The organism is Paenibacillus hunanensis (genome assembly GCF_014645615.1).
Lineage (GTDB): Bacteria > Bacillota > Bacilli > Paenibacillales > Paenibacillaceae > Saccharibacillus > Saccharibacillus hunanensis.
Window position 1 is genome coordinate 634,385 of record NZ_BMMB01000001.1, and the last position, 115,343, is coordinate 749,727.

Consider the following 115,343-nt stretch of genomic DNA (forward strand, 5'->3'; position numbering starts at 1 on the left):
CGAAAAAAGCCAAGCCGATCGGACCTGGCGATGAGGTTATGGTGCACAGCTTCAAGCAGCGTGGTCATGTGGTCGAGCTGTCTGGCTCCAAGGAAGCACTCGTGCAGATGGGCATTATGAAGATGAAGGTGTCTCTAAGCGATCTGGAGCTAATCGAATCCGCTAAGCCTAAGGCACAGCCACAGCGTAAGCAGGTTACGACCGTTACACGTTCACGCGAGGAAAATACGCATTCCGAGCTGGATCTGCGTGGTGCGAACGTGGAAGAAGCATTGCTGGATGTGGATCGTTTTCTGGATGAAGCGTTTCTGGCGAATCTGGGACAGGTGTATATTATTCATGGTAAAGGAACCGGTGTGCTGCGTACGGGAATTCAGGATTTCTTGCGCCGTCACAAGCATGTGAAAAGCTTCCGAACCGGTAATTATAATGAAGGCGGAACAGGAGTGACGGTAGCCGAGCTGAAATAAGCGCGGCTACCGACCATTCCAAATCCGTTTGAAACCATTACGGCGCTCATGCGTAGAGACTAGGATGATCTGTAATGATTTCACTACCGGAAGGAGTTAGAAAGTGGCGTGAAGGACTACGTAGATCCGTTGCTGGCGCATCCGGTCGGAATGATGGTCGGTTATTTTTCCGTGGCTGTGCTGCAATTAATCGTATTTTTATGGCTTTTTGAGCTGGTAACGAAGTATAAATGCTGGGACGAAATCAAGCGTGGGAATGTCGCTGTTGCGATGGCGACAGGCGGTAAGATTTTCGGAATCTGTAATGTGATGCGATTCTCGATTGAAGCACACAGCTCAGTATACGGAAGTCTGGGCTGGTCGATGATCGGCTTTTTACTGCTGATGGTTGCCTATCTTCTATTTGAATTTCTGACCCCGGTCTTTAATATTGATAAAGAGATTGCCTCGGATAATCGGGCGATCGGCTTGATTTCGATGATTATATCTGTGTCGTTATCCTATGTGATCGGTGCTTCGATTTTGTAGCCCATACAGGATAACTACACATTATCCCGCAACAAATTTGCAACACGAAAGGAACGGAACAATGGATACAACAGTATGTCCGTGGTGTCATAGTGAAATTGTATGGGACCCTGAGCTAGGTCCTGAGGAGTTTTGCCCTCATTGCGGTAATGAGCTGAGCGGCTATCGCACACTCAATATCGAGCTGGAGGACGAAGAGGAGCAAGAGAACGCCTATGCTGCTGCAAGTCATATTGCGGCAGACCCAACAGAGCGTGTACAACAACCAGCGGCTAGCGAAAAAAGTAGTGGTCTGGCAAGCCGTGCAGCCACATTGCTGGACGAAGCGGAGCTATTCCAACAGCCTAATCTCAGCTCACTGAAAACCGTCGAAAGCTACGGCGATGAGAGCTTCAACATGGTCGAATACGAAGAACAGGTTGAAGAGCTACTGGACGGTCAGGAAGAAATTCCGCAATGCCCACATTGCCAGGAATACATGCTGCTATCGGGTACTCAGCAAATGGGAGAGAGCGGCTTCACCTCAGCTCAAACATCAGCAGGCACAGCCTTCCTGCCAGCACCGTATACGGTCAACGTCTACGTATGCCCAAGCTGCTTCCACGTCCACCAGAGTCTGGATGAAGCATCACGCTTGCATATGATCGATGCGTTGTCCGCTTCAAAGGAACAATAAGAAGCATTCGTATAAGGCTACAAGACAAACCTAAAAATATCGTGCAGCAGAGAGAGCAGCTTTAGTAAAAGATGTACTCTGTCTGAATGACTACAATTGCTGTACAACAAATAAAAGCCCGACTGCTCCACATGGGTGTAAAAGCTACATCGCCGTCAATCAATGATCGGAAATGTAGTTTTAACATCCATCCTATGTGGAGTGTCTGGCTTTTTTGTGCGTTGCCTAATTGTCAGGCTCAGGTTAACCGTTGGTAGTAGAGGGTTGATAAGCGATGCAACCTAATATTATTTGAAAATAAATAGAGTAGCCTGATCATAATTTGAGCTTGAATTGCGATCGAATGAATATCAATTTCTTATGAAAACATACATTTTAGAAAGGGTGAGAATCTTCATCCTCACCCTTATCCAAAAAATTCCCGCGTCTCCACCTGAACCCATTTCCTTATTCTTTGCCAAAGTCAGGAACCATTATATCGACTAAATGTATGTTGACTAAATGAACTTCAATATTCCTAAATCCTCATCACATCAAGCCGTAATGTCCGGAATCACAATCTGCGGCGAATGCGCTGGAGAAGGCTTAGCCGTCCGTGTCAAACTGAACAGCTCCAATTCAGGCCGTTTTACTCCAGTTAATTCGTCTGCCAGCAGCATCGCAGCAATCGCACTGTAAACTGTACCATTGCCACCATATCCTTCAACAAAATAGCAATCTGGATACTCTGGATGACTACCCATATACGGCAAACCGTCCCGACTGGAGCCGAATGGTGCTGCCCATGCGGATTCGATCGTCAACGAGCCCAGGCGTGGGAATAATTCCTCTACCGCCTCAAGCAGACGCTGGGCTTGATTGATTTTGCGTACTTCCATATTTTCGATATTGGTCAGTGGCTCATCCAGACCACCCGCGATAATACGATTATCAGCCGTTGTACGGATATACAGGTACGGACGCGCCGTCTCCCATAGCATACTGCGGTTATACCAGCCGTCCCAGTTGCTTACAGGTGTCGTCGCAATCGCATACGTATTCATCAGGAAGGCGCCACGATCCTTTTTAATCTCCTGTGTCTCATAGCCAGTAGAGAAGACGACCTTTTTCGCTTTGATTTTATGCTCGCCCACATAATGAATAATGCCATCATCTGTAAAGGTTTGTCCTGTTACAGCCGCATTCTCGAATACACGAGCACCATAGCGTCGTGCATTCATCATCAAGCCATGCACCAGGCGATATGGATTCACCTCTGCATCTCCATGCGTATAAATGCCACCTGCTCGGCTAAAGGAAAAATGCTTCGCAATGCGTGCTTCATCCCAGTAGTCCGCTGCAAAGCCGTGTTTTTTCAGGTTCTCATATTCCTCTTGCAGGGCAGGCACATCATCCGCTTCACTGGCAAAATACAGACTGCTACGTGGAATCATCTGCACTGGAATCGGCAGCTGTGGAGCGGTATGGAGCAGATATTCCATCGCATCCCGGCACAGGCGATAGAACAGCACACCGTTTTCCTCGCCAAATGTATTGATGCATGCCGTCAATGTCTTGTCATTCGTATATTGGAGCAGCCCCGTGTTCGCAATCGAGCTACCCTGTCCGATCTTACGCTTTTCGGCAACGACTGTGCGTAATCCACGCTTAGCAAATTCTCTTGCACATAATGCGCCGCCCATGCCCCCTCCGATCACGAGCACATCACACTCCAGATTTTCCGTCAACTGCTCGTACGCTGGTGTTCGAGGCATCGTATGGCCCCACATTGTATCTCTGGTGTGTAAGTTCATGTGTATTCGCTCCTTTGGAAGTTGGGTACAAAAACATATTGTTAGCAATAAGTAACCGAATCAGGTGTATAATGAAGCAGTACATAAGTCACAACGGATAAAATGACGTCGATTCCGGGTTCTCTACTCGCTTGCAAACATGGAAAAGCAAGCGTCAGGACTTGGCAGGAATGTACGATTCGTGTAATATTTATTATTAATCTTTTGCACTTGGAGGCTATATCGTTATGAAGGAACTTAGCGAGCTAAAGCTGCAGATTCTCGATCTGCTCAAGGAAGACGCCAGACGCACCCCACAGCTCATATCCACTTTGCTGGGTATTGAGGAAGCCGAGGTCAAACAGGCGATTCAGGAACTGGAAGACGACAATGTGATCGTCAAATATGCAACCGTAGTCAACTGGAGCAAGGTTGATGATGAGACCGTAACAGCACTGATTGAGGTACAGATTACACCGGAGCGCGGACGTGGCTTTGAAGGTATTGCAGAGCGCATCTATTTGTATCCACAGGTGAAATCGGTCTACTTGATGTCCGGCGCCTATGATCTGCTGGTGGAGGTAGAAGGGCACAACCTGAAGGAAGTGGCGAGCTTCGTTTCCGAACGGCTGTCTCCGATTGAATCGGTATTATCAACCAAAACGCACTTTATTCTTAAAAAGTACAAACAGGACGGAATTATTTTTGAAGACCATGAAGATGACCGCCGCCTGATTATTTCCCCGTAAAGGAAGATGAATGCTATGATTGTCAACCAAGATCAGACGACCGGAGAGCCAAAATCGATGGAGTCGTATCTATCACCACTCGTTCGTGGCATCCAGCCTTCCGGTATCCGCAAATTTTTCGATCTGGTGAGCGCCAGCAAGGATATTATTACACTGGGCGTGGGCGAGCCAGACTTTATTACGCCGTGGCATGTACGCGAAGCGTGTGTATACTCACTCGAACGTGGCTACACCCGCTACACTTCTAATTCAGGTATGCCGGAGCTGCGCGAAGCGATTGCCGCTTATCTGGAAAATGAATTCAAAACATCGTATGATCCGAAGGACGAGGTTCTCGTTACCGTAGGTGGTAGTGAAGCGATCGACCTGGCACTGCGTGCATTGATTGCGCCAGGCGATGAGATTCTAATCCCTGAGCCATGCTATATCTCGTATTCGCCAATTACGGCGATTGGCGGTGGTGTGCCGGTCGGAATCGAGACCTTTGCTGAAAATAACTTCAAGCTAACTGCTGAAGCACTGGAAAAGAGCATTACACCACGCTCGAAAATTCTCATTCTCTGTTATCCAAGCAATCCGACAGGCGCGATCATGACCTATGAGGATTGGTTGCCGATTGCTAAAGTGGTAGAAAAGCACGATCTGATTGTCATTTCCGATGAAATTTATGCCGAGCTGACGTATGGCACCAAGCACGTTAGCTTTGCCTCGATTCCGGGTATGAAGGATCGTACTATTCTCGTGAGCGGCTTTTCCAAAGCCTTTGCCATGACAGGCTGGCGGATGGGTTATGCATGCGGACACCCTGATCTGATCTCTGCTATGCTCAAAATTCACCAGTACACGGTCATGTGTGCACCGGTGATGGGTCAGGTTGCTGCACTGGAAGCACTGACGAATGGTCTGGAGGAGAAGGACAAGATGGTGGAGTCGTATAACCGCCGTCGCCGTCTGATCGTAGATGGATTCCGCAGCATTGGTCTGGAATGTCATGAGCCGCAGGGAGCATTTTACGCCTTCCCAAGTATTAGCTCTACCGGCTTAACATCGGAAGAATTTGCTCAGCAGCTGCTGGTGGAAGGACGCGTCGCGGCAGTGCCGGGTAGCGTGTTCGGGCTTGGTGGCGAAGGCTTTATTCGCTGCTCGTATGCAACATCGGTCGCCCAGCTAAGTGAAGCATTAGAGCGTATAGGATCATTTTTGCATAAAATAAAATAATTTCCATTAATGCCACTGTAAATAAAAAAATGTTAATTTAACCTCTGCATCAAATTTCTGCTTCCATTTCGTTAGACCTGTGCTATAATAGGTCTTCGGAAGCAGGAATTTTTTGTTTATAAGGAGGGAATTACTTGTATTGTGCTGAATATTCGGTGCCGATCTACCGAGGACTTATGCTGTCAGAGAATAAAGTACCCTGGCCACAGCAACCAGATCACGCGACGCAATTAATTTCTCTGGAAAATGAGATTCATATGCTTCGTACACGTATGGAGCAAATGTTTATCGAAAAACAATCGTTTACTGTGGAAGATGTGCTTGAGATTAGTATGCTGCTTGATATTCGAATTAATGAGTACATGCATATGCGCTACAATAGCAAACAGGAGAACTAGCTTCGAATTTCAATCCAGATACAGACATGGAATCGATATCAGATCAGCAATACGAGGAGTAATCCGATACATAGCCTTGACAAAGAGGCACGAGCACGCTAACCGTTTCAACGGGTGACTGTTGCCCGCCATCCGGTGCAGAACACGTTTTAGTCGATGAAGATCCTATACATAGGGTCTTCTTTTTTTGCCTGCAATGGATATGGTATGATGAGACATAGTTAAGTCGAAGGGGGAACACCGGTGAAGGCATGGGTAAAAGGAATCGTATGCGCGCTTGCAATCAGTATGATTGCGATACTGGCAGGCTGTGGAGGGAGCACGGAGAGTGCTGCCGATCCGAATCATGTTCAGATTTTCATTATGGGCAAGGATGGATTCCCACAGGAATTTGCAGATCAGATCGGGAAAAATTTGCAGCAAAAGCTGGGTAATAATATGACTGTAACCGTTAGCACAACGCCGGTGTATTCCCCGGAAAAGCTTGTGCTTGAATATGTGGATCGTACCGATGATATTGTGATTTTGCCGGAAGCAGATATGAAGGGTTATGCTGTCAATGGTGGTCATATGGTACTGGATAAGGACTTTGATGCGACCAAGTATAAAGATGGCGTTACTAAAGGAGCAGCGAATGTGGATGATACCGATCCTGCCAAGCAGACGGAGCATCTGTTTGCGATTCCAGTAAGTCAGATGTCGTCGTTCAAAGCGATCGGGTACAAGGCAGATGATTTGTATGCGACGATTCCCATTTTCGCGAACCATGATAAGGCGGTCAAAGTATTAAAGGCGCTGACGGATTAAGCTTCGTGATATATAGCGATGCAGGCGATGAGGAAGTATAGCTTAGCTGTACCGCAATGTAGCGATAAGTGAATAAGAACGAGACGAGCCACAGCGCGAATAGTAGATACTCACGTTGCGGCTTGTCTTTTATTGTTCGGGCAGGGCATCGGTAGCTGGCTGGGAAGTTAGAACAATAGGATGGAGTACGGCTATACAGATTAGAAATAACATGCTATGGATGATCGAGCGAAAATGAATCAAATATAGGGATCAAATAATAATGGTATGAGTGGAAAATATAATGTGAGGAGGAAAGCAGGAATGAATATTTATACACGTACAGGAGATGAAGGACAGACCTCGGTGATCGGGGGACGTGTACGTAAAGATGATATACAGGTTGAAGCGTATGGTACCATCGATGAGCTGAATAGCTTTGTCGGTCAGGCAGCTGCAATGGCGCTGGAGGATCAGCTGTCGGATCTGCGTGAGGATCTGATTCAGATTCAGCAGGAGCTGTTCGATTGCGGATCGGATCTTGCTTTTGTTCAATTGTCGGTGGATCGCTACAAAGTAGATGCCTCCCTGTCGGAGCGATTAGAGCAGTGGATCGACCGCTATGAGAGTGAGAATCCTGCGCTGGAACGGTTTATTTTACCAGGAGGCAGTGCGCTTGCCGCCACGCTGCATGTATGTCGTACCGTGTGCCGTCGTGCTGAACGACGTGTGGTTACACTGGCAGCGGAGCAGGAGATGAATCCAGCTGTACGACAATATTTGAACCGCTTATCGGATTATTTCTTTGTGGTGGCACGTACAGCGAATGTACGGGCAGGTGTAGCGGATGTGGAATATGTGCGGAGTGCGCGTGTATTTCGACGTAATGAAGAGTGAGGTAGACGCTGACCGATGGGGTACAGACTCTATCCGAAGCAGCGTTGAAGGAGAGGAATATACAGTAATATGAATGACCGCAATATCAATGACAATGAAGCAAGATTCAGTCATCCAGATGAGCAGGATTATTATCCACCGATTAAGTATACGATTGAGCCACAGGATGAAGGTATGCTGCTCAAAACGATACTGAATCGTCGCATGGGCATCTCACGTAAGCTGCTATCCCGTCTGAAAATGACGCAGCGTGGGGTAGAGCTGAATGGACAGCGTGTATATGTGGATCACAAGGTAAAGGGAAATGATGTAATTGAGGTACGGATGCTGCGCGAAAGCTCGGACGATATTTTGCCACAGCCGATGGAGCTGCATATTTTGTTCGAGGATGAGCACTTACTCATTTTAAATAAGCCAGCTGGCGTGATCGTGCATCCTACGCACGGGCATTATACAGATACGCTGGCAAACGGTGTGGTGCATTATTGGAAGGAGCAGGGCGTACAGTTCCGCTTCCGTCCGGTGCATCGACTCGATCAGGAGACATCCGGCGTACTGGCGATTGCGAAAAATCCGTATGCCCACCAGCATATTTCCGAGCAGATGATTCGTGGCGAGGTGTTCAAATCGTACAAGGCTTACGTGCATCATCTACCACAGCCACCCTCCGGGCGCATTGAAGGGGCGATCGATCGTCATCCCGAGCATACGCATATCCGTATCGTCACGCCAGATGGCTATGATGCGGCTACCCGGTATGCTACGCTGAATACATTTGCCGAGCATGATGCAGCGCTCGTATCGCTGGAGCTAGAAACCGGGCGCACGCATCAGATTCGAGTGCATATGAAGCATATCGGTTGCCCGTTGATTGGTGATCCAATGTATGGCTATGCGGCAGAGAATCCGCTGGCACCGATCGCTGCTACTGCGGACGCAGAGCGGATTGCTGAGCTGGATCGTATTGTGAATCGTCAGGCGCTACATGCGTATGAGCTGGGCTTCGTACATCCGGCAACCGGACAGAAGCTATTGTTTCAGGCGCCGTTGCCAGCTGATCTGGAGCGGCTGGATCGACATTTGCGTGGTCAAGCTGGAGAGCTGGAGTCGTGAGCCGATGTTAAATCTTATGTTCAAAAAAAGGAGAGTATAACGATGAGTCAATTAACCGTATATCAATATCCACCGTGCAGTACCTGCCGTAATGCCATCAAATGGCTAAAGGAGCAAGGGCATGAGCTGAACTTAATCCATATCGTCGATGCACCGCCAACTGCCGAGCAATTGCGAGAGCTGGTTGAGCATAGTGATCTGGAATTGAAAAAGTTCTTCAATACAAGCGGTGAAGTGTATAAAAGTCTAGGCTTAAAAGATAAGCTGCCGACAATGAGCGCCGAGGAACAGCTAGAGCTGCTATCGCAAAATGGCAAGCTGATCAAGCGCCCGATCGTTACCGATGGAGATCGTGTTACGGTAGGCTTCAAGGCAGACCTGTATGAACAGGCTTGGAAGGCTTGAGCGTTATACTTTAGAAGCTAATCATAGCGTCTGTGCAAGTTATATTCATTCATGATAAACTCCTCCTAATCTACATATGGAGGAGTTTTTATTATGCCTGATTCATCTAGCCGTTCTCAGTTACCTCAATATGAGCTACAGCCCGCATCCATCGATGATGCGAATTGGATTGCGGAGCTACGTGCGATGGTATTAAAGGATGATCTGACTCGTCTGAATCGATACGATGAAGTACGGGTCAGACAACGGTTTCTAAATTCATTTCAGCCAGACTGTACACAGGTGATTACCGTGCAGGGGCTGTCCGTAGGCTGTATCGCTATGCGTCCAGAAGAAGACGAGGGATATGTGCTGGAGCACTTTTATATTCATCCCGATGATCAGGGGAAAGGCATAGGCAGTGCCGTCCTTGCTGAGGTGCTATCGGATACAAGGCTGCATGGACAGACGGTGATGCTGAATGTGCTACAGGGAAGCTCGGCTCGTCGTCTGTATGAGCGGTATGAGTTTAAGCTGAGTGAGCAGGATGAAGTGGATGTATTTATGAAGCGAACTGTGCCTTCACAAATGAACTGAAAAAAGCAGGCTGTATGCCCTATAAAACGTTGTGAATAGTTGTACAGCTTTGAACAAATTCGGTATGATAGAATCAAACTGGTTTTACACGCATAGGGGAGAATACACATTGACTGAATTGAAACAACAAAAGATGATGCTTGTCGATGGCATGGCATTATTGTTCCGTGCTTATTATGCAACGGCACAGACGGGCTATATTCGTCGCACGAAGGACGGCATACCAACGAATGCAATTTACGGGTTTGTTCGTTATTTATGGGATGCGGTAAGCCAGTACGAACCGACGCATATTGCTTGTTGCTGGGATCTGGGAACACAGACGTTCCGACGCGAGGAATTTGCCGATTATAAAGGGAATCGTACAGCAGCACCGGATGATCTGATTCCGCAATTTGATCTGATTTTGGATGTGACGGAGAGTATGGGCATTCCGAATCTGAGTGCACCGGGCTATGAAGCGGATGACTGCATCGGTACACTGGCACGCGAGCTGGAGCAGGGCATGGAGGTTATGATTTTGACCGGGGACCATGATATGCTACAGCTTGTTGATCATCGTACAAGCGTCATTATTATGAAAAAAGGCTATGGTAATTACAAAGTATATACACCGGAATCATTAATGGAAGAAAAAGAACTGACACCAGTACAGATTATCGATATGAAAGCGCTGATGGGCGATGCAAGCGATAACTATCCAGGTGTCAAAGGCATCGGCGAGAAGACAGCAGTGAAGCTGGTGAAGGAATACGGCTCTGTCGAAGGCATTCTGGACAATCTGGAGCAGCTAACTCCATCAGTTCGCAAAAAGATCGAAGCTGATCTGGATATGCTGCATCTGTCCCGTCGCCTTGCGACTATTCATCGCGAGGTGCCTGTTGTGTGCACGTTGGATGAATGCTTGCTGCTGCTGGAGGATAACAAGATCATCGACAAATTTGAAGAGCTTGAGATCAAAAGCTTGTGCTCTATGCTAGGAGTTGGCGTATTTTGAGCACAGGATTCATGCGCGGATCGCGGCGTCTGTCTGTAGTATTCCTTGCTTTCGTGCTGCTGGTTAGTCTCGTATCGGTTGCGCCTGTTAAAGAAGCGCAGGCAGCGGGTAGCAAGCTAACTGCCAGTACGGTGACAGTCAAGGCAGCTGGTCGTAGCTTTACGGTGAAGACCGTACGCATTCCCAAAGGTACAGCAACGGCGGTCGGTCTGGCGAATCATCAGGTTGGACGTACCGCGTCATTGTCGTCTATCGCTTCTGCATATGGAGCGAAGGCGGCGATCAATGGAGCATTTTTTGATTCCTACGGTGGGCCACCTGATCCCTATGGTACATTGATCTCTGGTGGTCGATTGATGCATATTGGACGCTATGGAACGACGATTGGATTTACGGCAAATGGAACTGCGATGATGGATTCACTTCGTATCGAAGTGTCCGGTCAGGTGACTCCACCGGAAGGACGCGGATCCAGCTGGTATGCAGTCTGGTTTAATCGTATCCCATCTTCAACGGCAAGCGGCACATCGATCGTGTACACGCCTGATCGCGGATCAACGACTGGCTATACTGGCGGCGTAGCCGTCACTGTACGCAATGGCAAGGTCGTCTTGAAAAAGAACAACGCCAACAGTACGATTCCGTCTGACGGCTATGTCATCGTGTTTAGCGGCGATATGAAATCGATGGCAGACCGTTTTGTCGTCGGTTCTAAAGTAACGATGGATATTCGTTATACCAATATCGACGGCAAGGCGATTCCATGGGAAAATGTAGTTACCGCTGTCGGTGCAGGCCCGCGTCTGGTGACGGATGGCAAGCTGTCATTGAATGCGGCAGCAGAAGGCTTCCAAGATCCGAAAATTCTGAATGCTGCTGGCGCACGTAGTGGTATCGCTATCCTGTCAGATGGCTCGGTGATGATTGCAACCGTACCGGGTGCAACGATGAAGCAATGGGCAGCCGTGATGCAGAAGCTAGGCGCCGTACAGGCAATGAATCTGGATGGAGGCGCTTCCTCTGGCATGCTAGCTGGCGGTAAGGTCGTTACCTCACCGGGTCGTCTGCTCAGTAATACACTCGTATTCGGCGGCACAGGAAATTGATGGTGAAAGGCGCGCTCGTATGCAATGAGGCTACTTGCATATAGAAGCTACGCCAATGCCAACCTTCTCTTGGAGACAAATGAAAGGCAGGGCTACAGCCGAGCCGCGTACAAATCGCAGATTGTGATGTAGCCGTGATCGTGTATCGCTTTATTCATGTTCACATGTTAGGGCTCTTGATCGAATGGCAGTATAGAGGCTGTGTGACATTTTGACATGCAATCGACATATTACTGCGCTATGATGAAGAGCCTGCACATACTTATATTGACCATCCATAAGGATGCTGCAAAGGAGACGCATGATTAATGAGAAAACTTGGAGCAATTGAGGCAGGCGGTACCAAATTCGTATGTGGAATCGGAACAGAGGACGGGCAGATTTTGGAGCGGGCAAGCTTTCCGACCGAAACGCCAGAAGTAACGATGAAAAACGTCGTATCCTTTTTTGAAGGTAAAGACATTGAGGCGCTCGGTATTGGTTCTTTCGGGCCGATTGATCCGATTGTAGGCAGCCCGACATACGGATACATAACGACAACTCCTAAGCCGCACTGGGGTCAGTTCGATTTTGTAGGACATATGAAAAAGCATTTCTCTGTCCCGATGTCCTTTGATACGGATGTGAATGGTGCAGCGCTGGGTGAGTACACATGGGGTGCAGCGCGTGGTTTGGATAGCTGCATGTACATTACGGTAGGTACAGGCATCGGCGCAGGTGCAGTGGTAGATGGCAAAATGCTGCATGGTCTGTCGCATCCAGAAATGGGTCATATCCTTGTACGTCGTCATCCAGAGGATACATTTGAAGGATTCTGCCCTTATCATGGCGATTGTCTGGAAGGGATGGCTGCTGGCCCTGCCATCGAAAAACGCTGGAATATCAAAGGCTCCGAGCTAACTCCAGATCATCCAGCATGGGAAATGGAAGCTTATTATCTCGCTCAGGCGCTCATGAATTATGTCCTGATCCTGTCTCCGCAAAAGATCATTATGGGTGGTGGTGTGATGAAGCAGGAGCAATTGTTCCCGCTTATTCGCACCAAACTGAGTGAGCTATTGAACGGTTACGTACAGCATCCTAGCCTATCCCAGCATCTGGATCAATATATCGTTTATCCAGAGCTTGGCGATAATGCAGGTCTGTGCGGTGCAATCGCGCTGGCGAAGCTCGCACTTGAGGGAGAGGAAGGTGCAACGATTGGCTAAGCCAAATCAGAAGAAAAAGAGTAATCCAGAGGTAAAGCGCCAGCAACAGCAGGCGTACAAGCAAAAGGAGCAAGAGCGTCAGCGCAAAACGATGCGTAACCTGATCATCGGTACAGTAGCCGTTATCGTCGTTGTCGTAGCGCTGATCGTCCTTATTCCGAATAACAAAACAGAGGGTGTCCAAACTACATTTGATTACAGTCAAATGCCAGTCAAAGGCGATGCGAACGCGCCGGTGAAGATCGTAGAATTTGGTGATTTTAAATGCCCGGTATGTAAATTATTCAACGAACAGATCGTGCCGAAAATTCAAGCAGACTTTGTTGAGAATGGTACAGTATCAATGCACTTTGCAAACTTCCCGTTCATCGGCCCGGACTCTACTACAGCAGCGCTGGCTGCTGAGTCAGTGTATCATCAAAATAACGACGCGTTCTGGAAGTATCTGGACGAGATCTATACAAACCAGAAGGATGAGAATACAAACTGGGCAACCCCAGATTATCTTGTTCAATTGGCTGAAAATGCGAAGCTAGGTATCGATACAACCAAGCTACGTCAGGATATCGATAATAAAACTTATGCGGATCAGGTGAATGCTCAATATAAAAAAGGGCAGGAGCTGAACATCCCAGGTACACCATCTATCTTTATTAACGGTGTGCAATATACTGGCGATCTTGGTGATTATAATGCCATCAAGGCAGCTATCGAAAAAGCACAGGCTGAAGCGAAAAATCAGACTGGATCGGAGGGCTGACGGATATGAGGACGAGCGGCTTTAAGCTGTTTTTGTCAAAATATTATCTGTATCTAGCCTGGATTGTCGCTATCATCGCCACCGGCGGCAGTCTGTTTCTGAGTGACGTGCTCCACTGGGAACCGTGCAAGCTGTGCTGGTATCAGCGAATCTTCATGTACCCACAGGTCATCCTGCTCGGTATCGCCGCCTATCGCAACGATCGCCGTATCGTCGGCTATGCCATCCCAATGACTATCATCGGCGGTGTAATCGCCATTTATCACTATGCCAAGCAGCACATCCCCGCACTGGATGAGATCGCTCCCTGCACGGGCGGCGTATCATGTAGCAAAGATTATTTCGAATTTCTCGGCTTCATCACCATCCCATTCATGGCACTGATCGCCTTCGCGATCATCACCGTCCTACTCTGGCTCGGCAGCCGTGCATACGATGAAGTAGAAGCGATAGAAGACGCGGAATAAGATGAAGCTAAACAGGGTGGAGCAAGGACATAGCAATTACCAATGGTATCTGACTTCAATCCATTGGCAACAAAACGAATCCGTAACTGCAATTATAAAAAATAGTTCCTTCTTTCATGTCGAAGAAGGAACTATTTTTTTATTGTCCTCCACCTGCCACTTCCTCCCCAAAAGTGCAATATTGACTCTTCCCCCTAATTCGTACGATCAAAGTCGCACCAAGCGAAGGGGAGAGAATAAGGGGAAAGAGCGATTTATAGTGTTAGTGAATTTCTAACACGAGGTTCAATGAAAAAGTGATTTTTGCGGAGCAAAATATCTTACTGCTTTGGAGGGGCGGGAATCTTCATTCTTTCCCAATCCAAAAGATTTCCGCGGCTCCACCCGAGTCCGTCCCCTTATCTCTCCCCGGAGCGATGTAACTTTCCCACGACATCACTCGGCAAAACTCAATATTCCACTTTAATTTCACATCTAAACCAGTTAATATTTCTCTGTAAGGGCTTTCTACCTCAAAATGTGGTTAATGAATGGATAGCACCCGAGTGACCTTCAACAGGATACTATCATCAGATACCTGCCCGGTACGGCCGGAACGTGGCAGTGGTCGATCAACATCAGCGATAATTAAGTGATACCAACACATCTACCAGCTTACATGAAGAAAGGGGAACGACCTGATGAGAGAAGGATCAACAATCTATGAAGTCGAACCGTGGGTGATTCGGGAAACTTCATTTAATCCGCAATACAATCGTCGCAGTGAAACGGTCTTTACCGTTGCGAATGGCTATATCGGAATGCGCGGGCATTTTGAGGAAGGCATGGATGTGCCGGAGGTCGACGCGCTGAATGGTACATACCTGAATGGTTTTTACGATTCAGCAGATATTATTTATGGTGAGGAAGCCTATGGCTATGCACGCAAGCGTCAGACGATGCTGAATGTGACTGACAGCAAGATTATCGAGCTGTGGATCGAAGGTGAACGCTTCAATCTGATGGCTGGGCGTATTATCGATTATGAGCGTGTGCTGAATATGCAGACGGGCATTTTGACACGTCGGATGACCTGGGAAAGTGGACGCGGCAAATGTATCTCGATCTGTATCGAACGTCTCGTTTCCTTTGAAAATAAGCATATGGCGATGATTCGTTATACCGTGAAGCCGCTCAATTTCTCCGGCGAGATCACACTTGTCTCGGCGCTCAATGGCGAGGTACACAACGAGATTAGTGAGGGTGACCCACGTGCAGGTGCTGCATTTACCGGACAGGTGCTGGAAACGGTTGGTAAAGTGAGCGAACGTACGCGTATGGCACTGGAGCAGCGCACCTCGGAAACTGAATTTAATCTGTATTGTGCTGCCGATCACCGTGCCAATCGCAAATACGAGCTCAAAACCGAGGAGCAGGAGCAGCGCATTGAAAAGCATTTTATTTTCAACCTGCAACAGGATCAGGAGGCTGTACTGGAAAAGAGTATTGTCTACTATACCTCTCGCGATTATGAGCCTGCCCATTTGCCGATTCTGGCAGAATCTACACTGGATGATATGCGCAAGGATGGCTTCAATAAGCTTGCCCAGCTGCAACAGGATCACTTGGCAGCATTCTGGGAAACGGCTGATATCCAGGTCGAAGGCGACGAGAAGCTCCAGCAGGGGCTACGCTTCAATGCATTCCATTTGTTCCAGTCGGTCGGTCGCGATGGCAAGACCAATATCGGGGCAAAAGGGATTACAGGTGAAGGCTATGAGGGACACTATTTCTGGGATACCGAAACGTATATTATGCCGTTCTTCCTGTACACGCAGCCAGAGCTAGCACACCAGCTACTAGAATTCCGTTACCATACGCTGCCGAAGGCGCGTGAGCGTGCAGTCGAAATGGCTGCATTGGGCGCACTGTATCCGTGGCGTACTATTGGTGGTGAAGAGGTATCTGCATACTATCCGGGTGGTACAGCGCAGTATCATATTAATGCCGATGTGGCACATGCGGTCATTCAATATGCAGAAGCGACCGATGATGAGAACTTCCTGCAAACGAAGGGTCTGGAGATGCTCGTGGAGACCTGTCGCTTCTTCCTGTCAGTAGGCGACTGGATTCCAGGTAAAGGCTTCTGCATTAATGGGGTGACTGGCCCGGATGAATATACAGCGATCGTCAACAATAACACCTACACTAATATGATGGTAAAGGATCAGCTAGAATTTACTGCACGCAAGCTAAAGCATTGGAAAGAAAATGACTTTGCTAACTATGAATCGTTACTCGGTAGTCCGATGGGGCTGACCGACGAGGAGATTGACGTATGGGAACGTGCGGCAGATGCGATTTATATTCATCGTCAGAGCGGTCTGATCGGACAGGATGATTCGTTCCTGGATAAAGGAATCTGGGACTTTGAAAATACGCCATCTGATAAATATCCGCTGTTGCTGCATTACCACCCACTCGTAATTTATCGTCATCAGGTGCTCAAGCAAGCGGATTTGATTCTGGCGATGTATTTGCTCGGTCATCGATTTACCAAGATCGAAAAGGTACGTAACTATGGCTACTATGAGCCACTGACAACGCATGATTCGTCTCTATCTGCGGCTATTCATGCGATTATTGCTGCCGAGCTAGGTACGATGGACCCGGCATACGAGTTCTTTATTCAGTCGGCACGTATGGATCTGGATGACTTCCATAACAATGTCAAAGACGGGATTCACGCCGCATCGATGGCAGGCAGCTGGCTGACGATTGTTGGCGGATTCGCAGGGATGCGTCAGCACAATGGCATCCTGCATTTTGAACCTAAGCTACCGCCGAACTGGACGCGCTATAGCTTCCGTGTACAATTCCAGAACCGTCTGCTGGACATTACGATTGAACAAAATATGACGACCTACCGCATCATTCGCGGCGAGCCGCTAACGATATCGCATTATGATGAGCAGCGTGTCGTTGCGATGACACGTCCGTTGGAGATCAAGAACCGGACGCTTAAGGCTGTCATTTTCGGTCTGGAGGGTGTACTCATTCCGATGCCGAGCATGGAGGATACAAGCTATGCCGAGGCGTATACGCCGGATGCCATTCCAGAGGAAGAGTCCGAGCGTACCGAGCAGGAATCGCAGCGAGCTGCCCATGCGGAAGCTTCGTTAAAACGTCATAATGAAAACGAAAGCCGCAAAGAAGCGGAAGCACAGGCAGCGGCTGATGCAGAGGACAAAAAGAACAAAGAAGACGAGAAGACCAAGCAAGCGTCCGTATCGTCTGCTCCTGATCCTAGTGCAGCGACGCGCCATGCAGATGCTGGACAAAAGGAATCTGCGGGCTCTAGCAAAAAGCAGCTGAAAAAGAACGACACAAGCAGCAAGGAAGCTGCTAAAGCACAGGATGCAGGTGCAGCAGCCAAAGGAGCCGGAGCGGAAGCACCGCCTGCGAAGAAAACAGTACAGGCAGATCATATCGAAGCGCCTATTTTACGAGTCGAGACGATGGATGTAGAGCAGCTCAAACGCGAATTCTTGCTGCCAGGTGCAGAGGATCTACTCATTCAGCTACGCGAGCAAAATGTAGCTGTACTGCTCGCCTCGGATCGTCCTGATGCACGTCGTATTATGGAGCGACTCGGTATGGAGCATTATTTCTCATCGATCGTACAGGCACAGGATATTACACATCCAAAGCCAGATCCAGAAGGCTTCATTCTCGCAGCGGAGTCGGTTGGCATTCACCCGTACCATTGTATGGTGATTGAGGATTCACCGGATTGTCTGCAATCCGTACGTCAGGCAGGGATGAAGACGATCGGCGTCAGCCTGCATCATATTATGGATAATGCTCACTTCACCGTTGCCAGTCTGGAGCATTTAAATGCAGAGACGATGGAGCGCTGGATGGAGATTCCGTAATGAAGATGGTGGTGTGAGGGAGAGGTGCTCTTTTGCAAGCCATTCGTCACATCGTCAAGCAGGATGCAAGTCTATACAGCAATATAAAATGGAAGTGGATCTAAAGTGGATCTAAATCGTATATAGAGCGAATATCAAACAAATATCAAACCAATATGAAATAATAAAAGCCCCTTTCCTGAGTGAAAGGGGCTTTTATATAGGTTGTCTATACCACGCATGTTTTACAAGCATTACTATAACAAGTGTCGTGTGCCGATAGATATTCATTTTTCGGTTCACAGCTGTCTTACGAGTCTTTGTGTAGCTGGATCGCAATAACAGGCTGGGGAGAAATGACCTCCAACTCTCCAACGGTTCAGATCCAATCCTTTTTACGGAACGTAAAGAACATCGTTAGACCGAGCGCGATCATAATACCAATAACCATCGGATAGCCAAAATGCCATTTCAGCTCAGGCATATTCTCAAAGTTCATCCCATAAATACCGGTAATCACCGTCAGCGGCATGAATATAGTCGTAATCGCTGTAAACACGCGCATAATTTCGTTGGCGCGGTTAGCGATACTGGACTGGTAGGCTTCTCGTAAGTTGCCCATCAGATCGCGGAACGTATCGAACATCTCGGAAACCTTGACCGCATTCTCATACACGTCACTAAAATACTTTTGCAGCTGATCATCGATCAGACGCAGATCCTTTTTGTTCAGCGTATTGATTACCTCACGCTGTGGACCAAGTACGCGCTTGAGCCATAGAATCTCACCGCGCAGACCGATAATTTCGTTCAAATGCGATTTCTTCGTGCTCATCAGAATACTTTCCTCAAGCCGTTCAATCTGATCCTCAATTCGGTCACCTACCGTAAAGTAGTTATCGACGACCAGATCGACGAGCAGGTACATGAATTTGTCAGGACGGCTAACTTCCTCTTCCCACAAAATGGGCTTGAGTGTACGCAACTCACTAATTTTCTGCTTGGTCACCGTAATAATAAAATGACGTCCCAGGAAAATATTCAGTGCGCGCAAAAAAATCTCTTCATCGTCAAAACGAATACTGTTCACAACGATAAAGTAGTGATTTTCGTAAATCTCGATTTTTGGCCGCTGCTCTTCATCGCCCATCATGTCCTCAACCGCCAGATCATGTAGCATAAAGAGAGGTTGAAGCAGGATCAGATCATCAAGACCAGCGTCAATCCAGTAAAAGCCTTCCTCCGGTGCAATCAGTGTTTCGTTAACATCCTCAACCAGCGTGAAATTGCCGGCGTTTACGTGCCGAATTTTCATAGTATGCTCTACTCCTTTTTCATTTTAAAATGAGCAGGAAAAGAGACGGCAATTGTACACACTTCTGTTAAGCTTCGCTATTATATGAAAATGATCTTTTCAACATGGCGCGCTCCTCCGGTATCCTATTGTCGTTCCATTCCTGTGATTGGGTATATCGTTGCGGCAAGCTGGTCCTCGGGTCGCCTTCCATCTTGAAATTCACCTCTTTATGATCAGTTTTGAATGATATCGTATACGCAATGTTTTATGAAAAACATGAAAATACGTCAAATACTTGTTAAGTATACCGTGGAGACAGCAGGCTTTCAAGTCTAGTATTAGTGATTTTCGAACAGGGGATAATAATGAAAAAGAATTTTGGTGTTTGTGCGCTATTCTGTCGACTGATTTACTTCCATCTGTATACGGATAACTTCTTTATCGGCTGAACAATCTCTTGACGATAGGTAGGGAAGTAGTATAAATTATGGTATAAGTAATTCCGTATTTCCTGTTTTACCCCATAATCAAATACAGCGAATCTTATCAAGAGCAGGCGGAGGGACTAGCCCTATGAAGCCCGGCAACCGGCAGTCATATACTGTACGGTGCTAATTCTAGCAGAGATACAGGTACATCCTACGATGAAGTATCTGGTATCTGCTGACAGATGAGAGAGGCGCTATACAGACGCAGCTTGTTTGCGTATACGACCTTTCTCAGCTCCATCGAGAAAGGTCTTTTTGCGTATTTGCGCACCTCCTTTCACTATACGGGCACGCTTTTCGCTGCATGACCAACCATCTATAAGGAGTGAATGACAATGCCAATCAAAATCCCTGACAGCTTACCGGCAAAGGAAATTCTGACCGGAGAAAATATTTTCGTAATGGACGAGTCGCGTGCCTACCAGCAGGACATTCGTCCACTGCGCATCGCTCTGCTCAACCTGATGCCAACGAAGGAAACGACCGAGACGCAGCTGCTGCGTTTGCTCAGTAACAGTCCACTACAGGTGGATGTGTATCTGCTGCATACTCGCTCGCATATTTCCAAAAACACATCGGCGGAGTACCTGAATACCTTTTATAAAACATTCCCGGAAGTGAAGCATCTGCGCTTTGACGGTCTGATCGTCACAGGTGCACCGGTGGAAACGATGGAATTCGAGGATGTGAACTACTGGGAGGAGATTCAGGAAATCTTCGACTGGAGCAAAACAAATGTGACGTCAACGATGCATATCTGTTGGGCTTCACAGGCAGGACTGTATCACCACTTTGGTGTTCCCAAGGTGGATTTGCCAGAGAAATGCTTTGGCGTATTCCCGCACACACTGAATAAGAGCAATGTACCGCTGCTACGTGGGTTTGATGAGTGGTACTATGCACCCCATTCCCGCCATACGGAGGTGCGCCGCGAGGATATCGAGAATGTACCCGGGCTTGAAATTTTGTCTGAATCGGATGAGGCAGGCATCTATATCGTAGCTACGCAGGATGGGAAGCAGATTTTCGTTACGGGGCACTCGGAATATGATCCGCTGTCGCTCAAATGGGAATATGACCGCGATATCGCCAAAGGTATAGATATTGCCGTACCGAAAAACTATTTTCCAAACGATGACCCAACGCGTACACCACCGTCTAAATGGCGTGCACATGCCAATCTGTTATTTTCCAACTGGCTGAACTATTACGTCTACCAGGAAACACCGTACGATCTGGAAGCGGAAAAAGCTCAGGCAGGTCTGTATTCGATTTGATATGGACATGTACGAAGAGCATTCGCCCCAGCGCAGTTTGCGTCAGGAACTGGAAGAAGCGTGCCTGACCGGGAATATTCGCGATAATGAAGTGCCTGCTACAGAAGAAGTGATTCGAGCCATTGAGAGTATGTATGTAGACGGTATACCCCGTGCATGGTGGCTTGGACTGAAACATGTAGTGCACAGACAGCATTCGGACGACGATCAGTCGTATATAGGAATCGAGCATATCGTTCGCCAATACTGCGATCCGGATATGCGGGCGAATCAGAAGCTATTATTTATCGTAGATGAAGATAATGAGCGACATCATGTGCTTGCTTTGACATTGGACGAAATTGTACATGTAACCGCGGAATGTCGTTTTTTTGAATACTATATTTGTTCTAACGATTATGGATGGTTGCTATGTGAGAACGAGCATGGAGAGTTTATCATTTGCAAGCATTCAGGATTGGATACTACATGATGTAGAGATGATTAGAAATAGTAGTTGATTTGGATATCTGAGGAGGACGTAACGCATGACGTACAAAAAGAATCAGGAATCATCGCTTAGTATTGAAAGCCGGCTTGCCCAGATCGGATCGGTAGACGAGCCGGTAACAGGAGCTATTAATTTCCCTATTTATCAATCCACCGCATTCCGTCACCCGGAGCTTGGTAAAAGTACAGGCTTTGACTATATTCGGACAACGAATCCGACTCGCGCGGTGTTGGAGCAATCTGTAGCTGAGCTGGAATCGGGCGATGCAGGCTTTGCCTGTAGCTCCGGTATGGCGGCGCTGCAAACGATCTTTGCGATGTTCGGTCAGGGCGATCATCTGATCGTCTCGCTTGATCTATACGGTGGTACGTATCGTCTGCTGGAGCGCATCATGTCCAGATTCGGTGTGAGCGCTTCGTATGTAGATACGAATGATCTGGACGCGCTGGAGCGTGTACGTCAGGACAATACGCGTGCCGTATTTATTGAAACGCCAACCAATCCATTGATGATGGTCACGGACATCGCTGCGGTAACGAGCTGGGCGAAGCAGCATCAGCTGCTAACGATTGTAGATAATACATTGCTAACACCATTTTTCCAGCGTCCGATCGAGCTGGGAGCAGATATCGTCATTCATAGTGCGAGTAAATATCTGGGTGGGCACAATGACGTACTCGCAGGGCTGATCATTACCAAAGGTACAGAAGTTTCGGAGGAGATCGCCTTCCTGCACAACTCGATTGGCGGCGTATTATCGCCAAGTGATTCGTACCAGCTGATGAGAGGGATGAAGACGCTGGCACTGCGTATGGAGCGTCATGAATATAATGCGATCACGATTGCCAAGCATTTGCAGCAGCATCCACAGATTGCGCAGGTATTCCATCCAGGATTGCCAGCTCATCCGGGCTATGACGTACAGAATCGTCAATCTAGCGGTAATACAGGCATCTTCTCATTCAAAGTAACGGATGCACGCTATATCGCACCGATTCTGCGTCACATTAAGCTCATCGCTTTTGCGGAAAGTCTGGGCGGTGTTGAATCGCTGATGACCTATCCAACGGTACAAACGCATGCGGATATTCCGTTGGAGATTCGTGAAGCGGTAGGCGTGGATGATCGTTTGCTGCGCTTCTCAGTCGGAATTGAGCATGTGAATGATCTGATTGCTGATCTGGATGCAGCGCTGGAAGCGGCTCGTCTGGAAGTTGAAGGAGCGTGAATAGAATGAGCGAAAATAATTCAAATCAGCCAACTACAGGAGCCGATCCAGGCGCAACAAATTCGGCTTCCGATTCTACAGTTTCGGCTACTGCCGGCAGCACAGCACCTAAGCGCCCTATTCCACCGCGTAGTCTGGAAACGAAGCTGATTCATTTTAATGGTTCCGTTGATCCAACTACTGGGGCATCCAGCGTGCCGATCTATCAGGCATCGACCTTTCATCAGGACGATATCCTGAATCCACCACAGCATGATTACAGTCGTTCTGGTAATCCTACACGTCAAGCGCTGGAGGACTATATTGCGGTGCTGGAAGGCGGAGCTAGAGGCTTTGCCTTTGCCTCCGGTATGGCGGCGATCTCAACAGCATTCCTGCTACTATCTGCCGGTGAGCACGTGATCGTAACCGAGGATGTGTACGGTGGTACGTATCGTTTACTGACAACGGTGCTGAATCGTTTGAACATTGAGATTAGCTTTGTGGATATGACCGATCTGGCGCAGGTGAAGGCAGCTCTGCGTCCGAATACGCGCGCGGTTTATATGGAGACACCTTCCAATCCAACGCTGAAAATTACTGATATTCATGCGGTGACCGAATGGGCGAAGGAGCATCATCTGCTGACGATGCTGGATAATACGTTTATGACACCATATTACCAGCGTCCGATTGAGCTAGGTGTCGATATTGTGCTACACAGTGCGACCAAGTTCCTCGGCGGTCATAGCGATGTACTGGCAGGGTTAGCCGTAACACGTACGCTAGAGCTAGGCAAGCAGCTCAAGCATTTGCAAAATGGACTCGGTACGGTGCTCGGCCCTCAGGATTCATGGTTGCTTATGCGCGGTATGAAGACACTGGCGGCACGGATGTCGCATAGCGAGAAGAGCACCGCGCGTATCGCAGAATGGCTACAAACGCGTAGCGATATCGAAGCAATCTATTATCCTGGCTTATCGACTCATCCAGGTCATGAGATTCACACCTCACAGTCAACAGGCTATGGCTCGGTCATCTCCTTCGATGTCGGCTCAGGCGAGCGCGCCAAGCAGGTGCTGGATCGTGTACAGCTGCCAATCGTAGCGGTAAGTCTGGGTGCAGTGGAAAGTATTTTATCGTATCCACCAACGATGTCACACGCGGCGATGGGCGCCACTGTACGCGCGGAGCGTGGAATTACGGATGGATTGCTGCGTCTATCGGTTGGACTGGAGGATGTAGAGGACTTGATCGCGGATTTGGAGCAGGCGCTGGATTGATCCGTTTCTCCATTTATCGATCGATAGAAGTATAAGAGCAATGACAGATAGGTATGAATGGCAGAGCTTATCAAGATTCATATTTTAAAAGTCCAGTGGATTCGATTCTTTTATAGGAGAGTCGATGCAGCTGGACTTTATCTTTTTATTTTGGTATTTTTTAGCAATGGGTAGATGGATTTGGGAATACCCGATAGATGTACATATACCAAATAAAGAAAGCACGAAATGAAGAAAGGAGAAGGCATGAGAAAAGCAATTGTGCTTAGCATTAGTGGTGTTGTCATAGCAGCAGGTATAGGCATCATGTGGGTTAATGATCCAACCACTGCTGAAAAACCACCAGCCGCATCAGTTGGGTATTCAAGCTTTACAGATTTGGGAACGTTGACCAGGGAGCAACGATTGGATGCTCTTAGTCATTCAGCAACAATCCATACTCCAGTAGGTGTATTTCAAAGAGTAGACAATCAGCAGGTCGTTGCCGGTGCGCATAACGTGGCAACGCGTGTAGAGGATATTAATGCTTCTACACAACAAGTGGTAGTGGGAGGCTCACTGTTTATCCGGGTCGAGTAAAGTAAACGCACGATCAAAAGTAGATGAACAGGAAGTAGCTAAGATACAGATAAGAAAGATATAGCGGAAATATAGACAAGATACACATAAGCGAAGACAGCCCTGAACAAAGGCTGTTTTTTCTTGTACAGCTCATAATTCCTACAAACACATCGCTTTTTCGATATTTTATTTCATTCCACTCCAGCACCGCTACCGTCAATGATGATAGCGTTAACACCACCATGTATGAGCTACACACGTCTGGTAGGGCTCGTTTATTTTTATGTTCAACGGGTAATGACCCTACATGTGCAATAACGATGGTGGCAGGAATTACATGCAGTACGAATGAGGCATTCACAGCATCACCTGATTGCATTTTGAATATCATCACATGGAGGGATTCATCATGACACATAACACATACCCATTTGAAGATTCGGTCGTACTTATTACAGGCGCAAGCACAGGGATTGGACGTGCAGTGGCGACTGCCTTTTTGGAAAATGGCGCCAATGTTGTGCTGGCTGCTCGTAGTGAGGACAAGCTGTATGAGGTTGTAGATCGCTATAATAATGATCGTTATCTGATCGTACCTACCGATGTACGTGAAAGCGCGCAGGTGGATGCACTGGTAGACAAAGCGGTAGCACATTTTGGCAAGCTGGATGTTGTGATCAGTAATGCAGGTACCAATGTATCCGGCCCGATCGAGGAACTGACCGATGAAGACTGGCACAATATGCGTGCCACCAACGTGGACGCTCAGATCTACCTTGCACGTGCCGTTACGCCGCATCTGGTCAAATCACAGGGCTCATTGGTCGCAACCTCATCTGTATCCGGTCTGGCAGGTGACTGGCCACATCCGGGCTATAATGCAACCAAGGGAGCGGTCAGCCTGCTCGTCCAATCGCTCGCATTACAGCTTGGTGAAAAGGGAGTGCGCGTGAACGCCGTAGCACCAGCCTTTACCGTGACGGAAATGACCAAGCCGATGATCGAGGAGGGCGGACAGGAAGTGGTCGAAAAGTTCAAATCCCGCGTCACCCTGCAACGCATCGCCGAAGCGGAGGATGTTGCACCAGCATACCTATTCCTGGCAAGCCCGGATGCGCGTTATATTACAGGTGTTATTTTGCCAGTCGACGGCGGTACAAGCGCGTCCAACGGACAGGGCAACTCCCCACGCGAGTTTGGTAATAAATAAATGGGATACTCAGTCAATAGTTATTGACTGAATAGCAGCAGGTTTGCTCTGGTATGTCTTTCAAGTTCATAGGCAATATGAATGGTATACATGTCTGGGCATCCACATATAGCGATTAATGATATTATCGAAGCAGGCTCCCTATAGGAGCCTGCTTTAGCTATAGTCGTGGGCAAATGAGGCGGTTAGTATAGAGGCTGATATTTTTTGACATCGTGCTACAGCTTGCTAGTTGTTAGATAACCATTTTCGAATGTATACACTTCCATTTTTAAATATCCATCGTTCCCAACCATCTTACAAAAAATCACCAACCTGCCACTTCCATGCCTGTTTTTAAAATGTGAAATATGTTACGATAGTACATGCCGTTATGAAATTATTTCAATTTTTAAGGATGGGTGTAGATGTGGCTTCAACACATGATCCCATCATCAACCTATATTCAAATTGACTGTTCGACATCAACCTTTGGTGCCTGAATCGATTAGGAGGCTATCATATGAATACAGTAGATCGTATTCTGGACAAAGCGCTGCAAGGCGGACGCCTTGATGTGGAAGATACAATTGCGCTATATGAATCGGATGAGATTGAGAAAATGGGTCATGTAGCGAACCAGCTCATGATTCGCAAAAATCCTGATCCGATCACTACATTCGTCATCGGTCGTAACGTGAACTATACCAATGTCTGCGACGTATTTTGCCGTTTCTGTGCCTTTTACCGTCGTCCGGGTTCACCGGAAGGCTATGTATTGCCAGACGAGACGATTTTGCAGAAAATTCAGGAAACTGAGGATGTAGGGGGTACGGAGATTCTGATGCAGGGCGGGGTCAATCCTGATCTGCCATTTGAGTACTACCTGAACATCCTGCGCAAAATTAAACAGCATTTCCCGAACATCACGATGCATTCCTTCTCTCCAGCAGAGATTATGAAAATGCAAAAGCTATCCGGTCTGTCGATGGAGGATACGATTCGTGCGATTCATGAAGCCGGACTCGATTCGCTGCCAGGTGGCGGTGGTGAAATTCTGGATGACCGTACACGTCGTAAAATCAGTCGTTTGAAAGGCTCATGGCGCGACTGGATGGATGTGATGCAGACGGCACACAAAGTCGGCATGAACACAACCGCAACGATGGTTATCGGATTCGGTGAATCCTTTGAGGAGCGCGCGCTGCATATGATGCGTGTGCGTGACGCACAGGACGAATGTATCCGCAATGGCTACGATTCCGAGGGCTTCCTGGCATTTATCTCCTGGACATTCCAGCCAGATAACACCAATATGAAGGCAGAAAAGCAAACACCGGAGCAATACCTGAAAAATGTTGCAATTAGTCGCATCGTACTCGACAACATCAAGCATTTCCAATCGTCATGGGTAACGATGGGCCCTGAAGTGGGCAAGCTGTCGCTGCAATACGGCTGCGATGACTTTGGTAGCACGATGATGGAGGAGAATGTCGTTTCTGCCGCGGGTACAACGCACAAGGTAAATATCGAGCAAACGCTGGATATCATCCGTGCCGCTGGCAAAATTCCAGCACAGCGTGACACCAAATACAACATCCTTAAAGTATTTGATGATGAAAGCTACAAAATCCAACGCGACTTCATTATGCAGAACTAATCAATCAGTAGAGATCATAGTCACAAGTATACATCGCATTCAAAAGGCGCTACCATTCCAGCGAAGGAATCGTAGCGCCTTTTATATATTTTATACAGATGAGGGGAAGTTACTATCCGAGAGAGCGTATACGCATAATCAAAATGAATTGACGATCCTAGCATCCATCTCATGACAAAGTAGCAATACCATAGTCATCCCAATAATAGTAACCTCACAAATAGCACTAATCTCATACACACTACATCCAACTAACCAACGTGCTCCAGCTTATCCACTACGCTTCAAATGAATATGTACGCTCTACCTTACATATTTTCACCGAATACTGATCATACCATTGCTGCTTGCCCTGCTGCTGCGCAAGCTGATGCACCGGATTCGCTTTCCAATTGCGGATCGATTCCAGATCACTCCAATATGAGATCGTCACCCCTGCACCCTCAGCATTGCGATAGCTCTCGACACCGAGAAAGCCGGGCTGCTGCTCTGCCATATCCACCATCGTATCCGCCATTTTCCCATACCCATGATCACCCTCTGTACGCTTGCTCGTAAAGATCACAGCATAATAAGGCGTTTCTCGTTCTTCAAGAGGTACGTGCATTGAAATCCTCCTTTTCTATTATCGATTTCTATTTTCAATATGCTACAGTTAAATTATAAAGCTGTTCCTGACCAGAAGGAACTACATTTAGAAGAGACTACATATCGAACAAGGAGTGATAAACGATGAAATGGATGTTCATCTCCGATATTCACGGCTCACTATACTGGCTAAACCGCACACTGGAAAAAGTCGCCATCGAGCAACCCGACCAGCTCATTTTGCTAGGGGATTACATGTACCACGGCCCACGCAATCCGCTACCTAAAGGCTATGACCCTGCCGGTGTAGCCGATGCCCTCAACACTCATAAACATCAAATCATCGGCATCCGCGGCAACTGCGATGCCGAAGTCGATCAAATGCTACTACAATTCCCTATGATGGGCGACTATGTACAACTATATGCTGGAACACGCCGCATCTACGCCACTCATGGTCACGGCTATAGCATCGATAACCTGCCCGACTTATGCCACGGCGACATCTTCATTCAGGGTCATACCCACATTCCTGTTGCCGATATTAAAAATGGCATCTACACCCTCAACCCGGGCTCCATCGCACTACCGAAACAGGACTATCCACATTCTTACGGCATTCTGGACAACGATACCTTCACCGTTAAAGACTTCGAAGGCAATCCGATCAAGTCGATCACTTTCGAATAAGATTTAAATGCTAAATCCGAAGCAGTAGTAGATCACGATTTAATTAGCGCATGTATGCAGACTGCTTTTAATGAAGCAGATAACACTGCGAGAAGAAATAAGGGAACGGACGTAGGGTACCGCACAGGAATCTATGAAGGGATAACGCATTGTAGGTTCTTCTGCTCCAAATCTCTAGTAAAATGAATAGACTCTACAAAAACTCTTTATTATGAATAAAATTCAAATTTTGCGATTGTCATGATAAAGCGATAATGGTATGCCATTACCTGTCTATTTATGCAATTCATATCTACTACATGCAATTCGCATGCTGCTAGCAACACGGAACGGAGGGAAGGAAATAAGGGAAAAGGACGACTTTGGAGGCTGGGAATCTACATTTTATCCTAATCCGTAGATTCCTAGCCTCCACCTGAGGACGTTCCCTTATTCCTTACCGGAAGTGATTGATGCCATATTTCTCAATTGAGCACACAAATCTATAAGCAAGCACCCGAACAAACTTTAAAATGAATAAGTAATATTTATTTTTGAATGGGTTTACAGCTGTTCCTCGAACATTAGCATGCACATACAGCTAACCCTTGACGTACACCCATCACACTTCTATAATGATGAAAGCAAAGCTGATCATACCAACCCATGCAATGACAAAGACATGAACATCAATACCGTCCAGTTCAGAGAGAGGAAAAGACTTCACGCTGGAATTTCCTTCGGTTGACGATTGTTGTTTACCCCTTTGGAGCAATGATATTGAACCCATAGTGTGCCCTTTCGCACAGATGGCAGTAAGCATCATCGGTTCATCCCCGTTAACGGATGTTCAATGAAGGATTCTGCACATGCTTTTTTGTCATGTGAGGTGTGGAATCGAATCAGGGTGGAACCACGTGTGTATATAACGCTCGTCCCTTTACCGGGACGGGCGTTTTTTGCTGTCCATACAGGGGAACAACAGAACAGCTTCAATCCAACCTATGTACAGAGAGGAAGATTTATGATGGCAATCGAAATCAAACTGCCTGACGGCTCGCTCCGTCAATATGAGGAAGGCAACAACATTGGCGATGTAGCCAATTCCATTAGCAAAAGCCTGTTCAAAAATGCAGTAGCAGGTAAGCTCGACGGCATCGTCGTTGATCTGAACACACCACTGCATAACGGTGCACTGGTTGAGATCGTAACCGCAGATAGCACAGACGGTCTGGAAGTGATCCGTCACAGTACAGCTCACCTGACTGCACAGGCGGTAAAACGTCTGTTTGGTGCAAAAGAAGTGAAGCTTGGCGTAGGCCCGGTGATCGAGGACGGCTTCTACTACGATATGGATCTTGAGCATTCCCTGAATCCGGAAGATCTGCAAAAGATCGAAAAGGAAATGGAGCGTATCGTCAACGAAAATCTGCCGATCACACGTCGTGAAGTGAGCCGTGCAGAAGCACTGGACATTTTCCGCGAGTTGGAAGATCCATACAAAATCGAGCTGATCGAAGCATTGCCAGAGGATAGTATCATTACGATCTACGATCAGGGTGAATTTTTCGATCTGTGTCGTGGTCCACACGTTCCATCGACAGGTAAGCTGAAAGTATTCAAGCTGCTGAGTGTAGCAGGTGCTTACTGGCGCGGCGATAGCAAAAACAAAATGCTGCAACGTATCTACGGAACTGCATTTAACAAAAAGCCTGAGCTGGAACAGCATCTGCACTTCCTGGAGGAAGCGAAGAAGCGTGACCATCGTAAGCTGGGTAAAGAGCTGGGTATGTTCACATTCTCCAATCTGGTTGGTCAAGGTCTGCCGATCTGGCTGCCAAATGGTGCCAAGCTGCGCCGTACACTGGAGCGTTATATCGTTGATCTGGAAGAAAAGCTGGGCTACAGCCACGTATACACACCTGTACTCGGTAATGTAGAGCTGTACAAAACATCCGGTCACTGGGAGCACTACCAGGAAGATATGTTCCCAGTTATGGCAATGGACAATGAAGAGCTCGTTCTGCGTCCAATGAACTGTCCTCACCATATGATGGTGTACAAGAGTGATCTGCGCAGCTACCGTGATCTGCCGATCCGTATCGCTGAGCTGGGTATGATGCACCGCTATGAAATGTCCGGCGCATTGACTGGTCTGCACCGTGTGCGTGCGATGACATTGAACGATGCTCACCTGTTCGTTCGTCCTGATCAAATTAAAGACGAATTTGCACGTGTTATCCAGTTAATCCAACAGGTATACAAAGACTTTGGCATTAGCGATTATCGCTTCCGTCTGTCGTATCGTGATCCACAGGACACAGAGAAATATTTCCCGAACGATGAAATGTGGGAAATGTCCCAGCGTATGCTGCGTGAGGTCGTAGAGGATCTGGATCTGCCATTCTTCGAAGCCGAAGGCGAAGCAGCATTCTACGGTCCAAAGCTGGACGTGCAGATTCGTACTGCACTGGGCAAGGAAGAAACATTGTCCACAGTACAGCTCGACTTCCTGCTGCCTGAGCGCTTTGAGCTGGAATATATCGGTGATGATGGTCAGAAGCACCGTCCAGTCGTTATCCACCGTGGTGTGATTTCCACAATGGAACGCTTCACTGCCTTCTTGCTGGAGAACTTTGCTGGCGCATTGCCACTGTGGCTGGCTCCCGTACAAGCGAAGGTTATTCCGGTATCGACTGCATTTGATGATTATGCTCGCAAGGTTGAAGATGAGCTGCGTCTGAGCGGTGTGATGGTAGAAGCAGACCTGCGTAACGAAAAGCTGGGCTACAAAATCCGTGAGGCACAGCTGGAGAAGATCCCGTACATGTTCGTTATCGGTGAAAATGAAATGAACGCGAACAGCGTATCCGTACGTAAACGTGGCGAGGGAGATATCGGCTCGATGCCACTGGAAGAAGCAGCGAAGCTGCTGCGTAACGAGATTGCAGATCGGACCATTTTCTAAGTGAGATCGGTAGGCCATTCGATGGCGGCATCGCTTCGTCTGGATATACAGCAATAAATATTTATAGGAATAGGTAGCGATTTATGCCAAATGCGCTGTAACTGGTTACCATTTCCTTTATAATAAAAGCATCGGTGAATATCGCCGGTGCTTTTATTTTTGACTGTCTATCGGTCCCGAGACCGAGACCGATTTCATTCTGTTGCCGCTATGGCGAGCAGCCATATTCATTTACACTGAATGTATCGTAAACATCGGTGACGGCAAGCGAGGGCAAGTACCCTTGTCCAAGCGGCCGAATAAGAAAGTGAGGAAACGGCATGAATAGACATATGTTCCGCAAGACGTTCTGGGGACTTAGCTTGATCGGTCTGGGACTGGTGTTTCTGCTGGATCGATTGCAGCTTATCGATTTTGGAGTACGTGACGTGATATTTATGCTATGGCCCCTGATCTTGCTGGAGATTGGCTTGAATGAGCTATTGTTCAAATGCAAGCGTGATGTGGGTGGCTGGATTATGACGATTCTCGGTGTGTATTTTATTGGACGCAATCTTGGCTTTTATGATTATTCGATCGGTGATCTGATTCGATTGATGATTCCGTTATGGCTGGTGTTTTTCGGTTTCCGTCTGATGTCAGGCAAAGGGAAATCTCACAAGCGCCGTCAAAACTATGATTATTCAGGTATGAACGGTAGTGATGGCATGTCAGGTTCTTCTACGTATACACCGCCTACACCTCCACCACCGCCGGCTCCTTCATCACTTGATGATCTGTTCGATGAGAAGCTGGGTCATCAGTATGCTAAGGGCTCAGAGCAGCGTCATGAGGCAGAAGCTTCCGATCACGCTTCATTTGGTAGCCGACCAGAACCAACTGAAGGGCAGCCTGGACATGGACCGAATTTGCGGAAAGAACCGTTACACGCTCGCCGTCCAAATCAAGACCCGATGTTCCGTCAATACGGCTCGATGCATGCAGACCATTGGAAGCAGAATAAGCAGCATTTCAAAGAGCATATTCGCAATATGAAGCACCAGAAGCAGTGGCACCATGATCAGTGGAAAAAGCAATTCAAGAGCGATCACCACGCCTACAATAATAAATATGGTAGTGAGTATGATACTGGCTATGGTACAGGCGTCGATGCCGAGGAACGCTCCAGCTTTATCGGAGATGTGCATATCGGTAAAGATTATTTTGAGCTGAAGCCGATGAATATTTCTCATTTTATTGGCGATACGATGCTCGATCTGACGCGTGCGCAGATTCCTTATGGGAAGACACGTATTAATATTTCTGCCTTTATCGGTGATGTGAAGGTGTTTATCCCGAGTGGTGTTGAAGTGAGCTTCAAGGCAGAAGGCAATTCGTTTATCGGTGATATGGACATTTTGAACCGTAATAGCGATGGCATGATGAATCGTCTGAGCGGTGAGACGAGCGAAGCCGATACGACAGGCAAGCGTGTTGAGATTACAGTGAACGTGTTTATTGGAGACATTCGAATCAACCGGGTGGGGTAAACGACAATGCGGACAAAGTGGTTCAAAAATATCAAATGGGAGCTTATCGGCTTTTTCAGCACCGTCAGTATTTTGACGACCATTACGATCTACGTGATGCTGACGAAGGACTATCAGCTCCTCCATTTGCCAGAGAAATGGTATTACTATCTGATCGGGCTAATCGCCATGTGGCTGACTGCTGGCTATGTTGCCGGACAGCGTGTACAGCGCCGTATCGATAATGTGCATCTGAAAATGACTCAGGTCGCCAAAGGGAATTTTGGTACGCGCCTGGAGCCGATTGAGGATGAATCGTTCAATCGTGTACATGAGGAGTTTAACGAAATGATGAGCACGGTCGAGCGGAAGATGCGCATTTTACAGCAGCTGGGCGAGCGTGAGGTGATTGAGCGTGAACGTGAGGCAGAGCTGGCGGTGCTGGAAGAGCGCCGCCGCATGGCTCGCGATTTGCATGATTCAGTGAGCCAGCAGCTGTTCGCGATCCATATGTCCGCATCCTCGCTTCCAAAAGTGCTGGAAATCAATCCAAAGCAGGCAGGCATCGTGATGGAGCAATTAATCCAGATGTCACAGCTGGCGCAAAAGCAAATGAGAGCGCTGATCACCCAGCTTCGCCCGATGGAGCTGGAGGGTCGTTCGCTATCTGAGGCGCTGGACACCTGGTTTCCAGATTACTGCCGACATAATGGATTGAAGGGAATACAGGATATTGAACTAGCAGGAAAATTGACTGAGGCCAAAGAGCGTCAGCTTTTTCTCATTATTCAGGAGGCGCTGGCGAATATCGTCAAGCATGCTGAGGCTTCTATTGTCAGCCTATCGCTGCAAGAGGAGTCTCATCATGTCGCTTTACATATTAGCGATGATGGGCGCGGCTTTGATATGAGTGTGCACAAGCAGGGCTCATACGGATTAACCATTATGGCAGAACGCGCGGAAAAGCTTGGCGGACAGGCGGAGATCATTAGCAAGCCTGGTGCGGGCACGACGATCCGCATCCATATTCCGAAGTTCGACATATTGTATAAGGGAGCGGATGAAGGTGGACAAGATCAAAATATTGCTGGCAGATGACCATGATATGGTACGGATGGGGCTGAAAACCTACCTGATGCTGGATGAACGATTTGAAGTGATTGCTGAGGCAGCGAACGGACAGGAGGTCATCGATCTGCTGGAGCAGAGCATCGATGGCGTGCAGCCAGATTTAATTTTGATGGATATGATGATGCCAGTCATGAACGGAGTGGAGGCGACGCGGCATATTTTACATCGATATCCGCATTTAAAAATTGTCATATTGACCAGCTTTATCGAGGATGATCTGGTTGTAGAGGCGATTGAGGCAGGTGCGGTTAGCTATATTTTAAAAACGGTCTCGGCGGAGGAGCTGATCTATGCGCTGCAAGGGGCAAGCCGCGGTATGCCGGTCATGACCGGTGATATTTCACAGGCGCTCACACGCGGGATTCGTCAGCGAAGCACGGCACAGGAGGAAGCGTCAGACCTGACCGGACGTGAGCGCGAGGTGCTGATGCTCATTGCCGAAGGGCTGAGCAATAAGGAGATTGGGGAAGAGCTTCATATCAGCATCAAAACGGTCAAGACCCACGTAAGCAATCTGCTGATGAAATGCGAGCTGGAGGATCGGACGCAGCTGGCGATCTTTGCCCATCGTAAGGGCTGGGTCAGTCAGACCTGAGTATCTTCTTCCTATATGCCAATGCGATATGCCATCCGTTAATGCTCCATTTTATATATAAATTATGTTCTATCCGGTTTAATTTATGCTTTACATATCGTGCAACCGCCGAATCTGGCGGTTTTTTGCTGTTTTACGCAGGAATGGTAGCGAGTGCAATGCGAGACGGTAAGGATTTATTTTCTTTTTAATTGATTTTAATGTGAAGTTAAGGTTAATAAGCGAATATAACAATGTACCAAATGAGTTACACACATGGCATACACAATGCATTCATATCATGGGAATCTGGGAGGTTTTCTTCATGGAAGATAAGAACAAAAATGAATTGAGCAACGGCATGTCTGGTGACGGCCAAAACAATCATACAGCAAACTCTACTCCGAACGGACCGAATAACGAACAATCGCACTACTATTCCTACGGCCCATTCCAATCGTTTAACAAAGATGGTCGTGAAGGCAACGAGGAACGTCCTGCAACACAGACACCATCTCCATCACAGGTTGAAGTAACGCCTCCTGCACCGACTCGCCCGATCTACAGCTCAGATCTGAACAATACACCACGTGGTGGACAACAGGACCCACTGAATCAGCTACACAGCTCAGGTAACGGAAATGGCGGTTACAATGGCTACAATGGTGGTGGCACTGGTGGTAACGATGGCAACAACCGTAAGCCGCAATTCCAGTACAACAAGCCAAAAAGCCCGGTCAAGACGATTGTAGCTTCTGTGCTCGCCGGCATGATTATTATGACAGGTGGAATGTACGGCGCAGATCGTGCGAACCTGTTCACTGGCGGCAACGCTGCGGCGACGTCGAACACTGTAGCAACGACAACGACAACACCTACCGAAAGCAACTCGGTGACACAGGCAGCATTGCCAGTCGGCTCCGCTGACGTGGCGGACGTAGTGAAAAAGGCCAGTCCAGCTGTCGTGAAAATCGAAACTTATTCCAATTCCCGCTCTGGTAGCGGTGGTGGTACTAGCAACAATCCGTACTACAATGATCCGATGTATCGCTTCTTCTTCGGTGATCAATTCGGTAACGGTGGTGGAAGCGGAAGCGGAAGCGGCGGTAGTGGCGGCGGCTCCAGCAATGGTGGCGGTAGCAGTTCTTCCGGTTCATTAACTCCACTCGGTATCGGCTCTGGCTTTATTTTCGATAAGAGTGGTTATATCCTGACCAACGCACACGTGGTTGGTGATGCTGACGTGATTCAAGTAACACTGGAAAACAACAAAACACCGTATGAAGCGAAGCTGATGGGTAAGAGCACCGATCTTGACTTGGCTGTGCTGAAAATTGAGCCAACCGAGGGTCAAACAGACTTCCCTTACATCTCGCTCGGTAACTCCGACAATATGGAAATCGGTAGCTGGGTCGTTGCAATCGGTAACCCACAGGGCTTTGACCACACAGTTACTGCTGGTGTACTGAGTGCGAAGGAACGTAGCATTACCGCTTCGGATGAAGAGAACGGTCAATCGACTAACTATCAACATCTGCTGCAAACCGATGCGTCCATCAACCCTGGTAACTCCGGTGGCCCACTGCTGAACATGAATGGGCAGGTTATCGGTATTAATACCGCTGTGAGCCAGGATGCACAGGGTATCGGCTTTGCGATTCCGTCTAATGTTGTAGCCAAAGTAGTGGAAAACCTGAAAACAGGCAAAGAAGTACCAGCAACACCTGTACCATTTATCGGTGCATCGCTGATGACGCTGACACCTGAAATTTCGCAACAGCTGGGCATTAATACAACAAGTGGCTCCGTCGTAACCGAAGTGCTGTACAGATCACCTGCATATCAAGCTGATCTGCGCTCGTATGATGTAATCACAGGTATTAACGGCACGGCGTATTCCAACAGTCAGGATCTAATCACTGCGATTCAGAAGCTCAAAGTGGGCGATACCGTTACGGTGAATATCATCCGTGATGGTAAGAAAATGGATCTGAAAGTGAAAATTGGCGATCGCAATCAATATCAAAACTCGATCGGTAGTTCGGATAACGAAGGCGGACAATAATCTCGACTCACTCCATGATCCGGCTGGAAGATCATAGCCGGTTTATATAAATGAAAGGCGGAAGGGATATCCTTTCCGCCTTTTGTGTGATTGTATACAGGAAGTAGTGTAAAATGCATTTCGTTGATACAATAGAACCAGTGATCGATCTAAGAACGTTGACCAAAGGAGAAGCCGCGATGAGACCAACTATTTTAATTATTGATGACGATGAAAAGATTATCTCCATGCTACGGCGTGGATTAGCTTTTGAAGGATACGAGGTGCTGACTGCTTCCAATGGAGCGGAAGGCTTGAATAAGATGCTGGAAAATGATCCTGCCCTGATGGTACTGGATGTGATGATGCCACAGGTGGATGGATTCGAGGTATGTCGCCGTGTACGTGAAGCGGGAATTTCCGTGCCGATTCTGATGCTGACCGCGAAGGATGAAGTGGAAAATCGGGTGCGTGGACTGGATGCAGGTGCGGATGATTATCTGGTGAAGCCCTTTGCACTGGAGGAGCTACTTGCGCGTGTGCGTGCTTTGCTGCGCCGTAAACCGGATGCGGATTCGTCCAATACGAACCGTTTGTCGTTTGAAGACCTGACGCTGGATGCGGATGCACGTGAGGTGACACGTGATGGTCAACGACTGGAGCTGACTGCAAAGGAATTCGAGCTGCTGCATCTGTTCATGCAGAATCCGAAGCGTGTGCTTTCCCGTGACCTGATTATGGACAAAATCTGGGGCTATGACTATAGCGGCGAATCCAACGTACTCGAAGTATATATTGCGATGCTGCGCCAGAAGACAGAAGAGCATGGTGGCAAGCGTCTGATTCAAACCATTCGGGGGGCAGGCTACATTTTGAGAAGCAACACCTAAGGAAGGGACTGACAGTATGTCAATACGCTTAAGACTAACAGTATGGTATTCTGGCATATTAGCGGTGACGTTAATGCTGTTCAGTGTAGCAATCTATGCGTTTGTTTATTTTAATACGTATCAGGAGCTGCGTACCCGGCTGCTGGATCAAGTATATCGGATTCAAGTATCAGCAGGTGTGCCTGATAGTCAGGGGCATGTGGATCTGCTGCCATCGGTAAAGGATTATTATCGGTTGATGGAGTCAGGATTTCGAATCAAAATCGGTAATTATACCGATGCTTCACGCGAGCATTCGTATAACGGGAGCTTTCTCACCGTACCTGCTCCTGACAAAATTCCAAGTGATCTACAGCAGGTCGATTATAATGGACGCTCCTACTTAGTTGCCTACGGGGGCATTTTCTCCACGACCAATCCGAATCAGCTGCTGGGCGTGATGATCATTGCAGCCGATATGACCGATTCTAACCAGCTCTTTGACGATCTGCGGGTTACGCTCATTGTTGGCTCGCTAGCAACGCTGTTTATCGCGTTTACACTCGGATTGTTCCTGGCGCGTAAATCGATGGCGCCGATCGGCAAGGTGATCAAGGCAGCGAATCAGATTCAAAATGGAAAAGACCTGAGCGTACGTATCGATTACGATGGGCCATCGGATGAGATCGGTCAGCTAATCAGTACGGTTAACGGGATGCTTGGGCGTACCGAGGTGTTTTATAAGGAGCTGGCAGAGGCGTATACTGCACAGCGTCGCTTTGTCTCGGACGCTTCTCATGAGCTGCGTACACCGCTCACAACGATTCGCGGTAATGTCGATTTGCTGCAAAAGGCATGGAACAAAAAGCCGGACGAAGCGCCGCATCTGGATGAGCATATGCTCAAGGAGCTGTCGATGGAGGCGATCAACGATATTGCTGACGAAGCGAAGCGAATGAGCAGGCTGGTCAATGATATGCTATCGCTGGCACGTGCAGATGCTGGACAGACGATTATTAAGGATAGTCTGCCTGCGGGTGAGCTACTGGAGGAAGTGGTACGTCGGGCGCAGTTTATCCCGCACCGTGCCGAATGGAAGCCTGCTGATATGACGGAGCTGCATGAATATTTTGTGTACGGGAATAAAGATTATTTGCAGCAGATGCTGTTTATCTTTATCGAAAATGCGTTTAAGTATACGCCAGAAGGCACAGTGACGCTGGATACAGTCATTTATCCAGAGCAGATTGGTGTGCGTATTAGCGATACAGGAATCGGTATGGATCAGGAGGAGGTTCCACATATTTTCGAGCGCTTCTATCGTGCAGATGAATCGCGCGGGGTAACGCCAGGAACCGGACTCGGTCTATCGATCGCCAAATGGATTATTGATGCGCATGAAGGCTCCGTAGAAGTCGTTACAGCCAAAGGCAAAGGCACGACGTTTGTGATCTGGCTTCCGTTGGCAGCCGTTCCGGTAGAAGGTGAAATTTTGCCAGAGCGCTTGCCGGATAGTGAGGAAGTGCTCGATCTGCCAGAGACGAAGAAAGAGCAACCGAAAAAAGAGCCAAAGAAAACGATTCTCAAGCCGATTAAAAAGAAACCGGATAAAGAAGAGCCTCCTACCGATAAAAGTGCGGGTGGCGAGTAACCATACCTATGAACAATCACACGATGATTGAACAGGTATAGTGGGAATAAACAAGTACGGTACGAATGCACAAGTACAGTAGGAGTAAGCAGGTACGGTACAATGAGCAGTGCTCGCAGCTTTAAAGACACGCAATCCAATAGGAGCTTTTACTATCAGGTGATAGACTTCATCCTAAATCAATCCTAAGCAACCATCTGAAAAGTAAGCAACAATCAGAGAAGTAATATTAACGATACTCTAGCTCCTTACATGTAGAATGTAAGCGAATGCGATCAGGCACAGCCCAGCGAAATCGGAATAAAGTGACCGGCTTCGCAGGCGGTGCCTTTCTGTTGTTGTCAGAATACGTTATAATGAATGGGTATGGCTATTATGAGCAAACCCGAGAAAGCAGGTGTCTAGCCCAGATGGAAATCGTAAAAATTGCGCCACGTGGATACTGTTATGGTGTCGTTGACGCTATGGTTATCGCACAACAGGCTGCGCAGAATCCTGATCTGCCACGCCCTATTTATATACTAGGCATGATTGTACACAACAGTCATGTGACCAAAGCTTTTGAAGATCAAGGTATCGTTACACTGGATGGCCCGAACCGACTGGATATTCTTGATCAGGTCGAGAGTGGTACGATTATTTTCACCGCTCATGGCGTATCGCCAGAAGTCCGCAGGATCGCTCGTGAAAAGGGATTGACTACGGTTGATGCGACCTGTCCCGATGTGACTCGCACCCACGATCTAATTCGTGACAAAACAGCCGAAGGCTATGAGATCATTTATATCGGTAAACGAAATCATCCTGAGCCAGAAGGTGCGATTGGCGTTGCCCCGGAGCATGTGCATCTGATTGAGAAGGAAGAGGAAATCGCTGATCTAAACGTACAGGCGGATCGTATTCTGATCACCAACCAGACCACGATGAGCCAGTGGGATATTCGTCATATTATGAACAAGCTGCTGGAGAAGTTCCCTGGTGCTGAGGTGCATAATGAGATTTGTCTTGCCACTCAGGTGCGTCAGGAGGCTGTTGCGGAGCAAGCTGGACAGGCGGAGCTGGTAATTGTTGTCGGTGATCCGCGCAGTAATAACTCCAATCGACTCGCACAGGTATCCGAGCAGATTGCTGGTGTAACAGCATATCGAATTTCGGATATTACCGAGCTGGATCGTGAATGGCTGAAGGGCAAGTCCAGAGTAGCGGTGACCGCAGGTGCGTCTACACCAACACCGATTACGAAGGAAGTAATCGGCTATCTGGAAAAATACGATAATGACGATCCATCCACATGGGAGATCGTACGTACCGTAAACCCAGACCGTCTATTACCGCCTGTGCGCGAGAAAAAGGGTAGAACGACCAATCAACCGGTTCGTCGTTAAACGTCGCTTATATCGCTACTGAGGGCGTCTGGTAAGGCTTTTATAGCGTGTAAATGCTGGAACAGTATCATTCTCCATTTCTTTTTATTGTAAAGAAATGGGTAATTAGCACAGCTAAAGAGTATCGCCGATCATTCGGTGATACTCTTTTTTATTTGATCTTAAAGGTTAAGCGGAGCAGTGAGGGGATAACAAGCGAGTACGGTTATATAGGTCTCTATAGCGATGAAGCAACAGGAATGGTGTGAAGGTCTTGACAAGGATGGGCTAAAACGATATATTTACTTTAGTGATTAAAAGCTTAAAAGCGTGTAAGCTAAAAAGCGAACAAGCGTTAAAGTAAATGATAACGCTGAATGATATCGAACATCGAAAATCGTAACGAGCGTGATCTTCCCATCATGGCTCACCAACCCATTCCATATCTGTATAAAACCATACATTGTCCATATCAAAGGAGAGAATGATTATGATCGCAAAAGTATCCAAGCAAGCCTCACAGGAGCAATTAAATGAAATTGTAAGCATGATTCGTGAAGAAGGTGTACAAGCCCACGTTGCTCATGCAGCAGAGGGTATTGTCGTTGGCATGATCGGCAAGGTTACACCTGCACTACAGCAGCGTCTTGAACAGCATACCGTTGTACAGGCAGTGAACAAAGTGTCCAAGTCCTACAAGCTGGCAAGTCGTGAATTTCATCCAGAAAACACAGTGATCGAGATCGGCGATGTACGCATCGGTGGCGGCGAGCTGGTCGTGATGGGTGGGCCATGTGCGGTAGAATCAGCAGAGCAGATTGATGAAATTGCTCGTCTGGTCAAAGCAGCAGGTGGTCAGGTATTACGTGGTGGCGCGTTCAAGCCGCGTACTGGCCCATACAGCTTCCAGGGTGTAGGAGTGGAAGGCTTGATTATGATGGCGGAAGCAGGGAAAAAGCATGGTCTGCTTACGATTACGGAAGTTATGACACCGGAGTATGTAGATATCTGTGCAGAATACGCGGATATTTTGCAGGTTGGTACGCGTAATATGCAGAACTTCGATCTGCTGCGTAAGCTGGGTGAGGTGCGTAAGCCCGTGTTGCTCAAGCGTGGGTTCAGTGCAACATACGATGAACTGCTCAATGCGGCAGAGTACATTCTGGCGGGTGGCAATAAGGATGTAATGCTATGTGAGCGTGGTATTCGTACATTTGAAGGCTACACACGTAATACGCTCGATCTGTCAGCCATTCCCGTTCTTCAGCAGCTCAGCCATCTGCCGGTCATTTCTGACCCAAGTCATGGTACAGGACGTCGTGAGCTGGTCGAGCCGATGACACGCGCTTCTGTTGCAGCAGGCGCAGATGGACTCATTATTGAAATGCATACCGATCCAGACAACTCCATGACCGGTGATGGCGTACAATCGCTATTCCCGGATCAATTCGCACGATTGCTGCGTGAGCTGGAGCAGCTCGCACCGATTATCGGCAAAAGCTTTAACACTGCGAAGGCGCCAGCAGAGCAGTTTGCTGTATCCGCACAGGCATAATACGGAGAGAAACTAACTAAATAGTGAATCGATGAGCAGAAGTGTTCAGCTTGTACAACTGAACACTTCTGCTTGAAATTGAACAATGAACAGGTTGATCACAATAGGATCAGCCTGTTTGGTATATCGTTAAGGATTTTGGTACCAAATTATCATTTTCATCATTTCATGCAAACAAATGCAAAAAAATGAGCATTAATCACAAACCTGCTTCAAAAAAAGCTGATATATCAAGCATTTCCTACTTTTTTTCATACGGGTAAAGCATCGTTTAGAGGCTTAATGGTTGGAATAAAGCTACCGTACTCCCCGTGCGGGGCTTGTAGTTTACGTGTGAAAGGAGTAATATGCCATTTAAATATTATATTCATTTGCTGGTGTGACGCTTTAAAGCGTGTAGTGAATACGTGGTAAGGCATAACGCATCACATTGCTTACACGCTATGCAATCGTTGATTGACGAAGCGATTTCTTTTTTGGTAAGCTATGAAGTGTAAGCATTTCTTACATTTCAGCCAGAAATATATCACATGGCTATTGACGATGTCAGGTTTTTGGTTTTATAATGACGACAGAAAAAAAACGAGAACATGAACATTTGACATTAGAAAAAGTTGCAATGTTCGGAAATTTGGGGAGGAAAGTACAAATGCCGGTAGAAAATGTATTGAAGCTCGCACAGGAAAACAATATTGAGTGGTTCGATTTCCGTTTCGTAGATTTGTCGGGACGTGCACACCATATCTCACTGCCATCTAGCGAAGTGGATGAGGATACTTTTGTGAATGGTGTAGCGTTTGACGGTTCTTCTATTCCAGGCTTCCGCGGTATTGAAGAGTCCGATATGGTTATGATGCCGGATCCAGAATCCGTATTTATCGATCCATTTACAGCTCATCCGACAATCAACGTAATGTGCAACATCTACACTCCAGATGGCGAGCGCTATGAGCGTGACCCACGTGGTATCGCCGAGAAAGCAGAAGAATTCCTGCAATCCAGCGGTGTAGGTACAGCGGCATTTTTCGCTCCAGAATCCGAATTTTTCATCTTTGACGATGTTCGCTACCAGAGCGATACACACGTATCCTCCTATTCCGTAGATTCTAACGAAGCTTTCTGGAATACGAACCGTAAAGAAGAAGGCGGCAACCTTGGTTTCAAAATCCGCAAAAAAGGCGGTTATGTACCTGTTGCTCCAGTTGACTCCCAGCAAGATATCCGCAGCGAAATGTGTCGCCTGCTGGAAGAAGCTGGCCTGAAAATCGAGCGTCATCACCATGAAGTAGCAACAGCTGGTCAAGCGGAAATCAACTTCCGTTTTGATACTCTTAAATTCACAGCAGATAACCTGCTGAAATACAAATACATCGTGCACAACACAGCGGTACAATACGGCAAAACAGCAACATTTATGCCAAAACCACTGTTCGGTGATAACGGTAGCGGTATGCACGTTCACCAATCTATCTTCAATGGCGACACGCCTCTGTTCTACGAAAAAGGCGCTTACGCTAACCTGAGTGAAATGGCTCTGCACTACATCGGCGGTATCCTGTACCATGCACCTGCACTGATCGCGCTGACGAACCCGAGCACGAACTCGTTCAAACGTCTGGTTCCTGGCTACGAAGCACCGGTTAACCTCGTATTCTCCAAAGGTAACCGTTCCGCAGCAGTACGTATCCCGGTAGCTGCTGTAACACCTAAAGGCTGTCGTATCGAGTTCCGTACACCAGACTCCACAGCTAACCCTTACCTGGCGTTCTCCGCTATGCTGATGGCTGGTCTGGACGGTATCAAAAACAAACGCGATCCACGCGAGCTGGGCTATGGTCCTTTCGACAAAAACATCTACGAGCTGTCTGATGAAGACAAACAAGGTATCCGCAGTGTACCTGCTTCCCTTGATGAAGCTCTGGATGAGCTGGAGAAAAACCACGAGTTCCTGCTTCAAGGTGATGTGTTCACAGCAGACTTCATCGCTAACTACATCGCGTTCAAACGCGCTGAAGCAAAAGACGTTGCAATCCGTGTACATCCACACGAATTCAGCCTCTACTACGATTGCTAATCGGCTGACTGCCGATTCACACGGTAATACAAGCCGCAAGGCTGCTGAATCCTCCGGAATGACTGTTCCGGAGGATTTTTTAATAAGTCATCGGGATGTAAAGGCTTTGTTCGGAAATAGCCATAAACTGTCGTTATTCATGCATGCTGTAAAAAATAATCGCTTTGGATGCCAGCGTGACAAAAGACACTTGCTCACCCTGGAAAATGCTGATATCATAGCGATAATTACCACGAACCTGACATCACCTCTTTACAGGGATAAAGATGTCATGCCGAATCTGAAAGGGTGGAGTAAGAGATGACCAAGAGAGCTTATAATTTCAATGCCGGTCCGGCTGCATTGCCGCTGGAAGTGCTGGAGCGCGCTCAGAAGCAGTTTGTAGACTATGAAGGTACGGGAATGTCGATTATGGAAATGTCGCACCGTGGAGCGGTGTATGAAGGCGTACATAAAGAAGCTGAGCAGCGTCTATTATCTCTGCTGGGTAATCCGGAAGGATTTAAGGTGTTATTCCTGCAAGGTGGCGCGAGCACGCAGTTTGCGATGATCCCAATGAATCTGCTGGGTGAAGGTAAAGTGGGTAGCTATGTGGATACAGGGAGCTGGGCAGGCAAAGCGATTAGCGAAGCGAAGCTGCTTGGGGAAACGCAGGTTGCTGCTTCGACTAAAGAAGATAATTACATGCGTGTACCGACGGCTGATGAGCTACAGATTGCTCCAGACGCAGCTTATGTGCATCTAACTTCGAATGAAACGATCGGTGGCGTGCAGTTTAAGCAATTCCCGGACACAGGCGATATTCCGCTAATCGTGGATATGTCGAGTGACATTTTAAGCCGTCCACTGGATATGAGCCAATTCGGCATGATCTATGCGGGCGCGCAAAAGAACCTAGGACCTTCAGGCGTAACAGTTGTTATTGCACGCGAAGAGCTGGTAAATAATTCACCAAAGCATATTCCGACGATTTTCCGTTATGACACTCATCTTAGCAATGGATCGTTGTACAATACACCGCCATCGTTTGCGATTTATATGGTTAATGAAGTGCTGAAATGGATTGAAGAGAAGGGTGGCCTTGAAGGCGTAGAGCGTCTGAACGAGCAAAAGGCGAACCTGATCTATGATGCGATCGATAACAGCAATGGTTTCTACAAGGGTGCAGCTCATACGGATAGCCGTTCCCATATGAACATTACTTTTAGGCTGGAAACGGAAGAACTGGAAAAAGCCTTTATTAAGGCATCCGAGCAAGCAGGCTTTGTTGGTTTGAAGGGACATCGTAGCGTAGGGGGGCTGCGCGCATCGATTTATAACGCTGTACCGTACGAAAGTTGTAAAGCGTTGGTAGAATTTATGCAGGATTTCCAGAAAAAACACAGCTAATAGAGCAACTTTTATAGCTCGTTTGCGTTAAAAAGAACAAGCCTTCCCTTCTGGGAGGGCTTTTTTTAAAAATATTCAACTATTTTTTGTCAAAAGCTGTCGCAATTTACCGAGATAGGTTATAATCAAAAAGAACTAGATAAAAGGTGGAAACAGAACTATGGCACTACACATTGTATTGGTCGAACCAGAGATACCAGCGAATACTGGCAATATTGCCAGAACATGCGCAGCTACAGGGATTCACCTGCATCTTGTGCATCCTTTGGGTTTTAGAACAGATGATGCTACTCTCAAAAGAGCCGGTCTTGATTATTGGCATGCTGTAAATATCGAGTATCATGATTCTTTTGAAGAGGTTCAAAAGTCCTACACTGGTCATCGCTTCTTTTATGCCACTACCAAGGCTAAAAACAGATATTGTGACTTCCAGTTTCAGGATGGCGATTTTTTCGTGTTTGGCAAGGAAACGAAGGGGCTGCCACCTGAGCTAATTGCAGCTAATCCGGAGACAGCCATGCGCATGCCGATGTCTGGTGATGTCCGCTCGCTGAACCTGTCCAATTCAGCGGCCATCATTGTATATGAAGCATTGCGGCAATTGGATTTCCCCGGCCTGAGCTAAAAGCAGCTTCGGGTGCAGTGAGAAAAGTCTTGCTTCTAAAAGAAAGAATAGAAATTAGTAAAAGTTAGCAGGATTCAACAAGTAAGCGAAGAATATACAGAGAAGTGAAATAGAGAATATATAGTTTATATTCCAAATTTTATTACACTGATATTCTTCCTTCACTTGTTATCGAGTATATGCATCAGGCACATACTCCAGTATCAATTACAGAGAGGTGTATAATTGTATGAAACCGGCAGGCGTTGTACGTAAAGTTGATCAATTGGGAAGAATTGTGTTGCCAAAGTCGCTGCGTAAAAGATATCAAATGAATGAAGGAGACCCGGTTGAAATTCTTGTACAGGGTGATCATATCATTCTGGAAAGATATCGTCCGAAATGTGTATTCTGTGGCTCTATGGAAGAAGTGAGCGAGTTTAAGGATCGCTATATTTGCGCACAATGCGTGACTGAAATGAACTTGATTCCTAAAAATGCCTAATTTATTTAATGAGTAACATGTAAGGGGATGAGTGACCAGGATAATGCCTGTGCAGCAGCAATTGGACAGGTAGCACACTGCGCCATGCCATTCGAATTGGTCCCATACAAATATGAATCATCTCCGGTCGCTTTGATTGTAAATATAAAGACCTTCCAGCCTGATCTCAGGTCGGAAGGTCTTTTTTGCAGACGGTTAGCAGACGATTATGTTTTACTGCTATACTCTCCATGCTCTGTATAAAACATGCTGCTGCTCATGCGAAAGCACTATCGATACATAGTCTTACCCTTATTTGAAAAAGAGAAAGTTCGTAGCTACCGGACGAAGCGAGCCATCGGATGGATGATTGACGACACGCCCATTTAAAATGAGCGAGGTGGAGCCGCCGCCATCCAGATTGTAGGCATCGATCACGCCCATTTTATACAGCTTATCCTGTAGCTCCTTGAGTGTGGCTCCAGAGCTACCATTCTCATTGTAGCCGTCTGCGGCAATGACGATCAGTTGATCATCCTTGTACTTACCAATGACGGTACGCGGAGCACGTAGTGGAGTGTTCTGCCATTTGGCTGGGATCGGTGTTTTTTGACCATTTTGAATCAGAATCGGTACAAAGGAAGCACCGAATGAAGGTGATAAAGCATCGAGCTTTTGCTGATTGGAGAATTTGCCACCGATTAGCTGACCTGAATTGTTCAGACCGACAAAGAACAGATCCTTAAAGCTTGGCTGAAAGCCACTTACATACTGACCATTCAGCATCGTCGTGCTAAGCGGATAGCGCTTGCCTGCTGAATCGGCAAAGCCACCTGCGTTAATACCAGCGATTGCGCCATAGCGCTGGGTGGCGGTTAAGGTCGTTTCTGCTCCGCCAAAGGAATCCTTGCCAAGCGTCATTTTCATCGCTTCTGGATCGCGTAGCTTGATCTTCATCGCATAGGCGCGATACGAGCCTGGGTTCAGACGATACAGCTCAATATTGATGCGCTGACTATTCACACGCTCGACTGCGGCACCAAGCCTTGAGGTAATGCGCCTGTTGTAAATCTGCTCTGGCTTTTGCGCCTGCGTCGAAGCCGTACGCACGATCGATGACATCGCTGAGGTCGTGCGATTGTACAGACGTGTCGTTTTCTCAATCGAGGCGGATGTTTGTGCAGCAACCTGCTCTGCCTGCTGCAAGCCATTCATAATGCTTGATGTCTGCTCGCTTAGTGCTGTACGGGGCTTATAGGGCTCTAGCTCGAGCGGAATACTTACGTCATGCGACTGAAGCAACAGCACCGCGAACACGCCGACAAAGGGCGCAATCGCTAGCAACAGCAAACGATTGATCCGTCTAATACCTTTGTTCATTTGAGCAGCTCCATTTTCTTTTGTAGCGTATTGAGTTGCTTTTGTACTTCATTAAGCTGGGTATACAGCTTGTTACTATTATCCGTCTTGTTGCTGGCATTGTCCTTTGTAAAGGTGAGCAGCTCGTTAAAGGAATCGACCTTGCTTTGAAGCTGCTCCATCTCCTTGGACATCGTTGTCAGGCGAGTCTCATAATCACTTTGCAGGGTAGCGATCTGTCGCTCCGTATCCGCCTTGATCGCGGTGATCATCTGCTGTTTCAGGTGATTGCTATATAGATACGCTGCTGTTGCTCCGAGCGCAATAATGACGATCAAAAACACCAAAAACCATCGTGCAGAGGTGCCGCCTGAGGGCCGCGGACGTGTCATGGAGCGCGAAGTAGGCTCTGATTTGGAATCCATGTCGGATCACCTCGTTTTGTTATTATTTTGAACAAATTTCATTCTAACATGTGGGTAAGGGTGCGTCCATTTCCGAAATAGGTATACATGTCACCAATGAAGCCTCCTGTTGAACAGGCATCGTGTAAGTCTAGAAAATAATATTTTACCTGTATGAATATATAGAAGAAAAGCAGCAGATAGGATTAAAATTCCACTACTATTGACCGATATGTAACTATACAGTCATAACAATTAGCAAGCAAAAGTCCGCAAAATAGATGGATTGATACAGGGAGGAAGTGCCCCAATGGATAGCGTATGGAAGGTTATCATGATTGATAATCATCCGGCATTAATGCTGGGAACGAAGATCATATTGGAAGAAACCGAAAGCTTGAGTGTCGTTGGTACAGCAAGCTCGGTCAAAGATGGGGTTAAGCTTGCCGCACGTACAAGCCCTCATCTGATTCTGCTGGATGACTCACTGCCAGAGGGCAATGCAGAATTTTATTTGCGCCAGATTAAACGCAGTAGTCCGGACAGCCATGTGATTGTACTGACGGGAGATAATAATCTATCGCTATTTGCCGGGCTGATGAGCATGGGTGCAAGTGGCGTGCTTTCCAAGGAATCCTCGCCTGCCCAATTGCTGCATCTGATCAGCGGCTTGCGTCAGGGATTAACGGTCATTCCATTATCCTGGCTAAGTCAGGGCGTTGTACCGGTGCCTGCTCAAATTCCGACCGATGGCTATTTTGAGCTGTCTCAAATTGAACACACCATCATGACGCAGATTACACAGGGGTTTACATACGATAAGATCGCTGAGACGATCCGTGTAAGCCGTCGTTCTGTTGATAATTATCTACGTAAAATTTATGACAAGCTGGGTGTGAGCAGCCGTGCACAGGCGATTGAGAAATACACGCTGTATTCACATACCGCTTCATTCAAGGGTGCGCTGGAAAGCCTTCCGAATGTGATTGCTGTGGAGTCCTCTGTCGGTATCGAGCCGATTCGTACATTAAAGACCAAAGGCGCGTCAAAAAAGGTTGCTCTGGATTCAAGTTCAGGTGTATGATCTTGAAAAAGCATCGTACAGGAGGCTGAAACGGTGAAATTTTCATTTGCATCCAGAGTAAGCAAAATGCCGCCCTTTTCGGTTCGTCCAGATCGCCGTGCACAGCGCCGCGAATCGTGGATCTCGCTGGCAGAGGAATTGCCAGCAGAAGAACTGTTTCCGCTTGCTCAGCTGGGTGAAGCGGCAGGTGCGGTATTTTCAGCTGGTCCGCTTGCGCTGCAATATGGCGATGTTGCCGGTTCACTGGCATTACGACAATGGCTGCATAGTCGCTGGCAAAAGGATCAGAAGCTGGTGGTAGACCCGGCGGATATTTTGCTCACCTCAGGGAGTCAGCAGACGATTGACCTGCTCGTTCGCATTTATGTGAATCATGGTGATGTGGTGTTGATCGAATCGCCTGCACCACCAGGCTGCTTGCAGGTATTGCATTTGCAGGGAGCGCATGTGATTCATGTAGAATGCGATCGTGATGGCATGCGACCCGAGGAGCTGGAGCGCCTGATCGCTCAGCATCAGCCCAAGCTGCTGTTCGTATCGCCGAACTTTGGCAACCCGACAGGTAGAGCATGGACGCTGGAGCGACGTAAGGCGGTGCTGGAGCTGTGTCGCAAGCATGAGCTATTGATCGCAGAGGATGATGCGTATGGCGATCTGCATTTTGGATCGGAGCCGGTACGCTCTTTTCGACGTCGATATCCGAGCTTATTTCAGCTGGATCGGGAGCTGGGTGGGAATCATGTGCTGTACATCGGTTCCTTTAGCAAAACGATCGTGCCTGCACTTCGTATTGGCTGGGCAGCTGGCGATCCACAGCTCATTGAGGTGCTATCGGCAGCGAAGCAGACCGCTGACTGGCAATCCAGCACGATGAACCAGGCAATTTTACTGCGTTTGCTACAATCGCCACGCTTTGATTGGGATAGCCATATTACGATGCTCAATCGGGAATACGATATTCGGCTCAAGCTGATGCTGGAGCTGCTCAAACGGCCGAACTGGCGTGGTACAGAGGTAGAAGTACCCGTAGGCGGCATGTTTTTATGGGCGCATTTACCGGAGGAGCTGGATGGAGAGCAGCTATTGGAGCGTGCGCTTGCGAAGGGTGTATCCTTTTTACCGGGCAGACGCTGTTATGCTGACGGACAGGGTAGTAGCTATATTCGGCTGAATTTTACCCATCCGGGGCGTGAGGAATTGCTGCTTGGTATGAATCTGATTTCGGAAGCCATTGCTGAAATGAGAGGCTGATGCTTCGAGTTGTAGCAGCAATGGCTGGCAGAAGGGCAAGCAGTCGGTACCGTCATACATAGACAATGCTGAATCATACACCTTCAGGTGTGCATATACATGAATATATGAAAAAGCCGCAGGGATGATGATCCATTCTGCGGCTTTTTGCTGGGATGGGGCGGAACATACTAGCGTGGTCGGTGCTTCTCCAGATTATTTGGCTGGTTCAGAGGATGCGTAATACAAGATTCATGCTGTATTTACATTGTTGCATCGTAAATACATCGATTTCGTTTAACATGAATCGTCTACTGGGAACCAAAGCGATTCATAATGTGCATATAATCATCCAGTGCCTGCTTGCCAGCATCAGTCAGGCGATAGCTTCCACGGGCGATGCGTTCAAACCAGCCATAGTAGTTCGCCTGCATAATTGTAGCCGCGGAGGCAACGCCACTCTGTTCTCTAAGCTCGCGCGGAGAGATGCCTTCGCGTGAACCGAGTGCCTGCGCTACGCGTAGCGCCTTTTCACGATACGCGGTGACGAGCTTTACGCCTGTACTGCCGCCCAGATTATAATCACCGCTTCGTTCAGCAAGCTCTCGTACAAGTCGTTCGCGGCGGCTACCTTTGCGCGGAGTGACTGTAGTGACAGAGACGACAGGCTTGCACAGAATTTCCACCAGTGGCGATTTGGTTTTGTAAAAGGTCACCGTGATCAGTCCGAGTCCAAGCCGCTCACATAATACAATCAGCTCGCTCCAGCGCTGGTTAGCGGCGCCTTTTTTGGCGCGATTGCGTTCGACGGCAACATACACATTGCTGCTTAGCTTTTGCCGCTCGATTCCTTGCAGCAGCAGTGCCAGATTAAATGTTTTTTTGATCTCGATAATCAGGGGCTCGTTCTCGTTATGTTTTACACCGACTAGATCACAATGTCGTACTTCGCTTTTGACTTCATAGCCCTGTTTGACAAAGAAATGCTTGATCGGTAAATAAAGCTCGGTTTCGCGTTGTACTGCCATATCGTATACGTTCTCCTTCATAGCTGGATCATCGAGATACTCCGTGATCCTGTTCAAGCGTCTGTTCTGTTTACCATTATAAAGGAATACTATGACCCTATAAATAGTAGATACGTGTTCATATTCTTTCTGGAGCAATAGATCAAACGAAGAATGCGAAGCGAGGTTAGCGAAGCATCCATGATTATGATCTGAAATTCGACATCGACTCCTAAAATTCGGCATTCTTTACTAAAATAACGGTAGCATTGATCCGATGTAAATATTAATAAGTAATTATTGAGTAATTATGTGAAAATAAGTGAATTTGATATGGGTGAGGATCCATACGGGGATATAAAAAAAGGGGGACGTTTAGCATGATTAATGTTGTCGCAACACGTTTGAGACAATTGGAATATATAGGTTTGACTGAAAAAGAATTATCTTTATTATCTAAGCATCGCGATATATTCGCAAAAGTTGTAGATGAGGTCGTCGATTACTTTTACAACCATATAGAACGTTATCCTGATCTACAGCAGGTGATTCAGCGCAATCAATCCTCTGTCCATCGACTCAAGCAGACCCAGCGAGATTACTGGCTATCTCTAGCTGGTGGAAAAGTTGATGACGAATTCATCGAGACGCGTTTGAAGATTGGACGCATTCATTCGCAGATCGGTCTGAATCTGGATTATTATCTAGGTACGTATATGACCTATACAGACATTTCAGCACGCGTACTCAGTCGAGAGCTGCCGGAGGAATGGATCGACGTGCTGAATGCACTGACCAAAATGTTCAATCTGGATTCACAGCTTGTGCTGGAAGCCTATGGGGAACGTGAGCAAAGCCAGATTCGCAAAATGGGTGAGCAAAAGGAGCATATGCTAGCGGCAATTACCGAGGTTGTGAATCGAATTAGCGATATGATCGCGCGTTTGAATGCGAATGCACGTGCGATTTCAGATTCTGCCAGTCATATCGCGTCTACTCAAGAAAACTCGCTTCAAGAAATGAATATGCTGGGCGATGAAGTGAAGCAAATCGGTAAAGTAGGCTCGCTTATGCGTGAGTTGTCCGATCAGACCCATCTACTCGGACTCAATGCATCGATTGAAGCGGCTCATGCGGGCGAATATGGAAGAGGCTTTAGCATTGTCGCTCAGGAAGTGCGTAAGCTGGCAGGCTCTTCCCATAGTGCGCTACAGGATATCAACGGTACACTGGAAGTTATTTTGCGTAAGCTTGCTCAGGTAGAGGGCGATTTTAAGCAAAATGTAGAATTATCCCATCAGCAAGCACAAAGCTCGGAGGAGCTGGCTATTTTTGCTCATACGATTGAAGAGGTTGCGCGTGAGCTTGCCGCACTTCAGGAGAGTTAAAATACGCGCTAGCAGATGAAAAGGGTAAGCCATAAAATTTTAAAAAGTGCATTCGATGAAATATTTGCCTTCTATCGAAGTGATAGAGGGCAAATATTTCGTCACTTGTTCGCATAACAACAGACATACTTAGTTTTATGGCTTTAAAAAACAACACAAAATCCCTTAAAAATTAATGCCAGAAAAAAGCAGAAGTTCTTTGACATTTTGAATCAACAGTGTATAATGGGAATAGTGCGATTAATTTTACGAAATAAGGTGATTACTCATGAAAAAAGAAGGACATCCTCAATTTCAACAGGCTATTTTCCTGGACCCTAGCTGTGGATATAAATTCCTGAGTGGAACAACGAAGTATTCCAGCGAAACTATGGAGTGGGAAGATGGTAACACTTACCCTGTAATTCGTGTTGATACCAGCTCTGCTTCTCATCCGTTCTACACTGGTAAACAAAGAAACGCAGACGTGGGTGGCCGCGTAGACAAGTTCAACAAAAAATACGGCTTGAAATAAGACCGATTTACGATGAACTTCTCTTCATAACCGTTTCGGTTGTGAACCGTCATAAAAAGCGTACCGCAAGCATTCATTGAGTGCATGCTGGTACGCTTTTTTTGTATGCCTATGGATATACATCTATTGCAAGCAATCTGCTAGATCGATACGGCATGTTCGTAAAGAGGATGTACAGTATTGTATGAGCATCATAAAAAAAAGTGGAAGCTCTATCCAAAAGTTTATATTGCGTTTACATTGTCCATACACTGTCTGCAAATTAAGCCTTTATACTGATCAAGAAACGTGCTGCTCTTGTATACATTCAAAGCTACGTAAAATGATGGAAGCCGATTCTGCTGAAAAACGGTGAAAACAGATGGAGTTGACTAACATGATGGAGCTTACTATTCTTGGTGGTCCCGGAGAGCATGGCCGTTCCAGCTATCTGCTTCGGCGCGACGATCAGTATATATTGCTTGATTGCGGAATGGATATACAGCCGGAATATGATGGGGAGCGTGCCAGGCTTGGGCCGATTATGCCGGGGCTACAGGCGGTCTTTTTATCGCATGCTCATGAGGATCATAGCAGCGGTCTGCAAATCCTACAGCATTATGGATATCAAGGCGAGATTTGGACGACCCGAGCTACAGTGCGCCAGCTACCTGTCTGTCTGAAAAAGATGGAATATGAGCGTTATGCGCTTACGGAGGCGGGTAGCGTGCATGCACAGGCGGAAGTCACGAGCAGAGACGAGCTGCAATTTCGCTATCTTGAGGATATGGCGCCGCCCGGAGAATGGATCTCGATTCGTCCAGAGCTTGAAATCTGCTGGGGACGAGCTGGGCACTTACCGGGTTCGATCTGGATTACGCTCAATTGGTATGGCAAAAAAATATTTTATACTGGCGATTACAGCGCCGAGTCGCGCTTGCTACAAGCGGATCGCCCACTGCATCATTCACGTATCGTATCACGCGCTCATCCGTTGCCCGGGCAAATTCCCGATCTCGATCTGGCGATTGTAGATGCGGCGTATGGTGTGGATACCGATCGGCAGGGCAATAAGCTGGCTCAGCTTGGTCGGTATATGAAGGAAACACTGCTACACTCAGGTACTGTGCTATTGCCGGTGCCTGTGTATGGACGTGGGCAGGAGCTGATGCTATGGGCGTACGAGCAGTTTCCCAAAGTTCCGATTCTGGTCGAGCAGGAATTGCTGGATGCGCTGAAGCTTTTTGCTTCCGACGAGCAATGGCTACAGCCAGATGGAGTAGGGCGAATTGAGCGACTGCTTCAATCAACGCGCCTACATAGCATGACTGATGATTCATCCCGTGAGGCGTTAATTCAAGCTCATTCCTCTGCGCTCATTTTTACCGATGATGGCATGATGCAGTCAAGTAAGGCGCAGCAGCATTATATGCGAGTCGCAGCAAGGCAGGATAATCGTGTAATTTTCACAGGCGATCTGGCACAGGGGTCGTTTGGACGGACGCTCATGATGGATATGGAGCATCGGGGCTGTCAGATTCTCCATGTGCGCTACAAGGTGCATCAGGGGCTACCGGATGTGCGGCAAATGCTGCTCGATCTGAAAAGTCCGCGTACCCTGCTCGTGCATGCACCGGTTCCACGAACCGATGGACTGGCATTGCGTCTGGAGCAGGAGGGCTTTCAGCAGGTGCACTCCTTGCTAGCAGAGGAGCAGCTCGTATTTGGTTAACAGGTAATCGATTAGAAAAGAAGCGTACAGCCGGGCATGGACATGCGGCTGTACGCTCTTTTTGTATGCTGATCTGGCTTGAGTCGGTCTACAAGCGAAGCCTTTCAGGGGCATAGTATGGATTGGCACTATAGAACAATAGATGGATGGTGTTCGTATGTTTCGTGTGCTTCCCTCGTATGGGACATACGGATTCATCCTGTAGGCGAACCGAGCGCTGCTGTCGGTTCATTCAAGCAAGCAGCAAAGCGATGAATCAAGCCGGAGTAATGGCGTTCCTTGTTGTAGGCGTAATACAGATAGCGGCGTAGCTGCTGATCCGGCAAGCTATGCATATGAAGCCTACCGCTACGAAGCTCCTCCTCGACTGCCATCCGTGAAAGAAATGCCGCGTAACCGCCCAGCATCACGGCACGCTTGATTGCTTCGGCAGAATCTAGCTCGATAAAGGAAGGAATCTCAAGCCCGCTATCTCGCATCCAGCGATCGCTAATCTGGCGTGTGCTGGAATCATGACTATGTAGCACCAGACGACTACGCTGTAGCACCTCCAGATTCAACTCGGCTTCATTAGCCAGCGGATGATCGGGAGTGAAGATCACCACCATCTGATCTTCACCGATCAGACCTTTCACAAGGGCAGGATGCTCAAATGGTTCAGTAAGCATGATGCCCATATCGATCTCATGATTGATTAGCATATCGCGAATGACCGGCGCGGTCTTGACTGCAATCGAGAGCTGTACACCTGGATGCTGATGGCTAAACGTATGAATCAGATCAGGCAGAAAATACGTGGCTGGCACATAGCTCGCTCCGATACGCAGCTGTCCTCGCTCCAGTGCACCAAATTCCTGTACAATTCGTTTGGACTCGGCAGCGAGTGCATTGATTTTAGTCGCATAATGCAGCAATGCCTTCCCCGGCTCACGTAGCAATATTTTGCCACCGCGCGATTCGAATAGCGTGACACCCATTTCCTTTTCCAGACTCTTCATATGAAAGGTAACGGTTGGCTGCTTCAAGCCTAGCTCATCAGCGACGGCTGTAATTTTCTGATGGCGATTCAGCAGCTCGACAATTTGTAGTTTGATCAGGTTCATTTCACACCTCCACCTTCAATCTAGCATAGAATTATTCGATGATTATCAAAATAGAGCATAGTAAAAATTGATATTTCGTTTACATTCCCCACACATGCCGGACAAATTCACCTTTTATACTGAGTTCAGTAGAGCAAATGATTCGCTGCCTGCTGGTGAATGTTAGCCAGTATTCATAGATCATCGATAAAGCAACAAGTACATAGAGGGGAGCAAGGCAGATGACAGAAATTACGCTTCGAGGCGTAAGCAAGAGCTATGATGGTGTGCAGGCGCTGAAACCTGTAGACATGATTATCCCAGCTGGTAAATTCACCACCCTGCTGGGGCCGTCTGGATGTGGCAAAACGACATTACTACGGCTGATTGCCGGGCTGGAAACGCCGGATAGCGGTGAGATTGTAGTCGATGGTCAGCCAGTGTTCTCGCAGACACGCCGGGTGAACCTGCCTCCGCATAAGCGCCATTTTGGCATGGTCTTTCAGGAATTTGCCCTGTGGCCTCATATGACCGTATACGAAAATGTAGCATTCAGCCTCAAAGCCAATGGGCAAAAACATAAAATCCGCGAGCGTGTCCAGCATGCGCTGGAGCAGGTACGCCTGACAGACATGGAAAAGCGGCATCCGCATCAGCTATCTGGCGGTCAGCAGCAGCGCGTTGCCTTTGCCCGAGCGATCGTCATGCAGCCAGGACTCATCCTGTTTGATGAGCCGCTGAGCGCGCTGGATGCGATGCTGCGAGAGGATATGCGAGATGAGCTGATGAGTCTGGTACGTGAGCTTGGTCTAACCGCGCTATATGTCACGCATGATCAGACGGAAGCGATGTCGATGTCGGATGAGATTATGGTCATGCAGTCGGGCAATGTATTGCAGCGAGGAACACCGGAGCAGATTTATCGCGAGCCCGTGCATCCATTCGTCGCTCGCTTTATCGGTCGGTCGAATTGGATCGAGCCAGAGCAGACGCTATTTCGTCCAGAGCATGGACGCTGGGAAGCAAAGGGAGAAGCTGGAGAGCACAGCTATACGGCTACCGTACAGCGGGTTAGCTATATGGGCGATCGATATGAAATTGAGCTGAATGCTGGAGAAGGACGTAGCTGGACCGCGTATCACGATCAGCGCATGATCATTGGGAGTATCGTACAGCTCTACGTTTCAGCGGAGCATCTGTGCACGGTGGGTGAGCGTACAAGTACAGCAACAGAAAAAATGGATGCGAACGATACGTCATCTTCATCTGTAGGAAGACAGCATATTTCATAAGAGGTGCTAAGGACAAGCTAGAAGTAGTTACGTTCTTATCCTTTAACATATGTGGGGCTATTCCTGCCTTATCCGATGCAATAAGTCACATAAGAGCATGTACAACGGTGCATCAAATCAAACGTTTAATCCCTTTACCTACTATTATTGAGGAGGAATTATTTATGAATTGGAATCAGATGTGGAAAACGACAGGTATGCTGGCTGTAACAGCAATGCTCGGTACGGCACTGGCAGGCTGCGGTAATACAGGCAGTAACAGCACAACGAGTGCAGCAGGTAGCACAGCGAGTAAGGGCGACAACACGCTCGTCGTTTACAGTGCAGGCCCGGAAGGACTGGCAAAAAAGATCGAGGCTGGCTTTGAAGCGAAAACAGGCATTCAGGTCGAAATGTTCCAGGGCACAACAGGAAAGGTCCTGTCTCGTATGGAAGCCGAAAAATCGAATCCGGTCGTCGATGTGGTCGTACTAGCATCTTTACCGTCTATGCAATCGATGGCCAAGGAAGGCATGACCCTGCCTTATCCAGAAGCAGCTAATCACGATAAGCTGGTGAAGGACTGGTCAGATGCTAATGGTAACTACTTTAGCTATAGCGCATCTGCTCTGGGCATTGTGTATAACACCAAACAGGTGCAAACGCCGCCTACCTCATGGGAAGAGCTAACACAGCCACAATGGAAGGATAAAGTGAACATTCCTGATCCATCGTTGTCCGGTTCAGCACTGGATTTCATTACAGGCTACCTGAGCGCGAAGGGCGATAGCAGCTGGTCGCTGTTCCAGCAATACAAGCAAAATGGTGTAGCGATGGCAGGTGCTAACCAGGAGGCGCTTGATCCCGTCATTACAGGGGCGAAGGATGTTGTTGTGGCAGGCGTAGATTATATGGCATACAAAGCGAAAAAAGATGGCGAGCCTGTCGATATCGTATATCCATCTGAGGGTACAGTCATTAGTCCGCGCCCAGCTGCGATCATCAAAACTACCAAGCATGAAGAGCAAGCGAAGCAATTTATCGACTATCTGCTGTCTGATGAAGCACAGCAGCTTGTAGCTAAAGCGTACCTGCTGCCAGGACGTACAGATATCAAGGCTGAGAATCGTACGAATCTGTCGGATATTAAAACCTATCCAGTGAAATGGGATTGGATGGACGAGCACGGTGCAGACGTAACAACTCGCTTTACCGAGCTGTACAAGTAAGCTTCGGTTTGAAGTAAAGGGGATGGCACAATGACACATACATCAGGATACTGGTTTCAAAGATGGAGTACGGTCGCAGCATTTTTGCTGCTGACCGTACTGATTGTTTTACCACTTCTGCTCATTTTCCGTACCGCGATCGATAGCGATGGAACGATCGATTGGCTGGCACCGTGGCATACGATTACGAGCAGCAGTCTCGGTTCGGTTATGCTAAATTCACTCTGGCTTGGCGCGCTTGTGATTGTGCTTACGACGCTACTGGCATTGCCACTAGCCTGGATTATGGCACGCTCAGCGATTGGACGCTGGCGCTGGCTGGATGTCATTCTACTTATTCCATTCATGACTCCGCCCTATATCGGCTCGATGGGCTGGATGCTCTTTATGCAAAAGAACGGGTATATGGAGCAATTGCTGCCTGCATCTGCGGCATGGACGCCTGCATTTTTCAGTCTGGGTGGCATGGTGCTGATTATGAGCTTGCATCTGTTTCCATTTTTGTATCTGATTTTGCGTAATACATTGCTACAAATTAGTGGTAGCACAGAGGAGGCAGCTGCTCTGCACGGCGGTTCGCCTGCGTATCGCTTTCGCCGAATCATTTTGCCATTGCTGCTATCCAGCTATGTGATGGGGGCTTTACTTATTTTTGTCAAAACGATTGCGGAGTTTGGTACACCGGCTACATTTGGACGCCGGATCGGCTATTATGTGATGACCTCGGAGATTCATACATACATTTCCAGCTGGCCGATTGATTTTGGAAAAGCAACTGCGCTCGCCTCCCTACTGCTCAGTGTATGTCTGGTCATGTGGTACATCCAAAGTGTGCTGAGTAGCCGATATTCGTATCGTTTGACCGGAGGAAAGGGCAGTCGTCAGAGCGGCTATCGCTTAGGGGGCTGGAAGGGTGTACTGAGCTGGGCGTATGTGATCATATTGCTGGTACTGTCGATTGGGATTCCGTACTTCTCTGTTATTACCGCTTCGCTGCTCAAGCTGCGTGGTATCGGCATTGCGGCAGGAAACTGGACGTTAGCGCACTATGCTGAACTATTACAGCCAGGCTCCGACAGTATGCAGGCGCTGATCAATAGCTTCACCTTATCGCTAGCTTCCTCGACGATTGCCGTAGTGATCGGTACATTCCTGGCACTCAAGGTGGATCGCAGTCGCCGTTTATCGCAAAAGTGGATCGATCTGTTCAGCCTGATGCCGAATACGGTTCCCGGCATTGTAATTGTCGTCGGACTTATTCTATTCTGGAATTCATCCTGGATGCCTGTACCGCTGTACAATACATATGGCATGGTCGTGTTAACGTATGTGGTGCTGTTTCTGCCGTATACCGTGCAATATGTCAAAGCAAATTACGGTCAAATTGACTCGATTCTGCTGCAAGCAGGTGCGATGTCGGGCGGTCGTCCATTATACGTGTTCCGTCGTATTTTGCTACCGCTGCTCGTGCCCGGTATTATTGCGGGCTGGATGATGACTTTTACTATTTCAAATCGTGAGCTGGTAGCGTCCCTGCTTATTCTCCCGCCGTCGATGCAGACGTCCGCCACGTATATTTTTGCCCAGTTTGAACAGGGAGCTGTCTCGATGGGGATGGCTATGGCAGTCGTATCGGTCGGTATTACGACGATTCTGCTGCTCATTCTGAATGCATTGCCTGCTACAGGCAGTAAGCAGCCGTAAGTATCGTATGCAATTAACGATACTTGGCGGAGCGGGAGAGCATGGGCGTTCCAGCTATTTGCTGACCGAGGAAGGACAGCATATTGTACTGGATTACGGTGTGAAAAAAGAAGACGGCGGGCAATATCCGCTGGTGGATAATATAGAGGAGATGATCGGCGGCTTGCAGACTGTCTTTCTATCCCATGCCCATGAGGATCACTGTATCGCGTTGCCTATTTTATATCGGCATGGCTATCAGGGACAGGTGTGGACGACAAGAGCGACAGTACAGCAGCTGCCAGCGTATTTTAACGCATGGCGCAATTATACAGATGGGCGTCATGTAACACGTCCATATGATGATGAGGATGAGCAGCGTATAGGTTATCGCTATCTGGAGGATGTTGTTCCCGCCGGACAATGGGGACAGCTTCAGCCCGGACTGGACATCTGCTGGGGACGTTCGGGGCATCTGCCCGGTTCGATCTGGCTCACCTTATGCTGGAAGGGAAAGTATATTTTCTTTTCCGGTGATTATACGTCTGAATCGCAGACACTGGTGGCGGATCGACCGCTCTATCTATCTCATTCTCTCAACCGAGCAGAGGTGTTACAGACGGTTCATGGCGAATTGGAGCGTCCCGAGCAATGGCTATGGAGGCAGCAGTCAGGTAAAATGGCGCCAATCCTACCGCAGCTGGATCTCGCTATTGTGGACGCCGCCTATGGAGACGATCCAGAATCACAAGTCGAAAAACTGCATCAGCTCAAGACACATATAGATGAAGCTATCCAAATGGGTGGCTCCATTCTACTGCCTGTACCGCTCTATGGACGAGGACAGGAGCTATTATTATGGGTAAGTGAGCAATACCCGCATATTCCATTGCTTGTAGAATCGGCATTGCTGGAAGGCTTGCAGCTACTAAGAAGCTATACCGATTGGCTGCATCATGGAGTTGAGCAGCGGATCGATCAATTATGGCATCATGCACAGCTATATCCGCTATCCGATGCAGCGGAAACCGATAGACGATATGCACAATATAGCAGTAAAATAATCTTCACCCCAGACGGAATGCTGCAAACGAAGCTGGCACGTCAGCACTATGAGCGACTACAGCATGACCCACACAGCAAAGTGATCTTTACCGGGCATCTTGCCAAAGGCTCGCCTGGCAGTCAATTAGTCGCCACTGCGCAGCCCTGTAACGGTTGTCAGATCGAGCGTGTTCGTTACAAGGTGCATCAGGGCTTACCGGATGTGCAAAGGATGCTACATGAGCTGAACCGCCCTCCAGCTGTGCTGGTGCATGCTCCTCAGGCACGCACCGACCAGCTAGCTGCTCACCTTCGCCAGCAAGGGTACCCGAATGTTCACTCCTTAATTCCAACGGCAAGGCTGGAATTTTAGAGCACAATGATCATGAGAGAATCAATTATAGAATGTCAAAGTAGCTTTCTAGTACAGACATATCGCTTAATCCATCTGACTTGAATGATAATCATTTGAATGCTCACAGGTTGAAATCGTATCGGTTAACAGAGCATACGGTAAAGCATCATACATCGAAGCATCCCCAAACATCAGACTCTGCTAATCAAGCGGAGCTGGTGTTTTTCGTTTTGTAGGTATCCATTTGTAGTTCCCCATCGAATAATTCATCGTTTCCATATAGAGACTATATATAAAATTGACGCTCCACCATAGAAATGTTGATTCCGCGCTAATGCCCATTTTCTACACTAAAGAGGTTCAAGCGCAACACGCATTCCAAACGAAAAAGGGGAGAAGAAACAGGTGAATCGATTAACAGGAAGCTGGAAAAAGACAGTAGCCGTATGGATGAGCGGTACCGTGCTGGCAGGCACATTTATGGTGGCACAGCCCGTTACGACAGAAGCAGCGGCAAACCTGACGCCAACGTACGAGGTTAAGTTTGTACTGGATCAGGACGTATTGAATGCAAATGGTGCGCCAGGTAGTGCATTGAGTAGTACATTTGCTCTGCCATCCAAGCCACAGAAGATTGCAGTGGAATACTTCGACACCAACAGCCAGAGTCTGAACGGTGAAGGCTGGAATGTGCGTCTGCGCAAAAAAGAAGATAAATCCAAGTATGAGATCACGTACAAAAAGCGTTATTCGGTTGTGAATGGTGATATTGATGCAGCCTTGACGCGTGCGAATCAGGAAGGCTTTGATGCGAGTGATACGAATTATGAAGCTGAGGTCGATTGGGGATATGGCAAGCAGACGCTGAGCCTGTCCAATGATAAAGATGTGAAAACATCCGACACTGGCGCATCGCTACCTTCCGCAAGTAAAGCATTGGAAATGGTGATTGATAAAATCCCAGGCAAGCTGGAAAATTGGAAGTCCACAAAATGGGGCAAGGATCAGCTTAAAAACTCCCGTGTGTACGGCCCTGTCATGGCAAGCAAATACGAAGGAAGCTGGAACGGTCTGGATATCGACGTGGAGGTATGGCCAATTCGCAATGCAAGCGGCACAGGTACAGAGCCAGTGATCGAAATTTCCTTCAAAGCGGATTCGTATTCTGATGCAGCTAGCAACCGTCAGCAGCTGATGCAGGCACTGCAAGCTCAGGGATGGCTCGTACCCCAGGATTCGCTGAAAACACAGCTGGTGCTGGATCGTTACTGATAGGTAAAGCATCAAAGTAGCTGAAGTAGCGAGAAGGAAGTCTATACAGCGACTTTGATCACAGATAAGCCTATTCTTTCGACCTGTATGGATGAGAAGATAAAGCTGTAGCATTGCATAATATTGTCAGCTTAGCGAAGGCATAATGATGTCACATAGCTCTAGATATAGACTGCTGAAATACAGTCACCACTTATTCTCTTCGTTGTTATCTTCTAACCCTTAACTAGCTGAATCCTATTTATATGCGCGAGCAACACATCGAAAAAAGCAGCCCCTGTTATAGGGGCTGCTTTTTTTGTATTTCATGATAAATCGTGTGCTTCATTTTGGCTGATTTAACTCAGATAAATGATGCGACTCAAGATGCTCTAGTGAATCACCATATACGTTGTGTGAAGCATCAAACAGTTGTAGGCTACAGCACTTCTGCGAGAGTATTAGTAGCTACTTGGCATGTTTTCCATGCGGCTAATACCCGCAAACATCGCTGCACCAAACAGAACGAAGAAGATAATGTAAACTACGATCCAGATAGCTGCCCATAACAGAGCTGCTTTGGCATAATTGGACTTGGAAATATTCGTTCCTCCTCCAAAAGCCCAGATAAACAGCATGATAAGGTTAACGAGTGGAATAGCGAGTAAAAGCAGTGTAATCATCCATTCCTTAACGCTAATAACCGGTGCAGGCTGACCCGGCTGTGGCGGATAGCCTGGAGGTGTATTATTGTAATCCAAATAACTCTACCCCTTTCAAAATTTAGATTATGTAAAGATGGTCTTACTATAAATCAGGTTTATTATAGCGTCCTGACATCCATATAACAACAAAATAAGGAACGAAATGTTATTTTAGGCCTAAAGAAATCTTGATTTTGCATAAATGCGTAAAATGAAAGGAGTAGATGGAGGTAAGGAAGGGGGTAAAAGCCAATAATTCCGTGTTAACAGATCAGAATTAAAGAAATTTTATTTTTTATCGCTAAACTAGTTGCAAGTTACTAAAAGTATCTTTATAATGAGATTTATTGAACGGTTAACTACTGAAATTTTCAAAAAAGTTTCTCGTGGTTAATGAAAAGAAGCATTATTGTAAATTTTGACTATGATTTCAACTAATCGAATAGAGATCTTCGGGGTAGGTGAAATTCCTAACCGGCGGTGAATGTCGATTCATTCGGCAATAGCCCGCGACTCGCTGCTCTGTAGGGAGCAGTCGACTGATCTGGTGTGATTCCAGAGCCGACGGTAAAGTCCGGATGGGAGAAGATCAATAAATGAACCTGTTCAGGTGTATTTGCTGATGCATATTGCTCGCACAATACGATACTGGCATGTTTATTTGATCAGCCCCTGAATGTCGATTTCCGATGCTCAGGGGCTTTCCGTATGAGATCGCCTATTCAAATTCTAAAGACATGAGGAGTTTGAATGATGGAAAACGTCAATTATCAATTTCAATCTGTACAAGAAACGAAGCAACGTACGATTAAAAGTGGATTCTGGCTCGTATTTTTCGGAGCGGCATTATGGGGTGTCGATCCGTTATTCCGTATTTTATTGCTCGAAACGTTCACTTCGACCCAGATCGTATTACTGGAGCATCTGGTGGCGATGCTTGCCGCCGCTCCAATTCTATGGGTGAATCGTCAGGAGCTCAGAGGGCTGAAATGGCAGCATATCGGTGCCTTGCTGTTCCTGTCATGGGGCGGCTCGGCAATTGCTACGGTTCTGTTCACAATGGGTCTGACTTATGGTGATCTGAACGCTGTACTGCTGCTACAAAAGCTACAACCGCTGTTCGCGATCATTCTGGCGCGTCTGCTGCTCAAGGAAGTGTTGCCGCGCGGCTTTGGCTGGTTGTTCGTGCTGGCAGTAGCAGGTACGTATCTGCTCACCTTCGGCTTCACCTTGCCGATCGGACATATGGGTGATATCGCTCAGGTCGGATCGCTACTCGCGCTTGGTGCGGCTGCATTATGGGGCGGTTCGACTGTGATGGGACGTCTGATGGTTGGTAAAATGAAGTACGAAACAGTCACCTCGCTGCGCTTCATTCTTGCGATTCCACTGCTGATTGTCCTGACTGTACATGAAAATGCAGCATGGGGTCTGCCAGCTGGTACGGTTCCAGTGCTGCTGATCCTGCTCAACCTGCTCGGACAGGCACTGCTGCCAGGTCTGCTCAGCCTGCTCATGTACTACAAAGGCTTGTCCACAACGAAGGCATCTGTGGCTACGCTGGCAGAGCTGAGCTTCCCGATGGCTGGTGTGCTGATCAACTGGATCGTATACAAACAGCTGATCACATGGCCGCAGCTGCTCGGCTTCTTATTGATCTGGGGCGTATTGTTCGCGATTTCCAGACAACAGCAGCCTGCCGAAGCGAAGCAGTCGGTACCTCTTGCTTCTTGATCCGAAGTTCATCTTTAACCGAATATAGCGAGATGAATAACGAAGATCGAATGATAAGCTGTAATCAAAAGCTTCGACTGAATGGTCAATATGCCATCAGTCGGAAGCTTTTTTATTTTCCTTATAATGAGAATAATAGATAGAAAAGGAACTTTTATCGCATGCGGAGCAGATGCCCGATCTGATAAAGTAGAGAGGAAGTTGATCAAGGAGGTACGCATATGTCAAAGCGTAATGAATGGAAATTTTGGCGGGATGATAGGGAAAGGCGCGGACGAGAAGGATATATCGGAACGTTTGGCGCAGCAGGTATTGTTGTCGTTGTGATTATCGTCATCCTTAACAATTATTTTAATGGAAATACATCGTCAACCGAGGCTATACCCGATGGCAAAGCGCTGGAGCAGCACACCGAGCAGCAGGTCAATACAGATTCCTATACTGCATTTGTAGATCGTGAGACGGTACATAATGGTACGGGACTAAAGGTAAATACAGCTACAGTAAGCAAGGACGAAGCAGGAAAGCAGTCATTAAAAGTAAATATAAGTGTGAATGGAATCGGGCAATCTGGCTACAATATGGCGACATTTGCTGAAGGTCAGCTTGTGAATGCAGATAATAAAAGTACAATTCAAACGAATTTAAATGGATTTACCGAGCCAGGCATGCGCAGCGTGGACGAAACGTTTTCGTTAGATGAAGCTTATGATATAGCCCAGGGACAGAATTATTTGCTGCAAATGAAAGATCTGTATTTGATTCAGCGGAGCGAAGCGTCTTTACCAGAATCGGTGCAAGCAGGTCATTCGTACACTGTACAGGCTCCACAGCCGACACCTATCCAGATTGAGCAGATGGTATGGTCAAATAATAAGGAGAAGCTTACGATCGTGTATCGAATTGATCGGGAGCAAAGCATAGCCGGAGTATCGCCAGGCATATTGAATTTGAAGGATGATATGAATGGTTTAATAGCACATGCCAAGCAGGGGGATCAAACGATAGAATTGATTTCTTTGAATCGCGAGTCAAAGGACAATGTGATCACACAGCAATTTGCAGTACCTGCTTCGTTCAATGACCAGCAGCGAGAACATATTGGCTTATCGCTTGAATATGGCAAGGTCGTTCGACAGATCAAAGGCACATGGACGGTATCCTTTGAATTGGATGAGGATCAACCATAATCGTATAAAAGATATATACAACTCCACTTTCCTTCATATGCAACTTTTTCCACTATATCCAAGTCTATGAATAAGGACTTCAATACGATGGAAGGGAAGATGGATATTGAAAAAGATAAAATGGTTCTGGTTCATCCCTGTACTCGCAATTATGATCGGACTATTGCCTGCGGTAAGTGTAAAGGCAGCAGCTACATTAACTATCGTTACACCTGATGGGCAAAAGCTGGATGGAGGAGCCATCATTATTCAAAAGAATCAACTGATGATTCCACTACGTCAGCTTGCTCAGGCGACCCATTCCCAGCTTCAGGTTGCTTCCAACGGCACCATTAGCGTTGCACCGTGGCCGGGTGAAGTGTACACGTTAAAGCTTGGTCAACGAGACTACACATTTAATCAAGCTCGGCAAGGAATTTATCAGCTCCGTACACCGATACAGAAGATAAACGGTCAAGTGTATATTCCAGCTGCTTTTATCCGAGAATTAGACTACACATATACGTATAGCAAGGGCATATTGACGATTCAAATGCCACTCAGTATGTACAATCGACAGATTTTAAATAAAGGCGATCTGGCAACAGTACGCAAGTTTATTACAACCAGTGATCTGTTTTTTTGGCTTCCAGGTGTACATAGTTTACAACAGCCATTGAAGGTCAAGCCCGATGGAGAAAGGCTAGATCGCCAGTTTCTGTTTCCAGAAGGTGAAGCCTTGCGTTTCTATTATATCTACGGAGATACGATTTCATTGATTGAATTTAAAGATGATTTTCCCGTAATTACATGGCAAGCACACGGATTAAGTGCAGATCGACCACAGGAAGGTTTTAGTATTCTTAATGATCTATTAACATTCCAATTAAAGGATAAATGGGGCGATATTCCGCTCAAATATCACAATTTCACTTATTATTTGCGTGGAGGCTGGGGAGATAGTTATTTGCAAGAATCCGGTATAATTCAGGCAGACAATATCTATCATCAAACGGGCAGAATCTATAATGTAGGTGGAACGGTTACCAATCAATCAGGCACAATCTCCTATGTATCGCCAGGTGAGCAGCGAACTGATACTCGTTAATCTCCACGCTATCCTTTAAACGCTAAGAACTCGTTCTTCTGCAATGTACGTCAGCAGAGACGGGTTCTTTCTTATATTCTTGTAAAAGAAAATGGAACCGGTTCTGAATGGAGTTGTATTGGGCAGAAATGTGCCGTATACTGTCAAAGTTGTACGAGGTCAGCGATATAGAAGACATACAAGTATCCGATCCTACTGTATCGATATCGTATATAGAGGGTGGTATTCATGTAGCAGGACTGCATCCATATGCATATAGCATCTGAGCGTTCCTTATGCTATATATCGCTATCATACGCTAATAAAACTAAAACAAGAACATGTTATCATTCGATCCGTAAGCCTATAACCTATGAGCAACTATTCAAAAAGTTCTCTCTATGTGAACGACATGTACAATGATATGACTTAACAAGCAGCAAGCAAAGGAGGAATGCCCATGCGACAGGAGGATCAACATTCGCCAGCGGCGAAGCGGCGTGAGCGCAGGCAGCATATGCAGGAGCTGGCGGCACAGCTTATCGAGCAGTCTGGTGGCTGGTCTAATGTACAGGATGTACTGCATTGCACTACTCGTATCCGTCTGCGACTACATCGTCCTGAGCTGGCGAATCACTCTGCCCTTGCTGAACTACCCGAGGTGCAAAATATACGTCAGGTTGGTGGACAGCTGCAAATTATCGTCGGGCCAGAGCTAACGTTTCGACTGCATCGGCAGATCGAGCGTCAATTGCAGCGTATGTCTGATCCTTCCCTGGCTGGAGATGCTGAGGCGCATCGGCAAAACGCAGAGACGGAAGCGGAACAAAGTCTACAGCAACGAAACACTCCGCAGCAACCGAGCCGTCCAGCGCAACAGAACGGTCTGATGCAATCGAATGGTCTGAAGCAACATCATAGTGTGGAACCAATGGAACAGGATGGAAAAAAGGAAGTAGTAAACCGACAGCATGCGGCGGAGCAACCAGCGCCTGCATCTGTATCCGACGAATTGCTAACAACAAAACAGCCGTCCTTCCCATCAACCGCTGCTTCTGCTCAAGCTAGCAATATACCGCCAGCCGCCCCACGTTCATTCATCGGACGTATCATCGATGCGGTAGCGTTCTTTTCTGATATTATCGTGCCGATGATTCCTGTATTCGTAGCCGCAGGCATTCTGCTCGGTATGGTCAGTCTGTTACAATTCCTCGGCTGGGCGCCAACCGAAGCGCTCTGGTTCCGGCTATTACAGCTACTGACAGGCTCGATTTTTCAAATTATTAGTGTGATGTTCGGATATTATGCTGCCAAACGCTTTGGTGGTACACCTGTGCTGGGTGCGGTACTTGGCATGCTGATGTCACGACCGGAGATTGTTGGTAGCGGTGGAATGCCGCCATCGGTCATTTCATCGTTCGGACTGGTAGCATTGCCGCAATTTAGCTATCAGGGGACAGCGATTCCCGTTATTTTAGCGGCTATGCTGATGGCAAAGCTGGAGCGATATCTGCGCCGCATTATTCCCGGCTCCGTGCATGTACTGGTCATTCCAGTGCTGTCGCTGTTAGGCGGTAGTGTGCTTGCGTTATTTATTATCGGGCCACTGGCAGGATTGCTCGGTCATTGGTGTGCTGCACTATTAGAGCATCTGTACGCCTATGGTGGGACATGGTTTGGTCTGGTGCTGGGTGGTGCATATAGCAGTATCGTACTGACTGGACTGCATCAGGGCTTGCAGGCGATCGAGGCGGGATTGATCTCGAATCCGACGATTGCTGTTAATTTTCTATTACCAATCTGGTCTATGGCTAATGTGGCGCAGGGCGGAGCAGGTCTGGCAGTCTATATACGTACTCGCGATGCCGGGCTACGCAAGGCGGCATTACCGGGAGCGCTCATTGCCTTTCTGGGCATTACGGAGCCGATTGCGCTTGGTGTGAATCTCAAGCTGGTGCGACCGTTTGTCGCTGCCGCCGCAGGTGGTGCGGTTGGCGGTGCTTATATCGGCTGGCATCATGTGGTGGCAAGCTCATTTGGCTTGACGGGTATTCCGATGCTCGCCTTTATTATTCCATTTGGCTGGTCTAATTTTGTTCATTATATGACTGGCTTTGTGCTGGCGACCGGGATAGCCTTTGCGCTGACCCTATTGCTGGGCAGAGGCAGACGTTCATCCTAATGTATTGTGGAGGTAGATGACATGAAAATCAAAAAGATTCTGAACAACAATGCTGTCATCGTCGACGATCAGGGACAGGAGAAGATTGTGATGGGCGGCGGCGTTTCATTTGAAAAAGGTAAAAACGATGTGGTCGATCCGAGCCGCATTGAGAAAATATTTATTTTAGAGGATCAGGAGCGATACGGTTATTTGCAGGAAATGCTGCAAAAGCTGCCGGAGGAAGAAATCGCTGTGTCCGAGCATATTATTTCTCACGCTGAAAAGGAATTGAACGTGTCGTTTAACGAGCATATTCATATTGCGCTGACCGATCATCTATCTCATGCGCTGGAGCGTCTACGTAGTGGCATGATGATTCACAATACATTGCTGGAGGAAATACGCATTCTCTATCCAGCAGAATTCCGCATCGGGCTATATGCACGTGAATTAATTGCCGAGCGTCTGCATATCGATATTCCAGAAGATGAGGTTGGATATATCGCAATGCACATTCATACCGCGGTGATGAATGCTGGTTCGGGTGCCGCTTCCTCTGGTCTGGCGGCGCTAATCGGCGATATGGTAGAGGATATCGAATATGTATTGAATCAGCCGCTGGATCGCAAATCAGCAGCATATGAACGCTTGATCAGTCAGTTGAAAAGCATTTTACAATCATCAGTGGACGGTCATCCTGCCGCTGAATTAGATGAAGAGATTATTATCATCGCCCGTCAAAAGTATGCCGACTGGTACGAGCATGCGCAGGAGATGACTGATCATGCGGAGGACGAATATGGATACAGCTGCACAGATAGTCAGCGTGTACTGATCGCGATTGAGCTACAACGCTTGCAGGAAAGGTTAGGACATCCCGCCCGTTGACAATCGATGCGTAGAAGGTGATAGACAAGCTCGATGAACCATTTTAGATAAAAATCGGTAGCAGACTTGCTTGTAAAGTGTCGCTACACAGTTCCATATACCTGCCATAGCAACTAAGCAGAACTGTCCATTTCCAGAACGTATCTAGCTGAAAAGTAACAAAAATAGTCCTTTTTCTGACAAATGATAAGGATTGAAACTATGAAAATAAGACTAAAAATGATGATTATTCATGAAAATTTACAGGAAAAGAGATTTTATTGAAATAATCAAATTGGTTCGTTCTCTCTATAGTCTTGCTGCAAATGAGAGGTATAGAATAGGTGTCAGCAACAGAATATCCGGGTGTGTTACTGGTAAAGCAGGCAAGACCTAAAAAACTCCGACTGGGGATTTCTGCGTCATTTGACGCGTCGTCCGGTCAGGGATTTTTAGGTCTTTTTTTCGTGCCAGTACACCTGACATTCCATTTGAAGAGAGGAAGATTGGAACATGAACATTAATCATTTATACAAAAAGGCGGCAGCCGTTACTATGGCAGCAGCGCTGCTGGCAGGCGGTACATCGGCATTTGCCAGTGGCTCCGGACAAGACTACAATGGAGGCGCTGCAACGCGTCCAACACATCCTGTACCCGAAAATCCAACAACTCCATCGGTGATTAACGATACATACGGTTTTTCGCATATCACCCGCTTTGATGCACTGAAAATGACCAAGCAGCAAAATCGTCCACAATTCCAGGTGCCTGCATTCAATCCGGATCAGATTCGCAATATTCCGTCCGCTGTTGGTAAGGATGCGAAAGGCAATACGATCAATCTGGATGTGTGGGATACATGGCCACTGCAAAATGCGGACGGTACCGTTGCCAACTATAACGGCTACCAGATCGTATTCGGTCTAGCAGGTGATCCGAAGGTATCGTCGGATACATTTATCTACCTGTTTTACAAAAAAGCAGATGACCAATCACTGGATGCATGGAAAAATGCAGGTCGTGTCTTCAAGGATACCGACAAGCTGGTGCCAAAAGACTGGATTCTGAACCATCAATCGGAGGAATGGTCTGGCTCAGCAACGATGACGAAGGACGGCAAAGTGCGTCTGTTCTATACAAACCGTCATCCGTGGGATGCAGATCAGGGCTTCTTCGGTAAGCAGACGCTGACCACAGCGCAGGTGAATGTATCCGAGCCTGCTGAGGGCACGCTGAAGGTGGATGGGGTAGAGGACTTCAAATCGATCTTTGACGGTGATGGTAAAATGTATCAAACGGTGGATCAAGCATTTAGCGGTGGTGACTACTCCGATAACCATACCCTTCGTGATCCACACTATGTAGAGGATAACGGACATAAATATCTGGTGTTCGAAGCCAACACAGGCTCTGAAACAGGGTATCAGGGTGACGAGATGTTCTACAACAAAGCGTACTATGGTGGCAATGATAAATTCTTTGAGAGCGAGCGCGAAAAGCTACTGAACAGCCCGGACAAGGATTACATGTCCATCGCTAACGGAGCGCTCGGTATTATCGAGCTTAACGACGATTACTCGCTGAAAAGAGTCATGAAGCCATTGATCGCATCCAGATACCCGTGGTGCAAAAATGTTCCTCGATGGTGTAGACGCTCGAGACATTTATATGCTTGGCTATGTATCAGATTCGATCGATGGGCCATACAAGCCGCTGAACGGAAGTGGATTGGTGCTGCATCAGGATCTGAATCCGCGTGATATCACCTGGACGTATGCTCACTTTGCCATTCCGCAGGTGAAGGATAATGAAGTGGTCATTACAAGCTACATGACGAACCGCGGCTATTTTGCGAATCAGCAGTCGACCTTTGCGCCGAGCTTTAAGGTAAAGATTGATGGTGACCGCACATCGGTTATACCGAATAGCACATTGAATCAAGGACAGGTAACAACGGACTAAGTATATTAAGTAAAGACGAATACATCATCGACAGGGGAACATATTCGGAACACGTACAGGCGATTTCAATACGGCATAGGGAACGAATGCAACGAATACGCTCCTTATGCCGGATGAAGCAAGCTGTCTGTCTACCGGATATGGTCGATGATCGATCAAATTGTAAATAGGCAAGGCAAACAATAAAGGGGGAGAAAGCAGGTGTACACCACTGCTTTCTGTTCCCTTATTCCATTTTATCCCCGAAGTACAGGAGGGGTACTACCAGAGAGGAGAGAACATCTTATGAAACATTCCGATTATCGTAATACATCGAAAACGACAGCATGGCGCCGCTGGGTGTGGCCGCTGGGACTAACAGGTGTAATCGCTGTAGGAACGGCGGCATGCTATGAGCTTCAACCCGAAGACGCATCCGACTCAGCAACGATTCAAGCCGAAGCAAGCGGCACATCCAGCTCCGCCAGCTCACAGCGTTATCCCAATAACAACAATGTATCGAGTCCAGTAAATGGTCAAAATGGACAAAGCCAGCAATCAGCTTCAGCCATGCAAAATGAGCTATTCACCAGCGGACAGCAACTGAATGGATATCGATCGACCTATCATTTCACCGTACCGGACAAATGGAAAAACGATCCGCAGCGCCCGGTGTATGCTAATGGTAAATATCATTACTACTATCTATATAACAAGGATTATCCGAACGGCAATGGTACGGAATGGCGTCATGCGACTTCAACCGATCTAGTACACTGGCAGGATCACGGCGTAGCTATTCCCAAATATACAAGTGCCAATGGAGATCCATGGTCAGGCTCTGTCGTCGTTGATACGAACAATTCGGCGGGTCTGGGCAAAAATACGATGATCGCTATCGTGACTCAGCCTTCTGCTAATGGCGGAGCGCAGGAGCAGTATCTGTGGTTCAGCCCGGACGGTGGCAATACGTTCAAAGCCTTCGGCAAAAAGCCGATTTTATCGAATCCGGGCAATGCTGATTTTCGCGATCCGAAGCTGGTATGGGATCAACAATCTCGTCGCTGGATTATGCTGATGGCGGAGGGCCATCGTATCGGTTTTTACACATCTACCAATTTAAAAAGCTGGCGCTACGTGAGCGACTTTGTCGCTGATGATATCGGTACGCTGGAATGTCCTGATCTGTATCGAATGCGAGCATCGAACGGTACGTATAAATGGGTGCTTGGCGTAAGTGCCAACGGACGCGAATCCGGGCAGCCGAATACGTATGCGTACTGGGTAGGCACATTTACCGGGCTTGGCTTCAAGGCAGACGATATACAGCCACAGTGGCTGGATTACGGATTTGACTGGTATGCAGCGGTTACCTTTGAAGATGGTACAACGAATAAGCCATACGATCATCGGTATGCGATGGCTTGGATGAACAACTGGGATTATGCGAACAATACGCCTACCTTGCAGGATGGATTCAACGGAACCGACTCGATGGTTCGTCAGATTCAATTGAAAAAAACGACAGGTGGAGCAGGGTATACGCTGCTATCTCAGCCTATTCGCGGATTATCCAAATTCGTCACCGCCACCCGTCATATTCCACGTGTGGAAGTAGATGGACAGCATAAGCTCGATGTGCGGGCTTCCTCGTACCAGCTGGATGCGGACATTACATGGTCTGATTTGAAAAATGCGGGCTTCCAATTGCGCCGCTCGTCAGATGGATCGCGGCATGTCGATGCAGGTGTGTTTGTAGAAGGCGGGTACACGTATGTCAATCGCTCTTACACCGGACATCCGGATGCGAACGACAATCTGCTGGAAAGTCGCGCACCATTCCAATCGGCGAATCAAAAGGTACATTTGAAAATACTGGTGGATAAAACGAGTGTAGAAATGTTCGTCGATGGTGGACAGGTAACGCTCTCCAATCTGGTCTTTCCGAAGCCAGACGATCAGGGCATCGCGCTGTATAGCGAGGGTGGTAAAGCAGTGTTCGATAACGTAGTGATCAAATATTTAGGTAAATAAAGCGGCTGTATGCTCAGCCGCTCTGTTCCACACGTTGAATGAATCGTTCAAAATCAGGCAGCTGCTCGTCAATCATCTCTTCCAGTATCTCGACCTGCACTGCCTGATAATCATGCATCGCAATATTGCGAAAGCCGATCATCGCCTTCAGGCTCACGCTCAGATCACGCTCGATAATGCCTGCACGTTGGAGCAGATCGAACGCATCGCGCGTGCTTTGTGGGATGCCTAGCTTTTGCTGGGAGATCAGATGCATGGCCAGATCAAGACAGCCTTCACAGGCACGCTGTAGATTGAGAATAATAGAGTCCTGCCGGGTTAAATTGTATAGATTTTCTGTATCTTCCCCGTATTCTTCCCGGATACGGCTCACACAGTTCCGAATCGTAGCGGCTTTATTTAGTACGATATCGTGATTCATGATGAGTGCTCCTCCTTTTTGCCATGCGTCAAGCAGTGGCTCGCGCCAATCGCCTAGTAGCGCATAGTCACGGTAAGCCTGTAGCCAGGCAAGCTGTGCTGGCAGGTCATTCTGCTCGTATAGAATATGTCCGGTCGTCGCAATTTGCAATTGAAAGACCGTGCTGGATTTCTCATAATCGATCAGATCGACATCTCGCTTCAGCAGTTCCGCTAGCTCCTGAGCGATGCGAAAGCGACGATAGCTGGTAAGGCTTCTGGCTTGCGGCTCGGCGATATACGCAATGTCCACGTCACTATCGGCACGAAGCTCTCCACGTGCAGCTGAGCCAAGCACAATAATGACCTCAGCTGAACAATGCTGGCGAATATGCTCAATGATCGATTGTCGCTGCTGGTCAGTAAGCTGCATGACGGTTCTCCTTGTATAAGCTTGATGACTTGAATAGAATGAATATCCGTTATGTATGGCTGTGCATGTAGCTTCTCCTCTAGGTTACTGGATCAATGTCTTTGCCCTCATCCACATGCCATGGTGCGAACGGCAAACGGGATCGAAGCAACAAAACGAGACAGACGTAACAAAAATAGCAATTTTAACAACTATATCACACTTCCATGCTAGTCTGGTAAAAGGCGCTATACCAGAATGGAGGAACAACATTGGAGCAATGGACAACGAATCGCAAGCATACACGAGCCTGGTTACTATACGACTGGGCGAATTCGGCATACGCAACGACCGTACTCGCTGCGGTGCTGCCGATCTTTTACAGCTCGGTTGCAGCGGCTACGCTACATCCAGAGACAGCCGCTTCCTATCTCGGCTATACGCATGCAGCAGGTATGCTCTGCGTGGCATTACTTTCCCCGTTATTAGGAGCGGTATCCGATCTGGCAGGTAACAAGGGTCGGTTTTTGTTTGGCTTTTCGCTGCTTGGTATCCTGGCGACGATGCTGTTCAGTACGATTGGGCGGGGGGATTGGCTACTCGCTTCGGCATTGCTTGTTTTATCGACGATTGGGTTCGCGGGTAGTAATGCTTTTTATGATGCATTGCTGCCTGATATGGTGCCGTCCGGACAGAGGGAGCGGGTATCTGCACAGGGCTATGCTTACGGCTATGTCGGTGGAGGAATCATGCTAGCCTTGAATCTGGTGATGATTCAGCAGCCACACTGGTTTGGATTAGTAGATACACTTGCAGGTACAAGGCTGGCGTTTATTACGGTCGGCATCTGGTGGCTTGTATTCGCTATTCCGATCTTCCGCGTTAGTGGTGCGTTTGGCAAGCCAGCATTGTATCGCTCTGTCCATTCTGCTCCATCTGCATTGGAAGGGAAGCGTATTCGTGAGCTGCTTCGTCCGGGTATGCGTAATGTGATGAATGGCTTTCGTACATTACCACGTTATCCACAGCTGGCACGCCTGCTGATTTCGTTCTGGTTTTTTAATGATGGGATTAATACGATCATTTTGATGGCAACTGTGTATGGAACAGCGATTGGGATCGGTATGACCGATCTGCTCGTAGCATTGCTGATTACGCAATTTATCGGATTTCCGAGCACATTGCTATTTGGGAAGCTGGGCACGGTATATGGGGCGAAGCGTCCACTGCTGGTGTCGCTTGCTGTCTATTTGTTAATCGTGGCGCTGGGCTATTTCATGACAGCAGCATGGCAATTTTACGTGCTCGCTTCGATGGTTGGTCTGGTGCAGGGAGGAAGTCAGTCGCTGGCACGCGCGTTATTCAGCGATCTGATTCCAGCTGCACGAACGGGCGAATATTTTGGCTTGATCAATGTCACAGGCAAATTCGCCTCGATCTTCGGGCCCTTTCTATTCGGTCTGGTAGGACAGCTGACAGGCTCGGTACGGCTAGGCATTTTATCGCTCGTGTTGTTCTTTATTGTAGGGATTGCGATGCTGTGTACTGTGAATGTAGAGACAGGACGCAGACAGGCGGTAGAGTCCACACCACCGGTAAAGGAAAAATAAATCCCGTTATTCAATCATGCTGGATGCGCTTATCTTCTATCTTATATAGAAGATAAGCGTATCCAAGTGCGTCCGGGGTTGGTACACGATGTTCTTTTCGATTATCATAAAGAAAGCTGTATCTGCTGTCGTTCATACAAGCAGATGTAATCAAGCTGACTGACGGACGAAAGGGGTAGGGATAGCATGACATTTACGTTGCAGGAAGCGACGATATCAAGGCTTCAACAATGGATGGAGGATGGAACGGAATCAGCCGTATCGCTGACGGTGCAATATATGCAGCGCATTGCAGATGTGAATCAAGCAGGGCCATGCTTGCGAGCGGTGATCGAGCTGAATCCAGATGCGATCTATATCGCCGAGAAGCTGGATCAGGAGCGAGCAGCAGGGCAGCTACGGGGCCCACTGCATGGTATTCCTGTATTGATCAAGGATAATATCAATACGGCAGATCATATGCATACAAGTGCAGGCTCACTTGCACTGGCAGACTCCTATGCGCCGCAGGATGCTCATCTGGTACAGCGTCTACGTCAGGCAGGTGCTGTAATTTTAGGCAAAACGAATCTGACGGAAATGGCGAACTTTATGGCTTCCCATATGAAAAATGGCTATAGCGCTCGCGGCGGGCAGACGCTCAATCCGTATGGGCCGGGTCAGCTTGATGTGGGCGGTTCTAGCTCGGGTTCGGGTGCAGCGGTAGCGGCGAATCTATGTGCAGTGGCGGTAGGTACAGAGACATCAGGCTCCATTTTAAATCCATCTGCATATAATAGTCTGGTTGGCATTAAGCCAACAGTTGGACTGATCAGTCGTACCGGTATTATTCCGATTACATATACACAGGATACAGCGGGGCCGATGGCTCGCACAGTACAGGATGCAGCCATCCTACTGGGCGCACTGGTAGGCACGGATGAGCAGGATGCAGCTACATTAGCGCTTCCGGCAGAGCTGCCCGATTATACCGCCTATCTGTCTAAGGATGGTCTGCGTGGAGCGCGGATTGGCATCAATCGTGCACTGCTGGATGAATATAATGAAGAAGAGCTCGCGATCATGGAAGCCTCGATTGAAGCGATGCGTCATGCAGGAGCGATTATTGTAGAAGGGGCCAATTTGCCTCATACAGCTGGGAATAATTTTAACGTATTATTATATGAATTCAAGTCAGCGCTGAATCGATATCTGTCTACACTGGGGCCGCACGCTAAGGTGCGTACACTCAAGGACATCATTGATTTTAATCATTTGCATCATCGGGATGCGCTTCGCTATGGTCAGGATACACTGCTACGAGCTGAATATGAAACCTCGGGTACGCTAACCGAGCCAGAGTATATGAACGCTCGCTTGCAGCTGGGTATACAGGCGCAAGCAGAAGGCATCGATCGTGTGCTACAGACGCACCAGCTGGATGCGATTTTCAGCCCGGGCTTTACCGATACACCAGCAACCGTCGGATATCCAGCTATTATGGTTCCAGCAGGCTATCTGCGAAATGGGATGCCATTTGGTATTAGCTTTATGGGCACAGCTTATAGCGAGCCCCAGCTGCTGCGTATTGCATACGCATTCGAACAGGTCGTACCTGCACGTCGTAGCCCCATTTTATAAATGGAATCTACAGAAGTAATCGATCAGTGAACAGACTTCCAGTAAACAGACTTCATAGTATAAAAGAAAAGTTCATATGTGGGACATAGGTCATGATGGTTAGAATCGTAATATGGCTTGTATACTCCTACTAATGATCTTAATCTAAGCCCTGCTTGCTGCATATCTATTGTAGCAGGTAGGGCTTTTGTCTATTTTAGTGGCTGAGCTATAGCGAGATCGATGTGGCGCTATGGCTTCCATACATAGCTCCAGTGGATGTGTAATTTAAGATTATGGATAGACGACGCCTCATTCATTGCATCCATTCTCAAGCGGTATGTAGGAGCATATTCCGCGATTGGAACACTTTGAATCTGTTACCTATTTTGCACCTGTAGTAACAGAGGTTGCAGGTGGCGGTCAATAAACGACAGAGCTTGCAGTAGATGTTGTCGAATAAGCTGGCAATCCCCACAGTTTCCTTGTCACCACTTCGATTAATAGACGCGTCTTTGCATCCATGCACATTCTAATAAATGATAGATCGCTACGTTCATGTAACGGTACTGACAGAAAGAATGCCAGTGAAAAAGAACCCTTATTTGTACGTATACATAATAATATCGATCTATCCAGCGGCTTTGAAATGTGCACACATCGTAAAATAATCGATCTAGCTCTCGATCCGTTCCCTTTCTGGTATACGCCAGATGTAGCGTTAGCGAAGTCGCATTCGTATACAGCAAACGTACCATCTAGCTTTGAAAAAGCGATTGCTTGCATTCCAATATTGCAAATTCGAAGACCATATTATTGTATGCAGGGACGTTATGTAATTAGCTTAGCTAATGCCTGATTTCTAATCGACCAAATGAAGTATTCGAGCCCGAATCAATGTTTATACAACAATTATTCGATTCATTGCATAAGCATGGGCTTGGGATCAGGCAAGGATTCGACAGACGAAAGTGGGAGTCAAAAGACAAAATGTGGAAATGTAACGTAGCGTAAGCGATATTCCATGTACTAATGAGGCTTTTAATGTGTGAAAGACAGAAAAAATATTAATTAAATAAGGTAAAAATATGGACGTTTTACACCTTCTGGGTCTTTGGCAGGGTTTCCGATCTGGAGCATTGACTAATGAACAGGGATGAAACATGATAGACGTATGTTCTTTCATATTCCAGTATCTGTATTTTTATGCCAATAAAAAGAATATGAAGCAGAACAGATCCCCCCGTATATATTGGCCGTGTAGCTATGCTTGCTTGACCTGATTCTCTCGTAATGTGGAAACCATTTTGAAGGAGGAATTGGAATGAAGCAGTCCGGTGTTTCTGCCCAGCAAATTATTCAAATGATCAGTGACGTGAAGGAAGACCCCGCTTGTTTGACCAAACTTGGTCCGGAATCCGATATCATCCATGATGCCGGTCTGGACTCCCTCCAGTTGATTCATTTTATCCTGCGTATTGAAGATGAGTATGATGTAGAAATTGACTTTGAAGAGTTTGACATGGATCATCTGGGATCGATTTCTGGTTTTTGTGACTTTGTCAATCAGGCACAGACAGGCGATAAGATTCAACCTATGGAAGCATAGAGCTTACATAATAATGTAAGTTCGTTATTGGATAACAGACATTCAGATCGCATACTCGAAGGCAGCAGGCGCCATGCACACTACATGACGTAGGCTGCTTTTCATCATTATGGTTCTGTGATGTGAATATGGATAGTGATGTCAGATGACAGGATAAGTCATTTTAAGAAAATAACGAAATAGTCATGTGTCGGAACGGAATCGGGAATGCAGGAATTGCCAGCCTTTCAAATTGACGAAAGAGGTGTTATGCATGCAGCCAAGAAGTGAAGTCACGATTGACCGTGAAGCATTTAAGCTCATCAAACGCACAATTCGCAATGCCGCTGTATCCTACCGCAACAAAATGAAAGACCCGACCTATAAAACAGAATTACCACAATCGCTAGGAATTAAACTGACCAACCGCTGTAATCTACGCTGTACGCACTGTTTTCAGTGGAATGAGGATGGCTACCATCATCAGATGGATAAAGCCGAGCAAAATATGGATCTTGATCCAGCGATCTTCAAGCAGCTGCTCGATGATACGAAAGCGGTTAAATCCCGCCTGTATCTGTGGGGCGGCGAGCCGATGTTCCACCGTCAATTCAGTGAAATTCTGGGACATATCCAAAATGATCGCCGTGAGATGACGATCTGTACGAACGGACTGCTGATCAATAAGCATCTGGATCAAATTCTTGATCTGTCTGAAAATCTGGAGCTGCTGATTGCCGTGGAAGGCTTCGAAAAGGAGCATGACCTGATTCGCGGTAAAGGTACGTTTAAGAAAACGATGGCTGAAATCGATCGTCTGGTCGAGCTGCGTGAGCAGGGACTGTACAAAGGTCGTATTTCGGTACACGCCGTTATTAACGATAATATGATCGGTCGCATGACCGAGCTACTGGAGTTTTTCGAATCGAAAAAGCTCGATCTCGTGATGCTTTGCTTCCCATGGTATATTTCCCGGGAAACATCGGTGAAGATGGATCATTACTTTACCGAAAAGTTCAGCTGGCTGCGTCAGCTGGATGAGCGCCATATTAGCAGCTGGCATGCGTTTAAATACAAAATTAACCCGAACAATATGGAAGCACTCATGAATGATCTGAACGCGATCAATGAACGCGTATGGAAGATTCGTATTCGTTATCAGCCAGGTCTGGACTATGATGAGATCGATAAGTTCATTCACGGTGAGGAAATGACAAGCCGTTGCTCGAATAACTGTCTGGCGCTCACTTCCCGTACAGATATTATTCCAGATGGTAGCGTGCTGCCATGTAAGTTCTTCTCTGAATTTACCGTAGGGAATCTGAAAAATAAGAGCCTGCGCGATATCTGGGATTCAGAGGAATACGATAAAATTCGGCAGACGATCAATGAAGGCGGGCTGACCCCAGCCTGCTCGAAATGTAGTGTACTGTATCTGCACGGTGCGAGCGGCTTACAATCGCTGAACTATATCTGATTCCGAAGGGGCGAAGTGAAGATGAGTCAAAGCGATAAAAAAATGGTGTCGCTCGATATCAATGTACTTGGTCTACCGCCTGAAGAGGTACAGAGCATTATCGATTCGGTGCAGGTTCCTGAGGATGGAGAGATTGTTGTCGCTGATCTGCTCCAGGTGATGGAGGATCGTGTCGTGATCAACCACTGCTTTTACGGTGTGGTCAGCGGTATGCTCAGTCAGAAGGGCATGGAGCTAGCAGAATCAGACATTTACATGCTATGTAACGGTACGTATATGGCGTATAACGGTCAATATGATACATTCGGACAATGTCCGATGGTGCATATGCTGCAAGAGCTGGAGCAGCATACCGATATCGGTGTACATTACAAAATCGTCGACCTGGAAGCACGCGATCGGGCAGCGATTTTGCGAGATTGGTATGAGGTGCTGAATAGCGGACAGACGCTGCTGCTGCATATGGAAACGTCTAATCTGATCTATAACCAGCTGTATGTAGAGAGTCCGGGCAAAGGTCATGTCGTGCAGCTATACGGCTTGCATGCAGAGGAAAATATCGCGCATATCGCCGACTTTTTCCTGCTCGATAAAGCTGGTCAGGTGCTCGGCTACAACGGTACGATTCCATTGTCGGAGCTGCTGGACGGTGTAGTGGAATATGCGTACATGTCCAGCGAGCAGGAGCAGGGTGTGAAAACCGAGCAGCTTATGCGTGCTTGCTCTGAGCATGCCGCTGAATTTCTCGCAGGTGGAGTGAATGCACAGGGAGAGGCGCTGGGAATGGCGGCTTATCGACGCCTGAATGCACAGCTAGCCTCGATGCATGAGCTGAACGATAAGGAGTTTGAAGCGACCTGTGCGTTGATCTATTATCATCTGCGCATCGAAAGTCTGATGCACATGCTACGGTATACGACGCAATTCGTAACGGATCATGAGCAGCTACTGGGCATCGAAGGGCCAGCTATACGTAGCGGCATGGAACAGGTGCAGGATACCGCACGGCGTCAGCTGATGATGCTCTATAAAATGGGCATTCGTCGTGATCGTGCCTCACTGGATCGTTATCTGGCAGGCAATGATCGTATGCTGGATGAGTATGAAGTGCAATTGGAAAAGCTACAGCATGCCGCAGGGCATGTTGGACTACCCTCACCGTCTTGATAGAACAAACCAATCATCTGTCACCTCATCGCGCAAGGATGAGGTGGCGCACATTTAGCCTATAAATCAATGGCAGACTGTCCGCAGCAATGTGGGCAGTCATCCTATTCTGAAGGGTAGGGATCATGATGCGTGAATCAATGTCTGGAGCCGGTGAGCCAGCCGTGCTACATATGGGAACGTTTGAAGCCGAGCTGCACTGGCGCGAACATAATCTTGCTACACTACCTGCATTGCCTGACAAAGAAGCAGAGCGAATCGTAACAGCTATGGATGAGCTGTTATTTGCTTTTTGTAAGCCTGGTGATTTGCTTCTGACACGCTATGCGATGGAACCCTGTCAGCGTGACTATACCGCTGCACTGGGATTCGATTTTACAACTGCACGTACCGATCTGGAGCAGCCTGTACGTGCCAATCTTACCTCTAGCGCTCAGACGTCGCATGGAGGGGGGCAGCTGCTTCAACAGAGCCGCACGACCGAGCAACAGCCGATGTCTGTATTTCGTTTATTGTATGAGCATGGTCAATCTGTTGCAGATCAGCTGCCAATCGCCGGTACCATGTTATCTCCATTCGCCTGGGTTCCGTACATTAGTGAAAGCAGTCAGCGCTTCGGCATTCAGGCAAGACAGCCGCTATTGGAAACGGTACGAACCGTGAATACCAAGCATTATTCCGCGCAAATGAAGGAGCGATTGGGGCTTGCCAATCCAGGCGTGCTTATACGCAGTGCAGCTGAATTAGAGCTGCTAGGTACGAATTTTCTACAGGATGGCAGCTTTATGATCAAAGACAATTATGGCGTATCCGGTAAGGGTAATCTGCATATCGACTCTCCTGCACTGCTCCAGCGGATCGTGAACAGCATTCGCAAGCAGGAGCAAAAGGGTCGCAATGTGCAATTTGTGCTGGAACGCTATTCGCATAAGGAACGCGATTTCTCCTGCCAGTTCCATATTACCGAACAGGGCGATATCGATATTTTATCTGTACAATGGCTCGCCAATTCGCAATTCGCCTACCGCGAATCCTTATCGCCAGATATCCAGTTCATGGATCGACTGGAGAGCAGCGCTTACTTTGATACGATGATGGAGATCGGACGGCAGCTCTATCAGGACGGTTATTTTGGACATGTATGTATCGATTCAATGACCCTGATCGATGGCAGCATCGAGCCTATGGTCGAGATTAACGCTCGCAAATCGATGAGCCTGATCAAAAATAGCATCGACCGCTATCTGCGCCAATATGGACTCGTCGGCAACATGACCAACTATACCGTCTCCCATGATGGCACCTTCACCTACGAGCAATTACTGATCGAGCTTGAGCACCGCGGTCTTCTGTTCCTACCCGAACGCGGCGGTGGCATTCTCCCTCTCACCTCCGCAGCCTGGTCGGTCAACCACCGCGATGCTCCAACCGGCAGCAAGCACAAGGGCAGACTCTACCTGTCCGCTGTAGCAGCTGATGAAGAAGGCAAACGTAGCCTGCTGGATCAGCTAGAGCACGTATTGGAGCAACATGGTGTAAGCGTATTGAATTGAGCATGCGTTTCTAGCTCTAACATCTAAACGAGTATAATTGGCACATTTAAATCATTGGGTTGAACAATGTCTACGAGTTTCAACTATCCTCGTACTCATCTTTATATTCCAGGGAGGGAAGAACAGATGACGGTAACGATTTTATGCTCAGGCTTCGGACTGGGCTTTTATACACCGGGCTTGCTCGTTAAAGCCGGTCTTGGGCGTCAAGGAATTCCAACTGAGGTGCTTGTATTTGAAAATGTGATGGGCGACGCGCAGCGTGGTCGAGTCGACCATAGCCGTCGCGCGTATCATGATGACTTTTCCGTAGCGCTTATGTCTCAGCGTATTCCACAGGATATTCGCAAAAGTATAGACCCTGAGCAGGTGAGCCGACTACTACAGCAATGGCAAGCAGAAGGAAGACGACATTTTATTTGTTTATCCGGTCACTGGATCTACGTGCTGGAGCTTTATCGTGAGCAAATCGGTGAAGCGCTAGATGTCGATCTGCTGTATCTGGATGCGATCGATTCGCCTTCATGGAAAAATGTAAAGCGCCGCATCGATAAGCTGGAGGAACGGTATAACGAGGTATGGCTATTCGGTCATGACGAACAGCCGATGAACACGTATATCGATATCGCTGGCTCAGATCCAGTACAGCCTTATGCCGAGCGTGAAAAGCGATTGCTCGTACACGGCGGTGGCTGGGGCATGGGCACGTACCGCGAGCATCTGGATCATCTGCATAACGCTGGCTTTGCGCTGGATATTGTTTTATATGAAGGCGATGCACCGGGCGATACCGAGCAGGGACAGCGCTACTATCGGATGGACCCTGAATGGCGTACATGGCAGCATAACAGCGAGGGACGGCACACGTTTCCTCCATTCGCAGAGGTCATTCCAGGTGAGCCAGAGCAGTATCAGCTTCATGCTGACTACCATATGCTGTGCGAGATTGAACGCCGGGTGAAGGCGATTGTGAGTAAGCCAGGTGGTGGTACGCTTGCTGATTCGTTTGCTTCGGGTACACCGATTATCTTTTTAGACCCATTTGGTGAGCATGAGCAGCGGAATGCAGAACGATGGGAGCAGTATGGCTATGGCATTACGTATGATCGCTGGATGAGTGAATATGGGGGTGGAACGGATATTTTAGAGCAGCTGCATCATAATCTGCTGACAGCACGCCAACAATTGTCCCCGTATCCAGAACAGTATGCAGCCCGTTACAAGCAGTCGATCCAGCAGCTCGCAGGGGAGGCCGGGCAATGAACCATTCCTCTGCACGGATCATTCCCTTTCCCGCCGATCGGGTAGCGCAGGAGCATTCGCTGGAGCTGCGTCCGGTACGTATGGGGATCGTCGGCTGCTCGGGTATCGTTCCACGTGCGGTGCTGGAACCCGCTGTGCATGTAGACGGACTGGAGATTCTTGGAGTGGCTAATCGGACGTATGCGAAGGCGCAAATGATGGGCGAGCAATATGGAATTCCGGTTATTTATCCTACACTGGAGGAATTGCTTGCTGACCCGCTGGTGGATGCGGTCTATATCGGGCTTGGGAATGCCTTACATGCCGAATGGATTATGCGCTCGCTGGAAGCAGGGAAGCATGTACTGGTAGAGAAGCCACTATGTCTGGAAGCCGGGCAGCTGCCTCAGCTGGAGCAGGCGGCAAAGGAGCGTGGTCTGCTGCTAGCCGAAGCGATGATGGTAGCCCATCATCCGTGGCAGGAAGCGATCCGTGGTCTGGTAAGCAGTGGTGAATACGGCAAGCTGCTTCGTACCTCAACGAGGATTACGATCCCTGCTCGTAATGATCATCTGGACAACTATCGCAGTCGTGCTGAGGAGGGCGGTGGTTGCTGGTGGGATCTTGGCTGCTACTGGCTCCAATTTGTGCAGCAGATTAGCGGAGAACAGAGTCTGTCGCGATTTGCGATCAAGGGAGCATCTGAATTTAACGGACCCAATGGATGTGATTGGACCTTTGAAGCGGAAGCCGTTGCTGACGATGGATTAATCGCCTCTGCGACGCTGTCCTTTGAGCAGCCTTATGCCTGTCGTCATGTGCTACATTTTGAACGAGCGATCATCACGATTCCAGATGTGTTTCGCTGCAATTTAGGCTTTTACAAAATGAAGCTGAAGATCACGCTACTCCAGGACGGTCAGGAGATCGGAGAGGCACATCAGCATATTTTTGAGCCGATGAACTATTATGTGAATCAGCTGCGCGCTTTTACCGAGCAAGTACGGCAGCAGCATCGTCTCAGTAATGAGTATGCTGTTATCGATCATGGGCTGGAGCAGGCGATGGAGCGTATTCGTGTACTGGATCAGGTATATCGCGATGCCCGATCTGGCTTGCTACAGCATTAATAATGCGAGCCCTGCTGGTACTGTAGTATGAAGTAAGCAGGGGTAAGGGAATCTTCCATAAAAGAAACACTCAAGAAAAGACACATTCAAGCTGAGCTAAGCATCAGACAATCTATACGGAATAAAAAGCCCGCTTGGTCTGGTAAGGGAGCGTATCCCATCGATCAGACAGCAAGCGGGCTTTTTATTGATTTCATAACGTAGGGTACAGCTTTACTACTCATCGCTTCATAACGTATAGCATTATGATCTGTGGTATTGTAGGCTTAACAGGTAACAATCTCCTGTACTACATAACAACTAGCATAGTCATCAGGCGATTCTAGGCTATCTCATGATATTTCCTGTACAATCCACTACTCCGGCAATAGCTCACGCCAATCGACCATAATTAACGGACGCGGTCCGAACGCTACAGCGCTACAGACGGATAGCTTATATTCACGATCCACATTGATTTTGCGGAAAAAGCAGCTTTGCTGACAATGATCATCCCAGCCGCCAGAGGAGTCCTCCTCAGGATCAGGTGCTGCCAGCCTTGCTGTATCCGGCTCAATCAATTCCACTGCAAACGAATCCAGTGGAATTGACAATCCTTTTCCAACAAATTTGATATAACTTTCCTTTAATGTCCAGAGCGTGTAAAATAATTGAAGCCGCTCCTGTTCGTCTACGCTCATAAGTAGCTTGTATTCGGAAGCGGTAAAAAAGCGTTCGGCAATGGCAAAATCGATCGGACGTATCTTTTCGATATCAACGCCAACAGGAGCCTTCCCATCGGCACAGATGACCCAGTCACCTGCATGGGACAGATTAAAATGAATATCGGTGTGCTCACTCAGATATGGCTTGCCATAGCTGGTTTTGCTGAATGTCAGTGTATTTGCTGGAAGCCCATAGCGTTCCTTCAAAACATGCGTGACCAACAGTTCGCCAAGCAGGCTGCGCTGAGCGTCCTGCTGTCGCTGAAAACGTAGAGATTGGTCGCGGCGTTCTTCCGAAACCGCTGCACGAAGCTGCTCCATCGTCTCCTCGGACAGCAGTTCAGGCACATGTACACCAGTTATATTAATCAATGCAAAGATCCTCACTTTCAATAGGTGGCTCCGATTAGGGGACAGTAATGGATGATCGTTGTTGTCATCAATTCGAAGCCTCTACCCATATATTGACGAATATTAAAAACGCCGTCAATACGACCGGATAGCTAAAATTAAAATATCTTATATTAGCGATTTTCTAACACATCGATACACATACATTGTAAGCGCAAGCTGATATAATACAAGTAGGATTAGAGCTGTATCGTTTTGCATATTGAAGCAGGAGGGAACATGTTGTCAGAAATTAAGCATTTGCCATTTCAAACCGAGGATCACTACTATGTACAGATGATGCCAGACATTCAATTCGCTCGTTTTCCAAATGGCTATACACTTCATATGAATATTTTACGCCCACAGTCTCATCTTCCACTGCCACTGATCGTATGGGTGGTCGGGGGTTCATGGCTGGAAGCAGATAATTATAAGCATGTACCGATGATGTCCTCTATCGCAAGTCAGGGCTATGTTGTAGCCTGTATTCAATACCGCACAGTGAATCGTGCGCCATTCCCAGCGCCATTACAGGATGTGAAGACGGCGATTCGCTTTTTGCGAGCACATGCAGATGAGTATGGAATCGATGCCGAGCATATTGGCATATGGGGGCATTCGGCAGGCGGTCATCTGGCAGCATTGGCTGGTGTTACAGGCGATCAGCCTGAATGGGATGAGGAAGGTGAATGGTCTGGCTATTCCAGTCGCGTGAGCGCTGTTGTGGACTTTTGCGGACCGACCGATGTGATCGCTGATTTTCAATCTGAATATGCACAGCCTGTTATTTCCTTGCTCTTAGGTGGGCCACAGCGAGATAAAATGGATAATGCGGCACTGGCTAATCCGGTGACTCACATCCAAGCGAATGCTGCACGACAGGGCACACTGCCACCATTTCTGATTGTGCATGGGGATGCAGACGAGATGGTGCCATTGCGTCAGAGTCAGTTCCTGTACGATGCGCTGGATGAGGCAGGCTCGGACGTGACATTTTATATATTAGAAGGTGTAGAGCATAGCGCCTCCGGTCTGATGACGAGACTGGATGTGATGGACGCGGTCACTCGCTTCTTCGCTTTTCATCTTAAAGGCTCCTAAGCAGAAGAGCCTAATAAAAAGCACTTCTTATCAAGCGCTGAAAGGGCTAACGCTTCATCATTAAATATGGAGCACCATATTAGGCTTAATCGATAAGAAATAATCATAATCATTGCAATCACCCCGCGTAAGACGCCAAACGTTGTGATGAGGGGGACAAACATTTGGACAAGCATGACGACTATAGTATTCTCCATAATCTGATTACAGAGAGCGGTGTGTACCGACCGCTGTTCGAGCATCATCCTGATGCGATCTATGTGATGGATATGGAGGGTAATTATGTCTATACCAATCCGGCTGTACTTCGCATGACAGGCTATGCACCGGAAGAGCTATTGACGATTGATAAAAGTCAGATTTTCGGGAAAGATCGTTTGTATTTCCGATCGCCTTATTTTAATCGGGTGATGCGCGGGGAATCGGTTCAATTTGAAACGGAAATCTATCATAAGCAGGGGCATACGATCTATTTGGATGTGACGTATACGCCTGTGACGAATGGTGATCAGATCGTCGGTATTTTTGGTGCTGCTAAAGATATTACTGCGCGTAAGCAGGCAGACGAGCAGCTGCGTAAAAGCGAGGAGCGTCTAACGCTGGCACAGGATATCGGTGGATTCGGCTGCTGGGACTGGAGTATGGATACAGACGAGCTGATCTGTACACCGAAGTTTTTTGAAATTATGCATATGGAGCAGGATACGCCTACGCTGCTGTACCGACGCTTTCTGGCGAGTATTCATCCTGATGATCGTGCACGTGTAAGCGATGCGTTTCGGCGGATGCTAACCGAGGGCAGTATTCATCTGGAATGTCAGCTCATGGACAGCGCGCACCCGGTAAAAACGATTGCGATTCGTGGACGTGTGCTTGCTGCGGATGCGAATCATGAACGAAGAATTATTGGTACGGTACAGGATATTACCGAGCAGCGTTTGCTGGCGGATCTGATTCGTGAGAGCGAACGACAGTACCGTATGTTGTCTGAAAATACGATGGATCTGATCTCTACGCATACGGCAGACGAGCAGCTACGTTTTTTATATGCATCCCCTTCGCTTACCCGCTTGCTCGGCTATGAGCCAGATGAGATGCTGGGGCAGAGTGCAGCAGATTATTATCACCCGGAGGATCGCGCAGTTGTGCAGGTGTATGTGCAATCGATTCTGTATGCTCGTGAGCAGCACACGGTCTGCTACCGTTTCCGCCATAAACAGGGGCATTATATATGGCTGGAGTCCAGCGGTACGCATGCCAGTAATGGCAGCAACGATCCATTTGGCACGATCGTTGCGGTATCGCGGGATGTATCGGATCGCAAATTTGCTGAGCAGCAGCTGCTGGAGAGTGAACAACGCTACAAGTCGCTTGTCGAATACAATCCATCCGGTGTGTATTCATTTGATATGCAAGGGCGATTGTACAATCTGAATCCAGTGGCGGAGATTCAAAGTGGCTATGCAGCTGGACGAATCGGCGAGATCCATTTTATCGATCTCATTGACGAGAAGCATCAGCAGGATGCCCAGCATCATTTTGATCGTGCGCGTATGGGCTTGCCACAAAATTACGAAACTACGCTTATTCAATCCAGCGGGAATCGGATGGAAGTGAATATTACGAATGTGCCGATTATCATCGGCGGGCAAATTACCGGTGTGTTCGGGATTGCAACGGATATTACGGAGAGCAAGCGTTATCTGGAGCAGATTCAGGCGCTTAGCGAGGAATATAATCTGATTCTTAGCTCGGTGTCTGAAGGTATCTTCGGAATTGATACGAACGGACGAGGCATCTTTATCAATGAGGCGGCAGCACGGATGCTCCAGCTTCCGCGTGATCAATTTATCGGTATGCCGCTTCAGGAGGCGCTTGTGAATGCACGCGCCGATGGCGAAGCCTATTTGCCCGGGCAAAATCCGGTACGTCTGACCTTGGCAGATGGGCTGTCACGTCAGGTGCTGGAGGAAGTATTTTTTAGACGCGACGGCTCCAGCTTCTTCGTCTCCTATCGAACGAATGCACTGTTTGACCGTGGACGTATTATTGGCGCCGTTGTGGTGTTTAGTGACCGAACGAGCGAACGTGAAATTTTGGAAGCAAAGGAAATGGCGGAGCGTGCTGCTTATGCCAAGACGCAGTTTATCTCGATGATGAGTCATGAGCTGCGTACACCGATGAATGCGATCGTCGGCATGAGTGAGCTGATTCAGGACTCTCCACTTGATGACGAGCAGCGCTGGTATATGGATATCATCGTGCAAAATAGCCATGAGCTCGTTCGCATTATGGATGATATTACCGATGTGAACCGTTTAGAAAATGGTCATGTCGAGCTGGAAGAGTATGACTTCGATCTGTATGAGCTGATGGATTCGGTGTACCAGCTATTTTTACCACAGGCAGAGAACAAGCAGATTCAGGTATCGCTACAGATTGAGCAGGAAGTACCATTGATGGTAAAAGGTGATATGTTCCGTTTGCGCCAGGTACTTGTGAACATTATCGGTAATGCGATCAAGTTTACCGATCATGGACAGGTGGAGATTGTGGTCAGTCTATCGCATCTGTCGCGTGAGCATGGTATTATCCTCGACTTCCGTATCGTCGATACAGGCATTGGTATTCCAGCAGATCGTCTGAATGAGCTATTTCATTCCTTCTCACAGGTGCATCATGCGATGAATCGACATTACGGCGGCACAGGTCTGGGTCTATTTATTAGTAAAAACCTGATCGAACTGATGAAGGGTACGATCGGAGTTGAAAGTAGGGAGAATAGCGGCTCTACTTTCTATTTTACATTACCGTTCCAGCTGGCAACGCAATGAAGCTATAGCTAGCCGAAGCGACTAAAATGAATGAAACGGATACTCATGATAGCGGACTGGTGCTAATTGGCGTCCAGTATGTATGTATGTATGTATGTATGTATGTATGTATGTATGTATGTATGTATGTATGTGCGAAAATATAGGTTAGATCATCTCCAGTAGCAAATCACCAGTATCATGAACGAATCGCATTAAGGTAGTCATCAGGCAGACGCATATCCAGCTACAGGTCGTGACCGTATTTTTCTTCAAATTTTAAAAGTATAAATTCAAAAATAAAACGCTCTGACACGACTCGATAGAGAACGTGCAGAGCGTTTTATTTTCGTAAGCAAATGACATACTATGGACGTGCCTGACCAATACCTGCAAGCTATCCTCTGGCTCGCCCTAGTAGTCGATGTCGCAATCCAATTCATACTCACACAAGCTAGCCAGTTAGATCAGACGGTAGCATACATAATCGCAATCGTCTGTGGTCCACAGTGACTGGAAATAACACAGCCTGCTTCGGTGATCATTACCTGTCTGGCATTCGTCTGTTCACGCAATACCGTTTGCATCATACGCGCTTCCTCTTCGGCAAACGAATGCACAACGAAGATCACATCCTGATCAATCCGATCCCGATTCGCAACACAGTTACGCAGAAGCTGCTCAGCTGCTTTATCGCGCTTACCGCGTATTTTATAAGCAGGCGTAAGCGATCCTTCAGGTGTCACCTTGATAACGGGACGAATTTTGAGCAGGCTACCGATCAGGTTTTGCATCCCAGAGCAGCGCCCGCCTTTGTACAGATAATCAAGCGAATCAATCGCGAATTCGGTCTCAATCTTGCCGCGAACCTGCTCTAGCATGGACACGATCTCACTCACACTATGACCTGAGCTTGCTGCGTGTACAGCCTTCATGACCAGCAAGCCAATCGAGCTGGACAAATTAAGCGAATCGACGACCGTTACAGCACCCTCTGGAAGCTCTTCCGCTGCAATACGTGCATTAGCAAAGGTGGAGGAGAGTGCAGAAGAGAGACTGATATAAATAATCGAATGCCCGGCTTCAACAGTCGGTGTGAAGGCTTGCAGAAAATCTGCTGGTGATGGTGCAGACGTTTTGGGCAATTGACCTTCACGGCTGACACGATCATATAGCTCGCGTGGTGTAATATCTACACCATCACGATATACATCCTGACCAAAGGTTACATAAAGCGGAACAATACCGACCTCATGCTCCTGTAGCCAGGAAGAAGGCAGATCACATGTACTATCTGCAAAAATACGAATGGAAGTCATAATATTCTCCTGTCCTCTAGTTCATAAAATCAAGCGATAACGCAGATGGCGTTATTATACCACGACTTTCATTCCATCAAAACACAGTTACTGGAAGGGAGCACTTCATTAATTGCTCACAAATATACAGCCTCTAATGCGTTATAATAGAACAGATTGATGCTTAACCGTTAACTTGAACCTATACAGGAGGCAAATTATGCAACGCACGTATATCATTATTGCTTCAATCCTCGGCATGCTGGGAGTCGCCATCGGTGCATTTGGTTCCCACATCCTTGAGCCGATCATTGGCTCACGAATTGAAATCTTTAAGACCGGAGTCGAATATCACTTTGTGCATGCTCTTGCCATTTTGCTGACTGCCATTCTTGCCGGGCAGCTTGGTGAAAGTGCAATGCTGCGCTGGGCGGCACGGCTATTTGCGATCGGTGTTATTTTCTTCTCTGGCAGTCTATATGTACTGTGCATTACAGGCGTAAAGGTACTGGGTGCGATCACACCAATCGGTGGGGTATGCTTTATCGCAGGCTGGATTTTGCTGGCGCTAAGTGCTGCGCGTGCAGGTAAACGTGCCTGAGCGATAGACATTGCATTCAAATGCTATTCCCTATCTAAAAGTGTCAGCTCCTATCCGAGATGCCATTTCATATTAACGTAAAAAAACGCCAGTCGAGGTCATCGACTGGCGTTTTATCGTGGATGAACGATCCAGGGGGGACGCGATCCTGAGTGTAAAGGTCGAACTGTGAGTATACAATCACAGTCAACCGATTAATGTATAGGTGTAGATCAGGTTTGCTGGAAGTCGTCAATTTCATTGAGCTTGAAAGTGTAGACTTGCTTTTCATCGACATGATAGACGCTAATGGTCTGATCATCATTATCGTATTTAAGAATGCGACAGGGGATCGACATACGTTCTCCACGGCGGTTGATGGTAACACGGATCAACTGGCTACTCTCGATATACATCGATAACCAGCTTCCCATATCATCCTCCTGCGATGAAGAGGTATCTTTTGGCGCAGGTGTTTCATTTGGCGTAGTCGTTGGTGGTGGTGAAGCTGGAGATGGCTTGCTTTTCATCGAAGCTGGGATGTGTACAGCCGTCTGCTGCTGGCCAGCAGCTTGGATCGCCTGCTCAATCTGCACACCCAATTTGATTCCATTGACAACGCGGAAGTCAGCCAGTTCTTGCTGGTTGTTCAGAATATCCAGCAGCTTTTGAAGGGCAACCGCATTGTTTTTTCCGGTAATCATGAGGTCGACGTTAAATAAAAATTCGGTGTCATCATTAGTCTGCTGCATGTTCGTCATTTTCCCATCTCACTTACTTTTCGGATTAGTATAACATTGTGTAAATAACCTATTTTTATAAACTATACCATCTAGGTTCACATTTTCATAGGTCTATAGGTGCAGAATTTGCTGGGATTCTGTGCTTCCACAGACAAGTGACCTATCTAGCTATAGAATATACGATTCATATTATTTATCGGATCATTTGTCCATTTTATTAATCTTTATTTAAGGAATTTTAACGCAATTTCGTCGTTCTCAAACGAAAAAGCTACAACCGTTGTGGCTGTAGCTTTTCTAGTTCTAAAGGCTTATTAAGTGAATTAAAATGGGAGCGATTTTGTAGCTATAATCTGGTGCATGTACGCGTTCATGAAAGGGCTCTAGGTGATAATAAGTTTGAATATTTTTGAATAAAAAGAAGCGATTCCGCTATAGAAATAGCTGTGTATATAGCTACCAATGGATGCTCGATAGATCGTTGATAGACCGTTAATAGATCGATAGCATTTACTTAATCCACGAATAATTTAGGCAGCTCTTCACTATAGGATGGATATACAATTCCTTTTTCCGTAATGATCGCTGTTACATATTCGCTCGGGGTTACATCGAATGCCGGATTGAACACTTTGATATCCTGCGGAGCGGTTCGTTTGCCAAAGCTTACGGTTACCTCATCCGCTGTGCGCTCCTCAATCGGAATGTCTGCTCCAGTAGCTGTAGCCAGATCAATCGTAGATAGTGGGCAGGCCACATAAAATGGAATACCATGCGCGCGTGCCAGTACAGCGACGCTATACGTACCGATCTTATTCGCCACATCTCCATTCGCAGCTACCCGATCAGCACCCACGATAACGGCTTGAATCCAGCCTCTCGACATAACCATGCCTGCCATATTGTCGCAGAGCAGCGTAACATCGATGCCTGCCTGTTGCAGTTCAAATGCAGTCAGACGGGCGCCTTGCAGTACAGGACGCGTCTCATCCGCATAGACTTTAAGATGAATGCCCTGCTCATGAGCAAGATACATCGGTGCAAGCGCTGTGCCGTATTTGGCAGTAGCCAATCCACCCGCATTACAGTGAGTGAGCACGCCCATGCCATCCTTGAATAGCGGTAAGGCATGTTCACCGATTCGGCGGCATACCTCCTCATCCTCTGCATGAATCGCGATCGCTTCAGCGAGCAACGCTTCGTTACGGCTCTCTGTGCTGCCTGCTTGCTCGGCGAGCTGATGTGCCTTTTTATTCATACGATCCAGCGCCCAGAACAGATTAACCGCAGTAGGACGCGATTGTGCGAGATAAGCCGATACTTTGAGCACATGCTTCACCCAGGCATCGGCATCCTCACCTTTATATTCCCAGGCACCCAGAACGACACCATAAGCGGCAGAAATACCAATCGCTGGTGCTCCCCGTACCTTCATCGACTGAATTCCTTCAAATACCTGCTCCGCTGTGAACAGCTCCAGCATCACAATTTCCTCCGGCAACAAACGCTGATCCAGCATCAGCAGCCGATCATTTTCCCAGCGTAGGGAAAGCAAAGGCTCAAAAGGTGTAGTGCTGGACGTTTCAACAGTTGTATCATTAGTCATACAGCGAATCACTCCTTGCATATCGTGTGGTATGGTATAACAAGTCGATTGTAGGATCAAAGTATAATAAATACGAATTAATCCTATGAGAAAATAAATTTAAACGCATAAATATCCAATATTGATATACGCAATAGTTCTCATGTAATTAATATATTACTGATAGAAATAGCCAATAGTAAAGAATAAGATTATTTCAAATAAAAGGTGTATCAAAATTCAAGTCTACAAACCGGATGACATGGGATAATATGGATGATATAAGCGATTGAGGGAAAAGAGAGCATACATGTATATGTGAGCTCTCAGTATGTATAGGTAAAGAGTGCTGAATTTTTTAACATGCGCAGTGATACTTTACTAAATAAAGTTTGTATTGCTTTTTGTAGTATCTGTAATGTTATTTTGCCCAGCATATTTATACAAACTAGTTTCTCAATTTTCTATTGTGCACGGAGGGAGTCTGCAACATTGTCAATTTTCTAACGTCCATAACAATGATTCATAATATATAACAACATACATAATAAAAGGAGAGCATGGTATGAAGTATTGGAAAATTAGTAGTGTCCTTTTAGTGTTTTTGTTCATAGGCATCCCCTATCCTACATTCGCCCAGAGTGCTACATTTACTCAACCGGCAATCCAAGCATCCTCACCACCAATCTTAAAAATCAACCAGTATTACATTCTATTTACGTACCCTTATCCCCCTTTTATTGACAGTCAGAATCGTGTTCTTGTGCCGTTACGCTCGTTAAGTGATCTATTAGGAGCTAAAGTTTCCTATGACACCGAAAAGAAGCAAGCCAACATTCAGTTGAACGGACACACAGTAATTGTAACTGCAAACTCGAAAGACATCGTGGTGGATCAAACAACCAACCAAATGGATACCGTACCTGTGCTCAAGCTTAACGCTCTATTCGTTCCACTGAGAGTCATGATCGACGATGTAGGCGTTCACGGAACGTATCAGTCTGCTACTCAGACAATTGAATTAAACGATCCTAAGTACATGAAGTATACTCCTGGATTGACACAGGAAACATGGGATAGAAGAAATGTAGTAGAGGATCAGAATGCGTTCGCAGTGACTTCGTATCAAGTAAACATACGAGCCAGCTCTAAAGATGGTACCTGGGATGGAAATATAACGTATAAGGCTAAAAATATAACTGATCATATAATTGAACAAGGAAAAGAAGATGTGCATGATGCTGTGATGTGGGTGAATGGTAGTAATTATTCAACGACCTCTTATACCATTGACGTAAAGAAACATAAAGCGGTCAACCCTGGTGAATCGATAACTCGAACTAGAAGAGTAAACGGTCTAAATCTACCTAAAGGATTAGGCGGTAATGGCGATTTGGGCTATTTTATTGTAAAACCCTATGCAGTGAAATAATGTCTGCACCTATGGTCTGTTTAGCTAGACTTGGAAATGCATTTGTTTCGCGCGAAGTGACGACGGGTAAATGAAAAACAGAACAGCTTCACTTGTTAAAGGCATTTACCAAAAACTATTAAAGTGAGGGATTATCATTATGTCTAACGTTACCAACCAAAACTCGACTCAAACAAAACGCATTGAAGAGCTGCTGAACCTGCAAGTAGCGAACCTGAACGTAATGTATGTTAAAATCCATAATTTTCACTGGTATGTAAAAGGTGAAAACTTCTATACACTGCACATCAAATTTGAAGAGCTGTACAATGAAGTAACACTGAAAATGGATGAGATCGCTGAGCGTCTGCTGACACTGAAAGGTTCCCCAGCCGCTACGCTGAAAGAGTATCTGGAACTGGCAACTGTACAGGAAGCAAACGGTAGCGAAGATGCACGTACGATGGTACAAACGATCATCGAAGACTTCGCAACTGTAACTGAGCAATTCCAGGAAACAATCGAGCTGGCTGACGAGTCTGGTGACCAACCAACAGCAGATATGCTGATCGCGTTCAAAGCCGATCTGGAGAAACATATGTGGATGCTGCGTTCTTTCCTGGGCTAAGCCAGAAAAGTTATACGCGCCAACAGATGTTCATACGCTGAACAATGTTGATATCAGGATATTAACCGCTGTCTGCCTTGTGCAGATGGCGGTTTTTTACATTAAAATCGGTTATAATAGAATACATAAAAAGTAAACCTGTATATGGAGTAGGAGCAAGAGTAGATCAATGTACATAAGCAGAGTAGCCTGATTCCCCGACGAGCAGGTATCATTTCAAACGGTTAGATCATTACGATTTTACCGATCATTCATTTATGCTCTGCTGGTATATGCCATACTGTAAACATTTCAGTTGCTTGAACGGACGAAGGAAACGGAGGCGATGAGATGAGGCTAGAAGACAATGGTATCTTTATTGTAGAGAATGAGGATATTTCTGGAATCCTTTGTTATTTTGCCAAGGATGGGGTGCTATTTGAGGACGGATTTCGATTGGAGATGGAGTTGCAGGAAATGGTATTTTTCCCTGGTAGCATACATGCAGTTCAATTCCCTGAACACCTGCTGCTACAGGATGAAGATGAGGATACAGATGAAGAAATCAGACAGGAGATTCGTACTCAAAATGAACAGTGGGAACAAGAGATTCGGCAGGCGATCTATAATGTGATCGGTTATGTAGAGGAAACGTCTTCTTAAAATAAGCAGTAGAAGCATACAGCATATGATCATAATGAAGCCTGTTATCCAAACTATATGAGTTCATCTATGGAGGCGATAGAATGAGACTGGAAGATGATGGTACTTTTGTTGTTGAGTATAGTGACTTTGAGTTCATCTTCTGTTGTTATTGCAGAGATATGTGGTTTCAAATGGAATATCCTCCTTTTGAAGACGGATTTTTGTCCTTGATGAGGTCACAAGAGATCGTTCTGTTTCCAGGTAGTATACAGAGGATACAATTGCCAAACATGAGAGTCCAATATGCAGATGATGATGCAGATGAAGAAATGAAGGAAAGCGCTCGTGCCAGCAATGAAAAGTGGAAACGAGAGTTTCTGAATGGTCTGTATGATGCGATCGGTTATGTAGAGGAAACGTCTTCTTAAAATGAGCAATAGAAACATACAGCATATGATCATAATGAGCCTGTTGTCCAAACTATATTAATTCATCAATGGAGGCGATAGAATGAGATTGGAAGATGATGGCACGTTTGTTGTTGAAGATTATGATTTTAGCGTCATCTTTTGTAGTTATTGCAAGGATATGTGGTATGAAATGGAATATCCTCCCTTTGAGCAGGGATTTTTGTATTTGATGGAGTCACAAAAGATCGTTCTGTTTCCAGGTAGTATACAGAGGGTACAATTGCCAAATATCAGAGTCCAAACTGCGGACGATGACGCAGATGAAGAAACGAAAGAAAGCGCTCGTCTTAGGAATGAAGCTTGGATACAACAGTTTCGGAACGGTCTATATGATGCAATCGGTTATATAGAGGAGGATAAGAAATGACAGATCACGAACCACGCACGATTGCACTAAAAGAATGGGCATCCGCCATCCAAGCGCTAGCAGAAGGCCAACAAATCCTATTGATGCGTAAAGGCGGCATTATAGAAGAGACACGTAGCTTCGAGCTAAAGGAGCGAGCCTTTTATCTATACCCAACCTACGAGCATCAGCGCAGCGAGCTTCTCAAGCCAGAGCATCGTCATGTCGTAGAAGAATCACTACAGCAATGGTCACCCGAACAACAGACGGCTAGCATCCGCCTCTACGCTGAAGTCACCGACGATCTGGAGATCACCAGTCAGGAAGAGCTAGATCGCTTGCGTGACCATCATATCTGGACAGACACCTTTGCTGAGGAACGTTTACGCTGGAAAAAGAAAAACCCGCTTCACGTGCTCATCCTACGGGTATATATACTTGAACGGCCGGTGGATATCCCAGTAGAGGAGCAGTATATCGGCTGCAAATCGTGGATATCCATACCAAGTGGTCCGGTGACGAGCGAAATGACGCCGGTGCTGGACGCTGCGGAGTTTGAGGTCATGAGATCTGCTCTATTGCTATCGCTGCAAGAACAGAACATACCTAACCATAAGGCTTGACTGATCCCATCGGTCGGGCCTTTTATTTTTTATAACTTCTTTATTTCCGGTTCTCTCCCTCCCAGGCTACCCATGCGATCTTAACTCTTTTGGCAAGTAGATGCAGGTACAGATGCGCCCCCACGGAACGCAGGGAAGGAAATAAGGGGAAAGGACTCCTTTGGAGGGGCGGGAATCTACAATCCACTCCTACTCGGTAGATTCCCGCGGCTCCACCCGAGTCCGTCCCCTTATTCCTTCCCGAAGTGGTGTAAATCATCCCATCTTCCGAGTCCATGCCAAGTTAAGATCATATGAGGCCTTCCTCCATTTCATTGCAGCATATTTCAAATTATTATAAAATAGCTTGAGAATCGTTGAGAATCAGTTTAGAATGGTTCTAAGAAGGATTTATTCTTAGACTTTATCTAAATCGCTGAACATTAGAGTTTTCTCTTTCCATATTGGATGTATCCGGTAGCCATAACGCTATCATGTGGGAAAAGTCGGCCTGTCTAGCTGCCTCCATCCAGTTTACGGCTCGTCCTCATATCAAGCCCATTCCCTTTACTCAGGAAAAGTTTGGAAAATATCCGCGAAAAAAGTAGTTATTTTTTTGCAGACGTGCCCGTTTTACTGGTATGATTTAAGCAGCAAAACGATTATGCGATTAATTCTGAGGTTGCCTGATAAACAATACATAAAAATTGTTCTATTCGGCAGCTTACTTACTTATTTTGGAGGGACGTCTATTATGGCAACAAATTTCGTCATCGAAGGTCTGAAAGCAACAATCGACAACAAGGAAATCCTCAAAGGTGTTAATCTGTCCATGAAAGGTGGAGAAATCCACGCAATTATGGGACCGAACGGTACTGGTAAAAGTACACTGGCTTCCGCACTGATGGGTCACCCAAAATATGAAGTAACTGAAGGTGCAGTAACACTGGATGGCGAAGATGTGCTGGAAATGGAAGTAGACGAGCGCGCACGCGCAGGTCTGTTCCTGGCAATGCAATACCCGAGCGAAATCAGCGGCGTAACGAACTCTGACTTCCTGCGTAGTGCAATCAACGCACGTCGTGAAGAAGGTCAAGAAATCTCCCTGATCAAGTTCATTCGTCAAATGGAAGGTAGCATGAAGGAACTGGACATGAATCCAGAATTTGCACACCGTTACCTGAACGAAGGCTTCTCCGGTGGTGAGAAGAAGCGTAACGAAATTCTGCAAATGCTGATGCTGGATCCGAAGATTGTTATCCTTGATGAAATTGACTCCGGTCTGGATATCGATGCTCTGAAAATCGTTGCTGCTGGCGTAAACAAAATGCGCAGCGAAGATCGCGGCTTCCTGATCATCACTCACTATCAGCGTCTCCTGAACTACATTACGCCTGACTACGTACACGTTATGATGCAAGGTCGCATCGTGAAATCCGGTGGTCCTGAACTGGCAGCCCGTCTGGAAGCAGAAGGCTATGACTGGGTAAAAGAAGAGCTCGGTATTACAGACGAGACAGTAGGCCAGGAACAAGAAGCGTAAATAACGGTACGGAAGGAGCAAGAGCATAATGACATTGCAGACGATACTTCCGCTCAGCGCGGAAGCACTGAAATCACTATCCCAGCAAAAAAACGAACCGGCATGGCTGGCTGAAAGCCGTTTGAACGCACTTGAACTGGCTTCCCGTCTTGAACTGCCTAAACCGGAAAAAACGAAAATTGATAAATGGAATCTGTCCGACTATGGTACGTATCAGCAAGCGACTTCTGTAGCGTCGCTGCAAGAGCTGCCAGAAGCGGTTCGTGCGCTCGTGAAGGAAGAAGAAGCGACGAACCTGCTCGTGCAAAAGGATTCCGGTGCAGTATACAGCACGCTGTCCGACGAGCTGAAAGCTCAAGGCGTTATTTTCACTGATCTGGAAACTGCGGCTCGTGAGCATAGCGATCTGGTTCAGGCTCATCTGTCCAGTGTCGTGAAAAACGACGAAAACCAGCTGACTGCACTGAGTGCAGCACTGTGGACAGGCGGCGCATTCCTGTATGTTCCGAAAAATGTAGAGGTATCCGTACCACTGCAAGCTGTATTCCTGACTGAAAATGCAGATGCAACGTTTGCACCACGCGTGCTCGTTGTTGCTGATGTGAACAGCTCGGTAACGTATGTAGACAACTACATCTCCACTGGTGATGCAGCGCGTCTGCATAACGGTATTGTAGAGGTTATCGCGAAGCCAGGTGCGAAGGTTCGCTTCGCTACGGTTCACCAGCTTGGTCTGAACACAACAGACATGAGCTATCGTCGTGCGGTAACTGAAAATGATGCCTCGATCGAATGGATCATCGGCGAAATGAACGATGGTAACACCGTAACCGATACATCGACCGTGCTGAAAGGTAACGGTTCAACTTCCGATGCGAAGGTAATCGCGGTTGGTTCCGGTTCCCAGCGTCTGAACTACACTACACGCGCTATTCACTTTGGTAAAGATTCCACTAGCCAGATGACTACACGTGCGGTTATGCGCGAAGAAGCGAATGCGATCATCAACGGTATTACCAAAATCGAGCATGGTGCAACTCGTTCTAACGGTGAGCAAGCAGAGAAAGTTCTGATGCTTAGCCCGAAAGCTCGTGGAGATGCGAACCCAATCCTGCTGATCGATGAGGATGATGTTATGGCAGGTCACGCGGCTTCGGTTGGACAGGTTAACCCTGAACAGGTGCATTACCTGATGTCCCGTGGTATCTCCCGTGCACAGGCAGAGCGACTGATCATTTATGGCTTCCTGGCTCCGGTCGTTTCTGACATTCCGCTGGAACAGCTCCAGACTCGTTTGCAGGAACTGGTTGAAAGGAAAGTCGGACAGTGAACGCGCAAATCCGCGAGCAGTTTCCGATTTTACACCAGGAAGTAAACGGACATCCGCTTGTATATTTGGATAATGCAGCGACTTCGCAAAAGCCGCGTGCCGTTCTGGACGCGCTGAGCCACTATTATGAATGGGATAACTCTAACGTACACCGCGGCGTGCATACGCTCGGTACGCGTGCTACGGATGCCTATGAGGGTGCCCGTGAGAAGGTAGCTCGTTTCATTAATGCGGCTCGCAGCGAAGAGATTGTATTTACCCGCGGCACCACCACGGCGCTCAATCTGGTTGCTTCTGCTTATGGCGGTCCACGCCTGCAAGCTGGCGATGAGATTGTGATCACGCCGATGGAGCATCACAGTAATCTCATTCCGTGGCAACAGCTCGCTCTGCGCACTGGTGCTACGCTGAAATACATTCCGCTACAGCCAGATGGTAATATCGATCTGGCTGACGTGGAGAAAACGATCACCCCGAACACGAAGATCGTATCCGTCGTGTACGTATCTAACGTACTGGGCGTAGTGAATCCAGTGAAGCAAATCGCTGAGATTGCTCATCGCAACGGCGCAATTATGGTCGTGGACGGCGCACAGAGCACACCGCATATGAAGGTGGATGTGCAGGATCTGGATTGCGATTTCTACGCGCTATCCAGTCACAAAATGTGTGGCCCAACTGGCTTCGGTGCGCTGTACGGCAAGCGTCAGCTGCTGGCAGCAATGGAGCCGATCGAATTCGGCGGTGAGATGATTAACGATGTCGGTCTGTACGAATCCGACTGGAAGGATGCACCATGGCGGTTTGAAGGCGGTACGCCGATTATCTCCGGTGCGGTTGGACTCGGGGCAGCGATTGATTTTCTGACTGAGATTGGAATGGACAAGATTGAGGAGCATGAAGCCCATCTGGCAACCTATGCCATGGAACGCATGTCCGAGATCGAAGGCATTCACATCTACGGGCCAGCAAAACGTAAAGTTGGTATTGTGACATTCAATCTGGACGGCGTGCATCCGCACGATCTGGCAACCGTGCTGGATACGTATGGTATTGCGATCCGTGCCGGACATCATTGCTGTCAGCCGCTTATGAGATGGCTGGAAGCAAGTTCTACTGCACGCGCCAGCTTTTACCTGTATAATAATGAACAGGACGTGGATCGATTTATCGACGCGTTAGTTCAGACAAAGGAGTATTTTGGCGATGCAATTGGATGATCTATACCGTCGCGTCATTATGGATCATTACAAAAATCCGCGTAACCGCGGAACATTTGGCGATGAGGCTGTTACGGTGAATCTGAATAACCCTACCTGTGGCGATCGGATTTCACTTCAGCTTCTGATCGAAGACAATAAGATCATCGATGCCAAATACACTGGCGAAGGCTGCTCCATCAGCATGTCCTCCGCGTCCATGATGACCGAAGCTGTTAAAGGCAGAACGTACGAAGAAGCACTTGATATTGCCACTCGTTTCTCCGCCCTGATGAAGGGTGAGGATGTGCAATTTGATGAATATGAAGAGATCGAAGCCCTATCCGGAGTAAACAAATTCCCAGCCCGCATCAAATGCGCGACTCTGGCATGGAATGCACTGCGCAAAGGCATCGGCGAAGACAGCACGACCAATTAAGATAGGGAGGCTACAACCATGGCTAAAAAAGCACCTGAAATGGAAGAGTATAAATATGGTTTCCGTGATGAGCACAAAGCGATTTTCCAGTCCGGTAAAGGTCTGAACAAAGAAATCGTAACCGCCATCTCCAACATGAAAAACGAGCCGGAATGGATGCTCGATTTTCGTCTGAAATCTCTGGAGCAGTTCGAGAAAATGCCAATGCCACAATGGGGCGGCGATCTGAGCGAGCTGGACTTCAACGATATTCAGTACTATGTAAAGCCGTCCGAGGGACAGGGTAAAACATGGGAAGAAGTACCAACCGAGATCAAGGAAACGTTCGACAAGCTGGGTATCCCAGAAGCAGAGCAAAAGTTCCTTGCGGGTGTATCCGCTCAGTACGAATCCGAGGTTGTTTACCACAATATGCAGAAGGATCTGGAAGATCAAGGCGTTATTTTCACAGATACGGATACTGCACTGCGTGAGCATCCAGAGATTTTCAGAGAGTATTTCTCCACTATCGTACCACCAGCAGATAACAAATTCGCAGCACTGAACAGTGCAGTATGGTCGGGCGGTAGCTTTATCTATGTGCCACCAGGCGTACAATGTGAAATTCCGCTGCAAGCTTACTTCCGTATTAACTCCGAGAACATGGGTCAGTTCGAGCGTACACTGATCATCGCGGACGAAGGCAGCTTCGTGCACTATGTAGAGGGCTGTACAGCTCCAATCTACAGCACAAACTCCCTGCACAGTGCGGTTGTTGAGATCATCTGTAAAAAGAATGCACGTGTACGTTACACAACGATCCAGAACTGGGCACCAAACATCTACAACCTCGTTACAAAACGTGCGGTTGCAGAAGAAAATGCCAACATGGAATGGGTTGATGGTAACATCGGTTCCAAGCTGACTATGAAATATCCAGCAGTTGTTCTGAAAGGTCGCGGCGCAAAAGGCTCCGTACTTTCCATCGCAGTAGCTGGTAAAGGTCAGCTGCAAGATGCAGGTGCGAAAATGATTCACCTTGCACCGGATACTACATCCACAATCGTATCCAAATCGATCAGTAAGCACGGCGGTAAAGTAACGTATCGCGGTCTGGCTTCCTTCGGACGCAATTCCGATGGTGCAAAGTCGAACATCAAGTGCGATACGCTCATTCTGGATAACGAGTCCACATCGGATACAATTCCGTACAACGAGATCAAGAACGATAACATCACACTTGAGCACGAAGCAACGGTATCCAAAGTATCCGAAGACCAGCTGTTCTACCTGATGAGCCGTGGTCTGAGCGAGGACGAAGCAACACAAATGATCGTTATGGGCTTCATCGAGCCATTTACAAAAGAACTGCCGATGGAATACGCGGTAGAGATGAATAGATTGATCAAATTCGAGATGGAAGGCTCCATCGGTTAATTCATCGATTGGTGCAATCTTCAAGAATATTAGAATAATATGCAAAAGCCTGCAGGCTTGGTCTGCAGGCTTTTTTGTATCGTAATATTACTATTTTATATACCTATACCGAGGTATCGCATAACAGTACAGTTCGAATAAACAGCTAGCATACAATCGACTTAAAAGCTGTAGCATATAACAGATTAAAATGTCTCGCCTTTTTGTTGCAAATACATCATATGTAAAATACAATAACATCAATATCATTTTGCTGTATTTACAACAACAAGGAGAACTCTACATATGACTGAAATTTTACGTGAAATTGGCACGATTGCCAGAGCACTCGATTCCATTAGCAATATCGAATTTAAGGAATACGATTTAACGAAAGGACAATACCTGTACCTTGTACGCATATGCGAGCAGCCGGGCATGATTCAGGAAAAGCTTGCTGAGCTACTCAAGGTGGATCGGACTACAGCAGCCAGAGCGATCCAGAAGCTGGAGCTACAGGGCTTTATTGAAAAAAGAGATGATCCAGATAATAAGAAGATTAAGCGTCTGTTTGCAACCGAGCAGGGAATGGCAACCTATCCTGTCATCAAGCGTGAAAATGATCATTCTAATCGTGTAGCGCTCGAAGGCTTATCCAGCACAGAGGCGACCCAGCTGCTGCAATTATTACAGCGCGTGCGCAGCAATGTTGAGAAGGATTGGGAATGGGTGAAAAAGGGCAATAAGCGAAGCTATTAAGTCAAAACAAATTAGTAGTAGAGGCTAAGCGATAGCAACAATAACAACTGAACAGTAACTGAACAACAATTGAACAACAACTGAATAACAACAGGTGCATAATGCTTCGATCCAGCATCGCTATCCATGCATTACATGAAAATGATCATAGATATGAATAATATCCATGCGAATTCACGGAATCATTTTAACGCTACTCATTAGCACAAAATCAACGCAAAGGAGCACAAACCAATATGATCATCACCCTTAAACCCTGTACGCTTGAACAGCTTCATCCTTTACAAGCGATCAGCCGCGAGACGTTCGAGGATACGTTTGCAACCCAGAATACGCCAGAAAATATGGCTGCGTATATGGAAAAGTCATTTCGGCTGGAGCAGCTACACAAGGAGCTGAGTCACGCAGAATCCCGTTTCTTCTTCGCTTATATACAGGAGGAGCTAGCAGGCTATATGAAGCTGAATACTGGATCAGCGCAGACAGAGCCAATGGGAAGCGATGCGCTAGAGGTAGAACGGATCTATGTAAGACGCGCATTTCAGGGGCAGGGGATCGGTAAGTTTCTCTTGGAGCATGCCTTATCGCTTGCGGTCACGGAGCAGTACAGCCAGATATGGCTCGGTGTATGGGAAAACAATCGTAAAGCGATCTCCTTTTATGAGAAAATGGGCTTTGTGCAAACAGCTGTCCATTCCTTCTATATGGGCGAGGAAGAGCAGTTTGATTGGATGATGTGCAAGTCGCTGTAGTATAAGCAATACGGAGTGATACGAAACGGAGTATTCTTTTAATAAATAACGAATAGCAACCCTCATTATACATCAAAGCCGATCTGAATCATCGGCTATTTGTTGAATACATGTAATAACTGACACCTATAAATAATAAGCTTATTTATACAAAATATGTAGTATGCTTAGGATGACTGGTTTCAGCATTGGACGTTGTTTTGATCAATAAGCATCTTGATCCGGTACATTGATATAATTGGGGGAATACGATGAAAGAATTTTCGCAGAGGAACAGACGAATGCAGCGCTACTGTCTAAGTGTACTCTGTATCCTATTGAGTCTCGGATTGGTGCATCCAGTATATGCAGCGCCGCCTGCGGTACCTAGCGTAACGACAGGTGCAGAGATAATTACCATTAGCAATTATATATCTGGAGCTACATTGAAGGTATACAGGGCAGACGGAGGTAGTCCGATATGGCAGGAAGCGAATGTAACGACAGCTACAAAAACAATTGATTTATTGCCGTATGCGAACTCCTATTATGTCACGCAAACGGTAGGTGGCGAAGAAAGTACCAATACGCCTTTCTTTAATACCAGTCTTCGTACACCAGTAGCAACTGCTGGTATTCGAACGATTGATGTTAGCAATGTATCGGGCAATACCACATTAGAATTGCATCGTGTTTCAAGTGGCGCGCTTGTGTCTACGACGGTATCCAATCAAGGCGGCGGTGTGTATCGTTTTCAGAACGTTATTCCGGATAGCAGCCTTTATTACATCGTACAAACCTATGGCGGTCAGACAAGTAATAATACGTCATTTTTAACGTCCAAGCTGAATACACCGATTGCAACAGGTGGAGCCGAATATGTGGATGTGACAAATGTAGATACCGATATCGGTGCTACACTTAGCTTGTACAAGAGCGATGGCACACTCGCATCCAATTCATCCACGAATCAAGGAAACGGAACGTATCGTTTCTCAAATGTTGCGGCTGGATCAGGCTACTATGTTACCCAGACGGTAAATGGAGTACAGGCAAGTTCGAATGGAGTTAATGTTACACTGGATCAGCCAGCTGCTCCAATCATCGCAGCTGCTAACGAGTCCTTAAATGTGAGTCAAATTGTCGCAGGTGCAACACTCAAGCTGTACACAACAACAGGTACACTTGTGCAGACGTATCCGACGGTATCGAGTACCACCTATACAATGGATAATGTACTCCCTAATACGATTGGGTATTATGTAACTCAGACAGTCAATGGTAAAGAAAGCGTGAATTCTAACTTTGCGAATCCGAATCTGCATATTCCAACTGCGACCTCAGGCATTGGCTATCTCGATGTGAGCAATGTGACGAGCGGTGCAACGTTGAATTTATACGATGCATCCAATGGTCAACGTGTATCTGCAACTGCGGTTGATCAAGGAAATGGCGTCTATCGTTTCGACAATGTAGTGCCTCGCAGTGGTTATTACTATGTAACACAATCGCTCGGAGGACGGGAAAGCTTGAATACGCCGTTCATCAATAGTATGCTGCCTACGCCTATCCTTGCTGGCGGTGTGGGCTATGTAGAAGTAAGCAATACGTATACAGGCGCAACGATCACATTATATAGCGGAACGACCCCAATCTCTACCACTCCAGCCTCGCTTGGTAATGGACTGTATCGCTTTAATAATTTGGATACAGGTGTGCCGTATTATGTGGTGCTGTCGATTAATGGTGTGCTGAGTCCAGCTTCCAATATTGCACTGGTGCAAAAGGATATCCCACCTGCACCTGTCGTAGCAGGACGGGGTGAATCGATCCAGGTAAGCAATTACATTTCGGGAGCAACCCTTACACTGTATCGTGCTAACGGTACACTAATCCAGACCTTTCCGAATGTAACAGGCTCGGTATATACATTGGAAAATGTACTACCGGATCAAGACTATTACTATGTTACACAGACGGTAAATGGTACTGAAAGCTTAAATTCAGTGTTCGTCAATTCGATTCTGCGCACGCCGATTGTGGTTGCCGGAATTGAATCGATCGATGTCAGTAATGTATCACCGAAAGCACAACTGAAGCTGTATGATGCAGCCAGTAATACAGTGACTTCAGCAACATACACGATGCTGGACAATGGAACCTACCGTTTTAACAATATTGCACCACGTGCTGGATTCTATTATGTGACCCAGTCAGTGTATGGGATGGAAAGTGTGAACTCGATTTTCGTTAATCCGATTTTGCGTACACCAACGGCTGTAGGCGGACGTGAATTACTGGATGTGGGCAATGTGTATCCAGGGGCGACCTTAAAGCTATTTCGTAGTGGAGAGAGTCAGCCGCTAGCAATGGAGCCAACTAGCATCGGCGATGGACAATATCGCTTTAGTGGCATTTCGTCCAAAGGCAGCTATTATGTTGTGCAATATGTCAATGATGTAGCCAGTCCTCGCTCCAATACCGTTGCCGTGACGGTGAAAGACAAGGATAAGGACAACTCATCTGGTACGAATGGCAATGGTACGACTCCGAACGAGCCGACACCTCCAGTCCAGCCGGGTTCAGGTACACAGCCTACGAATGTGGACGTGCTGGTGAATGGCAAGGTACAGAGAGCGGGAATATTGACCGAGAGCATGCAGGGTGATCGTAAAATACAAACGATTCAGGTGAATCCAGAGCTGGTTCGTGAAGTACTTGCCGCTGAAGGTAAGGGTGCAACGGTCACGGTTCCGTTTACCAGCGCAGACGATGTGGATGTACTGGTAAGTCAATGGGACGCTACGCTGATTCAAGAGATGAATGAACAGCAAGCGAAGCTCGTTATGGAAACACCACTAGGAATGTACACCTTGCCAGCGGCACAGCTTCCACTCAATCAAGGTGGAACAAGCCTGTCCGCGATGGAGCTTGCCAGCACAAAGCTGGAGATTTCAATCGTGAAGGCATCTACAGCTGATGTGGCACGTATCAATACGATCGCTACGCAAAAACAGCTCACTGTATTACAGCCAGCGGTCAGCTTTGAGATTAGCCAAGTAACCAATGGCAATCGTACAATGATGAATCGCTTCAAGCAATATGTAGAGCGCCTGATTCCTTTGCAAAATACGACGGATCGCAGTGGTACCATTACTGGTGCTGTCCTTAGTGATGATGGAGACGAGCTGATCCCTGTACCGACACGGATCATAGAGCAAAATGGTAAGACCTATGCATCGATCTCCAGCTTGACCAATAGCACATATGCACTGGTGAAGCATACACCACAGCTACAGGATATTAGCGGTAACTGGGCAGCGACAGCCATTGAGGATATGGCGGCTCGATTCGTTATCGAGGGCACTGGGAATGGTCGCTTTGAGCCATCTCGCTCGATTACACGAGCTGAGTTCGCTTCTATTTTGACCAAAGGGCTGGGCTTGAAGCCTGTTCAGACCAGTTCATCCTTTAGCGATGTAGACTCGTCTGCATGGTATGGTGATGCGGTATCGACAGCAGCCGAGTATCAATTGATTACGGGCTTTGCGGATGGTACATTCCGTCCACAGCAGCCAATTACACGCGCTGAAGCGATGGTGATGCTATCCAGAGCGATGCAGCTAACAGGACTAGAGCAGAATGGTAGTAGCTCAGAGTCCACGCTACAAGCTTTTACAGATGCTCAAGCCGTTCCAGCATGGGCACGTAGCGCAGCAGCGACAACGATCGAAGCGGGCTTGTTCAATGGACAAAATGGCAAGCAGCTTGCACCTCAAAAATCGGTCACACGTGCTGAGGTAGCAACGCTGGTAGAGCGTCTGCTGCATCAATCCGGATTGATCTAAGGATAGCGGTAGACTTTTTGTACCGATTAATGGTTGAAATCATGTATTCGATTGATCGTGAGTTATGATTATAGTAGGCATTGCTCATAATGGATGGGTTTTATTATGGAATGCTGTAGTTGTGTAGTCCGTATAACCGATAGTGGAGTATAGAAGGGCTAGCAGGCTATTCGTTGATCGTGTTGATCGTTTGGTAAGACTGCCTTTCAGGATGATGTGCTATGCACTCGCTTGGAGGCAGTCTTTTTGTTAAGATCAAGTAGCGTGATTGCTCTGATACAGTTGACGAGCATGAGCTTGGAACGTTAACCTGTACAGAGAGCCTATCTATACCTATCTATAGATACATGTCAGCTCAGGCTCGACAGATGCAGAGACAATGTTGCCCATTTCCCCATTTTAACTATATTGCAGCAAGGTGGTACGACATTCATTGAAAACAAGAAGTGAACGACTGAGATCAGGCAACAGACAGCAGATGCAAAAGAAGAACAGAATGCGACGATACATAATAGGGCTATGTGCAGTGCTGTTAGTTCTCGTGCTGGCAGGTAGCTATGTTGGATATATGAGTATAAGAGGATCAGTGCCCCCTTCCATAGGAGCTAATGAATCAGCTACAGGTGGTACGGGTACGACATCGAATTCTACAGCGGAAGAACAAGCAGCTGAGCCTGCTCCTACTATCGATGAGCAGTACGATCTTGTGCTGATTGGCAGTGAGATCGAAGGTGTATTAATGGCAAAGGCTGCGCATGATGAAGGGCAGAAGGTGCTCATTCTTGATCCGCGCGAGAAGCCGGGCGGTCAGCTGCTTCAAGGTCAGATGCTGGTGCTGGATGAGCCGAATAACAATAAGAAAATCAGCCTTGTGCAGGGTGAGATGAAGAAGCTATATAACGCTTATAATGGCGGCGAAATTCGTAAAGAGCAGGATTTTATCAAGTATTATGATGGATTAGTCGAAGGGATTCCTTTAAAAAGTGGGATTAAGCTAGGGCATATTCAGCAGGATCAGCAGGGCAGTATGCATAAGGTCGACAGCATTACCTATACCGAGCAGGATGGTAGCCAGCATACGGTAGGAGCGCGCTACTTTGTGGAAAATACCGATTATGCTGCTTTAACCTCACAGCTGGATGCGAAGCGAATTCCAGGTGTGGAATCGATCTTTAGTGGCCATGCAAGCAAGCCTGAATATATGGCAGCCACGTATATGCTCAGATTCAAGCATGTGGACTGGCTTGCTCTGCACAGTGCAACGCTGCTGGACTACCCACTAACTCGACTGGAAGCCAAATATGGTACCAATACGTATGTTGATTATGATTTTGGTACAGGCTTTAATAAGATTACGGATAAGTTCCAGATCGCCGATTCACAGCTCAAGCTGCGCGGCATCAACTCTACTTATCAGAAGGATGGCGAGGTCATTATCAACGCTTTGCTCATCTATGATGTCGACCCATCCAATCCTGAATCGGTGCAAAAGGCAATTGCCAAAGGCAGAGCAGAGGCACCGCGTGTGCTGGAATTTTTGCGTGAAAATATTCCCGGTTACAAACATGCGGAGCTCAATGGCTTTCCCGATTATCTATACATTCGTGATTACAATCGTTATGAAACAGATTATGTGCTTCAAGCTGACGATCTGATGAACAGCACCATGTTCTGGGATAATGTGAGCATTGGCGGATATCCACTTGATGTGCAGGGAACACGCGAGGTGCCGACTGGTAAAGGCTACGGCAAGCCAGATGCGTATGGTATCCCACTGCGTTCATTTGAATTGAAGGATTATGATAATGTGCTGGTCGCCGGTAAAAATATCGGTGCCTCGATCAAGGCATATGGTAGCGCACGAATTACGCCAACAACAGCGCTGGCAGCCCAGACGATCGGCATTATTCTCGGACGAGAGGGCAAGGAGAAAAAGCTGCGCGATCTGACGAAAGAGGATTTTGAGCATATTCATGATTATTTACGCACAGAGTATCGTATCTCGTTAAAATAGCAGAACAGTATAAACGGATGTGTATACATTCAATAGGCAAATGCAGCCTTCGATATCGTAAGATGAAGGTGGTAATCGAGTCTTTGTTGTACCCTACATCGATCATTATGAACTACATTACCTAAGAATCTATAGCTAATCTGGCGACAAAATGAAAACACCCGCTGTCCTCCTCAGAAGGATAGCGGGTGTTCTGTTGTTGGTACAAGCTCATGCGTGCTTCAAACCTATTGCGTACATGCTCCATCACTCAGCGTGCTAATATTTTCTATTCAGACATGACTGCTCAGAAATGATTGCTGTTCAGCTGTGACGATTTTTAAGGCTGACTGAGAAAATAATCGTCGAGCTGGATAGCACTGGTGTAAAGTCATTAGCAGTCGCAAAGTAGGAAGGCCTGCATCGTCTAGCTGTTATACGAGTTTTGAGTCTGTATGAGTTGAATTCATAAATCGAAGCATTGCGACGGATACGCAAGAGTTGAACATTTACAGGAAAATATCCTCAATCTCCAGCTCCGTCTCGATTGCCAGATCTTTAAAGCCTTGCTTCGTCTCGATCAGTGGACGGAAGTAATCAGACGGATTGGTCATAATAATTTTCCCGGTTTCACCAGAATTCAGCTTCACATGTTTGCCAATCATATTCGGCAGCATATGACGGATGAAGGTTTGAGTCGATTCGGGATGTAGCTGACCGAAGCTCATACGGTGCAGCTCCTTGAGTACCTTGAGCAGCTCTTGCTTGGATTGATACACACGATTGGTCGTCATCGCGCTGTAGATATCAGCGACAGCTACAATGCGTGAGTACGGATGAATATCATCCAAAATGAGCTGATGCGGATAGCCTTTTCCATCGGCACGCTCATGATGCTGTAGGGCAACAAGGGCGCTTAATTCGTCTCCAGTCGATTTCATAATCAGATCATGACCGAAGATGGTATGCTTTTTCATCCATTCAAATTCCTCGGCAGTTAGCTTACCCGGTTTATTCAGAATATCGGCGGGTACCTGTGCCTTGCCTACATCGTGTAGATAGCCTGCACGTCCAGCCAGATAGGCTTCCTGCTCTGTATAGCCTAGCCATACTGCCAGATAGTAGGATAGCATACCAACCTGTAGAGAATGGGTATACGTATAATTGTTCGTGTCATTCAGCACGAATAGCACTGAAACAACATCCTTTTGGGTGTGAAGCTCCTCCATGAGCGGCTCCAGCATATCATCAACCTGACTTCCGTCAAACTCTCCGCGTGCCGCTGCACTCAGGAAAAGATTCTCAAACCCTTCAAGAGCGGCATCGAATTTGACCTTAGCCTGCTCAAGCGTATGAGGAGCAGAGGGGACGGAAG

General features: G+C 47.2%; 94 protein-coding genes, 2 pseudogenes and 2 riboswitches (2 of these 98 running past the window's edge). Of the genes and pseudogenes, 81 read left to right on the forward strand and 15 right to left on the reverse strand.

All coding sequences use genetic code 11. The features are described from left to right. The 3 genes from IEX62_RS02660 to IEX62_RS02670 form a co-directional block, all read left to right on the forward strand. Window positions 1-470, forward strand: partial view of an endonuclease MutS2 gene (locus IEX62_RS02660; protein ID WP_188773841.1) — the final stretch only. The gene continues 1,900 nt to the left of window position 1, outside the view; 470 of the gene's 2,370 nt are visible here — the last part of the coding sequence; its start codon lies beyond the left edge, outside the window; its stop codon occupies window positions 468-470. A gap of 108 nt (window positions 471-578) precedes the next feature. Then, window positions 579-998 carry a DUF350 domain-containing protein gene (locus IEX62_RS02665; RefSeq protein ID WP_229685565.1) on the forward strand — a complete coding sequence of 140 codons (420 nt, stop codon included), beginning with the start codon at window positions 579-581 and terminating at the stop codon, window positions 996-998. A 61-nt stretch (window positions 999-1,059) separates the two neighbouring features. Then, window positions 1,060-1,674, forward strand: coding sequence for a hypothetical protein (locus IEX62_RS02670; protein ID WP_188773842.1), 615 nt, complete (start codon window positions 1,060-1,062; stop codon window positions 1,672-1,674). 533 nt (window positions 1,675-2,207) lie between these two features. Here the strand turns inward: IEX62_RS02670 and IEX62_RS02675 are convergent. Continuing rightward, complete coding sequence (locus IEX62_RS02675; RefSeq protein WP_188773843.1) at window positions 2,208-3,467, reverse strand: NAD(P)/FAD-dependent oxidoreductase; 1,260 nt, start codon at window positions 3,465-3,467, stop codon at window positions 2,208-2,210. Between the two features lie 227 nt (window positions 3,468-3,694). On the opposite strand from IEX62_RS02675, the gene IEX62_RS02680 reads away from it, so the two are divergent. The 14 genes from IEX62_RS02680 to IEX62_RS02745 all read left to right on the forward strand — a co-directional run bounded on the left by IEX62_RS02680 (window position 3,695) and on the right by IEX62_RS02745 (window position 18,040). Beyond that, complete coding sequence (locus tag IEX62_RS02680; RefSeq protein WP_188773844.1) at window positions 3,695-4,195, forward strand: Lrp/AsnC family transcriptional regulator; 501 nt, start codon at window positions 3,695-3,697, stop codon at window positions 4,193-4,195. Window positions 4,196-4,210: 15 nt separating this feature from the next. After that, window positions 4,211-5,413, forward strand: coding sequence for an aminotransferase class I/II-fold pyridoxal phosphate-dependent enzyme (locus IEX62_RS02685; RefSeq protein ID WP_188773845.1), 1,203 nt, complete (start codon window positions 4,211-4,213; stop codon window positions 5,411-5,413). 134 nt (window positions 5,414-5,547) lie between these two features. Next, window positions 5,548-5,811 carry an aspartyl-phosphate phosphatase Spo0E family protein gene (locus IEX62_RS02690; protein WP_229685566.1) on the forward strand — a complete coding sequence of 88 codons (264 nt, stop codon included), beginning with the start codon at window positions 5,548-5,550 and terminating at the stop codon, window positions 5,809-5,811. Between the two features lie 243 nt (window positions 5,812-6,054). Continuing rightward, window positions 6,055-6,618, forward strand: coding sequence for a hypothetical protein (locus tag IEX62_RS02695; RefSeq protein WP_188773846.1), 564 nt, complete (start codon window positions 6,055-6,057; stop codon window positions 6,616-6,618). Between the two features lie 303 nt (window positions 6,619-6,921). Next, window positions 6,922-7,494 carry a cob(I)yrinic acid a,c-diamide adenosyltransferase gene (locus tag IEX62_RS02700; RefSeq protein WP_188773847.1) on the forward strand — a complete coding sequence of 191 codons (573 nt, stop codon included), beginning with the start codon at window positions 6,922-6,924 and terminating at the stop codon, window positions 7,492-7,494. A gap of 69 nt (window positions 7,495-7,563) precedes the next feature. Then, on the forward strand, window positions 7,564-8,607 hold the full coding sequence (locus tag IEX62_RS02705; RefSeq protein ID WP_188773848.1) for an RluA family pseudouridine synthase: 1,044 nt from the start codon (window positions 7,564-7,566) through the stop codon (window positions 8,605-8,607). Between the two features lie 42 nt (window positions 8,608-8,649). Next, entirely contained in the window at window positions 8,650-9,012 is a 363-nt protein-coding gene (locus IEX62_RS02710) for an arsenate reductase family protein (RefSeq protein ID WP_188773849.1), read from the forward strand. 93 nt (window positions 9,013-9,105) lie between these two features. Then, on the forward strand, window positions 9,106-9,588 hold the full coding sequence (locus tag IEX62_RS02715; protein ID WP_188773850.1) for a GNAT family N-acetyltransferase: 483 nt from the start codon (window positions 9,106-9,108) through the stop codon (window positions 9,586-9,588). A gap of 133 nt (window positions 9,589-9,721) precedes the next feature. Then, the gene (locus tag IEX62_RS02720) at window positions 9,722-10,585 is read left to right on the forward strand and encodes a 5'-3' exonuclease (protein WP_373289084.1); all 864 of its coding nucleotides are present in this window, start codon (window positions 9,722-9,724) and stop codon (window positions 10,583-10,585) included. Beyond that, entirely contained in the window at window positions 10,582-11,691 is a 1,110-nt protein-coding gene (locus IEX62_RS02725; protein WP_229685567.1) for a phosphodiester glycosidase family protein, read from the forward strand. The genes IEX62_RS02720 and IEX62_RS02725 overlap by 4 nt, the downstream gene beginning before the upstream one ends. A 308-nt stretch (window positions 11,692-11,999) precedes the next feature. Continuing rightward, the gene (locus tag IEX62_RS02730) at window positions 12,000-12,899 is read left to right on the forward strand and encodes an ROK family protein (RefSeq protein ID WP_188773852.1); all 900 of its coding nucleotides are present in this window, start codon (window positions 12,000-12,002) and stop codon (window positions 12,897-12,899) included. Further along, complete coding sequence (locus IEX62_RS02735) at window positions 12,892-13,659, forward strand: DsbA family protein (protein WP_284446166.1); 768 nt, start codon at window positions 12,892-12,894, stop codon at window positions 13,657-13,659. Before IEX62_RS02730 ends, IEX62_RS02735 begins: the two co-directional genes overlap by 8 nt. Window positions 13,660-13,664: 5 nt before the next feature. After that, complete coding sequence (locus IEX62_RS02740; protein ID WP_188773854.1) at window positions 13,665-14,126, forward strand: disulfide oxidoreductase; 462 nt, start codon at window positions 13,665-13,667, stop codon at window positions 14,124-14,126. Window positions 14,127-14,806: 680 nt separating this feature from the next. Then, a complete protein-coding gene (locus IEX62_RS02745) occupies window positions 14,807-18,040 on the forward strand; it encodes an HAD-IA family hydrolase (RefSeq protein WP_188773855.1) in 3,234 nt (1,077 codons plus the stop codon). Window positions 18,041-18,398: 358 nt separating this feature from the next. Here IEX62_RS02745 and corA read toward each other — a convergent pair whose 3' ends face one another. Next, window positions 18,399-19,334 carry a magnesium/cobalt transporter CorA gene (gene corA, locus IEX62_RS02750; protein ID WP_188773856.1) on the reverse strand — a complete coding sequence of 312 codons (936 nt, stop codon included), beginning with the start codon at window positions 19,332-19,334 and terminating at the stop codon, window positions 18,399-18,401. A 522-nt stretch (window positions 19,335-19,856) separates the two neighbouring features. Further along, a riboswitch (SAM riboswitch) is annotated at window positions 19,857-19,993 on the forward strand. Window positions 19,994-20,139: 146 nt separating this feature from the next. On the opposite strand from corA, the gene metA reads away from it, so the two are divergent. From metA to mqnC, 7 genes are all read left to right on the forward strand, one after another. Beyond that, a complete protein-coding gene (gene metA, locus IEX62_RS02755) occupies window positions 20,140-21,081 on the forward strand; it encodes a homoserine O-acetyltransferase MetA (RefSeq protein WP_188773857.1) in 942 nt (313 codons plus the stop codon). Between the two features lies 1 nt (window position 21,082). After that, window positions 21,083-21,553: a DUF6756 family protein gene (locus IEX62_RS02760; protein ID WP_188773858.1), complete on the forward strand. Its 471-nt coding sequence runs from the start codon at window positions 21,083-21,085 to the stop codon at window positions 21,551-21,553. Between the two features lie 55 nt (window positions 21,554-21,608). Next, window positions 21,609-22,799 carry a PLP-dependent transferase gene (locus IEX62_RS02765; RefSeq protein ID WP_188773859.1) on the forward strand — a complete coding sequence of 397 codons (1,191 nt, stop codon included), beginning with the start codon at window positions 21,609-21,611 and terminating at the stop codon, window positions 22,797-22,799. A gap of 5 nt (window positions 22,800-22,804) precedes the next feature. Continuing rightward, the gene (locus IEX62_RS02770) at window positions 22,805-24,061 is read left to right on the forward strand and encodes an aminotransferase class V-fold PLP-dependent enzyme (RefSeq protein WP_188773860.1); all 1,257 of its coding nucleotides are present in this window, start codon (window positions 22,805-22,807) and stop codon (window positions 24,059-24,061) included. A 246-nt stretch (window positions 24,062-24,307) separates the two neighbouring features. Beyond that, window positions 24,308-24,640 carry a hypothetical protein gene (locus IEX62_RS02775; RefSeq protein WP_188773861.1) on the forward strand — a complete coding sequence of 111 codons (333 nt, stop codon included), beginning with the start codon at window positions 24,308-24,310 and terminating at the stop codon, window positions 24,638-24,640. Window positions 24,641-25,031: 391 nt separating this feature from the next. Then, complete coding sequence (gene budC / locus IEX62_RS02780; RefSeq protein WP_188773862.1) at window positions 25,032-25,832, forward strand: meso-2,3-butanediol dehydrogenase; 801 nt, start codon at window positions 25,032-25,034, stop codon at window positions 25,830-25,832. A gap of 502 nt (window positions 25,833-26,334) precedes the next feature. Next, complete coding sequence (gene mqnC / locus IEX62_RS02785; protein ID WP_188773863.1) at window positions 26,335-27,471, forward strand: cyclic dehypoxanthinyl futalosine synthase; 1,137 nt, start codon at window positions 26,335-26,337, stop codon at window positions 27,469-27,471. A gap of 277 nt (window positions 27,472-27,748) precedes the next feature. On the opposite strand, the gene IEX62_RS02790 is transcribed toward mqnC, so the two are convergent. Then, a complete protein-coding gene (locus tag IEX62_RS02790) occupies window positions 27,749-28,078 on the reverse strand; it encodes an antibiotic biosynthesis monooxygenase family protein (protein WP_188773864.1) in 330 nt (109 codons plus the stop codon). A 125-nt stretch (window positions 28,079-28,203) separates the two neighbouring features. Between IEX62_RS02790 and yfcE the strand changes: the two genes are divergently transcribed. The 14 genes from yfcE (at window position 28,204) to IEX62_RS02860 (ending at window position 46,964) form a co-directional block, all read left to right on the forward strand. Then, complete coding sequence (gene yfcE, locus IEX62_RS02795; protein WP_188773865.1) at window positions 28,204-28,749, forward strand: phosphodiesterase; 546 nt, start codon at window positions 28,204-28,206, stop codon at window positions 28,747-28,749. Window positions 28,750-29,755: 1,006 nt separating this feature from the next. Further along, a complete protein-coding gene (gene thrS / locus IEX62_RS02800) occupies window positions 29,756-31,696 on the forward strand; it encodes a threonine--tRNA ligase (RefSeq protein WP_188774045.1) in 1,941 nt (646 codons plus the stop codon). A 320-nt stretch (window positions 31,697-32,016) separates the two neighbouring features. Continuing rightward, window positions 32,017-33,225 (forward strand): cell wall-active antibiotics response protein LiaF, encoded by a 1,209-nt coding sequence (gene liaF, locus IEX62_RS02805; RefSeq protein ID WP_188773866.1) that lies wholly within the window; start codon window positions 32,017-32,019, stop codon window positions 33,223-33,225. A gap of 6 nt (window positions 33,226-33,231) precedes the next feature. Then, the gene (locus tag IEX62_RS02810) at window positions 33,232-34,302 is read left to right on the forward strand and encodes a sensor histidine kinase (RefSeq protein ID WP_188773867.1); all 1,071 of its coding nucleotides are present in this window, start codon (window positions 33,232-33,234) and stop codon (window positions 34,300-34,302) included. Continuing rightward, entirely contained in the window at window positions 34,265-34,930 is a 666-nt protein-coding gene (locus tag IEX62_RS02815) for a response regulator (protein ID WP_284446165.1), read from the forward strand. The genes IEX62_RS02810 and IEX62_RS02815 overlap by 38 nt, the downstream gene beginning before the upstream one ends. 304 nt (window positions 34,931-35,234) lie before the next feature. Beyond that, window positions 35,235-36,974: a S1C family serine protease gene (locus IEX62_RS02820; RefSeq protein WP_188773869.1), complete on the forward strand. Its 1,740-nt coding sequence runs from the start codon at window positions 35,235-35,237 to the stop codon at window positions 36,972-36,974. 179 nt (window positions 36,975-37,153) lie between these two features. Next, on the forward strand, window positions 37,154-37,843 hold the full coding sequence (locus IEX62_RS02825) for a response regulator transcription factor (RefSeq protein ID WP_188773870.1): 690 nt from the start codon (window positions 37,154-37,156) through the stop codon (window positions 37,841-37,843). Between the two features lie 16 nt (window positions 37,844-37,859). Further along, window positions 37,860-39,473, forward strand: coding sequence for a sensor histidine kinase (locus IEX62_RS02830; RefSeq protein WP_188773871.1), 1,614 nt, complete (start codon window positions 37,860-37,862; stop codon window positions 39,471-39,473). A 410-nt stretch (window positions 39,474-39,883) separates the two neighbouring features. After that, window positions 39,884-40,858 (forward strand): 4-hydroxy-3-methylbut-2-enyl diphosphate reductase, encoded by a 975-nt coding sequence (locus IEX62_RS02835; protein WP_188773872.1) that lies wholly within the window; start codon window positions 39,884-39,886, stop codon window positions 40,856-40,858. Window positions 40,859-41,306: 448 nt separating this feature from the next. Beyond that, window positions 41,307-42,392, forward strand: a complete 1,086-nt coding sequence (aroF, locus tag IEX62_RS02840) for a 3-deoxy-7-phosphoheptulonate synthase (RefSeq protein ID WP_308422625.1) — start codon at window positions 41,307-41,309, stop codon at window positions 42,390-42,392. Between the two features lie 649 nt (window positions 42,393-43,041). Beyond that, the gene (glnA, locus tag IEX62_RS02845; protein ID WP_188773874.1) at window positions 43,042-44,466 is read left to right on the forward strand and encodes a type I glutamate--ammonia ligase; all 1,425 of its coding nucleotides are present in this window, start codon (window positions 43,042-43,044) and stop codon (window positions 44,464-44,466) included. Window positions 44,467-44,766: 300 nt separating this feature from the next. Beyond that, a complete protein-coding gene (gene serC / locus IEX62_RS02850; RefSeq protein ID WP_188773875.1) occupies window positions 44,767-45,855 on the forward strand; it encodes a 3-phosphoserine/phosphohydroxythreonine transaminase in 1,089 nt (362 codons plus the stop codon). Window positions 45,856-46,015: 160 nt separating this feature from the next. Next, window positions 46,016-46,480 carry a tRNA (uridine(34)/cytosine(34)/5-carboxymethylaminomethyluridine(34)-2'-O)-methyltransferase TrmL gene (gene trmL / locus IEX62_RS02855; RefSeq protein ID WP_188773876.1) on the forward strand — a complete coding sequence of 155 codons (465 nt, stop codon included), beginning with the start codon at window positions 46,016-46,018 and terminating at the stop codon, window positions 46,478-46,480. Window positions 46,481-46,709: 229 nt separating this feature from the next. Then, the gene (locus tag IEX62_RS02860) at window positions 46,710-46,964 is read left to right on the forward strand and encodes an AbrB/MazE/SpoVT family DNA-binding domain-containing protein (protein ID WP_188773877.1); all 255 of its coding nucleotides are present in this window, start codon (window positions 46,710-46,712) and stop codon (window positions 46,962-46,964) included. 291 nt (window positions 46,965-47,255) lie between these two features. On the opposite strand, the gene IEX62_RS02865 is transcribed toward IEX62_RS02860, so the two are convergent. Then, a complete protein-coding gene (locus IEX62_RS02865) occupies window positions 47,256-48,323 on the reverse strand; it encodes a phosphodiester glycosidase family protein (RefSeq protein ID WP_188773878.1) in 1,068 nt (355 codons plus the stop codon). Further along, on the reverse strand, window positions 48,320-48,727 hold the full coding sequence (locus tag IEX62_RS02870; RefSeq protein WP_188773879.1) for a uroporphyrinogen-III C-methyltransferase: 408 nt from the start codon (window positions 48,725-48,727) through the stop codon (window positions 48,320-48,322). Before IEX62_RS02870 ends, IEX62_RS02865 begins: the two co-directional genes overlap by 4 nt. 289 nt (window positions 48,728-49,016) lie before the next feature. On the opposite strand from IEX62_RS02870, the gene IEX62_RS02875 reads away from it, so the two are divergent. Beyond that, window positions 49,017-49,790 carry a response regulator transcription factor gene (locus IEX62_RS02875; protein WP_188773880.1) on the forward strand — a complete coding sequence of 258 codons (774 nt, stop codon included), beginning with the start codon at window positions 49,017-49,019 and terminating at the stop codon, window positions 49,788-49,790. Between the two features lie 33 nt (window positions 49,791-49,823). After that, the gene (locus IEX62_RS02880; RefSeq protein ID WP_188773881.1) at window positions 49,824-51,041 is read left to right on the forward strand and encodes an aminotransferase-like domain-containing protein; all 1,218 of its coding nucleotides are present in this window, start codon (window positions 49,824-49,826) and stop codon (window positions 51,039-51,041) included. Between the two features lie 290 nt (window positions 51,042-51,331). Here IEX62_RS02880 and IEX62_RS02885 read toward each other — a convergent pair whose 3' ends face one another. Further along, window positions 51,332-52,048: a DUF2161 domain-containing phosphodiesterase gene (locus IEX62_RS02885; RefSeq protein ID WP_188773882.1), complete on the reverse strand. Its 717-nt coding sequence runs from the start codon at window positions 52,046-52,048 to the stop codon at window positions 51,332-51,334. A 359-nt stretch (window positions 52,049-52,407) separates the two neighbouring features. Here IEX62_RS02885 and IEX62_RS02890 point away from each other — a divergent pair, with 359 nt between their 5' ends. From IEX62_RS02890 to IEX62_RS02900, 3 genes are all read left to right on the forward strand, one after another. Continuing rightward, the gene (locus tag IEX62_RS02890; RefSeq protein WP_188773883.1) at window positions 52,408-53,415 is read left to right on the forward strand and encodes a globin-coupled sensor protein; all 1,008 of its coding nucleotides are present in this window, start codon (window positions 52,408-52,410) and stop codon (window positions 53,413-53,415) included. A gap of 268 nt (window positions 53,416-53,683) precedes the next feature. Continuing rightward, complete coding sequence (locus IEX62_RS02895; RefSeq protein ID WP_188773884.1) at window positions 53,684-53,929, forward strand: type B 50S ribosomal protein L31; 246 nt, start codon at window positions 53,684-53,686, stop codon at window positions 53,927-53,929. 376 nt (window positions 53,930-54,305) lie between these two features. Further along, window positions 54,306-55,640: an MBL fold metallo-hydrolase gene (locus tag IEX62_RS02900; RefSeq protein WP_188773885.1), complete on the forward strand. Its 1,335-nt coding sequence runs from the start codon at window positions 54,306-54,308 to the stop codon at window positions 55,638-55,640. 194 nt (window positions 55,641-55,834) lie between these two features. Here the strand turns inward: IEX62_RS02900 and IEX62_RS02905 are convergent, their stop codons facing one another. Then, window positions 55,835-56,743 (reverse strand): LysR family transcriptional regulator, encoded by a 909-nt coding sequence (locus IEX62_RS02905; protein WP_188773886.1) that lies wholly within the window; start codon window positions 56,741-56,743, stop codon window positions 55,835-55,837. Window positions 56,744-56,964: 221 nt separating this feature from the next. Between IEX62_RS02905 and IEX62_RS02910 the strand changes: the two genes are divergently transcribed. The 5 genes from IEX62_RS02910 (at window position 56,965) to IEX62_RS02930 (ending at window position 63,576) form a co-directional block, all read left to right on the forward strand. Next, window positions 56,965-58,014: an ABC transporter ATP-binding protein gene (locus IEX62_RS02910; protein ID WP_188773887.1), complete on the forward strand. Its 1,050-nt coding sequence runs from the start codon at window positions 56,965-56,967 to the stop codon at window positions 58,012-58,014. A gap of 164 nt (window positions 58,015-58,178) precedes the next feature. Further along, window positions 58,179-59,222 carry an ABC transporter substrate-binding protein gene (locus tag IEX62_RS02915; protein ID WP_188773888.1) on the forward strand — a complete coding sequence of 348 codons (1,044 nt, stop codon included), beginning with the start codon at window positions 58,179-58,181 and terminating at the stop codon, window positions 59,220-59,222. Between the two features lie 30 nt (window positions 59,223-59,252). Beyond that, window positions 59,253-60,926, forward strand: a complete 1,674-nt coding sequence (locus IEX62_RS02920; protein ID WP_188773889.1) for an ABC transporter permease — start codon at window positions 59,253-59,255, stop codon at window positions 60,924-60,926. A 7-nt stretch (window positions 60,927-60,933) separates the two neighbouring features. Continuing rightward, window positions 60,934-62,322, forward strand: a complete 1,389-nt coding sequence (locus IEX62_RS02925) for an MBL fold metallo-hydrolase (RefSeq protein ID WP_188773890.1) — start codon at window positions 60,934-60,936, stop codon at window positions 62,320-62,322. Between the two features lie 432 nt (window positions 62,323-62,754). After that, on the forward strand, window positions 62,755-63,576 hold the full coding sequence (locus IEX62_RS02930) for a hypothetical protein (protein ID WP_188774046.1): 822 nt from the start codon (window positions 62,755-62,757) through the stop codon (window positions 63,574-63,576). 440 nt (window positions 63,577-64,016) lie between these two features. Here IEX62_RS02930 and IEX62_RS02935 read toward each other — a convergent pair whose 3' ends face one another. Next, complete coding sequence (locus tag IEX62_RS02935; RefSeq protein ID WP_188773891.1) at window positions 64,017-64,316, reverse strand: hypothetical protein; 300 nt, start codon at window positions 64,314-64,316, stop codon at window positions 64,017-64,019. Between the two features lie 387 nt (window positions 64,317-64,703). Then, window positions 64,704-64,853, forward strand: a riboswitch (FMN riboswitch). A gap of 159 nt (window positions 64,854-65,012) precedes the next feature. On the opposite strand from IEX62_RS02935, the gene IEX62_RS02940 reads away from it, so the two are divergent. The 7 genes and pseudogenes from IEX62_RS02940 (at window position 65,013) to levB (ending at window position 75,256) form a co-directional block, all read left to right on the forward strand. Continuing rightward, window positions 65,013-65,993 carry a DMT family transporter gene (locus tag IEX62_RS02940; protein ID WP_188774047.1) on the forward strand — a complete coding sequence of 327 codons (981 nt, stop codon included), beginning with the start codon at window positions 65,013-65,015 and terminating at the stop codon, window positions 65,991-65,993. A 221-nt stretch (window positions 65,994-66,214) separates the two neighbouring features. Next, the gene (locus IEX62_RS02945; protein ID WP_188773892.1) at window positions 66,215-67,183 is read left to right on the forward strand and encodes a hypothetical protein; all 969 of its coding nucleotides are present in this window, start codon (window positions 66,215-66,217) and stop codon (window positions 67,181-67,183) included. Between the two features lie 106 nt (window positions 67,184-67,289). Continuing rightward, a complete protein-coding gene (locus IEX62_RS02950) occupies window positions 67,290-68,270 on the forward strand; it encodes a stalk domain-containing protein (RefSeq protein WP_188773893.1) in 981 nt (326 codons plus the stop codon). 439 nt (window positions 68,271-68,709) lie between these two features. Further along, window positions 68,710-70,431: a PTS transporter subunit EIIC gene (locus IEX62_RS02955; RefSeq protein WP_188773894.1), complete on the forward strand. Its 1,722-nt coding sequence runs from the start codon at window positions 68,710-68,712 to the stop codon at window positions 70,429-70,431. A 21-nt stretch (window positions 70,432-70,452) separates the two neighbouring features. Next, entirely contained in the window at window positions 70,453-71,301 is an 849-nt protein-coding gene (locus IEX62_RS02960) for a PRD domain-containing protein (protein WP_188773895.1), read from the forward strand. Window positions 71,302-71,793: 492 nt separating this feature from the next. Continuing rightward, window positions 71,794-73,243, forward strand: a pseudogene (locus tag IEX62_RS02965) (glycoside hydrolase family 68 protein). Window positions 73,244-73,792: 549 nt separating this feature from the next. After that, complete coding sequence (gene levB / locus IEX62_RS02970) at window positions 73,793-75,256, forward strand: 2,6-beta-fructan 6-levanbiohydrolase (RefSeq protein ID WP_188774048.1); 1,464 nt, start codon at window positions 73,793-73,795, stop codon at window positions 75,254-75,256. Window positions 75,257-75,269: 13 nt separating this feature from the next. Here the strand turns inward: levB and hepT are convergent, their stop codons facing one another. Together hepT and mntA are read right to left on the reverse strand one after the other, a co-directional pair. Further along, window positions 75,270-75,677 (reverse strand): type VII toxin-antitoxin system HepT family RNase toxin, encoded by a 408-nt coding sequence (gene hepT, locus IEX62_RS23670; RefSeq protein WP_229685597.1) that lies wholly within the window; start codon window positions 75,675-75,677, stop codon window positions 75,270-75,272. A gap of 63 nt (window positions 75,678-75,740) precedes the next feature. Further along, window positions 75,741-76,088, reverse strand: a pseudogene (mntA, locus tag IEX62_RS23675) (type VII toxin-antitoxin system MntA family adenylyltransferase antitoxin); the annotation flags it as partial. A 251-nt stretch (window positions 76,089-76,339) separates the two neighbouring features. Here mntA and IEX62_RS02980 point away from each other — a divergent pair. The 8 genes from IEX62_RS02980 to IEX62_RS03015 all read left to right on the forward strand — a co-directional run bounded on the left by IEX62_RS02980 (window position 76,340) and on the right by IEX62_RS03015 (window position 87,433). Continuing rightward, window positions 76,340-77,677: an MFS transporter gene (locus tag IEX62_RS02980; RefSeq protein ID WP_188773897.1), complete on the forward strand. Its 1,338-nt coding sequence runs from the start codon at window positions 76,340-76,342 to the stop codon at window positions 77,675-77,677. 186 nt (window positions 77,678-77,863) lie between these two features. Then, window positions 77,864-79,297, forward strand: a complete 1,434-nt coding sequence (locus IEX62_RS02985; RefSeq protein ID WP_188773898.1) for an amidase — start codon at window positions 77,864-77,866, stop codon at window positions 79,295-79,297. A 1,303-nt stretch (window positions 79,298-80,600) separates the two neighbouring features. Beyond that, window positions 80,601-80,885: an acyl carrier protein gene (locus tag IEX62_RS02990; RefSeq protein ID WP_188773899.1), complete on the forward strand. Its 285-nt coding sequence runs from the start codon at window positions 80,601-80,603 to the stop codon at window positions 80,883-80,885. Window positions 80,886-81,138: 253 nt separating this feature from the next. After that, window positions 81,139-82,341 carry a radical SAM/SPASM domain-containing protein gene (locus IEX62_RS02995; protein WP_188773900.1) on the forward strand — a complete coding sequence of 401 codons (1,203 nt, stop codon included), beginning with the start codon at window positions 81,139-81,141 and terminating at the stop codon, window positions 82,339-82,341. A gap of 21 nt (window positions 82,342-82,362) precedes the next feature. Then, on the forward strand, window positions 82,363-83,508 hold the full coding sequence (locus tag IEX62_RS03000; protein WP_188773901.1) for a BtrH N-terminal domain-containing protein: 1,146 nt from the start codon (window positions 82,363-82,365) through the stop codon (window positions 83,506-83,508). Between the two features lie 125 nt (window positions 83,509-83,633). Further along, a complete protein-coding gene (locus IEX62_RS03005) occupies window positions 83,634-85,061 on the forward strand; it encodes an ATP-grasp domain-containing protein (RefSeq protein WP_229685570.1) in 1,428 nt (475 codons plus the stop codon). A gap of 126 nt (window positions 85,062-85,187) precedes the next feature. After that, window positions 85,188-86,324: a UDP-glucuronosyltransferase gene (locus IEX62_RS03010; RefSeq protein ID WP_188773902.1), complete on the forward strand. Its 1,137-nt coding sequence runs from the start codon at window positions 85,188-85,190 to the stop codon at window positions 86,322-86,324. After that, window positions 86,321-87,433 (forward strand): Gfo/Idh/MocA family protein, encoded by a 1,113-nt coding sequence (locus IEX62_RS03015; protein ID WP_188773903.1) that lies wholly within the window; start codon window positions 86,321-86,323, stop codon window positions 87,431-87,433. Before IEX62_RS03010 ends, IEX62_RS03015 begins: the two co-directional genes overlap by 4 nt. A 356-nt stretch (window positions 87,434-87,789) precedes the next feature. Here the strand turns inward: IEX62_RS03015 and IEX62_RS03020 are convergent, their stop codons facing one another. Continuing rightward, window positions 87,790-88,509 (reverse strand): 4'-phosphopantetheinyl transferase family protein, encoded by a 720-nt coding sequence (locus IEX62_RS03020; protein WP_188773904.1) that lies wholly within the window; start codon window positions 88,507-88,509, stop codon window positions 87,790-87,792. 258 nt (window positions 88,510-88,767) lie between these two features. On the opposite strand from IEX62_RS03020, the gene IEX62_RS03025 reads away from it, so the two are divergent. Then, a complete protein-coding gene (locus IEX62_RS03025; protein ID WP_229685571.1) occupies window positions 88,768-89,631 on the forward strand; it encodes an alpha/beta hydrolase in 864 nt (287 codons plus the stop codon). A 164-nt stretch (window positions 89,632-89,795) separates the two neighbouring features. Next, window positions 89,796-92,465, forward strand: coding sequence for a PAS domain-containing protein (locus IEX62_RS03030; RefSeq protein ID WP_188773905.1), 2,670 nt, complete (start codon window positions 89,796-89,798; stop codon window positions 92,463-92,465). A 446-nt stretch (window positions 92,466-92,911) separates the two neighbouring features. On the opposite strand, the gene IEX62_RS03035 is transcribed toward IEX62_RS03030, so the two are convergent. After that, complete coding sequence (locus IEX62_RS03035) at window positions 92,912-93,763, reverse strand: DegV family protein (protein ID WP_188773906.1); 852 nt, start codon at window positions 93,761-93,763, stop codon at window positions 92,912-92,914. Between the two features lie 199 nt (window positions 93,764-93,962). Here IEX62_RS03035 and IEX62_RS03040 point away from each other — a divergent pair, with 199 nt between their 5' ends. Then, window positions 93,963-94,343: a DUF423 domain-containing protein gene (locus IEX62_RS03040; protein ID WP_188773907.1), complete on the forward strand. Its 381-nt coding sequence runs from the start codon at window positions 93,963-93,965 to the stop codon at window positions 94,341-94,343. A gap of 212 nt (window positions 94,344-94,555) precedes the next feature. Here the strand turns inward: IEX62_RS03040 and IEX62_RS03045 are convergent, their stop codons facing one another. Together IEX62_RS03045 and mtnA are read right to left on the reverse strand one after the other, a co-directional pair. Beyond that, the gene (locus IEX62_RS03045; protein WP_188773908.1) at window positions 94,556-95,074 is read right to left on the reverse strand and encodes a hypothetical protein; all 519 of its coding nucleotides are present in this window, start codon (window positions 95,072-95,074) and stop codon (window positions 94,556-94,558) included. Window positions 95,075-95,579: 505 nt separating this feature from the next. Then, window positions 95,580-96,671 carry an S-methyl-5-thioribose-1-phosphate isomerase gene (gene mtnA / locus IEX62_RS03050; RefSeq protein ID WP_188773909.1) on the reverse strand — a complete coding sequence of 364 codons (1,092 nt, stop codon included), beginning with the start codon at window positions 96,669-96,671 and terminating at the stop codon, window positions 95,580-95,582. 544 nt (window positions 96,672-97,215) lie between these two features. On the opposite strand from mtnA, the gene IEX62_RS03055 reads away from it, so the two are divergent. The 15 genes from IEX62_RS03055 (at window position 97,216) to IEX62_RS03125 (ending at window position 113,989) form a co-directional block, all read left to right on the forward strand. After that, entirely contained in the window at window positions 97,216-98,082 is an 867-nt protein-coding gene (locus IEX62_RS03055) for a copper amine oxidase N-terminal domain-containing protein (protein WP_188773910.1), read from the forward strand. Window positions 98,083-98,221: 139 nt separating this feature from the next. Next, window positions 98,222-98,689, forward strand: coding sequence for a Dps family protein (locus IEX62_RS03060; protein ID WP_188773911.1), 468 nt, complete (start codon window positions 98,222-98,224; stop codon window positions 98,687-98,689). 330 nt (window positions 98,690-99,019) lie between these two features. Then, window positions 99,020-99,331 (forward strand): hypothetical protein, encoded by a 312-nt coding sequence (locus IEX62_RS03065; protein WP_188773912.1) that lies wholly within the window; start codon window positions 99,020-99,022, stop codon window positions 99,329-99,331. Between the two features lie 272 nt (window positions 99,332-99,603). After that, window positions 99,604-99,741 (forward strand): hypothetical protein, encoded by a 138-nt coding sequence (locus tag IEX62_RS03070; protein ID WP_188773913.1) that lies wholly within the window; start codon window positions 99,604-99,606, stop codon window positions 99,739-99,741. 82 nt (window positions 99,742-99,823) lie between these two features. Beyond that, entirely contained in the window at window positions 99,824-100,150 is a 327-nt protein-coding gene (locus IEX62_RS03075) for a hypothetical protein (protein ID WP_188773914.1), read from the forward strand. Continuing rightward, a complete protein-coding gene (locus IEX62_RS03080; RefSeq protein WP_188773915.1) occupies window positions 100,147-100,752 on the forward strand; it encodes a DUF1802 family protein in 606 nt (201 codons plus the stop codon). The genes IEX62_RS03075 and IEX62_RS03080 overlap by 4 nt, the downstream gene beginning before the upstream one ends. Window positions 100,753-101,485: 733 nt before the next feature. Next, window positions 101,486-102,274, forward strand: coding sequence for a Fe-S cluster assembly ATPase SufC (sufC, locus tag IEX62_RS03085; protein ID WP_188773916.1), 789 nt, complete (start codon window positions 101,486-101,488; stop codon window positions 102,272-102,274). 28 nt (window positions 102,275-102,302) lie between these two features. After that, on the forward strand, window positions 102,303-103,604 hold the full coding sequence (sufD, locus tag IEX62_RS03090) for a Fe-S cluster assembly protein SufD (RefSeq protein ID WP_188773917.1): 1,302 nt from the start codon (window positions 102,303-102,305) through the stop codon (window positions 103,602-103,604). Further along, on the forward strand, window positions 103,601-104,824 hold the full coding sequence (locus tag IEX62_RS03095; RefSeq protein WP_188773918.1) for a cysteine desulfurase: 1,224 nt from the start codon (window positions 103,601-103,603) through the stop codon (window positions 104,822-104,824). The genes sufD and IEX62_RS03095 overlap by 4 nt, the downstream gene beginning before the upstream one ends. Beyond that, a complete protein-coding gene (sufU, locus tag IEX62_RS03100) occupies window positions 104,811-105,242 on the forward strand; it encodes a Fe-S cluster assembly sulfur transfer protein SufU (RefSeq protein ID WP_188773919.1) in 432 nt (143 codons plus the stop codon). Before IEX62_RS03095 ends, sufU begins: the two co-directional genes overlap by 14 nt. Window positions 105,243-105,260: 18 nt before the next feature. Next, window positions 105,261-106,658: a Fe-S cluster assembly protein SufB gene (gene sufB / locus IEX62_RS03105; RefSeq protein ID WP_188773920.1), complete on the forward strand. Its 1,398-nt coding sequence runs from the start codon at window positions 105,261-105,263 to the stop codon at window positions 106,656-106,658. A gap of 285 nt (window positions 106,659-106,943) precedes the next feature. Further along, entirely contained in the window at window positions 106,944-107,396 is a 453-nt protein-coding gene (locus tag IEX62_RS03110) for a MarR family winged helix-turn-helix transcriptional regulator (protein ID WP_188773921.1), read from the forward strand. Between the two features lie 236 nt (window positions 107,397-107,632). Beyond that, on the forward strand, window positions 107,633-108,148 hold the full coding sequence (gene paiA, locus IEX62_RS03115; protein ID WP_188773922.1) for a spermidine/spermine N(1)-acetyltransferase: 516 nt from the start codon (window positions 107,633-107,635) through the stop codon (window positions 108,146-108,148). A 251-nt stretch (window positions 108,149-108,399) separates the two neighbouring features. Continuing rightward, window positions 108,400-111,975, forward strand: coding sequence for an S-layer homology domain-containing protein (locus IEX62_RS03120; protein WP_188773923.1), 3,576 nt, complete (start codon window positions 108,400-108,402; stop codon window positions 111,973-111,975). Window positions 111,976-112,561: 586 nt separating this feature from the next. Next, on the forward strand, window positions 112,562-113,989 hold the full coding sequence (locus tag IEX62_RS03125; protein ID WP_229685572.1) for an FAD-dependent oxidoreductase: 1,428 nt from the start codon (window positions 112,562-112,564) through the stop codon (window positions 113,987-113,989). A 488-nt stretch (window positions 113,990-114,477) separates the two neighbouring features. Here the strand turns inward: IEX62_RS03125 and IEX62_RS03130 are convergent, their stop codons facing one another. Further along, window positions 114,478-115,343, reverse strand: the 3' portion of a protein-coding gene (locus tag IEX62_RS03130; protein WP_188773925.1) for an HD-GYP domain-containing protein. The gene runs 172 nt beyond the window's last position; 866 of the gene's 1,038 nt are visible here — the last part of the coding sequence; the start codon falls outside the window, past its right edge — the gene reads right to left on this strand; the stop codon is at window positions 114,478-114,480.

What these genes read in the sequence shown, in the direction of transcription:
- IEX62_RS02670 (WP_188773842.1), top strand. Translation starts at nt 1,060, where the DNA reads ATGGATACAACAGTATGTCCGTGGTGTCATAGTGAAATTGTATGGGAC.
- IEX62_RS02675 (WP_188773843.1), bottom strand. Translation starts at nt 3,467, where the DNA reads ATGAACTTACACACCAGAGATACAATGTGGGGCCATACGATGCCTCGA.
- IEX62_RS02680 (WP_188773844.1), top strand. Translation starts at nt 3,695, where the DNA reads ATGAAGGAACTTAGCGAGCTAAAGCTGCAGATTCTCGATCTGCTCAAG.
- IEX62_RS02685 (WP_188773845.1), top strand. Translation starts at nt 4,211, where the DNA reads ATGATTGTCAACCAAGATCAGACGACCGGAGAGCCAAAATCGATGGAG.
- IEX62_RS02700 (WP_188773847.1), top strand. Translation starts at nt 6,922, where the DNA reads ATGAATATTTATACACGTACAGGAGATGAAGGACAGACCTCGGTGATC.
- IEX62_RS02705 (WP_188773848.1), top strand. Translation starts at nt 7,564, where the DNA reads ATGAATGACCGCAATATCAATGACAATGAAGCAAGATTCAGTCATCCA.
- IEX62_RS02710 (WP_188773849.1), top strand. Translation starts at nt 8,650, where the DNA reads ATGAGTCAATTAACCGTATATCAATATCCACCGTGCAGTACCTGCCGT.
- IEX62_RS02715 (WP_188773850.1), top strand. Translation starts at nt 9,106, where the DNA reads ATGCCTGATTCATCTAGCCGTTCTCAGTTACCTCAATATGAGCTACAG.
- IEX62_RS02720 (WP_373289084.1), top strand. Translation starts at nt 9,722, where the DNA reads ATGATGCTTGTCGATGGCATGGCATTATTGTTCCGTGCTTATTATGCA.
- IEX62_RS02730 (WP_188773852.1), top strand. Translation starts at nt 12,000, where the DNA reads ATGAGAAAACTTGGAGCAATTGAGGCAGGCGGTACCAAATTCGTATGT.
- IEX62_RS02740 (WP_188773854.1), top strand. Translation starts at nt 13,665, where the DNA reads ATGAGGACGAGCGGCTTTAAGCTGTTTTTGTCAAAATATTATCTGTAT.
- IEX62_RS02745 (WP_188773855.1), top strand. Translation starts at nt 14,807, where the DNA reads ATGAGAGAAGGATCAACAATCTATGAAGTCGAACCGTGGGTGATTCGG.
- corA (WP_188773856.1), bottom strand. Translation starts at nt 19,334, where the DNA reads ATGAAAATTCGGCACGTAAACGCCGGCAATTTCACGCTGGTTGAGGAT.
- metA (WP_188773857.1), top strand. Translation starts at nt 20,140, where the DNA reads ATGCCAATCAAAATCCCTGACAGCTTACCGGCAAAGGAAATTCTGACC.
- IEX62_RS02760 (WP_188773858.1), top strand. Translation starts at nt 21,083, where the DNA reads ATGGACATGTACGAAGAGCATTCGCCCCAGCGCAGTTTGCGTCAGGAA.
- IEX62_RS02765 (WP_188773859.1), top strand. Translation starts at nt 21,609, where the DNA reads ATGACGTACAAAAAGAATCAGGAATCATCGCTTAGTATTGAAAGCCGG.
- IEX62_RS02770 (WP_188773860.1), top strand. Translation starts at nt 22,805, where the DNA reads ATGAGCGAAAATAATTCAAATCAGCCAACTACAGGAGCCGATCCAGGC.
- IEX62_RS02775 (WP_188773861.1), top strand. Translation starts at nt 24,308, where the DNA reads ATGAGAAAAGCAATTGTGCTTAGCATTAGTGGTGTTGTCATAGCAGCA.
- budC (WP_188773862.1), top strand. Translation starts at nt 25,032, where the DNA reads ATGACACATAACACATACCCATTTGAAGATTCGGTCGTACTTATTACA.
- mqnC (WP_188773863.1), top strand. Translation starts at nt 26,335, where the DNA reads ATGAATACAGTAGATCGTATTCTGGACAAAGCGCTGCAAGGCGGACGC.
- IEX62_RS02790 (WP_188773864.1), bottom strand. Translation starts at nt 28,078, where the DNA reads ATGCACGTACCTCTTGAAGAACGAGAAACGCCTTATTATGCTGTGATC.
- yfcE (WP_188773865.1), top strand. Translation starts at nt 28,204, where the DNA reads ATGAAATGGATGTTCATCTCCGATATTCACGGCTCACTATACTGGCTA.
- thrS (WP_188774045.1), top strand. Translation starts at nt 29,756, where the DNA reads ATGGCAATCGAAATCAAACTGCCTGACGGCTCGCTCCGTCAATATGAG.
- liaF (WP_188773866.1), top strand. Translation starts at nt 32,017, where the DNA reads ATGAATAGACATATGTTCCGCAAGACGTTCTGGGGACTTAGCTTGATC.
- IEX62_RS02810 (WP_188773867.1), top strand. Translation starts at nt 33,232, where the DNA reads ATGCGGACAAAGTGGTTCAAAAATATCAAATGGGAGCTTATCGGCTTT.
- IEX62_RS02815 (WP_284446165.1), top strand. Translation starts at nt 34,265, where the DNA reads ATGAAGGTGGACAAGATCAAAATATTGCTGGCAGATGACCATGATATG.
- IEX62_RS02820 (WP_188773869.1), top strand. Translation starts at nt 35,235, where the DNA reads ATGGAAGATAAGAACAAAAATGAATTGAGCAACGGCATGTCTGGTGAC.
- IEX62_RS02825 (WP_188773870.1), top strand. Translation starts at nt 37,154, where the DNA reads ATGAGACCAACTATTTTAATTATTGATGACGATGAAAAGATTATCTCC.
- IEX62_RS02830 (WP_188773871.1), top strand. Translation starts at nt 37,860, where the DNA reads ATGTCAATACGCTTAAGACTAACAGTATGGTATTCTGGCATATTAGCG.
- IEX62_RS02835 (WP_188773872.1), top strand. Translation starts at nt 39,884, where the DNA reads ATGGAAATCGTAAAAATTGCGCCACGTGGATACTGTTATGGTGTCGTT.
- glnA (WP_188773874.1), top strand. Translation starts at nt 43,042, where the DNA reads ATGCCGGTAGAAAATGTATTGAAGCTCGCACAGGAAAACAATATTGAG.
- serC (WP_188773875.1), top strand. Translation starts at nt 44,767, where the DNA reads ATGACCAAGAGAGCTTATAATTTCAATGCCGGTCCGGCTGCATTGCCG.
- trmL (WP_188773876.1), top strand. Translation starts at nt 46,016, where the DNA reads ATGGCACTACACATTGTATTGGTCGAACCAGAGATACCAGCGAATACT.
- IEX62_RS02860 (WP_188773877.1), top strand. Translation starts at nt 46,710, where the DNA reads ATGAAACCGGCAGGCGTTGTACGTAAAGTTGATCAATTGGGAAGAATT.
- IEX62_RS02865 (WP_188773878.1), bottom strand. Translation starts at nt 48,323, where the DNA reads ATGAACAAAGGTATTAGACGGATCAATCGTTTGCTGTTGCTAGCGATT.
- IEX62_RS02870 (WP_188773879.1), bottom strand. Translation starts at nt 48,727, where the DNA reads ATGGATTCCAAATCAGAGCCTACTTCGCGCTCCATGACACGTCCGCGG.
- IEX62_RS02875 (WP_188773880.1), top strand. Translation starts at nt 49,017, where the DNA reads ATGGATAGCGTATGGAAGGTTATCATGATTGATAATCATCCGGCATTA.
- IEX62_RS02885 (WP_188773882.1), bottom strand. Translation starts at nt 52,048, where the DNA reads ATGGCAGTACAACGCGAAACCGAGCTTTATTTACCGATCAAGCATTTC.
- IEX62_RS02890 (WP_188773883.1), top strand. Translation starts at nt 52,408, where the DNA reads ATGATTAATGTTGTCGCAACACGTTTGAGACAATTGGAATATATAGGT.
- IEX62_RS02895 (WP_188773884.1), top strand. Translation starts at nt 53,684, where the DNA reads ATGAAAAAAGAAGGACATCCTCAATTTCAACAGGCTATTTTCCTGGAC.
- IEX62_RS02900 (WP_188773885.1), top strand. Translation starts at nt 54,306, where the DNA reads ATGATGGAGCTTACTATTCTTGGTGGTCCCGGAGAGCATGGCCGTTCC.
- IEX62_RS02905 (WP_188773886.1), bottom strand. Translation starts at nt 56,743, where the DNA reads ATGAACCTGATCAAACTACAAATTGTCGAGCTGCTGAATCGCCATCAG.
- IEX62_RS02910 (WP_188773887.1), top strand. Translation starts at nt 56,965, where the DNA reads ATGACAGAAATTACGCTTCGAGGCGTAAGCAAGAGCTATGATGGTGTG.
- IEX62_RS02915 (WP_188773888.1), top strand. Translation starts at nt 58,179, where the DNA reads ATGAATTGGAATCAGATGTGGAAAACGACAGGTATGCTGGCTGTAACA.
- IEX62_RS02920 (WP_188773889.1), top strand. Translation starts at nt 59,253, where the DNA reads ATGACACATACATCAGGATACTGGTTTCAAAGATGGAGTACGGTCGCA.
- IEX62_RS02925 (WP_188773890.1), top strand. Translation starts at nt 60,934, where the DNA reads ATGCAATTAACGATACTTGGCGGAGCGGGAGAGCATGGGCGTTCCAGC.
- IEX62_RS02930 (WP_188774046.1), top strand. Translation starts at nt 62,755, where the DNA reads ATGAGCGGTACCGTGCTGGCAGGCACATTTATGGTGGCACAGCCCGTT.
- IEX62_RS02940 (WP_188774047.1), top strand. Translation starts at nt 65,013, where the DNA reads ATGGAAAACGTCAATTATCAATTTCAATCTGTACAAGAAACGAAGCAA.
- IEX62_RS02945 (WP_188773892.1), top strand. Translation starts at nt 66,215, where the DNA reads ATGTCAAAGCGTAATGAATGGAAATTTTGGCGGGATGATAGGGAAAGG.
- IEX62_RS02955 (WP_188773894.1), top strand. Translation starts at nt 68,710, where the DNA reads ATGCGACAGGAGGATCAACATTCGCCAGCGGCGAAGCGGCGTGAGCGC.
- IEX62_RS02960 (WP_188773895.1), top strand. Translation starts at nt 70,453, where the DNA reads ATGAAAATCAAAAAGATTCTGAACAACAATGCTGTCATCGTCGACGAT.
- levB (WP_188774048.1), top strand. Translation starts at nt 73,793, where the DNA reads ATGCAAAATGAGCTATTCACCAGCGGACAGCAACTGAATGGATATCGA.
- hepT (WP_229685597.1), bottom strand. Translation starts at nt 75,677, where the DNA reads ATGAATCACGATATCGTACTAAATAAAGCCGCTACGATTCGGAACTGT.
- IEX62_RS02985 (WP_188773898.1), top strand. Translation starts at nt 77,864, where the DNA reads ATGACATTTACGTTGCAGGAAGCGACGATATCAAGGCTTCAACAATGG.
- IEX62_RS02990 (WP_188773899.1), top strand. Translation starts at nt 80,601, where the DNA reads ATGAAGCAGTCCGGTGTTTCTGCCCAGCAAATTATTCAAATGATCAGT.
- IEX62_RS02995 (WP_188773900.1), top strand. Translation starts at nt 81,139, where the DNA reads ATGCAGCCAAGAAGTGAAGTCACGATTGACCGTGAAGCATTTAAGCTC.
- IEX62_RS03000 (WP_188773901.1), top strand. Translation starts at nt 82,363, where the DNA reads ATGAGTCAAAGCGATAAAAAAATGGTGTCGCTCGATATCAATGTACTT.
- IEX62_RS03005 (WP_229685570.1), top strand. Translation starts at nt 83,634, where the DNA reads ATGATGCGTGAATCAATGTCTGGAGCCGGTGAGCCAGCCGTGCTACAT.
- IEX62_RS03010 (WP_188773902.1), top strand. Translation starts at nt 85,188, where the DNA reads ATGACGGTAACGATTTTATGCTCAGGCTTCGGACTGGGCTTTTATACA.
- IEX62_RS03015 (WP_188773903.1), top strand. Translation starts at nt 86,321, where the DNA reads ATGAACCATTCCTCTGCACGGATCATTCCCTTTCCCGCCGATCGGGTA.
- IEX62_RS03025 (WP_229685571.1), top strand. Translation starts at nt 88,768, where the DNA reads ATGTTGTCAGAAATTAAGCATTTGCCATTTCAAACCGAGGATCACTAC.
- IEX62_RS03035 (WP_188773906.1), bottom strand. Translation starts at nt 93,763, where the DNA reads ATGACTTCCATTCGTATTTTTGCAGATAGTACATGTGATCTGCCTTCT.
- IEX62_RS03040 (WP_188773907.1), top strand. Translation starts at nt 93,963, where the DNA reads ATGCAACGCACGTATATCATTATTGCTTCAATCCTCGGCATGCTGGGA.
- IEX62_RS03045 (WP_188773908.1), bottom strand. Translation starts at nt 95,074, where the DNA reads ATGCAGCAGACTAATGATGACACCGAATTTTTATTTAACGTCGACCTC.
- mtnA (WP_188773909.1), bottom strand. Translation starts at nt 96,671, where the DNA reads ATGACTAATGATACAACTGTTGAAACGTCCAGCACTACACCTTTTGAG.
- IEX62_RS03055 (WP_188773910.1), top strand. Translation starts at nt 97,216, where the DNA reads ATGAAGTATTGGAAAATTAGTAGTGTCCTTTTAGTGTTTTTGTTCATA.
- IEX62_RS03060 (WP_188773911.1), top strand. Translation starts at nt 98,222, where the DNA reads ATGTCTAACGTTACCAACCAAAACTCGACTCAAACAAAACGCATTGAA.
- IEX62_RS03065 (WP_188773912.1), top strand. Translation starts at nt 99,020, where the DNA reads ATGAGGCTAGAAGACAATGGTATCTTTATTGTAGAGAATGAGGATATT.
- IEX62_RS03070 (WP_188773913.1), top strand. Translation starts at nt 99,604, where the DNA reads ATGAGAGTCCAATATGCAGATGATGATGCAGATGAAGAAATGAAGGAA.
- IEX62_RS03075 (WP_188773914.1), top strand. Translation starts at nt 99,824, where the DNA reads ATGAGATTGGAAGATGATGGCACGTTTGTTGTTGAAGATTATGATTTT.
- IEX62_RS03080 (WP_188773915.1), top strand. Translation starts at nt 100,147, where the DNA reads ATGACAGATCACGAACCACGCACGATTGCACTAAAAGAATGGGCATCC.
- sufC (WP_188773916.1), top strand. Translation starts at nt 101,486, where the DNA reads ATGGCAACAAATTTCGTCATCGAAGGTCTGAAAGCAACAATCGACAAC.
- sufD (WP_188773917.1), top strand. Translation starts at nt 102,303, where the DNA reads ATGACATTGCAGACGATACTTCCGCTCAGCGCGGAAGCACTGAAATCA.
- sufU (WP_188773919.1), top strand. Translation starts at nt 104,811, where the DNA reads ATGCAATTGGATGATCTATACCGTCGCGTCATTATGGATCATTACAAA.
- sufB (WP_188773920.1), top strand. Translation starts at nt 105,261, where the DNA reads ATGGCTAAAAAAGCACCTGAAATGGAAGAGTATAAATATGGTTTCCGT.
- IEX62_RS03110 (WP_188773921.1), top strand. Translation starts at nt 106,944, where the DNA reads ATGACTGAAATTTTACGTGAAATTGGCACGATTGCCAGAGCACTCGAT.
- paiA (WP_188773922.1), top strand. Translation starts at nt 107,633, where the DNA reads ATGATCATCACCCTTAAACCCTGTACGCTTGAACAGCTTCATCCTTTA.
- IEX62_RS03120 (WP_188773923.1), top strand. Translation starts at nt 108,400, where the DNA reads ATGAAAGAATTTTCGCAGAGGAACAGACGAATGCAGCGCTACTGTCTA.